A 108,063-nucleotide genomic window follows, 5' to 3' on the forward strand; every position below is an offset into this window, starting at 1 on the left:
CTCCTCCGGTACGCCGACCCGGCCCATGGGGGCGCCGAGGTAATTGCCCTCGCCGGTCTGGATGCCGACGGGGGCGGTCATCGGGGTGTACGTCATTCCGGGATGCACCGAATTGACCCGGATCTTCGCCTCCGCCAGTTCGACCGCACCGATCTTCGACAGGCCACGCACGCCCCACTTGGAAGCGCCGTAACCGGCGGTCATCGCGAGGCCGGTGAGTCCGGCCGCGGACGAGATGTTGACGATGGACCCGCCGCCACCGCCGCCGTCACCGCCCGCCCGCATCAGCGGAATCGCCGTCTTCATGCCGATGAAGACCCCGACCAGGTTGACCTCGACGACCTGGCGGAAGTGCTCGACACTCTCGTGCTCCAGGAACTGTCCGGCGGATATCCCGGCGTTGTTGACCAGGCCGTCGATCTTCCCGAACTCGGCGACCGCGAAGTGCAGCGCCGCCTGCCAGTCGCCCTCGCTGGTCACGTCATGCCGTATGAAACGCGCCGCGTCACCGAGCTTCTCGGCGGTCGCGGCCCCTTCCTCCTCCAGCATGTCGGTGATGACGGCCTTCCCGCCACCGTCGACGACGGCCTGCGCGGTGGCGGCGCCGAGGCCGCGGGCCCCGCCGGTGATGACGACGACCTTGTTGCTCAGATCAACGACAGCGGCAGACACGACGACCAACCCCTTCATGATGGAGGGGTATGCCTATTCGGCATACCGGGAGTCGTCAGTCTGTCAGCGCTCCGACGCCTCTGCCAGGGCTTCGGCCACACCAGGCTCCTGTCGTCCCAGGAACCGCGGATCGGGTTCGGTCGCGGCGTCGAGCGCCGCCTTGCCGGCCGCGAGGATCTCCCGTACGCCGCCGTAGTACCAGGTCGCGTCGCGCCGCGCGTCGACGCCGACTCCGTACGCGTCGATGCCGGCGGCCCGGCACAGCCCGATCGCCCGGCGGATGTGGAATCCCTGACTCACCAGCACGGCCCGGTCCACGCCGAAGATCTTTTTGGCGCGTACGCACGAGTCCCAGGTGTCGAAGCCCGCGAAGTCGCTGACGATGCGCTTGTCGGGCACGCCGTGCGCGACCAAGTAGGCGCGCATGGCGTCCGGTTCGTCGTACTCCGTCCGGCTGTTGTCCCCGGTCACGAGCACGACCTTCGCCTTGCCCGCCCGGTAGAGCTCGGCGGCGGTGTCGAGGCGGTTCGCGAGGTAGGGCGACGGGCCGCCCCGCCAGAGGCCCGCCCCGAAGACGACGACCACGTCGCGGGCCGGGGCGTCGGCCGTCGTCCTGACCCGGCTGTCGGCGACGGCGTGCAGCCAGGTCGCGGGGGCCAGCGCGAAGACGGTGGCGAGCATGAGGGCCTGGACGGTACGCCGTTGGGCACGGCGGGTGCGGGGTATGAGGCGCGGGCGTTTTAGGCGTCCGCCTGCCCAACGCTGTGCCTTGCCGCGCACCGTGCCCCGCACCGTGCCCCATGAAAATCGCATGACCTTGCCCGCCCCCGACTGGAATCATTTCGCTATGGCGACACAATTCTGGCCCCTGTACGGGCTGCGGATCACGACTCCGCGCCTTGAGCTGACGCTGCCGGAGGGCGCGGTGCTCGACGAACTGGCCGGCGTCGCGGCCGACGGCGTACACGACGAGGCGTCCATGCCGTTCTCGGTGCCGTGGACGGACGGGTCGCCGCAGGACCGGGCGCGGGCGACGTTCCAGCACGTACTGGGCACGATCGCGCAGTGGCGGCCGGAGAAGTGGACGCTCAGCCTCGCCGTACGGTGCGAGGGGAAGACCGTCGGCAGGCAGGACCTGATGACGGAGGACTTCCCGGTGACGAGGGAGGGCGAGACCGGCTCCTGGCTGGGGCTGGCACACCAGGGGCGCGGCATCGGCACGGAGATGCGGGCGGCCGTGCTGCAGCTGGCCTTCGAGGGCCTGGGGGCGCGGCATGTCACGTCCGCGGCGATGACGGACAACCCGCGCTCGCTACGGGTGTCCGAGAAGCTCGGCTACCGGCCGGACGGCCTGCTGGTGGAGTCGGTACGGGGGGAGGCCAGGACGGTGCTGCGGCTGCGGCTGACCAGGGAGGACTGGGCGGCACACCGGACGGTGCCGGTGGAGGTGGCGGGGTTGGACCAACCGTGCCGGGAGCTTTTCGGGGTGTAGGGCCACCGTGTCCCGGGAGGGGGCCCTACTGACCACGGACATGGGCGGCCGCCAGCTCGGCCTCCCTGATGACGGTGTCCGTGTCGACGCCCAGCAGCTCGCCGTGCGCCTTGCGCATCCGGCCGTCCACGAAGACGTAACTGACGTTGGGCGGCTGTCCGTTGAGCACGATCTGGTTGATCCAGTCGAAGCGTGGTGCGAAATTGAGTGTGCCCGGGTCGAGGACGACCACATCCGCGCGCTTGCCCGGCGTGAGCGAGCCGATGTGGTCCGCCATGCCGACGCACTCGGCGCCGCCCAGCGTCGCCATGCGCAGTACGGCCGGAATCGTCGGGTGCACCTCGGGGTCCTGGTGCAGTGCCCGCTGGAGTCCCAGGGCAGCCTTCATCAGGCTGAACATGTCGGACGTGTCGTTGGTTCCCCCGTCATGGCCCAGCCCCGCCTTCACGCCGCGTGCGTGCAGCGCGGGCAGCCGCATGATGCCCGAGGCCAGCCGCATGTTGCTCAGCGGGCAGTGGGCCACGCGGACGTCATGCTCCGCGATCAGCGTGATCTCGTCATCGGTGAGATGGATCGCGTGGTTCATCAGCAGATCCGGCCCGAAGGCACCCGCCAGCCGGAGCGCGCGGATGGGGTCGTCCCGGCGGTCGCTGTGATGCTCCAGGACATGGGAGTTGAGCATCACCCCGAGGTCACGGGCAAGCGCGTTGAACTGGCGCAGCCCGTCCACGCCTGCCATGCCCGCGTGGACGGAGACCTGGGCCGATGCCAGCGGGAGCGGGTCGAGCAGTTCCTTCTTCACCCGGGCGACGACGTCCGCGTCCGAGGTGCTCTGCATCATCGCGTACACGAAGCGCAGCCCGGATTCGTCCAGCGCGCCGATGTAGCGCTCGCTGGTCTCGTACGGGATGGGGTGCACCCAGTCCACGACGGTCGTGACGCCCGCCTGGAGCGCGTCCAGGGCGGCGAGGCGGACGAAGCGGTACATGTCCTGGGCGTCGATCTTGCTGAGGGTCGTGCTGTTACAGGAGGCGAGCCAGCCGTACAGGTCCTGACTCGCGCATCCGCCTCGGATACTGGACTGCCACAGGTGGTTGTGAATGTCCACGAACCCCGGCAGCACCAGCCGGCCGCTCACGTCCACCACCCTTGCCCCGGACGGCTCGGGCAGCCGCCGCCCCACGGCGGCGATTTTCCCGTCCCGCATCAGCACATCGGCGCGGTCGAGCGTGCCCAGCGTGCCTTTCCCGACGCCCGGGTCCATGGTGAGGACCAGTTCCGCTCCGCGGAGCAAGGTGGTGCGCGTCTGCCCCGGTCTCTCAGCCGGCTGTGCCGCGAGGCCGGAGAGCGGGGCGCCCAGCATCAGCGGGACGCTCCCCAGACCGGCAAGGACGTTTCGGCGGCTGGGCTGCGAAGACTCGGTCATGGTGCTTGTATCCCGCGCGCCCCACTCGAAGGCAAGGTGCAATTCCGGTCAATGGAAAAATAATTCCACTTGCGTCGGCATTTCATGTTCCTGTTTGCCGCCTGCGCACAGGCCCCGCCCGCCCGGTGAGGCCGTCGAAAACACCCGTCACGCCCGCGCAACGAGGCGGCAACCTGCGCCCGGCAGTATCAGTCCATGACGGAGTCGGCAGCACACCGCGAGTCACTTCCTCTCGACAGCACGGCGCAACTGCTCACCCGCATCACCACCCAGCTCGGCACGCAGCTGAAACACGTCTCCCTGAACGGAACCCGCCGTCCGATGACCCCGCTCACGCCTCCGCCCCGGCCGCCGAACCCGCCCGCCCTCGTCGCCGTCGCCCACGGCAGCCGCGACCCCAACGCCCTGCGCACGGTCACCGCGCTGCTGGAACGCGTTCGTGAGCTGCGCCCGGGGCTCGACGTACGGCTCGGGCACATCGAGCTGAACGAGCCGCTGCTCACCGGCACGCTCGCGGACCTGGACCCGGGCGAGGCCGTGCTCGTACCCCTGCTGCTCGGCCGTGGTTATCACGTCAAGTACGACCTGCCGCAGGCCGCCGCCACCGCCCCCCACCTGCGCACCCGAATAGCCGCTTCGCTCGGCCCGCACCCCCTCCTCGTCGAGGCGCTGTACGCCCGCCTCACCGAAGCCGGCTGGCGGACCTCCGACGCCGCGCACCGGGGAAGCGGCGTCGTCCTCGCCGCCGCGGGCTCCCGCGACCCGGAATCCGCCGCCGACACCCGCCGCACCGCCGCCCTGCTCAGCGAACGCCTCGGCGGAGTCCCCGTCATCCCCGCCTACGCGTCCGCCGCCTCGCCCACCGTCCCCGAAGCCCTGCGCGCCCTCGCCGCACGCGGCCGCCACCGGGCCGCCGTCGCCTCGTACTTCACCGCGCCGGGCCGCTTCGCCGCGCAGAGCGCCGCCGCCGCGCCCTGGATCGCGGCCGCGCCGCTCGGCACGCACCCGGCCCTGGCGCGGCTCCTGCTGCTCCGTTACGACCAGGCTGTCGCCACCCGTTCCCCGGCGCCCCGGCGCCAACTTGCCTCCGCCTGAGCCCCGACTGTCACTGCCTGCGTTTACTGTCGGTGCATGGAAGGCACAGCGCACGAAGCCCAGTCCCACGACGCCCAGCTCCACGACGCCCAGTCCCACCCCGCCCAGCTCGACGCCGCCCTCTACGACGGCGCCGCCACCGAGCGCTGGGCCACCGAGCCTGACAAACGGCCCGGCAGGACCGCCTTCCAGCGTGACCGCGCGCGCGTTCTGCACTCCGCCTCGCTGCGCCGCCTCGCGGGGAAAACCCAGGTCGTCACCCCCGGCTCCAGCAGCCAGGTCTGGGACGCCAGCCCCCGTACCCGCCTCACGCACTCCCTCGAATGCGCCCAGGTCGGCCGCGAGCTGGGCGCCGCCCTCGGCTGCGACCCGGACCTCGTCGAGGCCGCCTGCCTCTCCCACGACATGGGCCACCCGCCCTTCGGGCACAACGGCGAGCAGGCACTCAACGACTTCGCCAAGGACTGCGGCGGCTTCGAGGGCAACGCCCAGTCGCTCCGGCTCCTGACCCGCCTGGAGCCCAAGCGGTTCGTACGCTCGCCGGAGAGCGGCGAGATGGTCAGCGTCGGCCTCAACCTCACCCGCGCCGCCCTCGACGCCGCCACGAAGTACCCCTGGCCACGCGGCGCCCACCCCACCGACCCCAGCTCGGTGAAGTTCGGCGTCTACGAAGACGACCTGCCGGTCTTCGACTGGGTCCGCCAAGGCGCGCCCGCCCACCGCCAGTGCTTCGAGGCCCAGGTCATGGACTGGTCCGACGACGTGGCGTACTCGGTGCACGACTTCGAGGACGGCCTGCACGCCGGCCACCTCGACCCCAACTTCCTGTTCGCCGAGCCCGAGCGCCAGGAGATCTTCGCGGTCGCGATCGGCAGATACGTACCGGAGACCACCAGTCCCGAGGAGCTGGCGGCCGCCCTCGACCGCCTCCTCGACGAGGAGTGGTGGCCGCACGGCTACGACGGGTCGGCCGTCGCCCAGGCCCGGCTCAAGGACGCGACCAGCCAGCTCATCGGCCGCTTCTGCCTGTCCGCCGAGGGCGCGACCCGCCAGGCGTACGGAACGGGAAGGCTGACGAGGTACGCCGCCGAGCTGGTTGTCCCGCGCGAGGTGCGCCACGAGTGCGCCGTCCTCAAGGCTGTCGCCGACCGTTACGTCATGCAGCGCGACGAACAGGAACGGCTCCGCGCCGACCAGCGCATCGTCATCGCCGAGCTCGCCGAGGCCCTCACGGCCCGCGCCCCCGAAGGCCTCGACCCCCAGTTCCGTGCCCTCTTCGCCGACGCGCCCGACGACAGGGCCCGCAAGCGCGTGATCGTCGACCAGATCGCGTGCTTCACGGACGCCGCCGCCCGCTCCCTGCACGCCCGGCTCACGGCCCGTACGCCGCGCCGTTCATGATCGCGTCGCCGAGAGGCGTCCGCCGGTGCACGACGTGGCTGCCGCGCCGCTCCGAGGCGACCAGCCCCGCCTCCCGCAGCACCGTCGCGTGCCGGCTCGCCGTCGACAGCGTCAGCCGCAGTACGCCGCCGAGCTGCGTCGTGGTCATCGGCCGCTCCAGCACCTCCAGGACGGACGCCCGGGTGTGGCCGATGAGCTGCGCCACCGGCAGTCCGGCCCCCCTCGTACCCGGGCCGCCCGTCCCGTCCGGCCGGGAGAGGGCGAGCCACCCGGGATCCGGCGTCACCGGATGGACCAGCACCGGGGGCAGCTCCTGGTCGGCCAGTGAGACGGGATACCGGATACAGAAGAACGACGGGATCATCGTCAAAGACCGCCCGCCCAGCTTCAGTTCGCTGTCCACCGGATAGCCGGTCTCCAGCACCCCGTCGTCACGCCAGGCGAAATCCTGGTAGCTGCCCAGCAGCCCTTCGGGCCCATGGGACAGAGCCGCCTCCGCCCGCACGGGACGGTCGGCGTCGACGGCCGCCCTGATCACATCCAGGTACGGTTCCACCGCCACCGCGTAGTAGCGGCGCAACGCGTCGCCCAGCCGCTCCAGCGTCTCCACGTCCCCCTCGGCCAGCCGCCGGGCGACCGGTGGCACAGGGCCGTCCGCGAAGAGCCGCCCGAGTTCCGCGCTCATCCTGGCCACGGGCGTGGACAGCACCTGGTCCACGCCGGTCTCCAGATCCGGGATGCCGCGGCCCGGCGTCAGGAAGTCGGGGAGGTACGCCGCACACGGGCACAGCCGGTGCAGCGAAGCCACTGTCCCGGTGAGTCCCGCGCGGGCGATCGCCGCCCGTACCTCACGCCGCCAGGGGTCGAAGACCAGCGCGCCCTGCCGGTTCTGCAGCAGGTGAAGGCTGTTCACGATCTCCCACAGAGGGTCCGGCTGTGCGGCCACCCGCAGCCGGTTCAAATCCTCGGTGGTGAAGTGGATGCGTAACATGCGCCCCCCAACTGCCTTGCTACGAGCGTACTCACGGGTCACCGGAATCGTGCGGTCCCTTTGCGTTGTGCACGAAAGCCCCGCACGGCGTCCATATCGGCGTGACCCTTGTCGCGTGGTGGCTGCGGGCTGTCAACGGGGGAGACGTCCGCGGCCACCTCTCCCATGCCCCCGCCCGCCTCTCCCGTACTCTCGCCCGGCCTTCCAGCGCCCTCGCCCGTCACGTGCGAGCCACCTCCGCGACACGCCCACAGCACACCGTTCCTAGAGACTGAGCGGTAGTGAGTCCTGTTGCCAGGCCCCATGCTCGGCCGAACGCCCCGAACGGTTTTGGGCGTTCTGGTCCCCCGCGTTCACTCCGCGTCCGGGCGGCACGGATCGTGTCCGTGGTCCGGGAATGCGGGGGCGGGTTCCCTCACGCCCAAGGGTCTGCGATGGGGCCTGGACGGTCCGATGCCCCTGCACATCGCTCTGGTGTGCAGGGGGCGGTGTCGTCCGTCGCCGGATCGGGTGCCCTTGGGCGCGCCTTCCGATCGCCACGGCGGCAGCGTCGTGGCGGGTCGTCTTGCGGGTGGTGCTGGTGAGGGGCTTCTGCCAGTGCTGCGCGCCCCACCGGGAGGTGTAGGCGGGGTCGACGGCGACGATGGCGATGCCCGTTTGGTCGGCCATGGAGGTGAGGCGGGCTCGGAGTTTGCCGGTGGGCATGCCGGAGATCAGCTGCCGGAAGCGGCGCTTGCGTCCGTGCTTCTCGCGGGTCTTCTCCGCCTGGAAGTCCAGGTCCTCCACCGCGATCGCGGCCACCTGGCAGGATTTCGCCCAGTGCAGGAGCCGGGACAGGGCGTGGCGGACCTGCGCGTCACGGTGGTCGGCGGTGCCGGACAGGTCGAAGAAGAAGCGGCGGGGGGTGCCGAGCGGGTTGCCGTGCGTGTCGAGGCGCCAGGCGGCGAGGTGGTCGGCGTTCGTATCGACGCCGATCACACCATGCGCCAACGCTGCTTCGATGGGGACGCTCTGGGTGACCGGCCAAGACCAGGAGGCGGTCAGGTACCAGCGCCCGCGCCGGGTGTCGAAGTGGATGCGGTACGCGACCGCCCGGTTCGCCTCGACACGATCGACCCACTCGGTGCCCCGGTGCGCGAACCGCACCCGTGCGGCGAGGACGTACCGGCCGTGCGGGGCGTTCGCCAGCCCGGCCAGCGCCACCGGAAGCTTGATCGACACCTGGCCGCCGGGGCTGACGCGGATGGTCTCGTTGCCATACCGCTTCCCCGACTCACCATCAGCCGACAGGAACCACCGCTCCGCCTCCCAGCACTGCCGCCACTGCGCCTCGGTGAGCTGAGCGTCGGCGAGGTGGTGGCGGGTGTTCAGCAGACGCTTGCCGCCCCGCACCACCCGCACGCGGCCCGTCCGCCAGTCGGCGACAGCCGCCGTGTGCCGGGCCTCCAGAGCGGCCAGTCGCCGCGACTTCGCATGCCACTCCCGCCGCGACCGGTAACCCCCCGGCGCCTTCTTCGAACCGCGAGCACCCACCGGCAGCGACAGGCGGTGCCGGAGCGTCCTGATTCCCGCCTCAAGACCCCGGATGTGAGCGGCCTGGCAGCGCCGGGCCAGCGCCCACTGATCATGCGACGCCTTCGTCACCGCACCCGCCCACCGCGACGACGACACCGGCGTCAGTGCCCGCTTGCGCCTCGCCCACGACTCCCCCGAATGCTCGAGACCGTCCGCGCACCGCACCTTTAGGTCCCCGGAGGCCAGCGCACCCATGTGCGCGCCCACCAGCCGAAGCACCTCCGCATCCTCGGCGGCAAGGTGCTTCAACCGGTCACGGACCGCGACACCCGACGGCCCCGGAACGACGAACGGCGCGGCCGCCACTCGCAGACCCGAAACCGACCGATGCACCGCCACCACCCCCGCTCACGGCCCAGAGCCCCTCATGTCGGACTGGTCAACGAACCACACCGGGAAAGGTCACCCGTTCCCACTCCGAACATCCAACCGCCCCAGTCGCCGCAACCGAGCAGACCACGCACACACCTACATGCACGAATGCAGTAATGCGGGCAAAGCAGCCACTCGTTGAATATCCCTCTTCCCCCATGACGCTCTGTGCGGGACGCTCGAATACGGCGGCGTAGCGTGTGGGCAGGCACAGAGGAGGCACCAAGTGGTCGACGCAGATCTGACATTCGTCATCGTCGGTGGGGGACTGGCGGGGGCGAAGGCCGCCGAAACTCTCCGCAGCGAGGGGTTCACCGGCCGGGTGATCCTCATCGGGGACGAACGCGACCATCCCTACGAACGCCCTCCGCTCTCCAAGGGGTTCCTGGCCGGCAAGGAGGAACGCGACAGCGTCTTCGTCCACGAACCCGGCTGGTACGCCCAGGCCGACATCGAGCTGCACCTCGGCCAGGCGGTCGTGTATCTCGACCGCGAGACCAGGACGGTAGGGCTCGGCGACGGCACCGCCGTCCGCTACGACAAGCTCCTGCTCGCCACCGGCGCCGAGCCGCGCCGCCTCGACATCCCCGGCACCGGCCTCGCCGGCGTCCACCACCTGCGCCGCCTCGCCCACTCCGAGCGGCTACGCGGCGTACTGGCCTCCCTCGGGCGTGACAACGGGCACATCGTCATCGCCGGGGCCGGCTGGATCGGCCTGGAAGTCGCGGCTGCCGCACGCGGTTATGGCGCCGAGGTCACCGTCGTCGAACCCGAGCCGACCCCCCTCCACCAGGTCATCGGCCCCGAACTCGGCCAGCTCTTCACCGACGTCCACAGCGAGCACGGCGTCCGCTTCCACTTCGGCGCCCGCCTCACCGAGATCACCGGCCAGGACGGCATGGTGCTCGCGGCCCGCACCGACGACGGCGTGGAGCACCTCGCCCACGACGTCCTCGCGGCGATCGGAGCCGCCCCGCGCACCGCCCTCGCCGAGGCCGCAGGCCTCGCCATCGTCGACCGCGCGCACGGCGGCGGCATCGCGGTGGATGCCACGCTGCGCACCTGCGACCCGGACATCTACGCCGCCGGCGACGTCGCCGCCGCCCAGCACCCACTCCTCGGCACCCGGCTGCGCGTCGAGCACTGGGCCAACGCGCTGAACAGCGGCCCGGCCGCCGCCCGGGCGATGCTGGGCCAGGACGCGTCGTACGACCGCATCCCGTACTTCTTCTCCGACCAGTACGACCTCGGACTGGAGTACTCCGGGTGGGCGCCCCCGGGCACGTACGACCAGGTCGTCATCCGCGGTGACGTCGCGGGAAAGCGCGAGTTCGTTGCCTTCTGGATGAAGGACCAGCGGGTGCTCGCCGGCATGAACGTGAATGTGTGGGATGTCACCGAGCCCATCCAGGCACTGATCCGCTCCCGGACCCGGGTGGACACCGACGCCCTCTCCGACCCGTCCGTGGACCTGGCCTCCCTGGTCGGCTGACGGCTCGGCGACCGCTCGGGCGACGGCTCGGCCAGGGAGTGTCCGAGCACCGCCGTACACTTCACGCGTGGCAGGCAGGATCAACGATGACGACGTGAAGGCGGTCCGGGACGCGGTCCCGATCGACGCCGTTGTTTCCGAGTACCTCCAGCTCCGCAGCGCCGGCGGCGGCAATCTGAAGGGCCTGTGCCCCTTCCACGACGAGAAGTCCCCGTCCTTCCAGGTCAGCCCGAGCAAGGGTCTTTTCCACTGCTTCGGCTGCCAGGAAGGCGGCGACACGATCGCCTTCGTGATGAAGATCGACCATCTCTCCTTCTCGGAGACGGTCGAGCGCCTGGCCGCCCTGGCGGGCATCACCCTTCGCTACGAAGAAGGCGGCTACAACCCCACGCACCAGCGCGGTGAGCGCGTCCGCCTGGTCGAGGCGCACAAGGCCGCCGCGCAGTTCTACGTCGAGCAGCTCGACTCCGCCGAAGCGGAGATCGGCCGCAAGTTCCTGGCCGAGCGCGGCTTCGAGCAGAGCGCCGCGCAGCACTTCGGCGTCGGCTACAGCCCGGCCGGCTGGGACCACCTCACCCGCTACCTGCGCGGCAAGGGCTTCTCCGACAAGGAGCTCACTCTCTCCGGCCTCTCCCAGGAGGGCCGCCGCGGCCCCATCGACCGCTTCCGCGGTCGCCTGATGTGGCCGATCCGCGACATCACGGGCGAGGTCGTCGGCTTCGGCGCGCGCAAGCTGCGCGACGACGACAACGGCCCGAAGTACCTCAACACCCCCGAAACAGCGATCTACAAAAAGTCCCAGGTGCTGTACGGCATCGACCTGGCCAAGAAGGAGATCGCCAAGACCAGCAGGGCGGTGGTCGTCGAGGGGTACACCGACGTCATGGCCTGCCACCTGGCCGGCGTCACGACCGCGATCGCCACCTGCGGCACGTCGTTCGGCGGCGACCACATCAAGATCCTGCGCCGGCTGCTCATGGACAACGCCTCGGCCGAGGTCGTGTTCACCTTCGACGGCGACGCGGCGGGCCAGAAGGCGGCGCTGCGTGCGTTCGAGGACGACCAGAAGTTCGCCGCCGAGACGTCGATCGCGATCACGCCGGGCGGCATGGACCCCTGCGACCTGCGGCTCGCCAAGGGCGACGCGGCGGTGGCGTCGCTGGTCGAGACGCGCACGCCGCTCTTCGAGTTCGCGATCCGCCATGTCGTGTCGAGGCACAACCTCGAAACCCCGGCGGGGCGGGCCGCCGCGCTCGACGAGGCCGCGCCGATCGTCGCCAACATCAAGAACATCGCGATCCAGCACGAGTCCGCGGTCCAGCTCGCGGGCATCCTCGGCATCCTCGACACGCAGTTCGTGGTCAAGCGCGTCGCGCAGCTCGCCCGCTGGGCGCGCGACCGGGGCGGACGCGGCCCCGCCGCGCCGCAGGACCGCCGGGCGACTCCGTCGTACGACGCGGCACCGGCCGTCCCGAGCGGCCCCGCGCTGAATCTGCGCAGCCCCGCGCACCGCACCGAGCGCGAGCTGCTGAAGCTCGCGCTCCAGCGCCCGGAGCTGGTCTCTCCGGCGTTCGACGCGTACGGGGCCGACGAGTTCACCGCCCCGCCGTACGCCGCCGTACGCCAGGTCATCGAGGAGGCGGGCGGCGCGGAGCAGGGTGCGCAGAACGCCTCCGACTACCTGGCGCAGGTCCGGGAGACTGCTCCCAACGACACGGTGCGGGCGCTGGTCACGGAGCTCGCCGTCGAGCCGATCATGCGCAAGACGGTCGATGAGATCTACGCGGGCGAGCAGCTGATCCGGGTCCGTCTGCGCGCGGTCGACCGCCGGATCCTTGACGTCCAGGGCACGCTGGCCCGCCTCGGCGGCCCGCACGCCGACCCGGAGCAACTCGCCGCCGTACAGAACGAGCTGTGGGTCCTCCAGCAGTACGCCCAGTCCCTGCGCAGCCACGGCGCGGCCGCGCTCTGACCGAACCCCCCAGCCCCTCTGGCGTTTGAGGAGCGGGGTCCGGGGCAGCGCCCCTCACGCGGCGGAGCCGCAAAGTGTCACAGCGGGCAGGGGCGGGCCGGGGAAAGCCCCGCAGGGCCCACGCCGGTAACGGCCCGGACTCAAAAAGTCACCGCACGCCCCTCGTGGCAGCGATGTGTCGTACCCCACACTGGGTGGCGGTGCCTGAGTCCTCGGAGCGCGGCCGGCCCACGCCGAGTGGGCCTCACACACCCGCGGATCCACACATCGTGTACGGGACGGACGGCGGCCCGGTAGCCGCTCCCGTTCCGCTGCCGCACGCCCCCGAACCGGCAGCGATCACCCTGGAGGTCGCCCCCGTGCAGACCCAGACCCAGACCCAGCCGCAGACCCAGACGTTGACCGACGTCATCGCCACGGTTCCTTCGCAGAGCCGGGGCGAACTCCACCCCGAAACCGAGCCCGAAACCGAGCCCGAAGTCCTCGTCGAGGACCCGGCGGACGCGTCCGAATCAGCCGAGGCGACGCGTCGCCGCAACCTCCGCGCCGACACCGGAGGCCCCTCCTCCGACCTCTTCCGCCAGTACCTCCGAGAAATCGGCCGCATACCCCTCCTCACCGCCGCCGAAGAGGTGGACCTGGCCCGCCGAGTCGAAGCCGGTCTCTTCGCCGAGGAGAGGCTCAGCGGCTACCCGGACCTCGACTCCCAGCTCGCCGTCGACCTCGACAAGCTCGTGGTCATGGGCCGAATGGCCAAACGCCGCCTGATAGAGGCGAATCTGCGCCTCGTCGTGTCCGTCGCCAAGCGATACGTCGGCCGCGGCCTGACCATGCTCGACCTGGTCCAGGAGGGCAACCTCGGCCTCATCCGCGCCGTGGAGAAATTCGACTACGCCCGCGGCTACAAGTTCTCGACGTACGCGACCTGGTGGATCCGTCAGGCCATGTCCCGCGCGCTGGCCGACCAGGCCCGCACCATCCGCGTCCCGGTCCACGTCGTCGAGCTGATCAACCGCGTCGTACGTGTCCAGCGCAGGATGCTCCAGGAGCGCGGTTACGAACCGACCCCCCAAGAGGTGGCCACCCACCTCGAACTCACCCCGGAGCGTGTCAGCGAAGTCCTGCGCCTCGCCCAGGAACCGGTGTCGCTGCACGCGCCCGTGGGCGAGGAGGACGACGTGGCGCTCGGCGACCTGATCGAGGACGGCGACGCCGCGTCACCCGTCGAATCGGCCGCTTTCCTCCTCCTGCGCGAGCACCTGGAGGCCGTGCTTTCCACGCTCGGCGAGCGCGAACGCAAGGTTGTCCAGCTCCGGTACGGCCTGGCCGACGGCAGGCCGCGCACGCTGGAGGAGATAGGCCGCATCTTCGGCGTGACGCGCGAACGCATCCGCCAGATCGAGTCGAAGACCCTCAACAAGCTCCGCGACCACGCCTTCGCCGACCAGCTGCGCGGCTATCTGGACTGACAAACGGCGCCCGGCCACCAGGCCGGGCGCCGTTCACAGCCACTACTGAGCTCCCGTCAGGCCCCGTCCCTCTCCTTGGCCTTCCTGCGCGCGTCGACCGTGGCCCCGATCCCCACGCCGACGCACATGCCGCAGGCGATCCCGGTCGCCAGGTTGTCGAGCAGCAGCATCCCGAAAGCGACGCCGAACGTCATCCCGAGCGACAGCCCGAGAGCGATGCCCGATATGGGACCGCCGGCGGCCTCCGTCCCCGAGTCGGCGCTCTCCGCGTCCTCCGCCGTGTTCTCCGCGGTGATGTCCGCCGCGTTCCCGGTCGTGTTCGCCGTGTTCTCCGTCATGGTCAGTCAGTCCACTTCCGCTACCGCCTGCGCGAACTGCGCCGCGTAAAGACGCGCGTACGCACCCTCCGCCGCCAACAGCTCGTCATGCGTCCCCTGTTCAACAATGGACCCATTCTCCATCACCAAGATCACGTCTGCGTCTCGGATCGTGGACAGCCGGTGCGCGATCACGAAGCTCGTACGCCCGTGGGCCAGCCGCGCCATCGCCTTCTGGATCAGCACCTCGGTCCGGGTGTCGACCGAGCTCGTCGCCTCGTCGAGGACCAGGATCACCGGATCGGACAGGAACGCCCGCGCGATCGTGATCAGCTGCTTCTCGCCCGCGCTGACCCCCGCCCCCTCGTCGTCGATCACGGTGTCGTACCCGTCCGGCAGCGTCCGTACGAAACGGTCCGCGTGGGCGGCCCGCGCCGCCTCCTCGATCTCCGCGCGCGTGACGTCCCGCGTCGCCGACGCCCCGTACGCGATGTTGTCGGCGATCGTGCCGCCGAAGAGCCAGGCGTCCTGAAGGACCATCCCGATGCCCGAACGCAGCTCCTCCCGCCTCATCTTCGCGATGTCGACACCGTCCAGAGTGATCCGGCCGCCCGTCACCTCGTAGAACCGCATCAGCAGATTCACCAGCGTCGTCTTGCCCGCACCCGTCGGCCCGACGATCGCGACCGTCTGGCCCGGCTCGACCACGACCGACAGGTTCTCGATGAGCGGCTTGTCCGGCTCGTACCGGAAAGACACCTTGTCCAGCGCGACCCTGCCCTCCGGATCCGAGGGCGAAAGCTCCGCGCCGCCCACCGCGTCCGGCTCCTGCTCCTGCGCGTCCAGCAGCTCGAAGACGCGCTCGGCCGACGCGACGCCCGACTGCACCAGGTTCGCCATCGACGCCACCTGCGTCAGCGGCATCGAGAACTGCCGCGAGTACTGGATGAACGCCTGCACATCGCCGATCGACAGCGTGCCCGACGCGACCCGCAGCCCGCCCACCACAGCCACCAGCACATAGTTCAGATTGCTGATGAAGAACATCAGCGGCTGCATGATCCCGCTGTTGAACTGCGCCTTGAATCCCGCCTCGTACAGCGCGTCGTTCTGCTCGCGGAAAGCCTCCGCCGACTGCTCCTGCCGCCCGAAGACCTTCACCAGCGCATGACCGGTGTACATCTCCTCGATGTGCGCGTTCAACTTGCCCGTGGTCTTCCACTGCTGCACGAACTGCGGCTGCGACCGCTTGCCGACCTTCGCCGCCACCACCACCGACAGCGGTACGGTCACGAGCGCCACCAGCGCGAGCAGCGGCGACATCCAGAACATCATCGCCAGCACACCCACGATGGTCAGCAGAGAGTTGATCAGCTGGCCCATCGTCTGCGCCATCGTCTGACCGATGTTGTCGATGTCGTTTGTCGCCCGGCTCAGCACCTCGCCGCGCTTCTGCTGGTCGAAGTACTTCAGCGGCAGCCGCGACAGCTTGGCCTGTACGTCCTCGCGCATCCGGAACACGGTCCGGTTGATGACCCGGATCGACAGCCGCGACGACACCAGCATCAGCAGCCCCGCGCCCACGTACACCGCGAGAGCCATCAGCAGTACGTCGCCGACCGCCCCGAAGCCGATGCCCTGTCCAGGCGTGAACTCCACCCCGGAGAGCATGTCCGCGAGCCCGTCGTCACCCTTCTCCCGCAGCCCCTCGACGACCTGCGCCTTGCTCCCGCCGTCCTCCATCTGCCGGCCGACGACCCCCGCGAAGACCAGGTCGGTCGCCCGCCCAAGGATCTTCGGCCCGATCACCGAGAAAGCGACGCTCAGCACACCCGCCGCGAGCATCCACCACAATGTGACCCGCTCCGGAGCGAACTGCCGCAGCAGCCGCTTCCCCGAGCCCTTGAAGTCCATCGACCGCTCGGTCGGCCCGCCCGCGCCGGCCATCATGCGTCCACCGGGCCCGCTCATGCCGCCTCAGCCTCCGTCAGCTGGGAGAGCACGATCTCCCGGTACGTCGCATTGCTTTCCATCAGCTCGTGATGGCGGCCAGTGCCGACCACCCGGCCCTCGTCCAGGACCACGATCCGGTCCGCGTCGCGGATCGTCGACACCCGCTGGGCGACGATCACCACCGTCGCCTCGGCCGTCTCCCGCCCCAGCGCGGCCCGCAGCGCCGCGTCGGTCGAATAGTCCAGTGCGGAGAACGAATCATCAAAGAGATAAATCTCCGGCCGCTGCACCAGCGTCCGCGCGATCGCGAGCCGCTGCCGCTGGCCGCCCGACACGTTCGTACCGCCCTGCGAGATCGGCGCGTCGATCCCGCCCTCCAGCCGCTCCACGAACTCCCGCGCCTGCGCGACCTCCAGCGCGTGCCACAGCTCCTCGTCGGTCGCGTCCGGCTTCCCGTACCGCAGGTTCGTAGCGACCGTTCCGGAGAACAGATACGGCTTCTGCGGCACCAGCGAGACGGTCTTCGCCATCAGCACCGGATCGAGCGTCCGTACGTCGACCCCGTCGACCAGCACCTCCCCGCCCGTCGCGTCGAACAGCCGCGGTACGAGCCCGAGCAGCGTCGACTTCCCGCTGCCCGTCGACCCGATGATCGCCGTAGTCTCACCCGGACGTGCCACCAGATCGACATCCCTGAGCACCGGCTCCTCGGCGCCCGGATAGCGGAACTCCGCGCCCCGCAACTCCAGTTGCCCGTGCCGCGGCAGCTCCCGTACCGGATGGGCCGGCGGTACGACGCTCGACGCCGTGTCCAGCACTTCCTCGATGCGCTCGGCGCACACCTCGGCGCGCGGCACCATCATGAACATGAAGGTGGCCATCATCACGGCCATCACGATCTGCATCAGATACGCGAGGAACGCCGTCAGCGCACCGATCTCCATCCCACCACTGTCGATCCGGTGCGCGCCGAACCAGACCACCGCGACGCTGGAGATGTTCACGACCGTCATGACGATGGGGAACATCAGCGCCATCAGCCGCCCCGACGACAGCGACACATCCGTCAGCGCGGTGTTCGCCTCCCGGAAGCGGCCCTTCTCGTACTCGTCCCGTACGAACGCCCTGATCACGCGATTGCCGGTGATCTGCTCGCGCAGTACCTGATTGACCGTGTCGAGCCGCTCCTGCATCGTGCGGAACAGCGGCCGCATCCGCCGCACGATCAGGCTCACCGAAATCCCGAGCACCGGAACGACCGCCAGCAGCACGCCCGACAGCGGCACGTCCTGCCCGAGCGCCATGACGATGCCGCCCACGCACATGATCGGCGCCGACACCATCAGCGTGAACCCCATCAGCACGAGCATCTGCACCTGCTGGACGTCATTGGTCGTACGCGTGATCAGCGAAGGAGCCCCGAACTGCCCGACCTCCCGCGCCGAGAAGCTCTGCACCCGCTCGAAGACGGCGGCCCGCACATCCCTCCCCAGCGCCGAGGCGGTCCGCGCGCCGTAATAGACGGCGCCGATGTTGCAGACCACCTGGACGACGCTGACGGCGATCATGATGCCGCCGAACTCCAGGATGTAGCCGGTGTCCCCGGTGACGACACCGTTGTCAATGATGTCCGCGTTGAGGGTGGGCAGATAGAGGCTGGCGGAGGTCTGCAGCAGTTGCAGCAGCACCAGCAGGGCGATGGGTTTCTTGTACGGGCCGAGACGGGCCCGTAGGAGTCGTATGAGCACGCGGAGTCTCTCGGTGTCGGCAAGATCGGGGTTCGTCCCATCCTCCGACACCGGGCGCCGGTAATGCCAAAGAATTAACCCATCGCGGGGTCAAGCCGGGTCAAGCCTTGAAGGCAGCCGGCCGCCCCCGCTCAGGCGCCGCCGAACGCCCCCGGGTGGATCTGGTCCCGCGTGGCGCCGTACTGCTGGCGCACCGCCTGCCCCACCGCCAGCTCGTCACCCGGCTCCAGCACCTGCGCCGCCGCGCCCCGCCAGGCCGGCGGGGTGTGCGGTGCCAGCGTGCCCTGCGCGACGCCGAGCGCCCACGCGGCCTGCCGGGCCGCGCCCAGCGCCGCGTACTCGGCGGGCTGCGGCACGACCACCTGCGTACCGAAGATCGCGGGCGCCGCCGCCTGCACGGCCGGCAGCTCGGCGGCGGCCCCCAGGAGGAACACGCGCCGCACCTCCACGCCCCGGGCCCGCAGTACGTCCATGGCATCGGCCAGCGAGCACAGCATGCCCTCGAAGGCCGCCCGCGCCAGATGCTCGGGCTTCATCGACTCGCGCCGCAGCCCGCTCAAGGTCCCGGCGGTGTGCGGAAGTTGCGGCGTACGCTCACCCTCCAGGTAGGGCAGCATGACCAGCCCGTACGACCCGGGCGACGACTTCAGCGCCAGGTCGGAAAGCCCCTCAAGATCCGTCCCCAGCAGATCGGCCGTGCCGCGCAGCGCCCGTACGGCATTGAGCGTGTGCACGACCGGCAGGTGCATCCCGGTCGCGTCGGCGAACGACGTGATGAGCCCGCTCGAATCGGCCAGCCCCTCGTGGTGGACGGCCATCACGGACCCCGAGGCGCCGAGCGACACCACAGCGTCCCCGACCCCGACCCCCAGCCCGAAGGCCGCGGCCATCGTCTCGCCGGTCCCGGCGGATATGAGCAACCCCTCGGGCGTGGTCCCGGCGGCGTCGGAAGGACCGAGCACCTCCGGCAGCGCGGCCTGGTGCCCCAGCGCCAGCTCGACGAGATCCGGCCGGTAGGACCCGGTAACAGCCGACCAGTAACCGGTCCCCGAGGCCGCGCCCCGGTCGGTGGTCCTGCGGGCCGGGCGGCCGAGCAGCTGCCAAACCAGCCAGTCGTGCGGCTGCAGCACGGCGGCGGTGCGCTGTGCGGACTCCGGCTCGTCGCGCGCCAGCCAGCGCAGCTTCGCGACCGGCTGCGGAGCCGTCGGTACGGACCCGACGGCCTCGGCCCAGGCCTGGCGCCCGCCGAGCGCGTCCACCAGATCGGCGGCCGCGACCTGGGCACGCTTGTCATTGCCGAGCAGCGCCGGGCGTACCACCGAGCCGTGCGCGTCGAGCGGGATCATGCCGTGCTGCTGCGCCGATACGCCGATCGCCCGCACGCCCTCGAGCAGCCCGCCGGCCGCGGCCTCGCCCAGGGACAGAAGCCACACCTGTGGATCGGCCTCGGTGGATTTCGCCTCCACGGGGTGCGGGGCATAGCCCTGCCGCAGCACGGCACCCGTATCCGCGTCGCACACGACGATGCGCGTAGAACCAGACGAACTGTCCAAGCCGGCGACTATCCCCATGCCCAAGATTCTGCCGCATGCGGGGCCAGGGGCGCGCCGCGCCCGAGGACGGGGTCAGGTGTTGGTCGTACCCCAGTCGTCCTCGCCGCTCTGCCCGCGCTCACGCAGCGACCGCACGCGCTCGGTGACGGAGCCGGGCATCCGGTCCCCGACCTTGTCGCTGACCGTATGGAGCGCCTTGCCCGCGAAGTCGCGGCCGTTGTGGGCGGCGGACTCGGCGGCGTTGCGCACGGCGGGATTCTGGGCGACCTGGCGTGCGGACTTCTTCAACTGCTCGTAGCGCTCGCGCCCGGCTCGGGTCCCGAGCACGTACCCGAGGGCCAGTCCGGCGATGAATGTGAGCTTGTAGCGCATGGCTGTCACCCTTCTCCTACGTCGGTGGTCCCCTGGTGCCGGGGGAGTTTTCGGACCGTGGGGCTCTGCTGGCCGCCTACCCGTGGGCGCCCGTGATCACCCCGGGGGATACCGATTGGCGGAGCACCCCCCTGCTTGCGCTAATGTATGTGTCGCAGCGAGCACACGCCCCCCGGGACGCCATCCGGTGGGTACGTTCGGTGCAACGCAGCAATCCCCTGTAGCTCAATTGGCAGAGCAGCCGGCTGTTAACCGGCAGGTTACTGGTTCGAGTCCAGTCGGGGGAGCGCGATCCCCTGTAGCTCAATTGGCAGAGCATTCGGCTGTTAACCGGAGGGTTACTGGTTCGAGTCCAGTCGGGGGAGCGGCAAGAAAGAGGGCCCCTCAGGGGTCCTTTTTCATATCTCCTGCAACCGCGCAGGCGTCAGCGAAGTCCTCAAGGGCATGCGTAGCAGCCCACCCGAGGCAGGAGATCGTATGAGCAGCTATGCTGCGGCAGACGGCGCGCACAAATGTGCGCGACGCGCCGTAAGGGGCGGTAGCTCAGCCGGTTAGAGCAGCGGACTCATAATCCGTCGGCCGTGGGTTCGAGTCCCACCCGCCCCACCACGCAGTGGCCGCGCAGAATCGTTTCTACCTGCGGAAACGTGAGAACGGGCGCCGCCGCTCCAGTGCGGCGGCCCCCGTTCATCCGTTCAGACCAAGATCCAGGGGACACACAGGGGCACGGTGCGCCCGAAATGTGGCTGATGGTCGATAGATCGCATGTGCCGTAAAAAGTGGTCAGGGTGGTTATCGTCGCGTGTGGCGAGATTCGGGGCTTGGAGCCTCGGGTGAGCTCGTCGATCCGGCTGTCGTGCCGCTCCGCCTTGCGAGCTCCCGCGGAGAATGTTGGTGATGTACCTTAGGTATGTACATCGTGTGGACTCTCGGGTGGGGTGGTGAGCATGTCCGTTACCCAGATCGACCTTGATGACGAGGCGCTGGCCGAGGCGATGCGTCTGATGGGCGTGACGACGAAGAAGGAGACCGTCAACGCGGCTCTGCGGGATTATGTGGCTCGCATCCGGAGGCTTGAGGCTGCGGAGAAGTTGGCCGAGCGAGGCGAGCGCGGCGAGTTCGAGGAGGCGGCAGCTGCGTACGACGCTGCCAAGCGCGCGTGGCGGGCGGCCTTTGAGTGATCACGTATCTCGTTGACACCTCTGCGTTGTGGCACCTGTTCCGTACCCCTGGGGCGCTGCGCCCCTGGGAGGGGCACATCGCCGCCGGGGTGTTGCGTATCTGCGAGCCCACGCGCACCGAGTTTCTGTACTCGGCGACGAGCCCGTCTCATCGCGACGAGTTGGCCGGGGAGCTGGATGCTCTGTGCCAGCTCTCGGCGGTCCCGAAGAACGCGTGGCGCTGGGTTGACACCGCCCAATACAAGCTCACACAACGCGGTCAGCACCGGGCTGCGGGAGCCATCGACCTCCTGGTGTGCGCGACGGCGGTTCATCACAGCCACACGGTGCTCCACGTGGACAACGACTTTGCGACCGTGGCGGCGGTCCTCAAGGAAGTACAGCAGCGCGACATCCGCACCTGACCACGACGCGTCTCAGCCGAAGGCTGCCCGTTGGCGGCGAGGCGCTGGCCACGTTGGACGGTGGCCATCGTGTGCCTGCCACCACCGACTTAGATCAGTCACGAGCGAGCGCCTTCGAGTGGGCGATGCCGTCGTCGGCCTGCGTCAGGGCCGGGAGTCATTGATGCCGCCGCTCCGACCTGATTTCCATGCACCGGGAGGACGCCCGGCTGCTTCGAGTGAACCGTGGCCCCGCAGGGACGACGTCATGTGATTCAACCGTGCGCCATGCCTTCCTCAGCGGAGACCTCTTGAACGCAGACAGCGGAATGCTGTTCCGCGTGCTCGTGTGCGCCCCCTCACTTCTTGCGGTAGTTCGGTGCCTTGATCAGCAGATGCTCTCGTCCCGTGATCTCCGGAACGTCGACCGTCTCGTTCCAGTCGGGCTCGGCAACTGAGCCCTTTCCAACCTGAGGTCGGCACTGCGGAGTTGGGCTGCTGTACAACATGGCGAAGCTCCTGGTAGACGGGTTTTCGACCAAGATCGCCCGTGCCGCCAGGAGCTTCGTGTGCTTGTCTACCCGTCATCCATCGACCTGTCCAGCCGCACCTTGCAGCATCTGGCCGGACGACTTCGTGCCCGCCACCGGCAGATCGGGACGAGGTGGCGGCGTCTGCCCGTCGGCCGTCAGGCCCTGCTCGCCCTGGCCCACTTGAGGTGCGGTGACACCTACGCTCAGCTCGCCGCCGGATTCCGCATCGGCGTCGCCACGGCGTACCGCTACATACGCGAGGCCGTCGAGGTCCTGGCCGTCCTCGCCCCGTCACTCACCGAGGCGATGAAGTCGGCGCGGACGAAGGCATTCGTGCTGCTGGACGGCACCGTGCTGCCAATCGACCGGGTCGCTGCCGACACCCCGTACTACTCGGGCAAGCACAAACGTCACGGCATGAACGTCCAAGTTCTCACCGATCCGTTCGGCCGCCTGCTGTGGGCCTCTCCGGCGCTGCACGGCTCCACCCACGATCTCACTGCGGCCCGAAGCCACGGGATCATCCACGCGCTCGCCGTCGCGGGGCTGAAATGCTGGGCGGACAAGGCGTACCAGGGAGCTGGCCGGCACGTCCGCGTGCCGTTCCGGGGCCGCCGGCTCAAGCGGTGGAAGCGACGCCACAACAGCAGCCACGCCAAGATCCGCTGCCTCGTTGAGCAGGCCATGGCCATCCTCAAGGGCTGGCGCCTGCTGCGGAAACTCCGCTGCAGCACCAACCGGATCACCGACATCGTGAAGGCCGTCCTCGTCCTTCAACTCGCTTCAACCTGAGGTTGGAAAAGCCTCAGTGACCAGGCTGGAGCGGTATTGGCCAGATCCTCGATCAGCTTGGTGAGATGGGCCCGCGAAACACTAGTGAATGCAGCGGCGGGGTGGCGCACGACCCGATGTACAGTAACCGGTTCGGTGAACCGGTGCCGGGTTTGATGACGACTCCGGTGGTGGCCGTGGAGGTCAGCGCCGCGGCGACCTGCGCCGGCGTCGCGGTGGGGTTGTCTGCCAGGTGGAGGGCGGCGGCGCCTGCGACGTGCGGAGTCGCCATCGACGTGCCGGAGATGGTGCTGGTGGCGGTGTCGCCGGTATTCCATGTCGAGGTGATGGATGAGCCGGGTGCGAAGATGTCCAGGATGCTGCCGTAGTTGGAGAAGCTGGACCGCGCGTCGCTGCTAGTGGTGGAGCCAACGGTGATTGCCTCTTCCACCCGGGCTGGCGAGGTGTCTGAGGCGTTGACGTTGTCGTTGCCCGCAGCCACGGCGTAGGTGATGCCGGAAGCAGTGGAGTTGCGGACTGCGTCGTCCAGCGCGGAGTTGCCGTCTCCGCCGAGGCTCATGTTGGCGACGGCTGGCTTGACGGCGTTTTTCGTCACCCAGTCCACGCCGGCGATGACACTGGAGACGGTGCCGGAGCCGTTGTTGTCGAGCACGCGCACGGCGACGATCTCAGCCTTCTTGGCGACGCCGTAGGAAGCGCCCGCCAGCGTACCGGCGACATGCGTGCCGTGGCCGTTGCCGTCAGCGGCGGTGGCGTCGTCGTCTATTGCGTCGTAGCCGTAAGAGGCACGGTCGCCGAAGTCTTGGTGGCTGATCCGTACGCCGGTGTCGATTACGTACGCGGTGACGCCTTTGCCCGCCGACTTCGGGTAGGCGTAGCTCTTGTCGAGAAGAAAGGTTCGCTGGTCGACGCGATCCAGCCCCCACGAAGGTGGGTCGGTCTGGGCGTCGGTGATACGGACTACCTGATCTTGGACTACCGACTTCACGGCAGGGTCGGTGGCGAACCGCTTGGCCTGCTTTGCCGTCAGCTCGACGGCCGTAGCCATTGAGCGCGGCGTCGTAGGTTCTGGCGATCTTGGCGCCGAAATTCTGAGCCAGAGTTTTGCCCTCGCGTGAGTTGGCTTTGGGAGCGTTGTCGTTGAGCGCGACGATGTATCTGTCCTTGATTGCGCTGGCTGCGCCGACGTTCGCGATCAGTCCTTCCGGCGAGTCGGTGGCCGTCGCAGGTGGCGCCGAGCCCACGTTCAGCGCCAGAACCAGGATGGCAGCAGCGGCGAGACGACGCCGGTTGACAGGCATCACTGCCATATGGGGGTCCTCCTCGAGAGTGGAGCTGCTCCCGGGCCCCAACAAGAGATCGCGGGCGAATGCGGGCGCACCGGCGCTGCGCGTCGCAACCGCCAGCGGAAGATTGTCGTATCGATGGGTACGGCCGCAAGAGGATGTCGCCTACACGTCGTGGCAGGGTGCCGGCTCTCGTGCGGTCGCTCATCGCGTGCTAGTCGGGCTGCCGCCCTCCAACGTGCACGGAGTCCTGGCCGGTACGGTGAGCACAGCCTGGCCTCGATGAATGGCTCCACCATGCGCGTGATCCGCTGCTACGAACGATCGCGGACGAGCTTGTCCATGTGGACGTTGAGAAGCTCCGGCGGATGCCCCACGACGGGTGTTGGCGCGTCCACGGCCCCGACCGGCTTCCCACGGTCCTCCGGGTTCGTCGGCCGGTCGCCGAATCGTGGGCGAGGCAGCATACGCGTCGGCGCGACGTGCGATGTAGTCGCCCCCTAGATCTGCTGCGCGGTGCCGGACCTGGCCATCTGCCGTTGGTGGGCCATCTGCCATCGGTTAGATTGCGGCGCACATCGCGCTGGGCCGAGGCGGTGGTTCCTGGACAGTGGGAGGGGCGTCTGTGAGTGCAGGGAATGAGTTTGGGAATTCTGGTGATTTGGACGGCTTCTCGTCTGAGCGGTGGCGGCAGGTCTGGAGCCATCGTGAGGACCTGCTGAAGGTAGCGCGACGGCGATCGGCGTCCGTGCAAGACGCCGAGGACGCCGTACATGAGGCGATGGTGCGCGCCGCGGAGCGCACCCACATAGACGGCGATCGGGTAGGCGCGTGGCTGACGACGGTGACGGTGCGGCTCTGTGTCGATCGGTATCGCCAGCTCAACCGCGAGGCAGAAACGTTCCTGCACCCTGACTTCGGCCAGACAGGCATCGAGGAAGCAATGTGTGATCAGGCGGAGGCCAAGTGGCTCGTCGACCGATGCCAGGAGCTTCCCGCACGCCAAGCGGAAGCTCTGCACTTGCAGGCGCAGAACTTGGACCTGTCGCAGATCGCTCAACGGATGGGACTGAGCTACCGAGCAGTCCAATCACTGCTGGCTCGAGCGCGCAGGACGCTGCGCGCCATATCGGCAGGGGCGCTTGCTGTCACCGTGTGGTCATGGCGGGGCCGGCCGCGGGCGGCCTGGAGCGCGCAAACAGTCAGCATGGTCTCCGCCGCGGTAACGCTGGCAGGCGCGGGGCTGAGCCTGCCGGCACTCTCCGAAACACCGCAGGCACCAGCTACGCGACTCGAGACATACCAGGCACCGCTCACCATTACCCCGGATCGCATCCCGAAGAACCAGGAAACGCCGCACGGGCCGACTGCTCCCCGCAAGGCCGCAGATGCCGGCGCTGCACTCGTCCTCTCAGCACAGCAGCGTCTTGGCCATCAGCCAGCCGGCGCCGACCCTGCGTCCCCGGATCCGGGCTCCCAGGGCCCATCCGACCAGCCGGAGGCCTCCGTCCCGGTCGCCCCGCCGCTTCCCGATGCCGGGCACGTGGCCGCCCCGTCGCTCCCGGAATCGCCCCCAGCCCTCGCGCTGCCCGACGTGCCCGCGCAGGCCTTGCCCATGTCCCCGGATGCCGCACTCACCCTCATCGAGCCGACCGAGCTCGACGGCGCCCCGGCCGAGAGGCCGGGCAGCGTTCCCACAGCGGATGTTCCGATGCTCCACGACTGAGACCTGCGACCCCCGAAAAAATTTTTGCCATCCGAGCGACGCAGAAGCCGCTCGCCGCCGTAGAGCAGATGTCAGGGCTACGTCGCAGGCGACGCAGCGGCGGAATCCGGAGAGGGGTATCAGCCAGCGGCTCGTCGCGGGAGCAGGACGCGGCGTCCGCGCATCGGCTCACGCCGGAGGCCCACTACTGGCCTTGTCGCCGGCGAACGAGGGACAACGCTTACGGTGACTCCGGCAAACGCCGTCGGCTATGTAAGTGTGCATTGCTGGTGTAATTCTGGCCCAACACGCGGCATAGCGTCACGGATAATCTGATCGTTGCCCTTGCCTGACATCATCCCATTCATTACTGTCTCGCCAGCAACAGATCAGCAACCCCCCACGCATCGTCCGCAAAATCAGAGTGCGAACTGGGAGTACGTTTTGATAATTCGTTCAAGAGTGGGCCACGCCTCGGCAGTCATAGGCATGATGGTCGGCGTTTTCACGCTCGTGGCGGCGAGCCCGGCCATAGCCGACGACATAACCGACGACCTCTACGCGAATGCCTCGGTAACCTCCGATGAAACCGGCAGCCAAGTGGACGTCGTGGAACACGCCGACACCAACAGTGCAGAAATGACGGTCTCCGTAGACGGCGAGTCGATCCTGGACGTTGGGGCCGGCGAGGACAACGAAACGGGCATCGGCTTCGGAAACACTGAAAAGGATTCGGCGACAGCCGGATCGGAGACGTACTCGACTAGTGCACTGCCCGGCGGCTCATGGCCGGAGCAGCACACGTCAGCCGCAGGGTCCACCGTTTACTTCGACGGCTACTACCGAGGAGTCGTCGAAGACAGAAGCAGCGGAACCCGCCAGGAGGCCCAAGTCTGGATCCGGGAGCCTGGAGGAGACCCGAGCCAAGAGCGCGGCGTATATGGCCGCGCGGACTGGTACGCCAGCAAGGAAAACTGCTACCCGACATCCTTCAACAGTGCCAGCTGCTCCACCGCCTGGAAGTGGGTGGACTCCGGTGAGACCGGTCGAGAGAACTCCAGCTCCTACCAGTACTGGTACCTGTGGGATGAGGTCCAGCCCACTTACGTCAGTGGTCGCGGCGCCTTCAAGGGGTGCATCGACATCAAGTACAAGTTCGACAAATGCACCGCGCCGATCCTCCGAGGCAGCTCGTACTGACTGACTCTCGCGAGTGGGAGCGAATTTTCCGCTCCCACTCGCGAGTTCTGCGGAAGGCGTCATGTCGGTTCAACGATGGGGAACGGCGGCCCATGGGCACAATAGTAGAGATTAAGGATCTTCACTTCGGATACCGCAGGCGAGCCGTATTCGAGGGCATAAATATTGACCTGAGTCTTGGGGTCAACTTCATCGCCGGGATTAACGGGGCTGGCAAGACCACCCTGTGCCGACTGATGCTCGGAGACCTGCGGCCCCGGCGCGGCACCATCGGCGCCCCGGGCGGCAGCACGGGATACCTGCCGCAAGCTTTCGGGTACCCGCCACGGTTCACCGTCGCAGAATTTGTCACCCACTTCGCGTGGCTCCACGGAGTGCCACGGAAATTGCGGGCCAGCCGCGTGCAGGAGGCCCTTAATTTGGTCGGCCTCGCTCAGCGAGCGGAGGAGCGAATGGGGGCGCTGTCGGGAGGAATGCTTCGGCGGGCAGGTATCGCACAGGCATTGGTCCACCAGCCCCAACTGGTGCTGCTGGATGAACCGACCGTGGGTCTGGATCCTCGGCAGCGAGTGGATCTTCGCAGCCTGTTGACCCAGCTTGGAGCCACGACGACCTTGGTTGTCAGTACCCACCTGCTGGAGGATGTGGCCGCGATCGGCGGCCATGTGGTGGTACTCCATGAGGGAACGGTCCGCTTCAGCGGATCAGCCACCGAGATGGCCGCTCACGCTGAGGACGGCTCAGGCTCGCTCGACAAGGCGTTCTTGGCCCTCACGGCCACCGAGGAGAAGGTCGCATGAAGCTGTGGTCGACGTGGATACGCAGATCATATGCGCCGTATTTCCTCCCGGCCGCACTCGGCATCCTCTTCTTCATCCGATACAGCGAGCCGAACCAGGACTTCCGCTTCGAATGGCAGTGGGCCAGCGTGGGCGCCGGAGAGTGGCTGATCTTCGGTGGGGCCCTGATCGCTGGAACAAGTGCCTGGGAGGCGTGGCTTACTCGCCGTCGGCTGGCGGGATTCGCACCGGGGCAAAGCAAACCTTCCATGGGGTTGATCGCCGTATGGACCGGCACAGCCACCTGGTGGCTGGCCCTCCATGCGCTCATCCTGGCCGGGTATCTCGCCGCTGCGACGTTGTCCGGCGCCATAGGACGTCTTGAGCTCGTCGGCGCGGCCGTACCGTTCGTAGCGATTGCCGGCTATTGCGCCCTCGGAGCCATACTCGGCTGGTTCATCAAGTCCCCAGCCACGGCGCCCGCGGTGAGTGTCGCCCTGCTCTACCTCGTAGTGGTCGGGATACCCGGTGCCGGGGACGCGTTGGATGCGCGCGGTGTCCTCTGGTTCGGGGCAGCGAGCAGCCTGGTGGGCTGGCGCATGTCCCTGGGAAACGTCGCCTTGCAGGCTGCGGCGTTCGCAGGCCTGGTGCTCGTGATCCTCGCGGTGACTGGATCAACCGTGCTTCGCCGGGCTCTTGTCGCAGTCGGCGTCACCGGCTCGCTCGCCGCATCCTTGATGGCCATGTCTCCTGAGCGTAGCCACTGGGAGCGGGACGAGGCTGGCCTCACCTGCGCCAACCCCATCGCAGGCGTCACCGTGTGCGGAACATCAGTCATTGCGTCGCGGCTCCCAGCTGTCGCCGAGCAACTGGCACCGGTCCTGGCAGAGATCCGCGCTCTCGGGGTCGTTCCGCCGAAGAGCTACCGGATTATCGGAACTGAGGGCGGGACAAAGCCTCAGGCGGGCGAGGGACTGATCCCCTTGGACCGACTGAGGGGAACGGCACCCATCGACCGAGCAACGTTGATTAGAGCCGTAACGTTGCCGTTCAGCTGCGGCATGGCGTCCAGGGACACGGGCATGGCAGTCATGGAATTTCGTACGGCTGTGTACGGCTGGACACTCCAGGAACTCGGCGAAGACGACCCCGGACGCTACCCCCCGCAGCTCGTCGACGACATCCGCGCAACGAGCCGACAAGCACAACTGAAATGGTTCCTCGCGGCATACAACAAGTCATGGAACTGCGCAGAATCCGGCTTCCACTACCCAGCGGGCGTGGCGCCGACAGCGGGGAACTGATGGCACACCTTCGTGGCGTCGGCCCTCTACTCCGGCCGCTGATGCTGTTCGCTGGATCCCGGGCGGGCGCCCCTTGGTCGCTGGTCGGCGTACTGACGCTCACAGCGGCTGCGGCACTCGCACCCCGCAGCTACTACTCGCCGTTCTCCCAATGGCTGGAGCCGCAGGCTTTCGCACCCTTCGCTCCTGCACTTGTGGCACTCATGCTGGGATTCGCGTTCAGCAACAAGATGTCCGTTCTGGAGCGAGCGGCACCACGGCTCCGCTTGCGGATAGCCCGGGCTGACTGGGCCCTGACCGTGCTTATCCTTGCAGCGTCGGCCGCCATCCTCATGATGCCCCTCGTCGACCCGCCATGGCGGATTCCGCTTGTCCGCAACATGATTGGGTTGGCCGGACTTGCCATTTGGGGGGCTGTCCTCCTTGGAGCACGACTGGCATGGGTTGTTGTCCTCGTACCCGTGGTCGTCATGCTGCTGGTGGGACGCGATTCCGTAAATGCGCAGGTTCACTCATGGGCCATTCTGCTGCACCCTGGCGATTCAGTCGTCTCTGCGTGCCTTGCCGGAGGACTGGCCACGGGAGCTCTCCTGAGCTACGTGCTCGGGGACACTCGTCCGTCACGTGGCATCGCAGGCGAGTGAACCCCAGCCCCGCGGCTCATTCGTTCACGACGGGTGCTTGCCCCTTTGGCCGCCTCCGTCGGCTGTGTCGGACAGGATCGTTGTCGGTACTCTCAACCCTGGATGCTCTAGGTAGAGGCACCGCAGATCTGCATGAGGGCCTCCGCGGGACTCCACTCGGGCGATGATGTCGAGCAGTTCGCGCTCGGCGTCGACAAGATCCTCCTCGGCCGTCTGGGCGATGCCCCAGCTGTCCCAAGGCAACGCCTCAACCTTGTTCAGTGCAGCCAAGTCGCGCACCACACTGGCCCTTATCATCCGCATCCCCGTCGAACCGGCGGAGCCGCTTACTCCGAATGTCTCCGGGCATCTGAACCCCAGCCGGCAGGCCTGCCAGGCCTCGCCGCCGACAAGGAAGTCGTCACGGGGTACTCGCATCGGGTCGAAGGAAATCCTGTACGCCGCCATGGCCTCGGGTGACGCCAGCTGAGCATCGGCCAGCCGCCACCCGAAGTCGGAATCCCAGTACTCGGTGATCCAGTGGTCCTCATGGAAGCCAGGTGTGAGGTACGAGGCGTAGCCGCATCGGACCCGCGCTGGAGTCCCGGTATGCCGCAAGAACGCGCACAGCAACAGTGCGAAGTCTCGGCCGGTGCCAAAGAAGCGGTCCGAGGGACTGCGCTGGGCGGTGAGCGCCTTGGCGCAACGGCTATCGAGAACCCGCAGGATGTCCGCGACGTACCGCGCCTCAGCCTCATTGCGCCTGTCCTCCAGCATGTGGTAGCCGAACAGGTCGCCCTCGCGTCGATGTAGGAGCAGCCCTCGTACCGCAACGGCGAGCTCACTCGGATCGGAGGGCAGCCAGCGGAGCGAATGCAAATCTCCCGGTTCACTGAAGGCACTGTGAGTCAGATAGAAATCGCCTTCCTCTGCAGCGAGTTCCAACCGATCACCTCTTGCTGCTCCTCCTGGCATCGGGCCACCTCTCGTGACAAGCGGCCCGCCGGTGCCGGAGCCGAGTCCCCCGATTCTCCTGGTCCTCGCCGGAACTGTCGACGTAATGGGCGAGGGATGATGGCCACGCAGTACACCACCACGGAAAGCGCCGACCTGATCGCACCGACTCTCTCTGGCGAGGTAGTCGGGCTCATCCGGCTACCGCACCGGCCCACGTAGTGGTGAGTGGGACGGCGGTGGAGCTGGCCGGTGAACGACAGGCCCATCCACGTGTGGCGTGGCGCCGAACGCGGCTTCGCAATCCGAGCGCCCGTTCGGGAACCGGCTCTGGACAAGGTTCCGTGAGTGCCTAACCCTCCTCGCCAGGAGCGGCGACGCACTACGCTGAGAACGGACGGCTGACTGCGAAGAGGTCGTGCGGCTCCACCCTCGGGCGAAGAGGGCGGGGCCCTTTTCATCGGTAAGGCACTCCGCTGCGTGAGAGTCCGAAACCTCAACTGGCCGTCGCTCAACCTGCATTGATGCAGTGAGGCGTCCCCAAGCTGCTCCCACGGGAGGGCTCTCGGGGGGCCGCCAGGGGACACGCAGGGGACGGAAGGACCCGGAAGGATCAGGAAGGCCGGCGCGCAGTCAGAACGACTACAGGGCGCTGACCTGCGAATATGGGAAGATCGAGGCAAGATCGGGGAGCGATCGGAAGATCCGAAAAGGACTCATAATCCGTCGGCCGTGGGTTCGAGTCCCACCCGCCCCACCAGTAACATGCCCTGACCTGCAGAAACGTCTCTTCGGTGGCTCCGAGTCACAAACTCGGGTCCAACGGAGAGAATCCGCTGCTCACGGGTACCGCTTGAGGTGTTACGGCGGGCGCGTGGGTGCTCCTGCCGGGGCTCTGACCTGCGGCGATGCAGAACAAGCTCGCTGCTGGAAGTTACGCAGCGGAGCCGAATAGCAAGATCCAGTGGACGCTCAGGGGACACGAGGAAATGGAAGGGTCGCCGGAGGCTGGGCGGCCTGACCGAAGGCGCCGCCGGCGCACACGCCGCCGCACAACGCCGTCGGCTATCGCTTGGTCTGGGTGATCCGCCACAGTCGGCGCGGAGCCGTTCGCCCTCCTCGAAGGCGTCCACTCGATGCACGCGCGAGCCCTGAGCCAGGTTCTTCAGGAGAGCCTCGTCGAAGAAGCGCGCGGCGAAGCCGCCGTGTTCATAGATGTTGTCGCTGTGGGGGATCCCGGCGCTGATGGGGGTCCTCCCGGTTCGAGCGCAATCGAGAATCGGGGGAGTGCGCCGCCCGTGTGGCGGACGGTGTAGACGAGGAGTCCGCTGGGGCGCTCGCGGGCGATCGCGGCCATCGCCGCCTGGCTCTCCTGCGTCGACAGCGCCGTGCGCAGCAGCATGCTCGCGAACACGGCGTCCACCCGAGCCGTCGGGCCGACAGTGGATCGCGTACGTCGTGGACGGTGGTCGTCACCCGGTCGACGAGGCCGGACTTCCTTGCCGGGCGGGACGCCGTCGACGAGGGTGAGGTTCTGGCTGGGCTTCGCCCCGTTATCGGGCCCGGCAGGGCCGGCATTGTCGGGAGGTCCGGCGAGCAGCTGCCCGCCGGACAGTGCCCCCCGCCCACAGGCTGACGTCGTAGGAGGGTCGTTGAGGAGACCATGAGCCGGACACGGCGAACAGCCTCGCAAGACGGCTGCCACCTGCGTAGATCCAGCAGAGATCATCAAGCGTCTCCTCCAGGCAGGTTCTCGGGGGACTGCCTGGGACACGCAGGGGACGGAAGGACCCGGAGGGATCAGGCAGGCCGGCGCCGAGCCAGAATGACCAGGAGTCTCTAACTTCTCCCGTCGCTCCGCCGCCGGCTACCTCGTTGCGGAGCCGACCAAGAGGTAAGGGGGCGGGTGGTCAGTTGCGTGTTGTGAGGCGGCGGGTGAGGCCTTTGGTGATGCTGACGCGTTCCACTTGTATGTGAAGCCCCTCGGTGTTCTGGTTGATCTTGGCGTACCAGGGGAACCCGAACCGGGTCCAGCGCAGGACGCTCTCGAGGGGCTGGGTCATCAGCGGGATGTTCCGGCCTTGGGGGCCGTTGTCGCCCAGACGCAGCGTCACGGAGTAGGTGCCAGCGGCCAGGTGGGAGAGCGGGAGGGTGGCTTCGAAGCGGTTGCTTTGGGAGGTGGCCGCAGCGACCGAGGTGTTGTTGCCGTGTGCGTCGACGAGGCGGGCCTTGAGGTGCTGGGCCGGGGACTGGGCCAGGGCATGGACGCCGCGGATGACCAGGGCCATGGGGTCGGAGGTGGCACGTATTCGCTCGACCCGTATTTTGCCGTCGAAGCGGTGCTTGTTCTCGCCGAGGTCGAGGGTGAGGTTGTCGTACGGGTTGGTGTAGTACAGCGTCCCGGGAGTGAGAGAGCCTGTCGTGTCTTCCAGCAGGTACGTCCTGGGTTTACTGGGTATCTCCGGAAGGCGGTTGTTGCCGAACCGGATCTCTTTTGTCAGACCGCCGTGGTCGATGACGACGAAGATGTCCCACAGGCCGTCCGGCAGCCGGTCGCATGCGTCCGCTTTGGTGAGGTCGACGGAGACATAGAAGCCCGCTTGGTCGTAGGTAAGCCCGTCATCTTCGTCGGCTCCGAGCCCGGGGGTGTCAACGGTGGCCATGGGGAAGCGGTGTTCCGCCTTGCTGTCCCGCTCGCGCAACAGCAGCGTGGCGCTGGTGCGCTCGGTGGTCAGGTGGCGCAGGTAGGCATGACCTGACAGGTTGAGCAAGTTCCCGTCCAACTGCACGGCGTCGAGCCGGTGGCGGGTTTGCAGTTCCCGGGTGACGTCGTAGAAGTGGTCCGGTATGCCGCGGTCCTCGTCGCGGAAGAACGGCAGCGCGGCGAAGGCACGTCCGTCCTCGGTGACGAGGTCGGGGCGGGACTGTGCGGCGCCGACCGCTTGTTCCAGTTCGATGAGCTCGTCCAGCAAACCACGGCGGATCAGCTCACAGCGCAGCCGGTTGACCGCCCCCAGCCGCTGCACGAGCGTGTCGGTGCACACCCGCTCGACCAGCTCCCGCAGCTCGCCGAACTGCTCCCGCACAAGCGCCTGGTCCGTCTCGTGCGGGAGATGGTAGAGCGCGTTGGTCATGTCGATGGAGAGGTGCCGGTGCATCAGAGCATCCCGATCCGGCCCCGGGGCGGTGTGCTCCTCGACCAGGTCCACCATCCGGCGCAGCGCCTTGATGCGCTGTCCCGCTCCACGGGTGACGGTGGTGATGTTGCCGCCGTCGTCACGGCGCAGGATGTATAGGCACTCGTAGTCGGCCACGACGGAGATGCCGTCGGCGTGCAGGTAGGCCAGGGCCGTGAACTCCTGGTCCTCGCAGACCTGGTAGCCGGTGGGAAAGCGCAGACTGTGCCGCTTGATCAGTTCGCGGCGGATGAGTTTGAGCGGGTTGAGCGCCCAGTACACGCGGGAGGAGAAGACATCGGTACGCGGTTGGTTGCGGACGAACATCGAGGCCGGTGCTGACCTGCCGTTGACGCCGACCATCTTGCCCAGCACGACATCGGTACGGTTCTTCTCAGCTGCGGCGAGCATCCGCTCCAGCGCCTCGGGCCCGAGGTAGTCGTCCGCGTCCAGGAAGAACACGAAGCGCCCCTGGGCGTGGTCCAGGCCGACGTTCCGGGGCTTGGAAGGTCCGCCGGAGTTCTCCTGGTGGATGACGGTCAGCAGCTGCGGGTAAAGAGAAGCGAACCGCTTCAGCTCGATACCCGTGTCGTCGGTCGAGCCGTCGTCGACAGCGATGATCTCGAGGCGGTCATGCCCAATCGACTGCTCGACGACAGATGTGAGGGTCTTTGTCAGGTAGGGCATGGCGTTGTACGCCCCGATGATCACGGTTATGTCAGGTCTACCCATGGTCACTTCTCGAATTGGCCGACGCCAAGGGCGGGCCGGGTGGCAGCGATCCGTAGCCGGCCGCATCTGAGCGTCCGTACTTTACGCGCCGCCGAGGCGGAGCTGGGGCATCAACAGCGTCCTTTGGCCGGAACAAGCCTCTATGCCGGGCTGGTGGCGGGTGGCTGGGCCCCCGGAGGACGTGTTGCTGGCTGTGACCGGCTGGGCATTTGGGTGTCCGTGGTTCTGAGTCTGCGCAGCTGGGGAGTTAAGCCCGCAGGCTGACACGGGGCGGCCGCGGAGATCCTGTCCGCCCACAGCCAGAAGGCGGCCCACACCAACTGGTGGGTCACTTTCGAAGCCGTCCTCATCTTTCTCGGCGCCTGTTGGCGAGGAACGCTGGTTTCGGATCCTCCGCAGGGCCGCCCCTCGTCGGCAGCGCCTCGGCGGATCACCAGGTCGGCCCGAGCCACTCAACTGGCAACTGCCCGGCTCGAAGTCTGCCCCAGACCGTGGATCTGAGGCAGGCCGACACACCGCTCCCATCAGGGCCATCCCGCCGCTACGTTTGCTGCCCTTTGAGGAATCCAGCACTAGCGGGTCATCGCTGATCTGTCTTATCAGGCAGCGTCGACGCGTGCGTCGATCCAGGCCAGTACTTTGTTCATCATTCCCGGTTCGTCCAGCAGGGAACCGCCGTGGGCAGCTCCGGGGACGGTTTCGACGGTGACTCCGTTGGTCGGCATGCCCTGGTCTACCTCTTCAGCCTTTTCCAGGTCTGTGGAGTGGGTGACCGGTACGAAGTCGTCCTGCGAGTGGATCAGGTACATGGGGGCGTCGTTCGCGCCGGAGGCACGGTTCTTGACGACCATGTCCTTCCAGGTGTCCCAGCAGCTGGCATGCATCGAGGTGTCGGTGTCCGCCGGGTCGGGGTAGCAGCGGGCGAGGACCGTGGCGTTGTCGCGGACCTTGCGTTCCTGGAAGGTGCTGGTCTCGTGGTTCCCGTCGTTCCAGGCCCGGTAGGGGGAAGCGACGGGGGAGAGGCCGACGACTCCCTTCACCGTGTTGCCGCCAGAGCCATACGTGGCAACAGCTGTGGCGATCTGGCCGCCGGCCGAGGAGCCGAGGACAACGACACGGTCCGGGTCGAGGTTGAACTTGGCGGCGTTGTCCCTGACCCACGAAAGCGCGGCCAGTGCGTCGCTTCGTTGGGCCGGCCACTGGGCGTCGAAATTGAGCCGGTAGTCGACGGAGAAGGTGGCGTACCCGGCATCGGCGAAGGCTCGGGACTTGGTGGCCCAGCTCGCATCCTCGTACCAGTATCCGCCGTGCAGGATCACGATGCCGGGCTGGAGAGAGCTGGAGGCATTCCAGTAGGCATCCAGACGTTGGCGGGCGTGAGAGCCGTACTTGTAAGTGACTTCGCTGCGTTCGGCGGCCCGACTGCTCGAGGTGTCGACCATGAGCAGCGTTGCCACCAACGAAAAACAGAACGCGAGAGAGACCAGAACACGCCGCACAGATGCCTGCCTTATAGAGCTGCGCAGGCGCCATTGCGCGCTGGCCCGACTGAGGGAGCGCGTACAGGAGTTGGGGCTGGCTCGAACGCCTGCTTGATCGAGCGAAGGAACTATAGCCCCACGGTGAACTGGAGTGGAACGGCCGAAGTTTGATATTGGCCGATGTGGGGTCCTTTCTGGGGCGCTGGCGGGCTTGGCGGCAGCCATCGCTATTTGGTCAGATTTATGGCTGGCTTTGGGAGTTGGGCTTGACATCGAAGTTGATGCTGGCCGTAACTTAGCCGCCGCTTAACCCGGTCGCGGGTGAACGAAGCGCCGGCAAAATAGACAAATTGGGGTGGGGTGTGCGAAGACGCACAAGCGTGATCGGCTTGGCGGTGCTGTCAGCAGTGACAGTGTCCGTGGGGTTGATACCGCTCGGGACAACTTCCGCTTCGGCGGCGGCCTGCACGGCAGGTACGGAGTTCGATTTCAACGGCGACGGCATCCGCGACACCGCTGTCGCTGATCCGCTTGCCACGGTGAACGGCGCAGAGCGCGCCGGTCTGGTCCGGGTCATTCTGGGCGGGGGCAAGGGGATCGCGCAGGTGTCGCAGGCGACTGCGGGCATGAGCGCCACCCCGGAAACCGGTGACCATTTCGGCTTCTCCATGGCCACCTACGACGCCGACGCTGACGGATGCACCGACCTTGTAGTCGGGGCACCGTACGAAGACATCACTCAAGACGGAACCGATCTGGTCGATGCCGGCGCCGTGTACGTCATCCACGGCACGACGAGTGGGATCGGCGCCGGGTCCACCATCAACGGGTACTCCCAGCAGGCCTTCGACGCGAGCACGGTCACCGAGGCGTACGACTGGTTCGGTTACGCGCTGGAGGCGGGCAAGACATCCTCCAGCAAACCGTTCCTGGCGATCGGCGTTCCCGGAGAGAACGTCGGCGACGTGACTGATGCCGGAGGCATTCACTACGCACAGGGCACCACCAAAACCACAGTCACACAGAACAGCGCCGGAGTCACCGGCACCGCCGAAGCGCATGACCGGTTCGGCTACTCCCTCGCGGCAACCCCTCGCTACTTCGCCGTGGGTGTACCGGGCGAGGCGATCGGCGACAGGACATTCGCCGGGGGCGTGGGCGTCTTCAGCCACACGATCGCCGGTGATGCGCCCACCATGCTGGCCGGCCTGGATCAGGACGCCTCCGGAATCAGCGGCGCCGCAGAACACGGTGACGGTTTCGGCACAGCGATCGCGCTGCTCGCCTACCGACCCTCAGGCGCCACCTCGGAGAGCGACGCGCTGCTGGCGATCGGCACCCCGAACGAAGACATTGGCACCACCGCGGACGCGGGCATGGTGCAGACGCTGCGAATCCCTGCCTCCGGTGCGTACACCGAGATTGAAACAATTGATCACAGCACGGTCGACGTCCTGGGCGAGCCGATGGCCGGGGTCTTCTTCGGTCAGCGCGTAGCACTGGCGAACACGAGTCCCGGATCGGTCGGCACGGCCACCAACCTGAAACTCGCGGTCGCTGTGCCCGGCCACGACACCGCCGGTTCCATCGAGGCCGGCGCCGTCCACGTGCTTCCAGCCCTCGGCGCTCCAGGGACCGGCGACAAGCTGCTGACCCGCGGCGACGGCATCCTGCCCGGCATCGCAGGGGTGCGGGACTTCACCGGCATGGGCCTGTCTGCCTCAGCCACTGACCTGTACGTGGGCGTGCCTTACGGCAAGGCCTCAGGCGAAGCGAAGGGCACTGTCTTCGTCGTGCCCTGGTCGACCGTCGGCGGAGGTTCATCCGCGGTGAAGACGCTCAAACCAGGTGCGGACGGTGTGCCGGACGAGGGCCAGGCATTCGGCTCGGTGATCCAGTGAACAGAGCACGCAACTTCAAGGGTGGAGCAGTGAACGTCAGCACAGCCCGGCGCACAGGACGCCGGGCAACAGCGGTGACGGGCGTGCTGATGACCTTGCTCGCCGCCGGCCTGGCTGGGTTTCCGACCGGAGAGCCGGATATATCGCCAGTGGCAGCGGCAGACAGCACCAGCGCGAAGACCGCCGACAGTGAGCAAGCGGCCCAAGTGACGGCGGCCAAGTCCGGCGACCCCGTTGAGGTGCTGGCCCTCAGGAACGAGCGGACGGAAACGTTCGCCAACCCCGACGGCACCTTCACCGCCAAGGAATACGTCCAGCCGGTGCGTACCCGCAAGGACGGCCAATGGGTCGACCTCGATGCCACGCTGATCAAGCAGCCAAACGGCAACTACGCGCCAAAGGCAGCAACCACGGGCATGGCCTTCTCGGGGGGTGACAGCAAAGTCTTCGCCACGATTGAGAGGGCCGGCAAGACGATGTCCCTGGCCTGGCCGAAGAAGCTCCCGGCGCCCACAATCGAGGACAACACCGCTACCTACCCCGACGTCCTGCCGGACGTCGACCTCGTGGTTCGCGCGGAGTATGACGGCTTCTCGCATCTGTTGGTCGTGAAGTCGGCGAAGGCCGCAGCCAATCCTGAACTGTCGACCATCGAGTTGCCGGTCGAGACTAGCGGTGTGGAGCTCAAGACTCGAGAAGGCGGCGGTCTGGTCGCAGAAGACACGGGCGCGGGCGGCGCAGTCTTTGAGGCTCCGCAACCCATGATGTGGGACTCCAGTCATGAGGCGCCCGCACCCACCTCACCGCAGACACCGGCCGAAACAGCCGAGCCGACCGTGGAGTCGGCACAGAAGGCTTCCTTTATCGCCTCGCCCGCGACGGAGCGCACCGCAGCACGGGCCGAGGGCGCCGGGGACGGTCAGGAGGACAAGCCCGAGGCTGGCCCGGAGGACGGTGCGCAGGTTGCCGATGTCGGACTGTCAATGCGCTCCGACGCAATGGTGCTCACCCCGGACTCGTCGCTGCTCAAGGGCGCGGACACTGTTTACCCGGTCTACATCGACCCGGTGACCAAGACCTCGACGCGCACCGGCTGGACCATGATTTCCTCTTACTACCCGAGCGCGGAGTTCTGGAAGTTTTCCGACCATGAGGGTCTGGGACGGTGTCCTTCGGATGTCTCCTACCGGTGCGCGAGCACTGACGACAGGAAGCGACAGTTCTTCGCCCTTCCGACAGGATCGTACGAGGGCAAGACGATCCTCGAGGCCGAGTTCGCCGTAACGATGGTGCACACCTACGACACCTCGGGGAAGTCCGTCGAGCTGGGCCGGGTCAACAGCACCGGTGGCAGCGCGATCAGCTCCAGCACCAATTGGAACAACCAGCCCTCCCTGAAGGACACCATCGCCTCACAGTCGCCGACGAACCCCGCCGGTTCCTGTACCTCGACCAACCAGAACGTCCGGTTCAACGTCAAGAGCACAGTGCAGAAGGCGGCGGACAACGGCTGGGACACCACCACGTTCCGCCTCAAGGCCGGCTCCGAGGACTCGTACGCATACTGGAAGCGTTTTTGCGGAAACGCTCACATCGAGGTGAAGTACAACCGTGCTCCGTACCAGCCCAAGATGTCCGAGCTGTCGATGAACCACGGTGGCTCCTGCGAGTACGGGTTGGCCGACAAGCACTACGCCGATGAGGTCCCCACCCTGAGGGCCGTCATCCGCGATCCCGACCACAACGACGCCGGCGGTAACACCGAGAAGCTGCGCGCCAAGTTCAAGATCTACTGGACCTCCGGCGGGGACACAAAGACGTACTACCCGGTCACCGAGGCCAAGCAGACACACAACGTCCCGAAAAACGATGACGTGGGCTACGCAACGTTCTCGTACAAGGTCGGCAGCGACATCCCGGGCGACGGAGTGGGCGCCTTCAGCATCCCGCAGAACGCAGTCATTGCCTGGGAGGTACAAGGCATGGATGACGCCGCAGCGGGACCGTGGAGCAGCTCTGGAGATGCCGCCACCCGCTGTGAATTCATCTACGACTCGACCAAGCCCAAGCCGCCCGTGATCTTCTCGACCCAGTATCCGGACAACGACATCTGGCACGACGGAGTAGGCGACTACGGCAGCTTCACTATGAACTCGCCCTCCGCCGATGTGACCAAGTACAACTACCGGTTCACCGGTCAGACATGGAAGACCGTTCCCGCAGAGTCATTGGGCGGTCCCGCGACCATCCGCTTCATGCCAGACCGTGAAGGTCCCTTCACTCTAGAAGCCAAGGCCGTGGACGGCGCCGGTCACACACAAGAGACAGCGGTGGGGCACACCTTCCTGGTGAACGACGGACGCGCCCCCAAGGCCGCCTGGTCACTCGGCGACGTGGCCGGATCCACCGAGGCCGCGGGCGCAGCGGGCACGCCCGCGGCGCGAGCCGGATCGGGCGTGAAGTTCGGCGAGCCGGTGCCGGGCCGACCCAACGAGACAGCCGTCGCACTGGACGGAACCGCGAACGGCTACCTCGATGCCGGCAAGGCCGTCGTGGACACCTCCAAGTCCTTCTCGGTCTCGGCCTGGGTGACCCTCTCGGAGCTGCCGAACAACCCCATGGTCGTTCTCAGCCAGGACGGTGTCGCCGAACCGGGATTCACACTCGGCTACGACGGTGAATCCCGCATGTGGTCCTTCCGGGCACCCGCCAGCGGAATCGAGTCGCTGGGTTCGTGGAAAGTCGCCGGAGCCAGAGCTCAGAAGAACGTGCCCACGCACCTGATCGGCGTCTACGACGCTGAACTGGGCAAAATGATGATGTACGTCAACGGCTACCTCATCAAGGACGACATCGTCACACGCGGCACGGCCTGGAACGCCGGCGGAGCTCTCCAGATCGGACGAGCCCTCGCACTGGACGACTACCGGTACCCCTTTAAGGGCAAGGTCGCTGACGTCGAGGTCTATGACCGGGTTATCACCGAGAGCGAGGGACGTTTCGTCGGCGGCATAGCGCCGCACCAGTTGGCGTACTGGCCGCTGGAGGACGCTGTCGCACGCAACACACCAGAGGCCGCCGGCGGAGCCGCTCTTGCCATGGCTGGCAGCAGCTCCATCTACCAGCCGGATGACACCTGCGACATCAACACCGAACCGGAATGCCCGCCCGTCGCGGAGCCGCTGTGGGGAGACGGCCACCTGGCGCTCAACGGCAGCACGGACTACGCATCGCGTGGCACCGGCCTGCTGCCGACCGAAGGAAGCTTCACCCTCACGGCCCGCGCGCGGCTTGCCTCGCCCAGCGCGACGAAGGACCAGACCGTTCTGTCCCTGCCAGGTGTGAGCAGCAGCGCCGTGGTGGTCCGCTACTCGAAGGCCGACAACCGATGGCAGCTGGCGGTCACCGACAAGGACGCGACTGCAACCGTTACTAGGAAGGCTGTCGATTCGCAGGTGATTCCGGCAGTAGACGGCAGCGGGGGAGACCACCTTGCGCTGGTCTACGACGCCCAGTTCGAGGACGTCCGCCTCTACGTCAACGGCCAGTTCGCCGGAGCGAAGAGTGCCTGGCCGAGCACCTGGGACTTTTCCAAAACGAGCGTTCAGATCGGACGAAACCTCACCGGCACCACAGCCAGTGAGTACTTCTCCGGAGCACTGGACGAGGTACGCGTCTACCAAGGCGCTCTCGACTCCAGCACGGTCGCGACCGTAAGAGGGCTCGTCGCCGGCTCGAGCCTGACGGAGTAGCTCACTCCGCGAGGGGTGGGCGGGCCACCGGCCTGCCCACCCCCCTTTTTTTACTCTCTCCCCGCACGCATTCCCTTAGTACACCTACTCAACGGAGCTCCTTATGTCCACGCCAGCCTGGTTCCGGTCTGCGAGACCGTTCCAGAGCCGCTTGAATCGACGCCATGTCATCCTCTCGGTCGGCGTTGCGCTGACCATCGGTCTGTTGCCGCAGTACGTGCCAACGGCCGAGGCCAAGGGACTCGAGCGTCCCGGCCTGCAAGACATGGGCGACCCGGTTCGCGGCAAGAACGCCAAGTACAAGAAGCACAAAGCGAACCCGGCGGAAAACGCCCGAGTCACGAGACCCACCAAGGTGGTGTGGCCCAAGCCGGGCACCGATGAGATACATATCGGCAAGAAGCCGGCGAAGGTCGACGGGTTGCCGCTCCTGGTAGGCCCGCCGAAGAAGGCCACGAAGTCCAGACCGACCCCCGACTCGGTCCAAGTCGAGGTAGTGAGCCGCAAGAAGACGAAGGCTGCCGGCATCGATGGGGTGCTGCTGAGCGTCACCCGCACCGACAACGAGAACCAGCAGGGCGCGGCCCAGCTGAAACTCGACTACGCCGACTTCGCCAGCGCATACGGCGGCAACTACGGGTCCCGGTTGCGGTTCGTTCAATACCCGGAATGCCTGCTCACCACACCGGAGAAGAAGAAGTGCTCCACGCCTCGTGAACTGCACAGCCGAAATGACGCCGATGCGCAGACGCTGACAGCAGACGTTCCGATCGCGGCCTCGAACAACGGCGTCCACACTCAACTGGCACGCACGGAGACCAGCAGCGCCGGGGCTTCGACGATGGTCGCGGCCGTCGCCGACTCCTCTGGCGACAAGGGCACCTATGGCGCCACTCCTCTGTCGCCTTCAGCGGAGTGGAGCGTCTCGAACTCCTCCGGTGCCTTCAACTGGAGCTACCCTCTGCGAACCCCACCCGTCCCGGGCGGACTGGCTCCGACGGTCTCCTTCGGCTACAACTCGCAGTCCGTGGACGGCCAGACGGCGGCGACCAACAACCAGGGCTCCTGGATCGGCGAGGGCTTCGGCTACGAGCCGGGCTTCATCGAACGCCGCTACAAGAGCTGCGCCGACGATGGCCACGCCGACACCAACGGTGACCAGTGCTGGGCGTACGACAACGCCACCATTCAGCTCGCAGGTGGCCCCTCCGGCGAGTTGATCAAGGATGACACCACCGGCAAGTGGCGGATCTCGACCGACGACAACTCCAAGGTCGAGCACCTCACCGATGGCGCCAATGAGGATGACAACGGAGAGCACTGGCGGATCACCACCACCGACGGCACCCAGTACTCCTTTGGCCTCGACCGGCTGCCCGGCTGGTCCACGGGCAAGGAGGAGACCAACTCCACCTGGACTCTTCCGATCTACGGGGACGACGCAGGCGAGCCCTGCTACAACGCGACCCTCGCCAACGCCCACTGCAATCAGGCATGGCGCTGGAACCTGGACTATGTGAAGGACCCGCACGGCAACGTGCTGTCGTTCTCCTACGGACGGGAAACCAACTACTACACCCAGGGCCTGAAGACCACGGAGAACGGCAAGCCGTACACCCGCGGCGGCTACCTCAAGAGGATCGACTACGGCCAGCGGGACGGGAATGTCTACACTGCCCCGGCAGCAGGCCGTGTCGTTTTCGAGGTCAACGAGCGGTGCATCGGCGCAGCGGCGGACTGTGAACCCGCCGACTTGACCGACACTACGGCCACGCGCTGGCCGGATGTTCCGTGGGACCGCAACTGCAAGGTCGACACGAAGTGCGCGGGCCAGAACTCTCCAACGTTCTGGACCCGCAAGAAGCTGAACAAAGTCACCACTCAGATCCGCTCCGGCACTGCATACAGCGACGTGGACTCCTGGAAGTTCACGCACCTCTACACCGACAATGGTGACGGATCCAAGTCGCTGTGGCTGAACAACATCGACCACACCGGACACGTCGGTGCCGCCACAGCAACCATGCCGTCGGTCGAACTTCTCGGCCAGCAGCTCCCCAACCGGGTGGACAAGGCCGACGACAACATTCAAGCGATGAACCGCTTCCGGCTCTCTGCCGTCGACAACGACACCGGTGGCCAGCTGGACATCATCTACGCGAACGCCGAGTGCACCGCAGACGCCCTGCCCGCGGCCGACTCCTCCACCAAGCGGTGCTATCCCGTCAAGTGGAACCCACCGGGCGTGACAGAGCCGATCACTGACTGGTTCCACAAATACGTGGTCGACCGCGTGGTCCAGACCGACCTCACCGGCGGTTCGCCGGACATGGTCAACACCTACGACTACCTCGGTAGCGCAGGCTGGAACACTCCGAAGCCGGACGGGATCAGCGACCCCGAGTACCGCACGCGCAGCGACTGGCGTGGATACGGCAAGGTCCGGGTGACCAACTCCGACGGCACCGTCAGCGCGTCCAACACCCGCAGTGAGCACGTCTTCCTGCGGGGACTTGGCGGCACGGTCACGGACTCGCAAGGCGTTGCGCACCCTGACAGCGACGAACGGTCCGGCTTCGAACTGGAAACCACGACCTACAACGGCGCGTACACCGCCGACAAGATCGTCACCAGGAGCATCGCTACCCCATGGACGCGCACGACGGCGACCCGGGTGAAAAGCTGGGGCACGAGCAAGGCGTGGTTTACCCGCCCGGCGACCACCAGCACATATACGGCGCTTGAGGGCGGCGGCTGGCAGGAGGTCAAGAGCACCACGCGATACGACTCCACCAATGGCCGGGTCACCAACGTCGACGACTACGGCAAGGTCGGCAATGGCGCCGACAACCAGTGCACCCGCACCGAGTACGCCGACAACACAACCTCGCACATGCTCGAGGCCGTCTCCCGGGTGGAGAAGGTAGCGGTCTCCTGCGTCGACCCCGTCGACCGGAAGACCCAAGTAATCTCCGACGACCGGACCTTCTACGACGGCAAGGGGCTGGGTGAGGCGCCCACGAAGGGCGACACCACCAAGGTCCAGAAGCTTGCCTCTCACGACGGCACCACGGCGGTTTACCGCACCGTCACCGAGTCCCTACCGACCGACTTCGACATCTACGGCCGCTTCACCAAGGTCACAGACGCGGCGGGCAACATCACCTCCGTCGCCTACACCGAGACCAACGGCCTGACGACGAAGAAGACCGAGACCAACGCGCTGAACTGGGTCTCCACCACCGAGTACAACGCGGCATGGGGCCAACCGTCGGCGAAGATCGACATGAACGGTAAGCGCACCGACTTCGAGTACGACGCGCTCGGCCGCCTCACCTCGGTGTGGATGCCGGACCGCCCGAAGGCGGAACTCTCCCCTTCAATCAAGTACAGCTACCTGGTCCGCAAGAACGCTCCGGTCACCGTCAAAACGGAGAAGATCTCCAACGACGGGTCTTACGGAGCTGAATACACCCTCTACGACGGCCTACTGAGGCCTCGCCAGGAGCAGACAGAGGGTTCCGGCGGCGGCCGTATGGTCGCTGACACCTTCTACGACGGCCTTGGCAGAATCGCCAAGACCTACACGGACTATTACACGTCTGGCGCGCCCAGCGATCTGCTGTTCCAGGCCGTCAACGGTGATGTCGACGCCCAGTCCCGCACTGAGTACGACGGCGTGGGACGTACGACGGCCAGCATTTTCCAGGTCGCGGGCGAGGAAAAGTGGCGCACCACGTACTCCTACGGCGGTGACCGTATGCACGTTGACCCGCCGGTCGGCCAGGCTCCGACGACGACCATCACCGACGGGCGCGGACGCACGACCGACATCCGCCGCTACAAGGGAGACAAGCCACTGCCAAGTGGCACATCCGCCGACTATGAAGCCATCAGCTACACGTACACGCCTGCTGGTCAGCTCAAAACGGTGAAGGATGCTGCGGGCAACACCTGGTCCTACGGCTACGACCAGCTCGGCATGAAGACCGACGCCGACGATCCGGACAGCGGTAAGTCGCGCTACACCTACGACTCCTTGGACCGGTTGACCTCCGTCACTGACGCCAAGGGCAAGAGGTCGACGAAATACGACGCCCTCGGCCGCACGCTCTCCACATGGGAGGGCGAGCCGGACACAGGCACCCGACTCACTTTGTCGACGTACGACAAGCTCGCCAAGGGCGAGGTGCACGGTGCCTACCGGTACGCCAATGGCGCCGTACAGTCCAGCACGGTCATCGCCGAGCTTGATGAGATGTACCAGCCGACAAAGATCAACCACACGCTGGCGGGCTCGTCCACACCGGAGCTCAACGGCACCTACGCGTACTCCATGCAGTACAACCGTGACGGCACGATCCAGTCAGCGGGTCTCCCTGCCGCAGGCGATTTGCCGGCCGAGACGGTCTCCTACGTCTATGACGAGCTCCAGCGTCCGACGCAATTGAAAACTTCACTCGGCAGCACGTACGTGAACGCAGCACGGTACTCGCCCACCAGCCTGCTCCAGCAGCTGGAGCTGACCACGGGCGGATCCTCGGACAAGAAGACCTGGCTGACATACGAGTACGAGCGCGGCTCCGACCGCCTCACACGCTCACGCGTCGACCGCGAGAGCGCGTCTGCCGTCACCTACGACGCGCGGTACACCTACGACGCCACAGGCAACGTCACTGCCATCGCCGACACACCGACCGGTGGTCAGGCCGATGTTCAGTGCTTCACCCATGACTGGCAGTCGCGGCTTTCCAGTGCCTGGTCCACGGCTAACGCGTCCGACGGCGCAGTCGGTTCTGCCAAGGGCAACAGCGCGTGTGCGACTGCTCCGATGCCGAGTGCCATCGGCGGTCCGGCCCCCTACTGGCACTCCTTCGAATATGACGCATCAGGAAACCGAAGCAAGCAGGTTCTCCACGGCGTCGGCGGCTCGGGTGCTACAACCCGGACGTACTCCTACGGCGATGCGGACCAGGACGGCATGGCGGGCGAGGCTGGCGACGGCGGCCCGCACATGCTCACCAAGATGGTCCAGGACGTCCCACAGAGTGGGCAGAGTCCAGCGGTTCACTCTCAGGACACCTTCACCTATGACGGTGCGGGCAATACCGACAAGCGCATCCTCAACGGCGATACCCAGGACCTCGATTGGAACATCGAAGGCAAACTAGCCAAGTCGATGCAAGGCACGGAGGAATCAACCTTCGCCTACGACGCCGAGGGTGAGCGGGTTCTCCGAAAGGAGCCCCACGCCACGACGTTCTACCTGCCCGGCATGGATCTGCGCCTGGATGCCACTACCAAGACGGTCACCGGAATGCGCTACTACGGATTTGGTTCCGAGACGGTGGCCCTAAGGACCAAGAACGGTGTGGAGTTCCTTGCTTCCGATCACCACAGCACCGCCGAGATCGCGATCAATGCAGTCACGGGAGACACAACCCGTCGACGAATGGATCCCTTCGGCAGCGAGCGCGGCGATGATTCGAAACAATGGATAGACGACAAGGGATTCCTCGGGAAGCCCATCGACAAGTCGACAGGACTTACTCATATTGGGGCACGTGAGTACGAACCGGAGAACGGCCGGTTCATCTCAGCCGACCCGATCATCAACTTCACGAACCCGCAGCAGATCAACGGGTACGCGTACGCCAGCAACAACCCCGTCACCCAGTCCGACCCCACTGGCCTGTGCGCAGAAGTCGACTGCCCGACCAGGGACATCAACGGCGTCAACCACACCCCCCTGCCCGCTGATTCTCCGCATCACACTCCCTATCCGACGACCAAGACGCCGGTCAACAAGCAGCATGAGGCCACCCAGGCCCAGGGAGAATCAGACGCCGCCCGGCGACGTGCGGAGGCCGCCAAGCAACGTGCGATAGCGGCCGCCAAGGAGCTCGCGGACATCGCAATGCGTGAGCTGGGCATCACCGACGCGCTGGACTGCTTGACCACAGGCAGCCTCGGAGCCTGCGGCTCAACCATCGTCAATGTTGCCACTAGCTTCGTCGGTGGACTCGCTGGGAAGCTCGCCGTAAAGTACGGATTCAGCCTCAAATGGCAGAAGGGTATTGACCTTGCAAAGAGCGTGTGGGGTCTCCTGAAGAAAATTACGAACGGCTTCTATTCTTGGTACAAGAACAAGAAGAAAGCCGAAAGACTGGACGATGCGGCGGGAGAAGCCGCTGATGCGGCCGACTCGTGTAATAGCTTCCTACCAGCCACCAAGATATTGATGGCTGACGGCACAGCAAAGTCGATTAAGGATGTAGATATCGGCGACGAAGTTGTTGCCACCGATCCGGAGGCTGGCAAGACCCGGATTCAAACGGTCACCGCGGAGATCAAGGGTCAGGGCGCAAAGCACCTCACCAAGGTGACCATCGACATTGACGGGAAGACGGGCGAAGAGACCGCCTCGGTCACGGCAACCGACGGCCACCCCTTCTGGGTCCCCGAGCTGGGCGAGTGGCTCGATGCCGTCGACCTCCGGGCTGGCCAGCAGCTCCGCACCAATAGCGGCACCAATGTTGAGATTGCTGCAGTTGAGCATTGGGCGCAGCGAGCCACCGTTTACAACCTCACTGTCGCGGACTTCCATACGTACTACGTCGGGATCGGCGGTCAAGATATACTCGTCCACAATGCGCGGGTAAAAAACCTCTGCCCGGACGAGGATGCCGAAGGACCGCACACGACGTTCCGCAGGGACGGTGCGACCGGGAACATCGATCACTATCAGGAGTGGGTGCGCCCAGAAGATCCGCGAGACCCTCGGCCGTTCATTCCGGGAAAGCGAGTGGACGTGAAGGGGCAGCCTCACTACGACAAGAAGACAAAGACGTCCATTCCGACTCCGCATGTAAATCTTCCCGGCCGAGACGTAAGGCCTGCGGAGTCATGGGAAATACCGGCTAGGATCCGATGATGTCAGATTCACTTCTTGCCAGACTCGAGAAATGGTATAGCCAACAGTGCGATGGCGACTGGGAGCACTCGTACGGGGTGCACATCGATACACTCGACAACCCCGGATGGCTCGTCGTTGTCGACCTTGAGCAGACCGAGCTGGAGGGAAGATCCTTTTCCTACGAGGAAGATCGCACCGACGACGACTGGGTCAATGCGTCGAGCGACGGGCGCAAGTTTCAGGGGGCGGGAGGGCCTAGCAACCTGGAGGCAGTACTTCGCGTGTTCCTGGAGTTCGCCGAAGGCGGGCACTGAACGAGCCCCTGCACGTGAGAATCTGCAGGCGAGCATAGAAGTGCGGCGGTGCAGTTCCTGGCCGGCGATCCTTCCGTCGTAGGTCGTGGTTGCGCCGGTGGTCATCCGACCACCGGCGCAAACGCGTATATGCGCGGAAAAAAAACCAGGCCGCGTGGGCGTAGACGGTAGCCGTGACGCCGATGTGGGCGTGGCCGAGAAGCTCCTTGATGACGACGAGTTCGACGCCCTGCTCGAGGAGGAGGGTTGCTGTGATGTGGCGGAGGTAGTGGAAGCGGATGCGGCGGATGTCGGCCCGGCGGAGGAGCACCTGGAAGGTACGGGTCAGGGCACTCCGCTGCGCAGGAGTCGCTATCCACCCCGCGAACTGGCATGACTTACGGGACGCCAGCTCCAACGGCCGCCCTTGGGGCCGCTCAGGGGACAGCGAGGGGACATAAGGACCGACTCAGACCGCGAAGGATCTACAAAGGCCAAACATAGCGATGCTTTCTGACCTGAGGAAAAGGCGAAGATCAGGCAATAGTGACAAGGGTCGACACGATCATCAAAGGACTCATAATCCGTCGGCCGTGGGTTCGAGTCCCACCCGCCCCACCACGCAGTGGTCTTGCAGAAACGATTCGCCCAGCGAAAACGTAACGGCAAGGGCCGTCGCGGAAGCCGTGGCGGCCCTCGCTGTAGCCCCGGAACAAGATCCAGTGGACACGCACGGGACGCAGGGCGCCCGAAATGCCACCACCTTCGGACAGCATCGGGATGAGACCGAACTCGCCCCGTGGGCGAAGCGGCTGACCGCTCTCACCGCCTTGGAGAAGGCCGGGCTGACCGACGAGCAGCACCAGGCCATCCACGCTGCCTTGACCCGTTCTCTCTCCGTCCTCACCGGCGGACCGGGCCTTCCGTTCTGCTCGCTTGTGCTCGCTGGTTAAAGCGGAACCGGGCGCAGACCGTCGAGGGTGACGGTGACCAGGCGGGTCACCGCCACCTGAGAAGTCAGGGTGGCCGCAGCGGTCAGGGCGTGGAGGCAGTACTGGGCGAGCTCGGCGGGTGGTACGTCGGAGCGCAGGTCACCGGCCTCGGCGGCCTCGGCGACCAGGTGCTGGAGCATGCCGTGCAGGTGCCGCTCGGCGTGGGTGACGTGCTCTCCCTGGTGCAGGAGGGCGGCGAGTTCGCCGCCGTGCCGCTGGCGGGCGATGCCCGCGTACGCCTCAAGCACCGCCGTCAGACGCTCCACGGCCGTGCCGTTCTGGTCGCGGATGCCCGCGAGCTGGTGGAGGTGGCCGGCGACCTGGCGTTCATGCCAGGCCAGCAGCACGGCTTCGACATCGGAGAAGTACTTGTAGAGCGTGGCGCGGCCGATCCCGGTCTGTTCGGCGATCTGCGACATGGTCACCGACCGCAGGCCGCCGTCGGTCACCAGCTTCGCGGTGGTGTCCAGGATCGCCTCACGTACGGCGGCGCGGTGCGCGTCGATCGTCTCGTTCCACAGCTTCGGCACCCACCCAGGATACGGACGTCCACGGACGATACACTCGGTCTTTGGTAGAGACAGTGTGTCTCGAAAAACGGGTGTGGTTCTCTCGCGACCCGCACCCGGATTCGTGGAGGGCGTCATGGCAGGCTCACCGAATCGTCACGACGCTGATGGCGAGGGGGCGCCGCGCTGGGTGAAGGTGTCCGCGGCGATCGCCGTCGTCCTGGTCGCCGTGTTCGTGATCGTGCACCTGGCCGGCGGCGGCATGGCGGGGCACACGCCGTGACCCCGTTCCCGCCGCGGCTGCGGAAGCTGACCCTTACCCTCCACGTCACCGCCTCGGTCGGCTGGCTGGGCGCGGTCGCGGTCTTCCTCGCCCTCGCCATCGCCGGGCTGACCAGCAGCGCGCCCCAGACCGTGCGGGGCGCCTACCTGGCCATGGACGTGGTGGGCTGGTACGTGATCGTGCCGTTCAGCGTCGCCTCCCTGCTGACGGGAGCGGTGCAGTCGCTCGGGACGGTGTGGGGACTACTGCGCCACCACTGGGTCATCGCGAAACTGCTGATCACCGTGATCGCGACCCTTCTGCTGCTGGTCCACATGCAGCCGGTCGGCCACCTCGCCGACGCGGCCGCCCGGGCCGCGCTCGCGGGCGGCGAACTGGAGGGCATGCGCATCCAGCTGATCGCGGACGCGGCCGCCGCCCTGCTGGTGCTGCTCACGGCGGCCGCCCTGTCGGTGTTCAAGCCGCGCGGTGTGACCCGCTACGGGCGCCGCCGCCTGCGCGAGCAGATCCCACAGCCGCGCTGAATCGTTCACCCCGAGGGGCGCGACCGTCCGGGACGCGCGCGCAAGCAGGCCGGCTCAGTGCTGGTGTCCGTCGTCGTGCCCGGGCTCCTTGCTCGGCTGGGTGTCCTTCGGAGAGGGGGTGGGCTGGGAGGCCGGCTTGGTGGTGTCGCCGCCGTGGTCACCGTCCTGGCCTTCGTCGCTTCCCTTCTCGCGCACGACATCGCCGTGGCTGTGTCCACCTCCGGACCCCTCGGCCATGGTCGGAGCGATGTGGCGCAGGCCCAGGAAGGTGAGGGCCGCGACTACAAGGACGGCCAGGCCCATGAGGCCGAAGATGCGCCGCCAGGGCCTCTTGTCTTCCTTCAGGAAGAAGGCGACGAAGGACAGGACGATCCCGAGCGGTATCAGCACGGCACAACGGTCCGGGAGGTCCGCGAAGTGCTGCATGCCGCCGCTGAGCATGCCGAGGCCGAACGAGAGCATCGTCGAGGTGCCGAGCACGCGCAGCATGCGTGACAGGGGCTGCCTCTCGGACGCGAGGATGATGTCGTTGAGGACGGTTGCCAGGAGGAAGACCAGCACTCCGGACGCGGCGATCAGCGAGTAGCGGGTGGGGTCCATGGGGTGGTGGACGACTGCGCCACTGATGAGGCCGGCGCCTACGTAGTAGCCGACATAGCCGATGTAGCGCCAGGGCAGCGAGGCTTCCCGCTTCCTGTGGGCGCGGCGGCTGCTTTGGGCCGGCTGCGACGGAGCTGGGGGCTGGGGCGGGGCGAGACGGGATGAGGAGGACAAAGCGGGCCTTTCGTTGATGTGCAGGAGACGTGGGATCGCGACCTGGGGCTGTCAGCGAGATACGGGCGCGCCACGCCGAGACAGACGCCCCTGGGCGCGACGGAGCTCGAGACCGGGTGTGGCTCCACGCCGGGCTTCGCTACCAGGGGGCAGAGAGGGCTCCGCGGAGGCATGGCCGAGTCATCGCCGACGTGCAGGCGGGAGACGGTGTGAGAGGGCCAGCGGTCGCAGACCGGCTGGAGCGCGGTGATTTAAATCCGCAGGACCGCTGAGTCCGGCAAGAGCGGGGACGACCAGTCGGCCACAGCGGATCGGGCGGCGGCAGGTACGTATGCGTACGGAGGCCGAATGGCCTGGGCCTCGCACGGGGCCGACAGCGCAGCGGCCTGTACGGGCTGGCCGGACACGCACTCGTGAGCCGCGTGCTGGGGTGCCGGAGCCTCGTGGTCGTCGGTGTGGCGCTGGTGGGAGTGCGAGCCGGGGGCGTCGTGGTCGTATTCGGCGGAGACCGGGGCCTGGACGTTGAGGGCTACCGCATTGGTCGGCGCCCCGAGGTGGGCGTGGCCTGCGGCGCTCTCCGCGCTTACGCCGTGTGTGTACATCAGCGTGAGGAGCAGCGCGGCAAGCACCCACGTTCGCCACGGGCCCGCTGCACGAGAGCGGGACCGCGGCGCGCTACGGGTCGCCGGGGCCACAGTCATGCGGGGGAGCATAGCGTCACGTCCGCTGTGGACCTCCTGTGGGCGTGTGCTCGACTTCCAGCGGGCGGGGTGGATGGCGGGCGGGCGTCAGCCCAGTGAGGTGATGAGGTCGTTGCGCGCCTGCTCGCAGCTTCGGCAGGCTTCGGCGCAGATGCGGCAGTGTTCATGCATGTCCGCATGGCGGGCGCATTCGTCGCCGCAGGCTCTGCTGACGGTGGCGCAGGCGGTCAGGATCGCGCGGGTGATGTTGGCGTCGTAGCCGGTGTGCCGCGAGAGGACCGCGGCGGTGGGTGCAGATGTCGGCGCAGTCCATGTCGGTACGGACGCACTTGGCCAGTTCGCCCACCATGCCCTCGGACAGGCAGGCGTCCGCACATGCCGTACACGCCTGCGCGCAGGCAATGCACTCCTCGATGCAGCGGGTCAGCTTGGCCTGGTTGATGTCGCCGAGGCCGGCCGGGTAGGTGGCGAGCATGTCCTTGACGATGCGGACATGAAGATGCCTCCGTCTCCACGGGGCCGGCAGACCTGGGCGGCCGCCTGGAAGCCCCGAGTGCATCGCCGGCTAACGCCCCCGGATGCGAACGCGCCCGGCCGCACCTTCACGGTGCGGCCGGTCTCGGTGTCGAGCGGCTGTGGTCAGTGGTAGGCGTGGACGACGGCGTGGCCTTTGCCGCGGCCGATCATCCACTTGTTGACCGGGGTCGTGATGAAGAAGGCGACGACGAAGCCGCCCAGCAGCGCGGTCCAGAACAGCGCGTCCGACAGGTGGGCGTCCATCGCTCCGGGCGTCAGGGCGATGATCCCGTTGTCGACGAACTCCATCACCGCGATGGAGACGGTGTCCGCGGCAAGCGCCACCTTGATCGCGGACTTGAAGTCCAGGCCGGCCCGGCGGACCGCGAACAGGGTGAAGGAGTAGCCGAAGACGAACGCCAGTGCGATCGCCAGGACCATGGTGGGCACGTTGCCCCACAGCAGGGCGGTGCCGATGACCATGCCGAGGATCTCGCCGATGGCGCAGCCGGTCAGGCAGTGCAGCGTCGCCTTCGCCGCCGTCCCCCAGGACGCGCCCCCGTGCATGTGCGCATCGTGTCCGCCGGCCGCCTGGTGCGCGGTGTGGTCGTGAGCGGTGCCGGTGTGGTCGTGAGCGGTGCCGGTGTGGTGTGCGCTGTGGTCCATGACTGTCATCCCCATTCCCGCCCAGTGTGGCCCGGTCCCGTGGCCCACACTACAGCAATATACCCCCCAGGGGTATATTGCTAGGGTTAGCAGGCATGAAAACGACAGCGGGGTTCGGTGGGCCCGGGCGGCCCGCCGCACCCCGCTGCCGGGTCGGTCAGCTCTTGCCGAGCAGGTCCTTCATCTTGGTGATCTCGGCGGTCTGCGAGGCGATGATGGCGTCCGCCATCTTCTTGGCATCCGGGAAGATCCCGTCGGTCTTCGCCATTCCGGCCATCGAGACCGCTCCTTCGTGATGCTTGATCATCATCTCCATGAAGGCGGTGTCGAACGCCTTGCCCGAGGAGTTCTCCAGCTTGTCCATCTCCTCGGCCGTCATCATTCCGCCCGCGCCGTGGGTGGAGTGGTCCATGGCCCCCTCGGCGGGCACCTGCTCACCCCAGGCGGTCAGCCATCCCGACAGGGTCTTGATCTCCGGGTCCTGCGCCTTCTTGATATCGGCGGCGAGCTGCTTCACCTCGGCCGACTCGGCGCGGGAGGGGGCGAGGTCGGCCATCTCAACGGCCTGGCGGTGGTGGGGGATCATCCCCTTGGCGAACGCGACGTCGGCCGCGTTGTGCTGCCCCTGCGCCGTCGGCGCCGAAGCCGAGGCGGTCGGTGACTTGGAGGTGTGGCCGCTGTGCCCTTCAGAGCTCTCGTCGCCGGACCCGCAGGCGGCGAGGACCAGCGAGGCCGCGCCGGAGGCCACGACGACGGCACTGCGGCGGAAGAGGGAACGGTTCTTGATCATGATGGTGCGACTCCTTGATGCGCAGCCTTGAGCGGGCGCGCGCCGATGCGGAATGAGGATGTGCCGGAGCGCGGCATCCCCGTGCCGGCCAAGCCGGGCCAGGAGGTGCCGGGCGGGCGGCTCTATATCCGCAGGAGTTGCAGCTCAGCGAGGTCGGGCGGCGCCCGACCGACCTCCGGGGCCCCCGCCGCACTACCGGTCAACGCCACAGGCGCGGGTCCGGTGTCGAGGGCCGCAGGCAGCCCGGGAGGCGCGTAGGGTGCGCTGAGACCGGCCGCCGCGCAGGTGGCGTCCGCGTGATTGACGTGGCCCGAGCCGCCATCGGTGTGCGAGCAGTCCCCGACTGCCTGATGGGCGGCCTCTTCGTGGGCCATCACTGTGCCGTGGGCATGGGTCGCTGCCGACGCCTTGGGAGCCAGTCCCGGCCCAAGGCCGTGCATCGCCAGCACCCCGGCCAGCACCGCGAGCACGATGAGCACGAAGCCGCGCCCGGCCGGGCGGCGGCTCGACGGCTGCACCGTGCTGCTCATGCGGTCATCGTACGATCCGGTCCCGAGCGCCGCCGTGCCCACCTCCCAGGGACCCGGCAACCGCGTGACCGGCTGACGCGGTTCTCAGGAACAGATCTTTCCCGGAGCGAGATCAAGAGAGAACCCACGTCTGTGGGGGTCTCCTTCTGCGTCTGGGGCCGCTGGCCGGGCCGGCCGCCGGTCGTTCAGGACTGCTGCTGGTTGATGTTGATCATCCAGACGATGCCGAAGCGGTCCGTACACATGCCGAAGACGTCGCCCCACATCTGCTTCTCCAGCGGGACGGAAACCGTGCCGTCGCCGGAGAGCTTGTCCCAGTAGCCGCGGAGTTCGTCGGCGTCCTCCCCGCTCACGCTCACGGAAATGTTGTTCCCGGGCTTGTGCTCCATCCCCGGAGGGGTGTCGGAGGCCATGAGAGTGAAGCCGCTGTCGGTCTCCAGCATGGCGTGCATGATCTTGTCGGCGGCATCTCCGGCACCCTTCTCGCCGAAGTCGCCGAACGTGTTCATCCTCAGGCTGCCGCCGAAGACTTCCTTGTAGAACTCCATGGCTTGCCGGGCGTTGCCGTCGAAGCTGATGTACGGGTTGAGTCGAGAGGCCACAGGGTGTTCCTTTCGGGGCGGTATGTCAGTTCTGGCAGATTAGGGCCCCGACCCCTCCCCTCGCGCTGACCGGCGCGCGGCGGTCCGCACTGGTGAAATTCATACATGCCTCGGTGCGCCCCCGGCGCACTTCTGGCGTTCCGAATAGGCTCGCCGTCCGTGGGCGGTGTGCGTCGTAGGTTGATGACGGTTCGCCGCCGCTTGCGGCCGCCGTCCATCCCCCCACGCCTCATCCGCTCGCGCGAATCCGGTCCCCGGTAACGGCGCCGGCAACGTCTCGGCTGGGGGCAGAGGGAGGGGCACCGTACACCTCAGGTGCCGCCGAGCCGGTGATCAATTCGGGCAAGCCTATCTATGAGTGACAACACCACCCATATACCGCGCATCCTGCCTAATGCATGCGCTGTTGGATGGAATATGACCAATACAAAGCGGCTGGACACGCCCGCGCGCCGCTCTATCAGTGCCGGAAGTGATGTCAGCACCGCCGCCGTGCGGATGGGGCAGTGGGTATTCACGCCGACCCGTGTCCGCTTCGCTCGCGAAGCGAACGCAACCTTGCACGACAATGACCGGTGCGTCGTCTTGAGGTACTCGTCCTCGATCCTCGAAAGCTTCCTGAAGGAAATGGGAAGCATTGAGGCCGAGTTCGTCACTCTGTCGAGCACCGTGGAAGGCTCCGCCGGACCTGTCGGTCAGCAGACAGGGCGGCGCGTTCATGCCTGAGGCGCGCGGCCGCCACAGCCGGCCGCCCTCGCGCCCGGACGCTGCTGAGGTCGCGATGGATGCGGTTGACGCCTATCCATACGTCGACATCGGGGACCAGCTTGCATCCCCCCTCGGTGCGCTGGAAGGGCACTGGGACCCGGCGGAGGAACTCGCCCATCTGCTGAAAGAGGCCATCGAAACCGACGCGAGCGCCGCCCCCTCGTCCCCTGTCTTCGGTGAATCTCCGGTCACCGAAGATCCCGACGCCCCGCTTGCGGGCCTGGCGCAGATCACGGCAGAACTGCCGCCCCTGCGTTCCGCGCCCTCTCGCCGTCGCCGCGCCCCCTCGCGCAGACATTTGGCGAGCGGGCTGCAGACGGCCAGTTTCTTCCTGGCCGCGCTCGCCGCCGTCGTCGTCTCCATGGTCTGCGTCTTCGGCGGCATGGTCGCTTACGATCCGCTGCGCCACCTCGCCAAGTACCGCACGTCCGGGGGCGCGGTCAGGTGGTGGCCCTTGCTCGTCTACGGGCCTTGGACGGTCGCCTCCCTGTCCATCCTGCGCGCCGCCCTCCACCGGCGCCGCGCTGTGCATTCCTGGACCGTCGTGCTGCTCTTCTCCGCCGTCTCCATACTCCTGTGTGTCTCCCAGGCTCCTCGGACCCTCGTCGACGTGGCAGCGGCCTCGCTGCCCTCATTCGCCGCTCTGGCCTGCTTCCAGCAACTCGTCCGGCAGATCACGCTGACCCGGCCACCCCGCCAAGCGGCCCCCCGCCACCGGAGTGCGGCGCCGTCGGCACAGAGTTCCGGCAGCCCGAGCCGGACAGTGACGTAGGCCCCTCCAGGACCAGGGCGAGTGCTCCCCGTACCGCTTCGTTCAGGGCTCTTGGAGCTCGATACATCGGATCAATGTGCCGGTTTTCTCGGGAAAATGGTGCCCGATGGGTGTCCCGTGGGCTCAAAGGTCTGATAAATATGCCACGCGGCCCGAGGCGGACCATGCCGCACCACCCATCCGTAGCTGCCTCGGTGAGGAGCCGTCTGATGACTGGCAGGACAGTGCGGAACAGGACCAGAGCGGCGCGCGCGGGCGCGCTGGCTGTTTGCGCCTCGCTGGCGCTCGCCGCTTGCGGCAGCACCAAGGACCGAGTGGCAGGCGGCAGTGGGGGCGTAGAGGGAAGCGGGAAGGTGGGGGTGATCCTGCCCCTGCTGACCTCGCCGTTCTGGCAGTCGTACAACGACTACGTGCCGAAGATGGCCACGTCGCAGGAGGTTGACGCACTCAAGACCGTCAACTCCAACAGCGACCCCGCCCAGCAGATCACCGACATCAACAACCAGCTCAACCAGGGCGTCAAGGGTCTCGTCGTCGCGCCGCTCGACAGCGCCGCGATATCCGCCGGCCTCGACCAGGCCGAGCGCAAGGGCGTACCGGTCGTCGCCGTCGACGTCGCGCCCGAAAAGGGCAAGGCCGCGATGATCGTGCGCGCCAACAACATCGCGTACGGCGAGAAGGCATGCCAGTTCCTCGGCGAGGCCGTGAAGAGCGGCAAAGTCGTCCAGATCATGGGTGACCTCGTCTCGGTCAACGGGCGCGAGCGCTCGGAGGCCTTCCGTACGTGCGTGAAGAAGAACCACCCGAAGGTCAGAGTCCTGGAGATTCCGGCGAAGTGGGAGTCCGACACCGCCGCGTCCAAGCTCGACACCCTCCTGAATGCCAACCCGGACATCAAGGGCATCTATCTGCAGGCCGGTGGCGTGTACCTCGCCCCGACCCTCCAGACCCTCAAGAGCAAGAATCTGCTCAAGAAGGCCGGGCAGCCGGGTCATATCGCGATCGTCTCCAACGACGGCATCCCGCAGGAGTTCGACGCGATCCGCAAGGGCGAGATCGACGCGACCGTCTCCCAGTCGGCCGACACGTACGCGAAGTACGGCATGTACTACATCAAGGCGGCCATGGAGGGTAAGACCTTCAAGCCCGGCCCGACCGACCACGACTCCGTCATCGTCGAGCACCCCAACGGAATGCTTGAGGACCAGCTGCCCGCGCCGCTGGTCACCAAGGAGAACGTGGACGACCCCGAGCTGTGGGGCAACACGGTCAAGTGACTACAGACACCAGGCCACCGGTTCCGCTCGTCGAGGCCGCCGGCATCACCAAGCGGTACGGTCCGACCACCGCGCTCCAGGACGGCCGGCTGACCGTCATGCCCGGTGAGTCCCACGCCCTCGTCGGCCGCAACGGCGCCGGCAAGTCCACCCTCGTCACCATCCTCACCGGCCTCCAGGCGCCGGACGCCGGCACCGTCCACTTCGACGGCGGGGCCGCGCCCGCGCTCACCGACCGGGACGCGTGGCGCGCCAAGGTCGCCTGCGTCTACCAGAAGCCCACCGTCGTACCCGAACTGACGGTCGCCGAGAACCTTTTCATCAACCGGCAGCCCACCCGCCGCGGCGGTTTGATCAGCTGGCGGCGGCTGCGCGCCGAGGCGGCGAAGCTGCTGGAGACCTGGGACGTACGCGTCGGCCCGGACGCCCGCATCCGCGACCTCAAGGTCGAGGACCGGCAGATGGTCGAGATCGCCCGCGCCCTGTCGTTCGGCGCGCGCTTCATCATCCTCGACGAGCCGACCGCCCAGCTCGACAACAGGGAGATCGAGCGGCTCTTCGCCCGCATGCGGACGCTTCAGGAATCCGGCGTGACGTTTTTGTTCATCTCGCACCACCTTCAGGAGGTGTACGAGGTGTGCCAGGCCGTCACCGTGCTCCGCGACGCCCGCTGGATCACCACCGCCCCCGTCACCGAACTCCCGCGCGCCGCCCTGGTCGAGGCCATGGCGGGTGAGGCCGTCACGGCGCAGGAGAGCGCGGCGCGGGCGAACGTCCCCGCCGAAGCGGCGGTGCGCCTGCGGGTCACCGGGCTGAGCTCGACGGCGTACGAGAACGTCGGCCTGACCGTCCGCGAGGGCGAGGTCGTCGGCCTCGCCGGCAGCAGCGGCAGCGGCAAGGTGGAGCTGGCCGAGACCTTCGCCGGTCTGTACGCCCCGGATTCGGGCAGCGCGGAACTCGACGGGCGGCGGATGCCGTTCGGCGACGTACCGGCGGCTCTGAAGGCGGGTGTGGGGTGTGTGCCGCGCGATCGGCACGACCAGGGGCTGGTGCCCGGGATGAGCGTCGGCGACAACGCGACGATGAGCGTACTCGGGCGGCTCGGCCGGTACGGCTTCGTGTCCACCTACCGCAAGCGCGCCGAGGCGCAGCAGCTCATCACCCGCCTCGACATCCATGCCGAGGGGCCGCAGCAGCCGGTGTCCGACCTGTCGGGCGGCAACGCCCAGAAGGTCGTCATGGCGCGGGCGCTGGCGTCCGATCCGCGGCTGCTCGTCCTCATCAACCCCACGGCGGGCGTCGACGTGAAGTCCAAGGAGTCGCTGCTCGCGCGGATGGACAGTGCGCGCGAGGACGGTGCGGCGGTGCTGGTGGTGTCCGACGAGATCGACGACCTGTGCCGCTGCGACCGCGTGCTGGTCCTCTTTCACGGGCGGGTCGTCGCCGACCATCCGGTGGGCTGGCACGACCACGAGCTGATCGCATCCATAGAAGGAATCGAAGGAACAGAAGGAGTGGACCGTGGCTGACACCACAGCTCCGTCGGCGTCGGACACGACCACCACCACGCCGCGGGGCCAGGCCGGTGGCGGGCGGAAGCCCGAGCCCTCCCCGGCCAGGGGAACGCGTGCCGTGCTGATCGGCCGGGCCCGCGAACTCGCCCTCGTACCGGCTCTGCTGGTCCTCGTCGTCTTCGGCGCCCTGGTCAACGACACCTTCCTAACCCAGCGCAACCTCATCTCGATCCTCGGCGCTTCCGCCGCGCTCGCGATGGTGGTGCTCGCCGAGGCGCTGGTGCTCATCACCGGCAAGTTCGATCTGTCGCTGGAGTCGGTGGTCGGCATCGCCCCGGCGGTCGGAGCGCTGCTGGTGCTGCCCGCCGCTCAGGCGGGGTTCGGCGCAGAACTGCCGGTCTTCGTCTGCGTCATGGCGATTGTGCTGATCGGCGCGGTGATCGGCGTCTTCAACGGCCTGCTGGTGGTGAAGCTCAAGCTCAACGCCTTCATCGTCACGCTCGCCATGCTGATCGTGCTGCGCGGCCTGCTCGTCGGCGCGACCGAGGGCAAGACTCTCTTCGGGATGCCCGACGCCTTTTACACGCTCGCCACCACCACGTTTCTGACCGTTCCGATGTCGGTGTGGCTGGCGGCGGTCGCCTTCGGTGTCGCGGGGCTCGTGCTCAAGTACCACCGGGTGGGCAGGGCGCTCTTCGCGATCGGCGGCAATCCGGCCGCCGCGCGGGCCGCCGGTATCCGCGTGGAGCGGGTGATGCTCGGGGTGTTCGTCGTCGCGGGCGCGCTTGCCGCCGTCGGCGGCTCATGCAGACGGGTTACGTCGGCGCCATCAACGCCAACCAGGGCCAGAACATGATCTTCACCGTGTTCGCTGCCGCCGTCATCGGCGGGATCAGCCTGGACGGCGGCAAGGGCACCATGTTCGGCGCGCTCACCGGCGTGCTGCTGCTCGGCGTCGTACAGAACCTGCTGACTCTCGCCCAGGTTCCGTCCTTCTGGATCCAGGCCATCTACGGCGGAATCATCCTCGTCGCCCTGATGATCGCGCGCGTCACCACCGGCCGGGCCCAGGACTGAGTAGGTAGGACGGTGCCATGAAATTCCCCGTACCCGTACCCGTACCCGTTACCGGGCGGCCCACAGGTCCCCGTATCACCGCCGTCGAGACGTACGACATCCGATTCCCCACCTCGCGACAGCTCGACGGCTCCGACGCCATGAACCCCGACCCCGACTACTCCGCCGCCTATGTGGTGCTGCGCACCGACGCGGCGGACGGGCACGAGGGGCACGGTTTCACCTTCACCATCGGGCGCGGCAACGACGTCCAGGTCGCGGCGATGGAAGCCCTGCGTCCCCATGTCGTCGGCCGGCCCGCCGACGAGCTGTGCGCCGACCCGGGCACGCTCGGCCGCGACCTGACCGGAGACAGCCAACTGCGCTGGCTCGGGCCCGAGAAGGGCGTGATGCACATGGCGATCGGCGCCGTCGTCAACGCCGCCTGGGACCTGGCCTCCAAGCGGGCCGGCAAGCCGCTGTGGAAGTTCCTCGCCGACGCCGAGCCCGAGTGGCTCGTCTCGCAGATCGACTTCCGCTACATCGCGGACGTACTCAGCCCCGAGGACGCGCTGGGGCTGCTGCGGTGGGGCCGGGACGGGCGCGTCGAGCGGGAGACGCTGCTCCGCGCGCAGGGGTACCCCGGCTACACCACGTCCCCGGGCTGGCTCGGCTACTCCGACGAGAAGCTGACCCGGCTGGCGCGGGAGGCCGTCGCCGACGGCTTCACCCAGATCAAGCTGAAGGTCGGCGCGGACCTGGCGGACGACATCCGCCGGATGCGGACCGCGCGCGCCGCCGTCGGCCCGGACATCCGCATCGCGATCGACGCCAACCAGCGGTGGAACGTCGGCGAGGCCGTCGACTGGACGGGGGCGCTCGCGGAATTCGCCCCGTACTGGATCGAGGAGCCGACCAGCCCCGACGACGTCCTCGGGCACGCCGAGATCCGTAAGGCCGTCGCGCCGGTGAAGGTCGCCACCGGCGAACACGTACAGAACCGCATCATCTTCAAACAGCTCCTCCAGGCCGGGGCCATCGACGTACTCCAGATCGACGCGGCGCGGGTCGGCGGGGTGAACGAGAATCTGGCGATTCTGCTGCTCGCCGCGAAGTTCGGGGTGCCGGTGTGTCCGCACGCGGGCGGCGTCGGGCTGTGCGAGCTTGTCCAGCACCTGTCGATGTTCGACTACGTCGCGCTCACCGGGACCACCGAGAACCGTGTCATCGAGTACGTCGACCACCTCCACGAGCACTTCACCGAGCCCGTGGCGATACGGGGCGGGCACTACGCGGCGCCGGACGCGCCGGGGTTCTCGGCGACGATGCGTCCCGAGTCGATCGCTGAATTCACCTATCCGGGCGGCTCGTTCTGGGCCGCCGATCTGACATGTGAGTCGACCGCTGCCGAGGAGGCCGCCGTATGACGGAGACCGCGATGGACGACCCGAACCGCCTCGACGGCCTCAGGGCCCTGGTGACCGGCGGTGCATCCGGCATCGGCCTCGCCACCGCGCGGTTGCTCGCCGCACGCGGCGCCGATGTCGCCGTACTGGACCTGGACCCGTCCGGTGCGCCGGCGCCGCTGTTCGGGATCAAGACCGACGTCTCGGACGACGCGTCCGTACGGGAAGGAGTCGCCGCGGCGGTGGACCGGCTCGGCGGGGTCGACATCCTGGTCAACAACGCGGGCATCGGCGCCGCCGGAACGGTCGAGGACAACGACGACGCGCAGTGGCACCGCGTCCTGGACGTCAACGTCCTCGGCATGGTCCGCACCACCCGCGCCGCACTGCCGCACCTGCGGCGGTCCGCGAACGCCGCGGTCGTCAACACCTGCTCGATCGCCGCGACGGCCGGGCTGCCGCAGCGCGCGCTCTACAGCGCCAGCAAGGGCGCGGTGCTGTCCCTGACCCTTGCCATGGCCGCCGACCACGTACGGGAAGGGATACGCGTCAACTGCGTGAACCCGGGCACGGCCGACACCCCCTGGGTCGGCCGCCTCCTGGACGCCGCCGACGACCCGGAGGCCGAGCGCGCCGCCCTGAACGCCCGCCAGCCCATGGGCCGCCTGGTCAGCGCCGGTGAAGTGGCCGCCGCCATCGCCTACCTCGCGAGCCCGGCCGCGGCCTCGGTCACCGGCACCTCGCTCGCCGTCGACGGTGGCATGCAGGGCCTGCGCCTGCGGCCGGCTGAAGCCCGGTGAGTGCAGGTCCGGTGAGCGTGCCGGGGGAGGTCGGGGATGTCGCCACCCTGGGGCGCAGCGGCGTACCCGTCACCGCGCTGTCCTTCGGGGCCGCCGCGCTCGGCAATCTCTTCGCTCCAGTCACCGACGAGGCCGCGGCCGAAACGGTCGACGCCGCCTGGGACGCCGGCATCCGCTACTTCGACACCGCGCCGCACTACGGCCTTGGGCTGTCCGAGCGGCGCCTCGGGGACGCCCTGCGCGGGCGGGCCCGTGACACGTACACCCTCTCCACCAAGGTGGGGCGGCTGCTGGTCGCGGACGGGCCGCCGGGCGGGATGGACGGCGAGGGCTTCGCCGTGCCCGCCACGCACCGCCGGGTCTGGGACTTCAGCGGCGACGGCGTACGGCGCTCCGTCGAGGACAGCCTTCAGCGGCTCGGCCTCGACCGGATCGACGTGGTCTACCTCCACGACCCCGACGACCACGCCGAGCAGGCGTTCCGCGAGGGTTACCCGGCGCTGGAGCGGCTGCGCGCCGAAGGCACCGTACGGGCGATCGGCGCCGGCATGAACCAGGCCGCGATGCTCACCCGCTTCGTCCGCGACACCGATGTGGACGCGGTGCTGTGCGCCGGCCGCTACACCCTCCTCGACCAGCGCGCCGGCGAGGAACTCCTGCCCGAGGCCACCGCCCGCGGCAAAAGCGTCGTCGTCGGCGGGGTCTTCAACTCCGGCCTGCTGGCCGACCCGCGCCCCGGCGCGACGTACGACTACGCCCCCGCGCCGATGGACCTCCTGGACCGCGCCCTGCGCGCCAAGGCCGTCGCCGGGCGCCACGGCGTCCCGCTGCGCGCCGCCGCGCTGCGCTTCCCCTTCGGTCAGACCGCCGTGGCGAGCGTGCTGGCCGGTGCGCGGTCGGCGGCCGAAGTGGCCGACGCGGCCGCGATGTTCGCGACACGCGCACCCGCGCGGATGTGGGAGGAGCTGCGCGGGGAGAGTGTGCTGGGGGCGGACGTACCGGTGCCGGTGGAGGTCGAAGAGCAACCATGAGAATCGCCCTGCACACACGGGTCCGCGCCGATCGGATCGAGGAGTACGAGCAGGCCCACCGGGAGGTTCCGGCCGAACTGGCGGCGGCCATCCGTGGCGCCGGGGTCGGCTCGTGGACGATCTGGCGCAGCGGCGCCGACCTCTTCCACCTCATCGACTGCGCCGACTACGGCGACCTGCTCGCCCGGCTGGAGAAGCTGCCGGTCAACATCGCGTGGCAGGCGCGCATGGGGGAGCTGCTCGACGTCGTGCACGACTACTCGGCTGAGGGCGCGGGGGCGGGCCTTCCTGTCGTGGGGGAGCTGTGACCGCCGTGACCGCCGTGCGTCGCCTCGTGGACGCCCACCACCACGTCTGGGACCTGTCCGTACGCGATCAGGACTGGATCACCGGGCCGGAACTCGCCCCCATTCGCCGGAACTTCCTCCTCGACGACCTGCGTCCTGAGGCTGCCGCCGCCGGCGTCGAAGCGACCGTGATCGTCCAGACGATCACCGTGCCCGAGGAGACCCCGGAGCTCCTGGCCCTCGCCGCCACGAGCGACCTGATCGCGGGAGTCGTCGGCTGGACCGACCTCACCGCGCCGGGAGTCGCCGACGCGATCGCGGAACTGTGCGAACTCCCCGGCGGCGACGGCCTGGTCGGCATCCGCCACCAGGTGCAGGGCGAGCCGGCCCCGGAGTGGCTGCTGCGGCCCGACGTTCACCGCGGCCTCGCGGCGGTGGCCGACGCGGGGCTCGTGTACGACCTGGTGGTGCTGCCGGGGCAGCTGGGCGCCGCCGCGAAGGCGGCGGCGGCGCACCCGGGTCTCGTCTTCGTACTGGACCACCTGGGCAAGCCGCCGGTCGCGTCAGGGGAGTTGGAGCCGTGGGCCGGCGACGTACGCCGTCTCGCCTCGCTGCCCAACACCGCGTGCAAGCTGTCGGGGCTGGTCACCGAGGCGGACCGGGCGACGTGGACGGTGGCCGACCTGCGCCCGTACAGCGACACGGCACTCGACGCGTTCGGGCCGTCCCGACTGATGTTCGGCTCGGACTGGCCGGTGTGCGGGCTGTCGTCGTCCTACGCGGGGGTGCTCGCGGCGGCGCGGGAGTTGACGGCCGGCCTGGGCGAGGGGGAGCGGGCCGACGTCTTCGCGGGGACGGCGGACCGGACGTACGGCCTGGAGCTTGACGGTGGGACTGTCCAGGTCGAGTAGGTCTTTGGTCGGGATGGGGTGTTTTACCTCGACGTCGTCACCGATTTCGATGGTCATCCTGTCCTGGCCCAGAAGACCGCTGCGCGAGGCTTCGCCTTGAAGGATCATCCAATTCAGGCCCGCAGAGCTCCCTTCATGATCTTGCCCATGTCGTTGCGCGGCAGCGAGTCCAGCAGCCGGACGACGCGTGGGCGCTTGTGCGGGGCCAGCAGGGCCGCCACGTGGTCGGCGAGCTCCGCCTCCGACGGCGGCGACTGCGGGTCCGCCGGCACGATCCAGGCCACGATCCGCTCGCCCAGGTCCTCGTCCTGCTCGCCCGTGACCGCGGCCTCCCGCACCCCGGGATGCTCCAGCAGCGCGTTCTCGATCTCGCCCGCGCCGATCTTGTAGCCGCCGCTCTTGATGAGGTCGGTGGCCTTGCGGCCGACGATCCGTACGTAGCCGTCGGCGTCGAGCGTCGCCATGTCGCCCGTACGGAACCATGACCCGTCGAACGCGGCGGCGGTCGCGTCCGGCCGGTTCAGGTACTCCGTGAAGAGGTTCGGCCCGCGCACCTGGATCTCGCCGATGCCGTCCGCCTCGTCCACCAGCCGCAGTTCCACACCGGGCAGCGGCAGCCCGACCGTGCCGGGGCGGGCCTCGCCGCCGGCCCGCACCGACGTGTTCATCAGCGTCTCGGTCATGCCGTACCGCTCGATCACCGCGCGCCCCGTCGCCGCGGTGATCCGCCGGTGGTCGCGCACCGGCAGCGCCGCCGACCCCGACACCAGCAGCCGCGCCCCCGCCAGCGCCTTGGCCAGCTCCCGGTCGCCGTCACCCTCGCCGTCGCCGTCCAGCGCTTCGGCCAGCCGGTGGTACATCGTCGGTACGCCAAAGAGCATCGTCGCGCCCGCCGACAGCTCCCGCGTGACGCCCCGCACGTCGAACCTGCCCAGGTGCCGCACCTCGCCCCCGCGCCGCAGCGGGCCGAGGATCCCGAGGATCAGCCCGTGCACGTGGAAGAGCGGCAGCGCGTGCACCAGTACGTCGTCGGCCGTCCACTCCCACGCCTCCTCCAGCGCGTCCAGCGTCGCGGCGATCGCGCGGCGGGGGAGGACGGCGCCCTTCGGCGGTCCGGTCGTACCCGAGGTGTAGACGATCAGCGCGGGGGAGCCGGGCGACGGCTCGGCGGGCAGAGCGGACGCCGGTCCCTCGCCCGCGGCCGTGACATCGATACGTTCCAGCTCGTCCAGCGCCCACGGCAGTTCATTGCCCGCTGCCGCCAGCACCAACGTAGGCCCGCTGTCCGCCACGATGTGCCCCAGCTCCCGCTCCCCGGTCTTCGGGTTGAGCGGCACAGCCGGCACCCCCGCCAGCAGCGCCGCGACCACCCCGACCGCCGTCTCCAGGCTCGGAGTGGCCCAGACGGCCACCCGCCCGGCGCCCGCGATCCTGGCGGCCAGTCCACCGGCGGCGGAGGCGAGTCCGGCGTACGTCAACGTGCGGTCGCCGAACCGCAGTGCGGGCCGGTCCGAGCGTAGGTGGAGGGAGGGAAAGAGTGCAGAGGAGGCAGCCATGGGCCGACCCTACGACTCCTCGTTCTACGACCGCACCCCGTCGGAGCGGCGCGTCAGATCGGCGCCTGCCAGCTCACCGTCGTGCCGCCCCCGCCGTCCTCGCCGCCCCCGCCGTCCTCGGCCGTCCCGTCGTCCGTCACCGTCAGCCGTACGCCGTCCCGCCCGTCCGGCAGCTTCGCCTTCGCGTCGACCTCCACCCTGACCGCCGTGATCCCCGCCCGCCGGTGCGCCCCCGCCAGCGCGCCGCGCAGCTCGGCCAGCAGCCGCCGGCCCACCGGTTCCGGAACGAGGGCGTCCACCGCTCCCGTGAAGTGCACCGACGGCTGGAAGCCCAGCAGCGTGGCCGCGCCGGCCGTCTCGCGCAGGACCCGGCCCCGGAAGGTGGCGGGCGCGTCCGCCGGGGGCTGTTGCAGCGCGAAGATCGTCGTCCGTACCTCCTGGATGGTGGAATCCAGCTCGTCGACGGCCGCCCCGAGCAGCTTGTCGAGGTCGAGGTCGAGGTCCGCCGCGGCCGCCCGCCGCCGGGTTGACTCCAGCATCATCTCGGTGGCGAACAGCCGCTGTACGACCAGATCGTGCAGGTCACGCGCGATCCGGTCGCGGTCTTCGAACACTGCCAGCCGCTCCCGGTCCTGCCTGCCGTCCGCCAGGACGAGCGCCAGCGCCGCCTGCGACGCGAACTGCGAGGCGAGCAGCCGGTCGACCGCCGTGTACGGCGGGCCGCCGCGCCGCCTCGGCAGGGCCAGCGTGCCGATCAGGTTGCCGCCGCTCTGGAGCGGCAGCATCATGCTCGGCCCGAAGCGGGCGCGTACCCGCGTCGTCATCCGCTCGTCGGTCGCCGAGTCCTCGACGAACACCGCTTCCCCGCCGAGCAGTTGCTCCAGGACCGGGCTGCCTGCCTCGATGACCGTACCCATCAGGTCGGCGGGGTCGTCGAGGGTCGAGGCGGCGACGATCTCCATGCCGCCCTCGGCGGTGGGCTGGAGGACCACGCCCGCCGAGGCGTCGGCGAGGATACGGGCCTGCTCGGCCACGGTCATCAGCGCGTCCTCGGCACTCTCGCCGGTCAGGAGGGCGGTGGTACAAGCGGCGGCGCCCTCGATCCAGCGCTCCCGCCGGCGGGCCGTCTCGTACAGCCGCGCATTGCCGATCGCGATGCCCGCCTGCGAGGCGAGCACCCGCAGTAGCGCCAGGTCCTCCGCGGTGAAAGCGGGATCCGGCCCTTGCGCACCCCGCTTCCCGGTCAGGCAGAGAGTGCCGAAAGCCTCGGCGTGGACCCGGATCGGGACGCCGGCGAAGGACTTCATCGCCGGGTGTCCGGGCGGCAGGCCGGCCGCGCGCACGTCGGCCGACATGTCGGGGACGAGCAGCGGGCGCGGCTCCTGGAGGAGGTGGCCGATCAGGCCGGTGCGCCCGTCGGGCAGCCGGCCGATGCGCTCCCGGGTCTCCTCGTCGATGCCCGAGGTGAACAGCTCGGTGATGTTGCCGCGCTCGGGATCGACGACCCCGAGCGCGCCGTACCCGGCCCCGGCCAGCTCGGTGGCGGTGTCCACGATGTGCTGGAGGGTGGCGTGCAGTTCGCGCTCGGAGCCGACGTTCAGCACGGCCTCCAGCAGCATCGGCAGCCGGGGCGCCACGCCTGCCCCGCTCTCCGGGTTCATGCGGCCGCTCCGTGCGCGCCGTGGTGCTCAGTGGCTGATCGGTTCGAGGACCATCGGCGCGATCTTGCCCTCCAGCATGGCTCCGAGCCCGAGTACGGAGCAGACGTCGGGGCGCTCGGCGATGTGCACCGGCATGCCCGTCGCGTCGCGCAGCATCTGGTCGAGGCCGGGCAGCAGCGCGCTGCCGCCGACCATCATGATCCCGCAGTCCGCGAGGTCGGCGACCAGGTCGGGCGGGCAGTCGCGCAGCACCTTCCCGATGCCGTCGAGCACGGCGGTGAGGGGCGTGTGGATGGCTCGTCGCACGGCGGCGGTGTCGACGTGGACGGAGCGGGCGAGGCCGGTGGCCACGTCCCGGCCGTGGATTTCGGTGGAGGCCGGACCCTCCGCCGTCAGACCGTTGCCCCTGAGCGCCAGCTGGAGGGGGCGTACGGACTGGCTCGGCAGCATCAGCTCGTGGTGGTGGCGCAAGTACTGAATCACGGCGTGGTCGATGGCGTTGCCGCCGACCGGGATGCGCTGGGCGGTGACGATCGAGCCGAGCGAGAGCACCGCCACCTGGGTGGTCGCCGCCCCGCACACCATGATCATGGTGGCCGACGGCTGTTCCACCGGCAGCCCGCAGCCGACGGCCGCGGCGATGAGGGTGTCGACGAGCTCAACGCGGCGCGCGCCGAGCCCGATGAGGGTTTCGACGGCCGCGCGCTGGGCGAGCGGGTCGCTGTCGTGGGGCGTGCAGGCGGCGGCGCGCAGCCGTGGCTTGCGGCGGAGCTGGCGCCGGAGCTTCTCCCCGATGAGGTGGCGCAGCATGCGCTGGGCCATTTCGATATCGACGACGGTGCCGCCGGAGACGGGGCGTACGACACGGATGTAGTCGGGCGTACGGCCGGTCATCTGTTCGGCGAAGGCACCGACGGCGATGAGCGCGCCGGTGCGGGTGTTGACGGCGGCCACACTCGGCTCGTCGACGACGAGCCCCACACCCTTCACGAAAACCCGGGTCCTGGCGGCTCCGAGATCGACGGCGATATGGCAACGGCGCAACTGCTCAAGACTGACGGTCACGGCAGGTTCTCCCGAGAGCGCTGACGGACCGGCGGGTGCCGGTCCTGCTTCGCATCGTGCGGGGGCCGGTGGCCGGGCGCGCGCTGAGTGAGCCGGTCGGGCGTACGAGCTGACACCTTGCCAGGAGTGGGTGGGCGCCCGTCTGCGGGCTGTCTGCGCCGGTCCGGCCCGGGTTATGGGCCGTCAGGAAAGCCCACGCGCTGAAGCAAACCCCAGGTGAACTCCGCGACGCACGGTTTACCGTCGGGCAGCGTCAGCCCGAGCCGCCACCGGGTCGGCGCCGTTCCCTCCATCGGGCGAGCCGGTGGGAAGGCGCGGGCCACCTCGTCCACGGTGCACGACCACGGGCGCAGGTCGTCGGCCGTACGCAGCTCGGGCCCAGGGGCGGCTGGGGCGCGGACCAGCCACTCGTTCCATACGGCGCCACCCGGCGCGGTGAGCACCTCGAAGCGCAGGCCGGGCCAGAGCGGCACCGGCCACGCCAGGGCGTCGCACTCCAGGTCGCCGATCCGGCGGCGTACGGAGGTCTCGGGCGGCCCGAGCACCGAGCGGTAGCGCGCCACCGAGCCGCGCGCCCGCGGCGAACGCACCATGGCCTGCCAGCGGCGATTGGCCTCGCGCATGTCCGCGAGGGTCACGCCGAGCTCGCGGCGGGCGTCCTCGACCAGGTGGGGCTGGTGATCGGCCATCCGGCGCAACAGCACCAGCTGGAAGTCGAGCGGCCCGAAGGGATGTGTGCCCGGATGCGTGCCCGTATGCATACGTCCATCCTGCCCTGCCCTGCTGACACGCCATGGAATACACGCTTCCACACAAGATCCTCACAGGACCGGTTCCCGATGTTGACCGTGGGACACATAACCTGCGGGCGCCATGGACTACTGCTACTCCTGCCGCAGGCACCTCAACGGCGCTCTGGCCTGTGCCGGATGCGGAGCCCCCGTCGGTGACCTCGGCCACGCCGCCCCCGAGGCGCGCTCGGAACACGACGCCCGTCACGGTGCCGACGTACACGGGCCGCACAGTGGTGGCTACGGCCGTGACGACGGCTACGGCAACGGCGGCGGCCATGGGTACGACAACGGACATGGTTACGGCCGCGAAGCCGGTTATGGCCACGGCGACCGTTACGACAGCGGTGACGAATACGACAGCGGTGACGAATACGACGGCGGCGATGGCCATGACGCTCACGACGCTCACGACCGTCACGAAGAAGCCTCCGCCGCGCCCGCCGATCCCGTCCCGGCCGCCGCCCCCGTCGGTCCCGGCCGCGCCGCCCGGCGTACGAAGCGTGCCCGCAGTGCCCGCAGGGTGCACCGCCGCCGGGGCCGCAAGATGGTCCTCGTCTGCATGGGCCTGGTACTGGCCGGCGGCGCGCTGAGCCTGGCCGAGCTCGCCACGGAGTCCGGGGGCGAGGGGTGGGTGTCCGGCGCCATAGACGGTGAGGATGAAGCCGAAGGCGAAGGCGAAGGCGAGGGTGGCGCGAGCCGGCCGTCCGCGACCGGCGCAGGGGGGACCGCCGGCGTCGGCGGGGCGGGGAACGCGGAGGTGGATCCGTCGGCGTCGGCGCGTTCCGCCTCGGCCTCGGCCTCCGCGTCCGCCTCGGACAGCAGCTCGCCGTCCGCCAAGGCTTCGAAGTCCGCGTCGGCGAAGGCCACGGACGCCGCCACCGCCACCGCCACCGCGTCGGATCCGCAGTCGGCGCCCGGTGGCGCGCCGGCGGAGCCCGGGGGCGGCGCGTCGTCCGAGCCCGACCCCGCGCCGCCGCCCCCACCGCCGCCGGCGTCGTCCGCGGACCCGGCGCCCGCACCTGATCCGACACCGCCGCAGCCCGCGCCGACCGAGACCTGCGACCGGTTCCTGTGGTGGTGCACCTGAGCGGCAACCGGCCCGGCTGACCCCGAGGGTCAGTGCCCGAGCATCCGTTTCAGCAGGTCACGCAGCGCGGTGCGCTCGTCGTCCGACAGCTCGCCCAGCGGTTCCCGCGCGAAGTTCAGCGATTCGCGCAGCCTGGCCGCCGTCTGCCTTCCCTCCTCGGTGGCGGCGGCGAGTTTGACGCGCCGGTCGGCCGGGTCCGGCCGGCGCTCGACCAGCCCGCGCGCTTCCAGCCGGTCGACGATGCCGGTGACGTTCGACGGCTCGCACTTCAATTTCTTGGCTATACGCCGCATGGGCATCGCCTCGATGGACAGCAGACCCAGCACGCGCGCCTGGGCGCCGGTGAGCGCGTGCTCGGCCGCGGCCTCGTCGTACTCCTCGTGATAGCGGGACACGACCTCGCCGATGAGCTCGACGACTTCGAGGGTCAGAGGGTCTGTGCGAGGGGCCATGCACGCCATCCTATCCATTTACTTGACAATCTTAAATATCCAGGAGCATGGTTGTTTCGGTACCTGAAGCTTTTCCAAGGAGGTTCGCAGCTCATGACCGCACTGCCCACGACCGGCCGCTCCTGGCACCTCGTCGCTCGCCCGCACGGCTGGCCCAAGCCCGAGGACTTCGCGCTGCGTGAGGCCCCCGTGACCGAGCCGGCCGAGGGTCGCATCCTGGTCCGCAACCTCCACTTCTCGGTCGACCCCTATATGCGCGGCCGGATGTTGGCTCATTGACAACATGCACACTCTGTGACTGCCTTCATCACTCAGTGCTCACATGTCATCGCACATCGTGACTACATCGCCTTCGCCAGCACACACCCCCGCCCATGCCGGGGGTAATGGATGGAGAAACCCCCTGTGTGGACCGCCGGGGCACCTTCCTTTCATCCTGTACGGGTTTCAGAGCCGCTGTAACGGCTCCTGGGGTCTCTTCACCCCCTTGGAGGCACCGTGTGCCCAGTTGGGTATCTCAGGCCCTTAGAACGCCGTACAGACCCCTTCTTGGCCTTGGTGGGCACATCTCGCAACCGCCATGGCGATACATCTCGCCTTGGCTGGCTTCTTGTCTGTGACCCCTGTCTCACTTCCTTTGGTTGCTGTCCCCACAGGCTTCATAGGACAGGTACACACTTATTGAGGGTGTTTCTATATCTACTACTACTTACTACTAAGACTCTCTAGAAGTAGTAGTCACTAGTATCTGTAGGGCATCCCCTCAAAGGGATGCCTTCTGAGTAACCCTCTCCTTGAACAGCAAGAAGCCCCGGCCACTAGAGCCGGGGCCTGTTGGTTGCTTGGACTACAGTCAGGTTCTTTCAGAGGGCTCGACCTGGTGAACCAGGGCGATGTCTTCGAAGCCTCGGAGGAAGCGGCTATGCCCTCTGTTGAGGCCCGTGTGCGTCATGCACTGACGATCAACCTCGGCCACATCCGCACCGGGAACAGCGGCCCAGCCGCAGTCTTCGAAGAGACAGCTTGCAACCACCGTGGGAACGGACTTTGGATCTCTGAAGATCCGGTGTTCGGTGTAGCGGATGACCGAGCGTGTCATCGGCGTGATCCGTCCGCCTTGACACACCGGGGGTGCCAGTAGGCCACCTTTGGTGGCCCCTCCTCCCCAGCCAGCATTCCCCGTCTGGCAAGTTGGTGAAGAGGGATTGGCATGTTACATGACGGGCAGGTCTCGCGCTTCGCCGTGTAGGTCGCATATTCGAAGCTGTCTGTCCCGGTCGCCATTGCGCACCCCTCACCATCTTGGGAATCGACAACCGATGATCCCTTGGGATGAGCACCGATCCAAGCAATATTCGTGTTGTCGGGTAAAGGATCATGACCGGCAAGCGCGTGCCCACTGAGTCAGCAGGCTACGTGCATCGCCGTCGAACAGTGCATGCCGTTCATAGAGGAAGAACACATCCAAGTGGTCAGCAATATCGCGACTGTCTTGGAAAACGATTCTCCCTGTGAATGCCTCTACCGTTGCCAGTCGCTGGTCATACACGGTGAAGGTATTCATAGGGCCACGGCTCACCGGGGCACCCAATGGGATAACTCCGATTCGTACATTGGGTAAGTGGGATAGGGATGCAATGCGATCGATCTGAACGGCCAAGGCTGCTTGCGGAATGATCGCCCACCGGATCGCTTGCTCTGTGAGTAGGAAGGTGAACTGCTTAGCGGTGTCATAAAGAACCGCTTGGCGTTCAAGTTTGCGCGCTACTGTCTTGGATGTGTCTACGGGGGAGTGGCCGAGGCTAGCTCTAATGTATTCAGGTGTAGCTAGCAGCCCGGTCACCATGGCTGGCAAGAAGTACCGAAGGGTCTTGGCTTCCTTTTCTAGGCCAGCCAATTCCGCCTGCCTCTTCTCCAATCCTCTACGCCATGATGACCGTTTCCCCTGCCACTCCGTATTTGCCAGCCGGGCCAGGGCCTTCACTTCCGCCACGAGTTCCTGTGGCGCATTGAGTGCGCTGAGGATCAATTCAACATCGATCAGCCCAGGTGTGATCCGAGCTGTCTCAATGTTGCTTAGCTTTGTTTGGGAAATGTTGCAGCGCTGAGCGAGCCAGACTTGGGTGCGCCCGGCCCGCTTGCGCATCTCTCGGAGCGTCTCCGCTAGGTCAGCCTTGGACTGGCCTAGCTGACCAGGATCAAGCGTCAAGGCCCTTCACGTACTCCTTGAAAGGCACGGCGTATTCCAATGCAATTCGTTTCCACTCCCTGTAAGGAGTGGGGTCCCCCTCGTATTCCTCACGGTTGATTTGGGTTCCGTCCGGTCGGAAGTTGAGATGAGCAATTCTGCTCTCATCGAACATCCACCAGTCGCGGAGTGAAACCGGCAAGCCGTAATCCTCCCGCGTCACATCCAAGATGCGGATGTCTTCCCCGGCATCGATGTTGCCGGGGATTCCCCAAGCGAATTGATACCGCTGGTAGTCCGTGAGTGGTTGGCGTACGATCCTGACACGCCCGACACTCCTGCCAGACCCTACGTATCCACGGACCCGCTCATGCCAGCGGGCATTGTGTTCGGCAGGCTTGCTCTCACCCCGGAGAAAGCGAGTCACGTTCTCCTGCTCCTTGGGCATGGTGTACGTGGGCTGTGCTTCGAAGCGCCACGCTTCCCGCTCAAAGGCGTCGAAGAACCTTCGCCAGTCTTCACCATCCAAGAGCACGGACAGCCTCCCTCAGCACGCTCTCCGGGATTTCCACGAGCCCTTCCCCCGCCGGGGGCTGGAAGGCATCTGATACGTCCCCCTGGACCACGATGGAGCCAGACGCGGTCTTGTAGATGTTCGGACAGTCGTCATCGTCGCAGTTGGGTCCGCCGACGTTGCCGGTAAGTCGAGTCAGTTCCTCACGAGCCATGCTGAACCCCCTTGTTGGGCAGCCCGGTTGGGCTGGTGATCACGACCGTACGAGACGTGGTGTCGGGTGTCTATGCGGAAGCGGAAATATTTGCGTTATCGGGTAGACCTCAAGCCCGGGGGGTGAGGCTGAGAGGGGCGCTGGCTTTGGCGGTGTGGAAAGCCTTCACGCGCTCCCTTTCCTCGGGGGCCAAGGATTCCCACTTTGCCTCTCGCTCTTCCGGGGTGTCCGGCTGAGGGGTGACAGCGAAAGTCTTCTTACCCACCATGACCTTGTAGCCGGATTCAATGAGCTGTTTCCGCTTGCCCTCCAAATCGAGCTTTGGCCAGAGTTCACCAAAGGTCATTCCCTGGTCTTCCTCTGTCCATCCGGCCTTAACGACAGGCTTGGATTCCAGCTCCCTCTTACGGGCCTTGTACTGGTTCATGCGGAACCGGTAGCCCTCTTGGTCGTCGTCCCAGTCCCCTTCCTCATCCTGCTTCCGCAGGCGCTCCATTCGCTTAGTGATGTCTGTCAGTTCCTTGGAGCTGTCAGAGCCGGGAACCCATACCCGCTTTGTGACCCGGGCGTTTCCGAACTTCTGAAGGAAGTGGATCTCTACCATTTCCTCGATGGCCTCTGCCCGGCAGGAGATGCCAGTGCAGCGGTCTTCCTTTGGCCATGCTCCGCACTGGTAATAGCGGTACGTCACGCCTCTGAGGGTGGACACCTTGTGCACAGCCTTGGATCCGCATTGGCTGCAATGCACAACGCCATACATTGGGCTAGTGCCGTTTACGCGGCGCACCTTTGTGTGAGTACGGCGCTTTACAGCGGCCTGAAGAGATTCCCACTCATCGGCAGTGAATACAGGCTCTGCCAACTGGATAGGGTGGCCGTCCATGCCGTAGATAATCTCCCGCTTGTGCTTCTTCAGCCCTATGGAGGATTCATCGGTAAGGACGTTCTTTACGGAAGTCTCAGACCACCGCTCAGGCGTTCCCTCATCCCCACCACGGGCCTTTACGGGCTTTCCCTTACGCACCCGGTTAGCGTCTCTGGCGGTGAGTACGCCACGCTCATTGAGGGACTTGGCAAGCCCTACAAACGTCTGCCCGCCCATGATCTCTTTCCGCATAGAGTGCAGCTCAGAGGCCATGTCCTCATCTAGCTCAAGGTATGCGGCTGTCTTACCTTCCTCGTACCGGTGAACGACGCGGTACCCAAAGGGAGGGATGCCGCCCGTCCAACGGTTAGTGAAACGACGCCTGTCGTGACTGTCTTGTACGCGCTGCTTGATACGCTCCAGCTCCTTATGTGGGCCGATGGACTTCACATGGGCAATGGCGCGCCCCTCAGGCGTGGTCAAGTCTAGTGAGGGGTCGTCGAGAACGATGAGGGTCTTCCCCCACTTGATGACCCAGAAGACAAAGGCCATGAAGTGGGGCTCACTGCGTGAGAGTCGGTCCTGAGTGGTGACCCAAATTTCGTCCCACTGTTCACGCCCCTCAGGCTCCAGCCACTTGCCAAGCTTGGGCCGAACGAACATGTCAACGTCGCCGGACACAGACAGGTCAACAGAGGTACCGACAATGGTCACGTCTCCCTCAGTCACGGCCCTGGTTCGTAGCTTCAGGTCCTGATCCTCCACTGACTCTGAACGCTCGCCCTTGTCGTCTGAGATCCGCTCAGCCAGCAGTACCCGCCGCATCTTGGTTCCTCCCCTGGTGCAGCTCCCCGCCGCACCCTCACTGACCCGGTCTCTGTGCCGAACCCGCTGGTCACAGGGTATCTGAATATTTGTCACTCCGCCTTAATCCGAGGCCGTATGAATGACGTGAAGTCGTACGTCCCGCCCTTCAAGCTGGACCAGCCGATGGACGGCGGCGCGGTCGGCGAGGTCATCGCCTCCGCCGACGAGCGTTTCGCCGTCGGTGACCACGTCCTGCACGGTCTCGGATGGCGTGAGTACGCCGACGTCCCCGCCAAGCACGCCACAAAGGTCGACGCCGCGCTCGCCCCGCTCTCCGCCTACCTCGGCGTCCTGGGCATGCCGGGCCTGACCGCGTACGCGGGGCTCTTCGAGGTCGCGTCCTTCAAGGAGGGCGACGCCGTCTTCGTCTCCGGCGCGGCCGGCGCCGTCGGCAGCCAGGTCGGCCAGCTGGCGAAGCTGCGGGGCGCCTCGCGCGTCATCGGCTCGGCAGGCTCCGACGAGAAGGTCAAGCACCTGGTCGAGGACCTCGGCTTCGACGCCGCCTTCAACTACAAGAACGGGCCGGTCGCGGAGCAGCTGCGTGAGGCCGCGCCGGACGGCATCGACGTCTACTTCGACAACGTCGGCGGCGACCACCTCGAAGCGGCCATCGGCTCGCTGAACGTGCACGGCCGCGCCACGATCTGCGGCATGATCGCGCAGTACAACAACACGGAGTCCACGCCGGGTCCGCGCAACATGGCGCTGATCATCGGCAAGCGACTGCGGCTCCAGGGCGTTCTGGTCGGGGACCACACCGCGCTCCAGCCGCAGTTCGTCGAGGATGTCTCGGGCTGGATCCGCTCGGGTGAGCTCAAGTACAGCGAGACGGTCGTCGAGGGCATCGAGAACGGCTACGACGCGTTCGTCGGTCTGCTCCGTGGCGAGAACACCGGCAAGATGATCGTTTCGCTCACCCGATAAGCTCACCACCAGCCGTCGCGGTCGTGGGCGCGAGTCGCGGCGTACAAAGCAGGAGGAATGCCTCAGCATGACCATTCTCGACATAGACGTGAAGTACACCGCTGTCGCCACCGCCGAGAACGGCCGTGACGGCCGCGTCGCGACGGACGACGGCAAGCTGGACGTTGTCGTCAACCCGCCGAAGGAGATGGGCGGCAGTGGCGCCGGCACCAACCCGGAGCAGCTTTTCGCCGCCGGCTACAGCGCCTGCTTCCAGGGTGCGCTCGGTGTTGTCGCGCGTAAGGAGAAGGCGGACATCTCCGGCTCGACCGTGACCGCGAAGGTCGGGATCGGCTCGAACGCGAACGGTGGCTTCGGGCTTGAGGTCGCGATCAGCGTGAACATCCCGAACGTGGATGAGGCGACTGCGCGGGATCTGCTGGAGAAGGCGCACCAGGTGTGCCCGTACTCGAGCGCGACCCGTGGGAACATCAAGGTCGAGCTGGCGGTCGTCTGACCCGGACGCGCGTCGCGTTTGCCTGACCCGAAGGGTCGCACCCCGTGAATTGGGTGCGGCCCTTCGTCGTTGCCCCGCGGGGCTTTCCCCGGCCGGCCCCTTCCCGCTGTGGCACTTCGCGGCTCCGCCGTGTGAGGGGCTACGCCCCAGACCCCGCTCCTCAAACGCCGGAGGGGCCGGAGGGTGCGGGAGCATATCCAGCCCGTCCGGCGTTTGAGGACACGCCCGGAGGGCGTCTGTGTGGTCTGGCGGAGCCCCGGTTCGGGAAGGGGCGGGTAGGGGAACAGCTCCGCAGGACACCGACCGCCTAGCCCGCGCCGACCTCACCCACCGCCCGCATGACCGCCCCCACCAGCCGCACATTCTCTGGCGCCGGGCCGCCCGGGAAAGCGAACCTGCGGCGCGCGTAGCCGTACGTCACACCGCTGCGCGGGTCGGCGAGCGCCTCCGAACCCGCCGCCCCCGCGTGCCCGAACGCGCCCGCGCCCAGGGCCGGATAGAGGTCGCCGTACGACTCGAACCCGAGGCCGAAGGGGTGCCGCCGACGCGCCACCAGGTCGTAGCCGTCCGAATGGATCTGCCCGAACTCCGCGATCGTGTCCGGCTTCAGCAGTGCCGCCCGCCCGTCCACCTCGCCGATGGCCACCGCGTACATCTTCGCGAGCCCGGTCGCCGTAGCCACACCGCCGACAGAAGCCGGACTCTTCGCACGCGTCGGCCGGCTGTTGACGAACGCCACCAGGTCGGTGGGCCGTTCCCCGTTGAGGTTGAACGCGATACCGGTCACGCTCTGCGGCGACACCGCACCGGCGACCAGCTCCGCCTGCTGCTCCGGCGTCGGATCCATCGGCAGGATGTCCAGCACCCGCGACTCCAGCTCCTCGGGCAGACCGAGGTAGAAATCGAGGTCGTACGGGGCGCGTACGCGCTCCTCGAAGACCTCCTGGATCGACTGCCCGGTCGCCCGCCGCACCACCTCACCGGTCAGTGCGCCAATGCTCAGCGCGTGATAGCCGAAGGCCGTCCCCGGCCGCCAGTACGGCTTCTGCGCCGCCAGCCGCTCCGCTATGACGCGGTCGTCGGTCAGCTCCTCGTCCGTGAAACCGGTGTCCGCGCCGACGACCCCCGCCCGGTGGGCCAGCAGATCCCGCAGGGTCAGCGCGCCCTTGCCCTCGGCCGCGAACTCCGGCCAGTAGTGCGCCACTTCCCTGTCCAGGTCCAGTACGCCCTCCTGCACCAGCAGCGCCACGACGAGGTGCGCCGCGCCCTTGGTGGAGGAGAAGACGCTGGTCAGCGTGGTGCCGGTGATCTCGTCGCCGCCCCACAGGTCCACCACCTGCCGGCCGCCCGCGAAAACGGCCAGCTGGGCGTCGGCGTGGCCCGGCCGCTCCTCGGCGAGTACGGCGGCGAATTCCTCACGTACGCCCTCGAACCCCTCGGCGACCGTGCCCTGCACAGCGATCTTCTTCGACATCGAGTGCTCCCCCTCCAAATAAATGACAGAGGGTCAAGCAACCGTCGCCGAGGGGTTATTCCGGGGTTGCGGGTTCCGGGCTCCGTATCAGCCCGCCGAGTTGATCAGCGCCCGCCCGACCTGCGCGAATGCGCCCTTCGGGTGCGCCCGGAACAGCGGCTCAGTACCGAACAGCACAACACCCGCGCCGCCCTTCGCCGACGTACCGCTGACGACAGCCGCCTTGCCGGCCGCGTCCCGCGGCCCGCCGCTGCCGTCCTGCGCCGCCCGCCAGTGGCCCGACACGAGCGGGTTCCCGGCGCCGTACGACTGGTCGACGCGGACGCCCGGACCGAGGTCGGTGAACCACATCGGTGAGTAGACGAAGGTGTGTTCCGGCGCGCCGCCCGTCACCGGACCGCCCGCGTTGACGACCCGGACGACGCCGTTGGCGTCCCCGTTGCCCTCGACCGGCTTTGCCGCCAGCAGCCCGGCTTCGGCGTTGAGCGCCGCCCCCGCCGAGCCGCGCCCGACCACGCGGCCACCCCCGGCGACGAACGCGTCGAACGCGCCGCGCGCGGCCGCGTCGAGCTTGCCGTACTCCAGCCCGGACGACACGAACAGCACGTCGGCCGCCGACCAGTCGAAGGAGCCCGCGTTGAGCGCCGCCGTCGAGACCGGCAGCACCTCGAAGCCCATCTCACGCAGCGCGAACAGCTCGCCGGATGTGACCGCCGCCGCGACCCGCGTGCGGTGCAGCGCGGCGACGCCCTTGGCCTTGGTGGCATGGAAGGCGACGCCGTACCGGCCGGCGAGCGCGGCGGCCTTCTTGCGGGCCGAGGCGGGCACGAGCGCGCTGCCGTCGGCCGTACGCCGCACCTGAACCCCGTCCCGGAGGAGGGAGTTGAGCGCGGCCAGTTCCCTGGGATCGTCGAGCCGCAGCGAGAGGTCGCCGCGCGGAGCGACGTAACCGGTCGGCGACGCGGCACGGACCGCACGCCCCGGAACATCCACCCCACCCGGGGCCTTCTGCACCTTCTCCACGCTCGCGCCCCACAGCAGGCCCAGGCTCCAGCCCGAGATGTCGTACATCGTCGACACGTCCGCGCTGATGTCCCGGCCCTCGTGCAGGATCACATTGGCCAGACCGCGCTTGGGCTGGCGCATGTCGACGACGTACGAACCGGCTTCGTACGACCGCCCGCCGAGCCGGAAGTCCCGGCGCGCGCGCTCGACGCGCACGTCATTGGCGACGAGGTGGTCGACGAGCCGGGCCGCTGCCGTCGCGGAGCGCTGACCGCGGCCCGCCGGGACGACGTACGCCCGCGGGAAGTCCGTCGTATAGACGTCCTCCGGGCCGATCCCGGGCACGCCCGGAACCGTCTCCTCCGACACCGGCACCTGCGCGGCACCCGCCGCCCCGCGCCGGAACGTCTCGATCTGGCCGGCCACGACCGAAGGCCGCTTCTTAGCCGTGTAATCGAGGGTCGCGCGCATCGCCGCGCCCGCTATGTCCGTATTGATGGCGGCTCTGCGACGCAGCTCCGCCACCGGCAGCGTGTCGTACGACCGGTTGTTGACCTGCATCGGGAACTCGATCGTGTGCGCCGCGACCGCGCCCTGGAACGGCATGTACTGCGGAGTGAAGATCGGCGGCCAGTCGTCCCAGCCCTCCTCCTGGTCGCGGAAGGGGATGACGGCGGGCTCGACGCCGTCCTTCGCCGCCGTATAGCCGAGGCCGTTGACAGCAGCCTCCATCCCCAGCGCGTTGGTGTAGGAATTCTTGAGGAAGAGGTCGTACTCGTAATTCTCGCCGTGCGGCGGGGTCGTCGGCTCGATCAGCGTGCCGTTGACGTACCCGTGCAGGTCGATCATGACGGCCGGCTGCTTATCGATGGCGATCTGCCGGATCGCACGCGCCTCGGGCTGGGTGGCGGTGATGAAGTCCCGGTTGAGGTCGAAGCCGTTGGCGTTCGCGCGGGTGCCCGCGATCCGTCCGTCGGGATTGGCGGTCACATTGAGATAGATACGGGTCTTCGCCAGCAGGTCGGCGGTCTTGCGGTCCTTCGCCTTCGCCAGCTCCTCGATGAGTTCGAGGGCGGCGTCCGTGCCCTCCCACTCATTGCCGTGGATGTTGTTGTTGATGAACACCGGTGCTTTGTAAGAGGCCTTGATACGCCGGTCCTTGGCGGCAGCGGCCGGCGAGTTCTCAATGATCTCCCGCATCCGCTCCTGCTCGCGGGCCTCGCGGTCGCTCTCCGGTGCGGTGAGCGTCACCAGATACAGCTGATGCCCGCCGGCGGACCGCCCGGCGACCTCGACGCTGACCCGGTCGCTGCCCAGCTTCTGCAGCTCGTTGAGCTTGGGAGCGATGGAGTGGTACGGCGTGAGGCCCAGCTTGATGGACTTGTCGGCCGGGTTCGGCGCGGGCGGGGTCAGGTGGGTACGGCGCGGATACCCGCCGCCGTCCTGGCGCTGCCAGGCGGACGCCCGGCCGGCGTCGAGCGCCTTCGCGGCGGCGCCCGCCGGGGTGCGCGCCGCCTGCCCCTGCCCGGCGGCGGCCCGCTCCCGGTGAACGCCGTCCCCGTCGCCGCCTGGAGGACCGGGCCGGGCGGTGGCGGTGGCGGGGACGGGGAAGAGCAGGAGTGCGGACGCCATGGCGGCGGTGGCGATGAGGAGAGGTCTCGGTATGCCTGTACTTGTGCCCATGCGTATCTCCGGGTGTGTCGGAAAGCGATCAGGGATGATCGGTACGCAGGGTCTACCTGTTGAATCCCGCAACGACAAGGGGGCGTTGGGCGGGAGCGACGAGAGCAGTCACGACTTGTACGGTCCCCGTGCACGCCCCAGACTCTGCCCATGAAGAACGTGAACCTGACACGACTGCGGGACGATCACGCCGCCGCACTTCTCACCTTCGAGCTGGAGAACCGCGCCTACTTCGCGCGGTCCGTGCCCGACCGGGGCGACGACTACTTCGCCCACTTCGCGGCCCGGCACGCCGCCCTGCTCGCCGAGCAGGAGACCGGCCTGTGTCATTTCCACCTGCTCCTGGACGAACACGGCGCCGTCGTCGGCCGCGTCAACCTGGTCGACGTCATGGACGGAAGCGCCGACCTCGGATACCGCATCGCCGAACGCGCCACCGGCCGCGGCCTGGCCGTCGCCGCCGTACGGGAAATCCGAGCACGCGCCGCGACCGAATACGCCCTCACCGCCCTCACCGCCGCCACCACGACCGACAACCCCGCCTCCCACAAGGTCCTGACCCGCAACGGCTTCGTCCCGGTCGGCGGCATCGACCTGGACGGCAAGCCGGGTACGCGGTATCAGCTCCGCCTCGGCCAGTAGATAGGCTGTTCGCATGCGTGATCTCGGGGTGGGCTTCGGTTATTTGATGAAGGGCCAGCGGTGGGTCGGCCGGCACGGCAAGTCCTACGGCTTCGGGCTGCTGCCCGGCCTGGTGACCTTCGTGCTGTACGTCGGTGCCCTCATCGGGCTCGCCTACGGCGCCGACGACTTCACCGCCTGGGCCACGCCCTTCGCCGACGACTGGGGCTCGCCCTGGCTCGGCATCTTCCGGGGTGCGCTGACCGCCCTGCTCTTCGCCCTCGCGTTGTTCCTCGCGGTGATCACCTTCACCGCCGTGACGCTGCTCGTCGGACAGCCCTTCTACGAAGAGCTGTCCGAGCGCGTCGACCGCTCCGTCTCCCCCGACGGCACCGCCCCCGAGTCCGGCCTCCCACTGATCCGGGAACTGTGGATCTCCGCCCGCGACAGCGTTCGCGTCCTCGCCCGGGTGGTCCTGTACGGCCTTCTGCTCTTCGCCTGCGGTTTCATCCCCGTCGTCGGCCAGACCGTCGTCCCTGTGGTCGGCTTCTGCGTCTCCGGGTTCTTCCTCGCGGAGGAACTCACGGCGGTGGCCCTCCAGCGCCGCCGCGTCGAGCTGAAGCAGCGCCTCGCCCTGCTGCGCGGCCGCCGCCTGCTCACCCTCGGCTTCGGCGTCCCGCTCACCCTCGCGTTCCTCGTGCCGCTGGTCGCCGTCTTCCTGATGCCCGGCGCGGTGGCCGGCGCGACACTGATGACGCGCGACCTGCTGGAGGAGCCGTCGGCCGACGCGGACGACGTGGCAACGCTGCCGCCCCTTACGGCATAGGTACGTCGGCCAGCACGAGGCCCGCCTCACCCGGCGCCGCCTCGGCCAGGACCGTACCGTCGGGGCCCCACACCGCGCTCAGCCCGCAGCCGTCGTTCGGTCCGGCCGGGCCCACGTGATTGGCCAGGACGACGTACAGCCCGTGGTCCCTGGCCCGTGACGGATAGACGGCGAGGCGCTCGCGTTCGCCGTTGCCCCTCCAGTACAACGAACTCGCCAGATAGGCACGGCACTTGTCTTCGGCGGCCCGTTCCGCGACTTCGGGGAAGTGGTTGTCGAAGCACGTCGCCAGCGCGAACCGCACACCGTCCAGCTCGAACCGCCCGTCGCCCGCGCCCGGCGTGAAGACCTCGCGTTCCTGCTCGTACAGGTGCTGCTTGTCGTAACGGGTGAGCAGTCCGCCGTCCGGGCCGAAGACGAAGGACGCGATGGTGGGGCGCTCGCCGCCGTCAGCACTGCGGGCCGCGCAGTTTATGACGGCCGCCGTGGCGGTCTCGCGGCAGGCGGCCAGGACCGGTTCGAGGCGCGGGTCGCCCGGCGTGACGAGCAGCGACGAACCTGGCGTGAGGAGTTCCAGTTCGTACCCCGTCAGGGCCAGTTCCGCGAAGACGGTGACGCGGGCTCCGCGCCCGGCGGCCTCCCTCACATACGCCGCCATCCGGCGCGCGTTCGCGTCGACGGAACCGGGCTCGGACGTGAACTGTGCCGCTGCGACCAACATGCGGACCATTATCCAAATTGCTCTTGATCGCCCGACGCGGGGCGGCAAGCATCATCCCCATGACAGAAGTGATAGCGGTAGCCGTCATCACCCTCCTCGCGGTCATCAGCCCGGGCGCCGACTTCGCGATGGTCGTCCGCAACAGCTGCCTGTATGGGCGTACGACCGGCCTGTTCGCGGCAGCAGGAGTCGCCGCTGGAGTCCTCGTCCACGTTACGTACACGATGCTCGGCGTCGGACTGCTGATCGCCTCGTCGACCGAGCTCTTCACCGCCATCAAGCTGGCGGGCGCGGCGTATCTCGTCTACATCGGCGTACGGACCTTCATCGCCCGCTCCGATCTCACCGTCGACCTGGACTCGAAGCCGGAACTCGGCCCGCTCGGCGCGCTGCGTTCCGGCTTCCTCACCAACGTCCTCAACCCGAAGACCACCCTCTTCGTCGTCTCCACCTTCACCCAGGTGGTCGGCCCCCAGACCCCGGTGTGGCAGCAGGCGGGCTACGGCCTGTTCATGTCGGCCGCGCACTTCGGGTGGTTCGGCGCGATCGCGCTCTTCTTCTCCGACTCCCGGCTGCGCACGGCCATGCTGCGCCGCCAGAAGGCCCTCAACCGGGCCATCGGCTCGGTACTGGTCGGCCTCGGAGTCACCCTCGGCTTCGCCCGCTGAGGCGGCCCCGGACGGGCTCCTTTGGAGCCCGTCCGGGGATTGAGCTCTAGCGCGCGCCCGCCGCCACGCCGACGATCGCCCGCACCTGCGCGACGATGTCCAGCCGGTTGCGTACGAAGTCGGGGTCCGTCACCTCGGTCGTGTTGCCCGCACCGAACTGGAGCACCGGCGTGTGCACATGGCCGCCGGGCAGGTCGTCCAGGCCCAGGCGGTCGCGCAGCAGCGTCGCGCGGTACGCGATCTCGTTGGAGAGGTAGTCGCCGCCGCCCCCGGCGCGGGCGGTCGAGCCCGGAGTCGGGCCGTCCGGCCGGACGACGGGGGCGCTCGAGCCCGCCGGGATCTCGGTGACCGAGGTGTTGTCGTACACCGGGAAGCGGCCGGTGTCCGCGGCCGCGATCTCCTTGTACGGAAGCGTCGTCGCCGTCCACTGCGGCTGCGAGGCCGGATCGCTCACCGGAACGGTTTCCTTGCGCGAGACGTTCTCATTGTCCGGGAAGCCCCCGCGCCACGCCCCGTTGAAGCGCTCGACGTCGATCCGCCCGACCCTGCCCTGGCTCACGGTGGTGAAGAGATCGAGGCGTGGCAGGTGGGGGCGCAGGGTGCGCTCGACCGTGCCGTCGGCGAAGTCCTGCCACCGGACGGGGAAGACGGCCGTCTCGATCCGCGCGGGGCCGTCGGCCGTCCGTACGACCGTGCCGTCCAGCGCGAGCGCCGTCGCGCCCGACGGGTTGCTGATACGCACGTCCCGGTCCAGCGTGAACGGGTCGAAGCCGGTGACGAGCACCCGCTTCATGCCCTTGCCCGCCGGGAAGCGGATCGCGTCCTGGCCGCGCGACGACCGCTCCAGCCGGTCGAGCAGCTTCACCCGCGCCGCCTCGCTGAGCCCGAACGGCGCCTGCCATTGGCGCAGTTCGAGCGTCATGCCCAACCGCGCCCAGTACAGCGGCCGGTCGTCGTCCCGGCTCAGGTCGCCGCCCGCCGGACCCCGGCCCTGAGCCCGGTCCACGGACCGCTGCCACAGCCGCGATCCATGCCGTACGACGGCCCGCTCGGCAGCGGCGTACGACCGCGCCTCGGCCAGGGTCTCCGCGAAATCCGCCGCCACGGCGTCGAAACCGCTCCGCCGCAGGATCTCCTGCGGGGCGGCCCGCTCCAGCCGCCGCTCCTCGACGGTCGCCGGAGCTGTTGCCGTTGGCTCCGCTGCCGCCGCTGTGGGCAGTACCGCGAGAAGCGGCGACGCGAGAGTGATGAGAGCAAGGCCAAGTGACGCGTGGCGGGGGCGTATCGGTGACACGGTGATCCTTCCGTCGGGTGGCGGAAGTATCCCGGTACGCCCGTGACTTGCGCTACGGGGCGGGCGAGCGTTGCAGTAGGGAGAGGAAGTCACGGAAGGCGGCCGGCATGTCCACCGACGACGGGTCGAGCAGCCACTGGTACTGGAGCCCGTCCATGACCGCCACCAGCAGCGGCGCCGCCTGTTCCGGCGTGAGCCCGCCGGGCAGCACATCGCCGTATTCCGTACGCAGGGCGGCCGCCATGCCGGCGCGGACCTGGGTATAGCGGTGGGTGAAGAAGTCCCGCGCCGGATGGTCCTCGGTCACGCTCTCGCCGAGCAGCGCGGAGAAGGTCTGCACGATGCCGGGGCGCATCGCGTTGTACTCCACGAGCGAGTCGAGCAGATCCAGCCGCCACGCCCCGGCGCTGCGCCCGGAGCCGCCGGTGTCCCACTGGTCGCGCTCTTCGAGCACGGCGACGAGCAGATCGTCTTTAGTGGGGAAGTAGTGGAGAAGCCCCTGCTGGGTCAGGCCGACGCGCTCGGCGACCGCGCTCAGCGACGCCCCCCGGTAGCCGCGTTCGGCGATCACTTCGAGGGCCGCACGGAGAATCTCCGCCCGCCGCTCCTCGCTCCTGGCCCTGGCCATCGTCCTGGTCCCTTCCCCTGTTGCTTGCTGGCAGGACGGTACGCCATCCCCTTAAGTCACGAAAGCATAACAAGCCCTACCGTTCTACAGGTGAACGGGTGACGATGGAGACAGCCAGACAGCCAGACATCCCAGCAGGACTTCAATGAGGAGGTACGTCCGTGGCAGCCGAACCCACCACCCAGGACACCGACCGGATGCGTGAAGAGGCCGTCGAAGCGGCCCTCGGCAAACTCGGTCTCGACGCCAAGGCGAAGCTGCTCGGCGGCCAGGACATGTGGTCGCTGCCCGCGCTTCCCGAGATCGGCCTGCGATCCCTCGTCATGTCCGACGGCCCGGTCGGCGTGCGAGGCGTCCGCTGGAGCGCCGACGACCCGTCGATCGCGCTGCCGTCGCCGACCGCGCTCGCCGCGACCTGGGACCCGGAGCTCGCCCGCCGCGCCGGCCGCCTCCTCGCCCAGGAGGCCCGCCGCAAGCACGTGCACGTCCTCCTCGCCCCGACCGTCAACCTGCACCGCTCGCCGCTCGGCGGCCGGCACTTCGAGTGCTACTCCGAGGACCCTTACCTCACCGGCGAGATCGGCTCCGGTTGCGTGAACGGCGTCCAGGACGGCGGCGTCGGCACCACCGTCAAGCACTTCGTCGCCAACGACGCCGAGACCGACCGCTTCACCGTCGACAACATCATCACCTCGCGCCCGCTGCGCGAGCTGTACCTGGCGCCCTTCGAAGCCATCGTCAAGAACGCCCACCCCTGGGGCATCATGGCGGCGTACAACCAGGTCAACGGCGTGACGATGACCGAGCACCGCTACCTCCAGAACGAGGTGCTGCGCGGCGAGTGGGGATTCGACGGCTACATCGTCTCCGACTGGATGGCCGCCCGCTCCACCACCGGTGACATCGAAGGCGGCCTCGACGTCGCCATGCCGGGCCCCGCCACCGTCTACGGCGACGCGCTCGCCGGGGCGGTCCGTGCGGGGCAGGTCGACGAGGCGGTGGTCGACGACGCCGTACGCAACGTCCTGCGGCTCGCGGCCCGCGTCGGCATCCTGGAAGGCGCCCCGCCCGTAGTCACCGAGCTGCCGGAGGAGATCGACGGCCAGGCGCTGGCACGCGAGGTGGCCCGCCGTGCCTTCGTCCTCGTACGCAACGAGAACCGTGTCCTGCCCATCGACCCCTCGCGGACCCGCAAGCTCGCCCTCATCGGCGCGGCGGCCCGCGACGCGCGCGTCCTCGGCGGCGGGTCCGCCACCGTCTTCCCCGAGCGCGTCGTCGCGCCTCTCGACGGCCTCGCCGCCGCACTGCCGGACGCCACGCTGACGTACGCCGTCGGGGCCGACCCCAGCGACGAACTCAGCCCCGCCGACAAGGGCTTCGCCCTCCAGGCAGTCTGCCGCGACGCCGGCGGCGCCGTCATCGGCAGCCGCTCGCTCCCCGGCGGTCAGGTGCAGTGGATCGGCGACGACCTGCCCGACGGCGTCACCTACGGGACGCTCCACAGCGTCGAGGTCAAGGGCACCTTCACCCCGCGCGAAAGCGGCGAGCACGCCTTCGGTACGCGCGGCCTGGGTGCCTTCACCCTGACCGTCGCCGGTGAAGTCCTCTACGACGGCGTTCAGGCGATGTCCGACGCGTCCGACCCCTTCGAGGCGTTCTTCGGCGCCCCGGCCGAGCGCGGCCGCGTTCGCCTCACCGCGGGCGAGCCGGTCGAGGTCTCCCTCGTCCACCCCGTCGGCGCGACGGACGACGCGCCGCTTCCGGCGGTCATGTTCTCGTTCCTGCACGGCGCACCGCAGCGCGACGCCGACGAGCTGATCGCCGAGGCCGTCGTAGCGGCCCGGGACGCCGATACCGCGGTCGTCGTGGTCGCCACGACGGAACGCGTCGAGTCTGAGGGCTTCGACCGTACGGACCTGAGTCTCCCCGGCCGCCAGGACGATCTGGTCCGCGCGGTGGCCGCCGCCAATCCGAACACCGTGGTGATCGTCAACTCCGGTTCACCGGTGGAGATGCCGTGGCGGGAGGACGTGGCCGCGGTGCTGCTCAGCTGGTTCCCGGGGCAGGAGGGTGGCGCGGCGCTCGCCGACGTGCTGCTCGGCGTGGCCGAACCGGGCGGGCGGCTGCCGACGACCTGGCCGGTGGCCTTGGCTGATGTGCCGGTTTCGGAGGTCGTGCCGACGGACGGCGAATTGCACTACCGGGAAGGGCTGTTCGTCGGCTACCGCGCCTGGGACAAAGGGGGCGTCGCGCCGGCGTACGCGTTCGGTCACGGCCTCGGCTACACCACTTGGGAGTACGAGTCCCTGGAGGTGACCCCGGCGACGGCCAAGGTGCGCGTACGCAACACCGGTTCGCGCGCCGGCCGCGAGGTCGTCCAGGTCTACCTTGCACCGCCGGCGGACTCCGTGGAGCGGCCGGTGCGGTGGCTGGCGGGGTTCGGCAGCGTTGAGGCGGGGGCGGGGGAGTGGGCGGAGGCTGAGATCGCGCTGCCGGCCCGTGCGTTCGAGATCTGGGACGAGCGGTCCGACTCCTGGTCGTTCGTCCCCGGTGCGTACGAGGTCCGGACGGGCCGCTCGATCGCCGACACCCGCCTGGTCGCGACCCTGGACCTCCAGGGCTGAGCCCCTGCGGGGGCCATTTCCCGTCCGCGGCTCTGGGGGCTTGCCCCCAGTTCGGGAAGGAGCGGGTCGGGGAAGGCCCCGCGCAGCGGCCCCCGCCCCCGCGCCCTACCCCCGCACCCCGAACCCGTACACCGTCGCCGAAGCGAACACCTCGCCCGGTCGCAGTACCACCCGTGGAAACTCCGGCCGGTTCGGCGAATCGGGGAAGTGCTGGGTCTCCAGCGCCACCCCGTCGAACCCGTCCGGCGTATACACCTGCACCCCCGGCTCCGTCGTAGCGACCGTCACCACCCGCCCCGACCCCGGGTCGTACAGCTCGCCCACCGCCTCGGCCTCGCCCGTAACACCCTTGTCCAGCACGAAGTTGTGGTCGAGGCCGCCACCCAGCACCCGCGCTTCCCGGAAGTCGAACCGCGACCCCGTCACCGCCCGGATCTCCCCGGTCGGTATGCCGCCACCGTCCACCGGCGTCACGGCCCCCGCCGCGAGTCGCAGCTCGTACGGGCCGCCACCCCCGAGACTCCAGTACGTGTGATTCGTCAGATTCACCACGGTCGGCGCGTCCGTCACCGCCCGGTAGGCGATCCGCAGCGCCCCGCCCTCCTCCAGCGTGTACGTCGCCGAGACCTCGACGCGCCCGGGAAAGCCCTCCTCGCCGTCGGGGCTGACCCGTGAGAGCCGCACCCCGTGCGAGGACACCGCCTCCGCGTCCCACACCCGCTTGTCGAAGCCGCGCTCGCCGCCGTGCAGGCTGTTCGGGCCCCCGTTGCGCGCCAGGGCGTACGTCCGCCCGTCCAGCGTGAAGGACCCGCCCGCGATCCGGTTCGCGTACCGCCCGACCAGCGCCCCGAAGTACGGCCCGGGACATTCCAGGTAGCCCGCGAGGTGATCGAAGCCGACCGCCACCCCGCCCGCGCGGCCGTCCCGGTCCGGCACCTCCACCGACTGGACGATCCCGCCGTACGTCAGAACGCGCACCACCACCCCGTCCCGTTCCAGGACCCAGCGGTGGACGGGCGTGCCGTCGTCGAGTGTGCCGAAGAGTTCGCCGTCGAGTTCCGCGTTCATGATCCGAAAGCCTAAGCGACCTACGCCGGAGGCTCCTTGGCCGTGATATTGCGGTACGCGATCTCCGCCAGCCGCTGCTGCCCGTTCTTGCTCGGGTGGAACCAGTCCCAGTGGCTCAACTGGTCGCCGGAGAACCGGTACTCGAAGACCGCCCCGCCGTCGTACCGGCAGCGCGCGTCCCGCCCGCACACATCCCTCAGCACCTTGTTGTACGCGACGACCCGCTCCTGCACCGACTCGCGCCGCGCCACCGCCGCCGCGTCCATCGCGTCCGGGGAGCCCAGCATCGACTGGCAGATCCCCAGCTTCCAGATCTGCTTGCCCAGCGCGTTCACGCGCCCCTCGGACCAGAGCCGTTTCAGATCCGGCACGCTCGACACGTACAGCTGGGACTTGGGCAGCTCGCTGCGCAGCTTCTTCACCGACGTCTCGAAATACGTCCGGAAATCAGCCACCGATGTCATGTGCGACACGTTGTCACGGCAGGCGTCGTTCGCCCCCACCATGACCGTCACCAGTTCCGGCTTGTCCGCGACCGCCCGTGTCATCTGCTCCGGCAGCTCGGCGATCCGCGCCCCCGACTTGGCATGGTTCCAGGTACGCCCGACCGCGCCGGCCTCGCCGAGCAGCCGCCACGCCACGCTGCGCACCGTGGCGTCCGTACCCGTGGCCCACGACACCTCGGGGCAGTCCGCGAGTACCGTGCACGCGTCAAAGCCGCGCGTGATGGAATCCCCGACAGCCGCGATGGACGCCGGGCTGCGGTCCCAGATGAAAGTGGGCTTCGGGGAGGGCCGGCGCGCCGACGGCGAGGCGCCCCCGTCCGCGTCGTCGGCCGAGTCGCACCCGGCGAGCGCGCCGAGGAGGACAAACAGCGCCGCCGTCGCGGTGGCGACGGCGGCGCGAGATCGGCGCTCGCGGCGGCATGGTCGGCGGCGTACCCGCATCCCGTGATCCCCTCCATGGCGTCGTACTGGCGTCCTGGCGAGTGAAAGCTTCGTGTTTCCGGCCCCCCGGACCGACAGTACGTCACCCGCCGGACGCCGCCGCACGGTAGTTTTTCCCCGTCGGACCAGCAGACCTTCGCCCATCCGGGGCTCCGGTAAATTACATCACGTCACATACTGTCCCTTTTCAGGAGATTAACTCCCGATGCTGTTTACTGTTGACAACCTCGGGAGCCGACCGGGAAGAGGCGGTACGGGCGCGAGGCCGCTGGGGAAGGCGAACCTCGTCCCACACTGGAGGTCCCGGTGACGACACGTGGAGTTCTGTACGTTCACTCCGCACCGCGCGCGCTGTGCCCGCACGTCGAATGGGCAGTAGCGGGCGTACTCGGTGTGCGGGTCAATCTTGACTGGATCAGACAGCCGGCCTCGCCCGGCACCTGGAGAGCCGAGTTCTCCTGGCAGGCCCAGCCGGGCACCGCCTCCAAACTCGCCTCCGCCCTGCGCGGCTGGCATCTGCTGCGCTTCGAAGTGACGGCCGAACCGTGCCCCACGGCCGAGGGAGAGCGCTACAGCTCCACGCCCGGCCTCGGCATCTTCCACGCCGTGACCGGAATGCACGGCGACATCCTGATCCCCGAGGACCGGCTGCGCGCCGCTCTCGCGCGCTCGGTGGGCGGCGAGACCGACCTGGAGGCCGAGGTCGCCAAGCTCCTCGGCAAGCCGTGGGACGACGAACTCGAACCCTTCAGATACGCGGGCGAGGGCGCCCCCGTCCGCTGGCTCCACCAGGTCGTCTGACGCCTCCGGCCGCCCCCTCCGCGTCGCGCGGATCCGGCGCCGGATACATTCCGCCCCACAGTGCACAGAGAGTGCACCACCTGTGGGGGTTGCTTGTGAGTATGCGACGGGCGGCCGGAGTCGCCGCTGTTCTGTTGTCATCGGTCGTGCTCTGCTGGGCCGTTCTTTTCCACGGACTGGGATGGACCGCGCTGTACCGGGAGAGTGGCGGTTCCTGCAGCGGGGCCGACTGCCCGGAGGGCCTGTTCACCGTGATCCTCCTGGCGTTCGTGTTCTCCTTCGCCGGGACGCTCCTCCTGTCCCTTGCCCTCGCGAAGGCGGCGCTGGGCCGATGGGTCGCTGTCGCCGCCGTGGTGGCCGGAATGCTGGCCGGCCTGCTGCCCGGCTTGTTCGGCTATCAGTGGATACGTGGCGAACAGGTGAAAATCGACTCGCCGGTGAAGGCCGCCGAACCGCTGGAGATAGCCTGGCAGGCGCCGCTGGACCGCCCCGCCACAGTCAAGGGCCTGCGCGGCTGGTCCGTCGGCGACAGCGTCGTCCGGGTCCGTACCGACGGCCTCTCCGCCTACGCCGTGAAGGACGGCAAGGAGCGGTGGAACGTCGCGGCCCCGGTCCGCGAGTCCGTGTGCGCCCGGAGCGCCCACCCGTCCAAGGGCATAGGCCTTGTCGCCTACGGGCGCCACCTCAAGCCCTGCGCGACCCTCGCCGCGGTCCGGCTCGACGACGGCACCACGCTGTGGAAGCAGACGCTCAAGGGCGAAGGGATCGGCAAGGGCATCGCCCTCGGCGGCGCGACCGCCGTCGCCCTGGAAGACGCAGTGGTACGCGGCCGATCGGCCGAGTCCGGCGTCGAACAGTGGAAGCGGCCGCTGCCGGAGCGCTGCCAGGCGCTGGCAGTGGGCGCGACAGCGGCCCGCACGCTGGTCGTCGAAGAGTGCATGCCGGCGAAGACCGGCGGCGTCGTCACCGCGCGGCTCCTCGCCCTCGACACCGCCACCGGAAAAGAGGAGTGGGCCACGAAGCTGCCGGTGGAGAGCGCGGGCACGGCGTCCGTGTACTCCGTCGAACCGGCTGTGGTCGGCTTCCAGGAGACCGACGAACGGGGCACCCGCGCGGTGCTCACCTTCGACGAGCGGGGCACCGTGCGCACGGCCCTGCCGTTCTCCGGCCGGTTGGGTGACCTCGATGTCAGGCGGTCCGACGCCGACCTGATGACCGAAGGGCCCTTCGTGGCGGGCAACACGCTGGTCGCCGCCGTGCAGAAGCCGGGCGACACTCTGCCTCAGTACGTCGCCGGTTACTCGATCACGGACGGCAGGGAACTGTGGCGTACCGGCGAACTCGGCGTCATCGGCGCACTCACCCTCCGGCCTGACGGCCGGGTGGCGGTGCTCACCTCCGGATGGCCCCGCTCGGACATCGTCGTTCTCGACCCCGCGGCGAAGGGAGCCATGCGCAAGACGTCGCTGGGCAAGGAGGCGCCGGTCTCGATCGACGCCGAAATGCTCGCGGTGCGCGACGGCTATGTCGTCATCAACCGGTACACCGACGGCGAACCGCCCGTCTTCGCCCTGCGCTGACCCGGCGTGAGGAACGACGAAGGCCCTGCCGGGAAAGCTTGGAGCTTCCCGGCAGGGCCTTGCCGCTGTGTGCGGTCGCGGATCAGACCGAACGGAAGGCCAGGACCACGTTGTGGCCGCCGAAGCCGAACGAGTTGTTGATCGCGGCGATGGTGCCCTCGGGCAGTGCCCTCGGCTCGCCCCGCACGATGTCCGCGTCGACATCGGCGTCCAGGTCGTCGATGTTGATGGTCGGCGGAGCCGTCCGGTGGTGCAGTGCCAGCACCGTCGCGACGGTCTCGATGCCGCCGGCGCCGCCCAGCAGGTGGCCGGTCATCGACTTCGTCGCGGAGACCGCCACGTGGTCGAGGTCGTCACCGAGGACCTTGCGCAGCGCCTTGATCTCGGCGATGTCGCCCTGCGGGGTGGAGGTGGCGTGCGCGTTGAGGTGCACGATCTCGGCCAGCTTGAGACCCGTGTCGTCGAGCAGGTTCTGCATGGCGACGGCGATGCCGCGGCCGGTCGGCTCGGGCTGCGCGATGTGGTGCGCGTCGGCCGACAGACCCTGGCCCACGACCTCGCAGTACACCCGCGCACCGCGCGCGGCGGCGTGCTCGGCGGACTCCAGGATGACGACACCCGCGCCTTCGCCGAGGACGAAGCCGTCGCGGCCCGTGTCGTACGGACGCGAGGCCTTCTCGGGCTCGTCGTTGCTCTTGGACATCGCCATCATGTTGGCGAAGGCCGCGATCGGCAGCGGGTGGATCGCCGCCTCCGTGCCGCCGGCGACGACCACGTCGGCGCGGCCGGTACGGATCATCTCGACGGCGTAACCGATGGCCTCGGCGCCCGACGCGCACGCGGAGACCGGAGTGTGCACGCCCGCCTGGGCGTTGACCTCGAGGCCGACGTTGGCGGAGGGGCCGTTCGGCATGAGCATGGGCACGGTGTGCGGGGAGACGCGGCGTACGCCCTTCTCCTTCAGCACGTCGTACTGGTCGAGCAGAGTGGTGACGCCGCCGATGCCGGAGGCGATGACCGCACCGAGACGGTTGGGCTGGATCTTCTCGTCCTCGCCCGCCTTGTCGGTGTAACCCGCGTCGGCCCACGCCTCACGGGCCGCGATCAGCGCGAATTGCGCCGAGCGGTCCAGCTTGCGGGCCAGCGGACGGGGCAGTACGTCGCCCGGGTCGACGGCCGCGAGGGCCGCGATACGGACAGGGAGTTCGGCGAAGCGCTCGCCCTCAAGGGGCTTGACGCCGGAACGTCCGGCCAGCAGGCCTTCCCAGGTCGATGCGGCGTCGCCACCCAGCGGTGTTGTTGCGCCGATACCGGTGACGACCACGGTGCGATTGGTCGGGCTCACAGGAATTCTTTCTCCACGTGTAGAGGGTGCTGAATTTTCACGGCGCCACCGCTGGGCGGCGACACAGGATCGGCCGGATCAGGCCTGGTGCTTGAGGATGTAGTCGGCAGCGTCGCCGACCGTCTTGAGGTTCTTGACGTCCTCGTCGGGGATCTTGACGTCGAAGCGCTCTTCGGCGGCGACGACGACCTCGACCATGGACAGCGAGTCGACGTCCAGGTCGTCGGTGAAGGACTTGTCCAGCTGGACGTCCTCGGTGGGGATGCCGGCGATCTCGTTGACGATGTCGGCGAGACCGGTGACGATCTCTTCCTGAGTGGCGGCCATTGTGGCGCTCCTTCGGTGTTGAGCAGAGGGAATTGGGTAAAGCGGCAGGCCCGGAACTGTCCGGACGTGCCTAGGGGAGGGTAACGACCGTCGCGGCGTAGACGAGACCCGCCCCGAAGCCGATGACCAGCGCGGTGTCGCCGCTCTTCGCCTGCCCGGTCGCCAGGAGCCGCTCCATCGCGAGCGGAATCGAGGCGGCCGAGGTGTTACCGGTGGTTTCGATGTCACGGGCGACCGTGACATGTTCCGGCAGCTTGAGAGTCTTCACCATCGAGTCGATGATCCGCATGTTCGCCTGATGCGGAATGAAGACGTCCAGATCATCCGCCGTGATCCCGGCCGCGTCGAGTGCCTGCTGGGCGACCTTCGCCATCTCGAAGACGGCCCAGCGGAAGACCGCCTGGCCCTCCTGCGTGATGGCCGGGAACTTCGCGACCTCACCGGCGTTGCGGTAGTCGGACCACGGAACGGTCTGCTTGATCGTCTCGGACTTGTCGCCCTCGGAACCCCACACGGTCGGGCCGATGGCCGGTTCCTGCGCGGGGCCGACGACGACCGCGCCCGCCCCGTCGCCGAACAGGAAGGCCGTCGCGCGGTCCTCCAGGTCGGTCAGGTCCGAGAGCCGCTCGACGCCGATGACGAGGACGTACGTCGAACTGCCTTCGACGACCATGCCCTTGGCGAGGGTCAGGGCGTATCCGAAACCGGCACAGCCGGCCGAAATGTCGAAGGCGGCGGGCTTGTTCGCGCCGATCTTGTCCGCGATCTCGGTCGCGACGGCGGGGGTCTGCTTGAAGTGCGAGACGGTGGAGACGATGACGCCGTCGACCTGGTCGGCGGTGATCCCCGCATCGGCCAGCGCCTTGCCGGCGGCCTCGACCGACATCGCGGCCACGGTCTCCTCGTCGGACGCCCAGTGACGGGTCACGATGCCGGAGCGGGAGCGGATCCACTCGTCGGACGAGTCGATCGTCTCGAGGATCACCTCGTTGGGCACGACACGGGTCGGACGGTAGCCGCCGACACCCATGATGCGCGCGTACGGGGCGCCCTTGCTGGGCTTGATCTTCGACATGCTCTCTCGGGCTCCTATCGCGCCGCGTGCTCAGCGATGAGCGCGCGGGCCGCGTCGAGGTCGTCGGGGGTCTTGAGCGCGAGGGTCTGCACACCGGGCAGCGCGCGCTTGGCGATGCCGGTCAGCGTGCCGCCGGGGCAGACCTCGATGAGAGCGGTGATGCCCAGCTCCTTGAAGGTCTCCATGCACAGGTCCCAGCGGACCGGGTTGGAGACCTGGCTGACCAGGCGCGAGACGACCTCGGGACCGGTGGAGACGGTCCGTCCGTCGGCGTTCGACACGTACGTGATGGCCGGATCGGAGACGACCAGATCCTGCGCCGCCTTGCCCAGCTCGGTGACCGCCGGAGACATGTGGTGCGTGTGGAACGCGCCGGCGACCTTGAGCGCCATCACGCGGCGTACGCCCTCGGGCTTGTCCGCTTCGAGCGCGGCGAGCTGCTCCGCCGTGCCCGCGGCCACGACCTGGCCCGCGCCGTTGACGTTCGCCGGGGTCAGGCCCAGCTTCTCCAGATGCGGGACGACGACGTCGATGTCACCGCCGAGCAGCGCCGACATGCCGGTCTCGGTGACGGCGGCGGCCTTGGCCATGCCGAGCCCACGGGTACGTACGAAACCGAGCGCGGCCTCTTCGGTGAGCACACCGGCGTACGCGGCGGCCGTGATCTCACCGACGCTGTGACCGGCGACCGCGGAGACGTCCGTACGGGCGTCCAGAGCGGCGGCGGACAGCAGACCGGCCGCCACCAGCAGGGGCTGGGCGACCGCCGTGTCGCGGATCGTGTCCGCGTCGGCCTGCGTGCCGTAGTGGACAAGGTCGAGCCCGATGGCGTCGGACCAGGCGGCGAGCCGGTCGGCGGCGCCGGGGATGTCGAGCCAGGGAGTCAGGAAGCCGGGCGTCTGGGCGCCTTGGCCGGGAGCGACGAGTACGAGCACCCTCACACTCTCTCTTGTGGACGGTGCTGCGGGCCCGTGGGGACAGGGACCAAGAACCGTCGGGGGATTTGTTGGTGTTCGACAAAAGTCTAGGACTGCGGCTCCGCGTCGGCCAGACGCCCCAGGATGAGTGCGATCCGCAGAGTGAAGGCGGATCGAACATCGGAGGGTGACCAGCCGGTGACGTCCGTCACACGTCGGAGCCGGTATCGCACGGTGTTGGGGTGCACAAAGAGCATCCGCGCCGCGCCTTCGAGGCTGCTCGCCTGCTCCAGATACACACTCAGTGTCTCCAGCAGCGCCGAGCCCGCTTCTTCCAGCGGTCTGTAGATCTCCTCCACCAACTGGTCCCGCGCGGCAGGATCCGAGGCGATCGCCCGCTCCGGCAGCAGATCGTCCGCGAGGACCGGCCGGGGGGCGTCCTGCCAGGCCTGGCACGCCTTGAGCCCGGCGGCGGCGGCCTGTGCGGACCGGGTGGCGGCGAGGAGATCGGGGACGATGGGTCCCGCGACGACGGGCCCGGCGGCGTACGGGCCGATCAGCGCCTTCGCGACCTGCAACGGGTTGTCGCTGCCGCCCGCGATGACGACCAGCCGGTTGCCGAGCACCCCGGTCAGGACCTGGAGCTTGGCGTGCCGGGCGGCGCGCCGGATCGCCTCGACGGTCAGCTCGGAGTCCCCGTCGGGGGCGGTGCCGAGGACGACACACACATGCTCGGGGGAGCTCCAGCCGAGCGCGGCGGCGCGGGACACCGCACCCTCGTCCGCCTCGCCCGAGAGCACCGCGTTGACGACGAGCGATTCGAGCCGGGCGTCCCAGGCGCCGCGGGCCTCGGCGGCCTGGGCGTACACCTGCGCGGTCGCGAAGGCGATCTCGCGGGCGTACACGAGCAGGGCCTCGCGCAGGATCGACTCGTCGCCGGGCGCCGCGACCTCCTCGATCGCCGTCTCCATGACCTCGATCGTCGTACGCACCATCTCGACGGTCTGGCGCAGGGTGATCGCCCGGGTCAGCTCGCGGGGCGCGGTGCCGAAGACGTCGGTGGAGATGGCCTGCGGGGTCTCGGGATGCCGGAACCATTCGGTGAACGCGGCGATGCCGGCCTGGGCGACCAGGCCGATCCACGACCGGTTCTCCGGTGGCATGGCCCGGTACCACGGCAGCGTCTCGTCCATGCGGGCGATCGCGTTCGCGGCGAGGCGGCCGGAAGACTTCTCCAGCCGGCGCAGGGTCGCGGAGTGCGGGTGGGCTGCTTTCGCGGCGGGCGGCTGCTGGTCAGGATCGGGTTGGGGCACGGGACAAGACTGCCTTATCGGAACGGGTGCGCGGGGGCCCGGGGGGGCGCCCGGCCGCTGACCAAGCCTTTTCCCTCCACGGAGCGGGCACCTTTCAGCCCGTCCGGCGTTCGAGGACCGGGGTCTTGGGGCGGAGCCACAGGTGGGGCCCGGGCTACCGTGGGGTGCGTGATTTCTGTACGGCGCTCCGCGGACCGCTTTCGCGGGGGCGACGCCTCCGCCGGTATCGAGTCCCTGCACGCCTTCTCCTTCGGGCACTTCTACGACCCGGACCACCTCCGCTTCGGCGCCGTGATCGCCTGCAACGAGGAGCGCCTCGCCCCCGGCGCCGGTTTCGACGAGCACCCGCACAGTCACACCGAGATCGTGACGTGGGTCGTGGAGGGCGAGCTCACCCACCACGACTCCGCGGGCCACACCACGGTCGTACGCCCAGGAGACGTGCAGCGGCTCAGCTCCGGCGCCGGCGTCCGTCATGTCGAGCGCAACGACGGCGACGTACCGCTGGTCTTCGTGCAGATGTGGCTGGCGCCGCAGGACCCCGGAGGGGAACCGTCGTACGAGGTCGTGCGCGGTATCGCCGACGCCACCCCCTACGCCCTGCCGGCGGCCGGCGCGCTGCTGCACGTCCGGCGTCCCGCGGCCGGCGAGCGGACGGCGGTCCCGGACGCGCCGCTGGTGTACGTCCATGTGGTGCGGGGCAGCCTCGGCCTCGGCGAGCACGCGCTGGGGCCCGGCGACGCTGCCCGGATCACCGGGGCGGACGGCCTTGAGCTGGTGGCGGCCGCCGCCCCCGCCGAGGTGCTGCTGTGGGAAATGAGCGGCTGACGCCTCAGCCGGCCGACGCGCTCCTGGCCCGCCACTCGTCCCAGGACAGATTCCACGCCCCGTAGCCATTACCCGCCGCGACGGTCCCCTTGGTGTCCGCGCCCTTGATCTCGAACGGGTCGCCCACGCGTACCTGCCCGTAGAAGTACGCCGCGTCGGAGTCGCTCATCCCGATGCAGCCCGAGCTCTTGTTGGCCCGGCCGAAGTGGGCGGAGTTCCAGGGGGCGGCGTGTGCGTACATCCCTGACCAGGTGAGCCGCATCGAGTGGTCGACCATCTTGTCGTAGGCGTCGCGCAGTCCCACGGTCTCCGAGTTCATGTTGATGGTGCCCTCCTTCGCCATCAGCACGGCGGTGCCCCGCCAGGACCGCTTGTCGCCGCCGGGGGTGCCGCCGGAGACCGGGATGTCCCGTATCTTCTTCCCGTCCCGCTCCAGCGTGAGGTGCTTGCGGTCGAGGTCGACGCGTACGACCTGGCGGGCGCCGACGCTGAACCCGGTGAGGTAGTCGCGGACGAACCAGCCGCCGGCCTGTCCCGAGTCAGTGCCGTTGAGCTGCGCGTCGAGGGTGACCTTCGTACCTGGCTTCCAGTACTCCTTGGGGCGCCAGTCGGCCCTGTCCTTGCCGGAGTAGTCCTGGACCCAGCCCCACGAACCCTCGGTGTCGTTCGAGGTGCTCACCTTGAGCTGCTTCTCGACGTCGGCCTTGTTGGCGACCGGGTTGTCGAAGACGACAGACAGCGGCTGGCCGACGCCGACGGTGGTGTTCTTGCCGGGCGCCAGCGTCAGCTTGTTGACCTTGCCCGCGGCGGCGGTGGTGAACGACGTCCTGCTCGTGGCCTTCCCGCCGCTCCTGGTACGGGCCTTGGCCTCCACCTTGTACGTCGTGCCGGGCACCGCTTTGCGGTCCGAAGTCCAGGACGCCTTGTCGGCCGCCGCCGCGCCGGTGAGCCGTTTGCCCTCGGAGTCGACGACCGTCACGGAGGCCAGCGTGCCGCCCTTCGCGGTGACCACGACCGGTTTCCCGGCGGCCACGCCCTTGCCTTCCGGGGTCACGGTGACGGTGACCGGGCGGTCCGGCGCGCCGCCGGGCTTCCCGTCGGACGGGGGCGCGACGCTTCCCGTACCGGCCGAACAGGCGCAGAGCGCGGCGCTCAGTACGCCGGCCACGGCAGCGGAACGCGACGCACGTACATGACTCACGGAAGCCTCCAGAAAAGGGTGGGATGCCCGGACTCTAGGCCGCGAAAAGCGCCGGAAACCGGCTCGGCGGCCATGTGACGGCGGCTGCAGAGAAACGGTCGTCGTCCGGTCACATTCGCCGCGCGGCGCGGTCATGGACGGCTGTGAATCTCCTGTCCGCCCCACCAACGAGGGGGCGGAAAACGGAGGCTCACGCTGTGTCAGCAGCTCTGCTCGTGACGGCGGCCGGCGGCGACCTGGAAACGCGGCTGGGGACCGTCACCGCCGAGACCTACCGCGCGTTTCTCGCGGCCCGCGCGGCCCGCGCGGACCGGCTCCCGGGCCCCAGCTTTCTCCAGTGCCCGTCCTGGGGCGACGTGAAGGAGGGATGGCAGTCCCGGCTGATCGGCTGGGGGCCCGCCGGGGAGGGCTCCGGTGTCCCCGGCGCGCAGGGGCTGACCGGGGTCGCCCTGGTCCTGCTCCGCCCCTTCCCCGGCACCCGCAAGTACTTCGCCTACCTGCCCGAAGGACCGTACGCGGACTGGTCCGACCCGGACCTGGACGGCTGGCTCACGCCACTGCTGAGCCACCTGCGGGCGGCCGGTGTCTTCGCCGTACGCATCGGTCCCTCGCCCGCCTTCCGTCGCTGGAACGCCGGCCGGCTCAAGTCGCTCACCAGTAGCGGCCGACGTGTCCCGGACGTCCTCGCCTGCGAGGTGGACCCCCTCGGCACCGCGGTGTCCGAGCGGCTGCGGGCACGCGGCTGGCGCCGCTGCGGAGGCGACAGCACCGGCAGCGACGGCGACGGGGACGCGCAACCGCGCCTGGTCTTCCAGGTCCCGCTCGCCGGGCGCACAACCGACGACCTCTGGAACGGGCTCAACCAGGAGTGGCGCCGCAATGTGCGCCGGGCGCAGAAAGCCGGTGTCGAGGTGTCCGTCGGCGCCGCCGCCGACCTCCCCGAGTTCTACCGGCTGCTGCGGGTCACCGAGGAGCGTGACGGATTCAGGCTCGGCCGCTCACTGGCGTACTACCAGCGGCAGTACGAGGCCCTCAACGCCGAGGAACCGGGCCGGATGAAGCTCTACCTCGCCCGCCACGAGGGCGAGATCCTCGCCGCCCACACCATGATCACGGTGGGCCGCCGCGTCTGGTACCAGACCGGCGCCTCCGCCGACCACCGGCGCGAGGTCCGCCCCTCCAACGCCCTGCAGTGGCACATGATGCGGGACGCCCACGCACTCGGAGCCGACGTCTACGACATGCGCGGGGTACCCTCCACCCTCGATCCCGACGACCGCGGATTCGGGCTCCTGCGCTGGAAGCTCGGCACCGGGGGACAGGTCGTCGAAACGCTGGGGGAGTGGGAAATACCAATGGCCGGGACCACCAATCACACGCTGTACCGCGCGTTCCAGGCATACCTGGCCCGCCGATGACCGCGCCCGCGAACACCGTCTCCGCGAGCACCGTAGGGGCCCCGAAGGGCTCCGTCCTGCGCAGTGGTGCACTCATGGCCGCGGGCTCGGTGGTGTCCCGCGCCACCGGGTTCGTACGCTCCGCCGTCGTCGCCGCGGCGATCGGCACCGGACTCACCGCCGACGGTTACGCGGTCGCCAACGCCGTCCCCACCATCGTCTACATGCTGCTCCTCGGTGGCGCCCTCAACGCCGTCTTCGTGCCCGAGCTGGTCAAGGCGGCCAAGGAGCACGAGGACGGCGGGGCGGCGTACACCGACCGGCTGCTCACCGTCTGCGTCGCGGCGCTGCTGCTGATCACCGGGGGCGCGGTGCTCGCCGCGCCCACCCTCGTCGGCGCGTACACCGGCTATACGGACAGCCAGGCCACCATGACGGTCGCCTTCGCCCGCTACTGCCTGCCGCAGATCTTCTTCCTCGGCCTGTTCACGCTGCTCGGCCAGATCCTCAACGCCCGCGGCCGGTTCGGCGCGATGATGTGGACGCCCGTTCTCAACAACGTCGTCGTCATAGCGGTGTTCGCCCTCTACCTCGTGACCAGCACCTCCCACGGCGGCCTCACCCCGACCGAGACCGCCCTGCTCGGCTGGGGCACCACGGCCGGCATAGCCGCCCAGGCGCTCGCGCTCCTCCCTTCCCTGAGCGCGGCCCGATTCCGCTGGCGCCCCAGGTTCGACTGGCGGGGCAGTGGGCTGACCCGGCCGATGCGGGCGGCCGGCTGGCTGGTCCTGCTGGTCCTCACCAACCAGGGCGCGTACTGGGTCGTGACCCGGCTCGCCACGACAGCGGGGCAGCGGGCGGCCGGCCTCGGCATCGACGGCGGCGTCGGCTTCAGCGCGTACAACAACGCCTACCTCCTGTGGGCCGTGCCGCACGGCATCGTGACGGTGTCGCTGGTCACCGCGCTGATGCCGCGCATGAGCGGGTCGGCCGCCGACGGTGACGAGTCCGCAGTACGCCGCGACGTTTCGTACGCACTGCGCACCAGCGCCGCCGCCGTCGTCCCGGCGGCTTGCGTGCTCCTCGCCCTGGCGCAGCCGCTGATGGCGATGGTCTTCCAGTACGGCAGGACCGGCGCCGACGACATCGTGGCGATGTCGGGCATCCTGATGGCCTTCGCGCCGGGCCTGATCGCCTTCTCGGGCCAGTACGTCCTCTCCCGCGCTTTCTACGCCATGCGCGACACCCGCACCCCGTTCCTCCTCAACCTCTTGATCGCCGGGCTCAACGCGGGCCTGTCCACGGCCGCGTATCTGCTGCTGCCCGCCCGCTGGGCGGTGACGGGCATGGCCGGCGCGTACTCGCTGGCGCTCTGCGCGGGCTGGGCGCTCACGGCGTACACCCTGCACAGGGCGGCTGCCCGCGGACCGTACGACGGGACGCTCCCCGTCCCTCGCCGCCCACGCCCGGCTCCTCGCCGCCGCCGTGCCCGCCGCCACGCTCGGCCACCTCGCCGCCGGGTGGGCGGCAGGGGCGGGGGCCCTGGCGGCGACGGCGGCGGGCGCGGCCGCGATCCTCGCGGTGTTCGCCGTACTGGCAAGGCCCCTGCGCCTGACGGAAGTCGACGCCCTGCTGACGGGCGCGGTACAGCGGGTGCGGCCATGAGGACAGCGACCAACACCCGGCCCTCACCCCTTGGGATACTCCACAGATGCCACGCGTGCTCCTGATAGAAGACGACCCGTCCGTACGGGAAGGGGTCGAGCTGGGGCTGCGCCGCCGCGGCCACGACGTGCGCACCGCCGCCACGGGGGAGGCCGGGCTCGCCGCCCTCGCCGAGTTCCGCCCCGACCTGCTGCTCCTGGACCTGATGCTGCCGGGCATGAACGGCGTCCAGGTCTGCCGCCGGGTGCGCGAGAGCAGCCAGCTGCCGATCATCATGCTCACCGCCCGCGGCGACGACTTCGACGTCGTCATCGGCCTGGAGGCGGGCGCCGACGACTACATCGTCAAGCCGGCCCGTACGGAGGTGATCGAGGCCCGCATCCGCGCCGTGCTGCGCCGCATCGAGGCACCCGGCGGCGGCAGGCCCGCCGTCGAGTTCCACGGCGAACTCGCCGTCGACCGGGCCGGGCTCACCGTCGCCAAGTCCGGCGAACGCGTCGCCCTCGCACCCTCGGAGCTGAAGCTGCTGCTGCACCTGTGCGCGGCCCCGGAACAGGTCTTCAGCAGGCAGCAGTTGCTGGAACACGTCTGGGAGCACAGCTACCACGGCGACGCCCGGCTCGTCGACGCGTGCGTACGGCGGCTGCGCAACAAGATCGAGGACGTCCCGGGCAGCCCCCGCTACATCCAGACCCTGCGCGGTTTCGGCTACCGCTTCGGGCCGCTGTGCTGATCTTCGGACTGCGGACGCGGCTCGTCCTCGCCTTCCTGCTCGTCGCCGCGGTCGGCTGCGGCACCACGGCCGCCCTCACCTACCGCGAGGCGCGCAACGCCCTGCTCAAACAGGCGCAGGACTCGGCCGTGTCGTCCTTCCGCGAGCAGATCCAGGAGTTCCACCTCAACCTGCCGCCCAACACGGAACAGATGCAGGGCATGGTCCGCACGCTCGCCCGGCAGGGCAAGGGCCGCGACTGGTGGGTATACGCCGAGTATGGATCGATGCGGCTCTCCTCCGGCACCAGACCCACCTCCACTGTCATCACACCGGAGCTGCGCCGCGAGGCCCGGGGCACACCGCACGGCAGCTTCCAGCGGGTCCTCAAAAACGGCGAGCCCTACCTGACCATCGGCGTGCCCGTCGTCTTCCGTACCAGCCCGCCCGGGACGGGAGGCCGGACCCTGCGCCCCACGGGTCTCATCTTCTACGCCGTCATGCCGCTGACCGACGAACAGACCAACGTCGACGCCATGGTCGTCGCCGCACGGGACGGCGCCCTGCCGGCGCTCGCGATCGCCCTGGTGCCCGCCCTCCTCGCCGCACGCGGGGTGCTGAGGCCCGTACGCGACCTGCGGCAGGCGGCCCGCAGCCTCGGCCGTGGCCGGCTGGACACCCGCATCCCGGTCAAGGGCGGCGGCGAACTCTCCGAGCTCGCCCGTACGTTCAACGAGTCCACCGCCGCGCTGGAGCGCTCCGTGGACGAACTCCAGCGCGCCGAGGCCCGCGCCCGCCGCTTCGCCTCCGACGTCTCCCACGAACTGCGCACCCCGCTCGCCGGGATGCTCGCCGTCACCGAACTGCTCGACGAGGACGCGGCCGGCCTCGACCCGGACACGGCCGCGGCCGTCCGCCTGATCAGCAGCGAGACGGACAAGCTGGCCGTACTGGTCGAGGACCTGATGGAGATCTCCCGCTTCGACGCCCGCGCGCTCGCCGGGATGCTCGCCGTCACCGAACTGCTCGACGAGGACGCGGCCGGCCTCGACCCGGACACGGCCGCGGCCGTCCGCCTGATCAGCAGCGAGACGGACAAGCTGGCCGTACTGGTCGAGGACCTGATGGAGATCTCCCGCTTCGACGCCCGCGCGGCCGAGCTGAACACCGACGAGGTCGACGCCGCCGAGACCATCCGCAGGACCCTGCAGAGCCGCCACTGGACGGACACCGCCGAGATCGCCCTCGATCTGCCCGACGGCATCCGCGCCCGGCTCGACCCCCGGCGCTTCGACGTCGTGATCGCCAACCTCGTCGGCAACGCCCTGCGGCACGGCATGCCGCCCGTCACGGTCCGGCTGCGCACCGAGACGCGCTCGCAGGACCCCGCAGCCGGGGCGGCCGAAGGGGCGCACTGGCTCGTCACCGAGGTGGCCGACCGGGGCCCCGGCATCCCCCTGAACGTGCTGCCGCACGTCTTCGACCGCTTCTACAAGGCCGATCAGGCCCGTACGCGCTCGGCGGGCAGCGGCCTCGGACTCGCCATCACCCTGGAGAACGTACGGCTGCACGGCGGTACGGTCCGTGCCGCGAACGGCCCCGACGGCGGCGCCGTCTTCGTCGTGGAGATACCACTCACCACCAGCGAGGTGACCGCGTGAAGTACATGCGCTCCGTCGCTCTGGCGTCGGCGTCGCTGCTGCTCGCCGGGTGCGGTATCCGGGCCAGCGAAGTGATCGAGGCGGGCGGCCCGGCCGTCGTCGACGTGGCTGTCGACCAGCAGGAGGGAATGTTGCTCTTCTTCGTCGGACCGGACGGCTCGTCGATCCCCGTGGCCAGGTTCGTCGACGCGGCGGCCACCCCCGTAGCTACCGCCAAGAAGCTCGCCGCGCTGCTGCACGGCCCCACGCCCGAGGAGCAAGCGGCCGGCATCACCACCCGGCTGCCCACCGACAGCACGCCGGTCCAGGTGGAACCGGCGACGGACGAGAAGGCGAGCAGCCGGGCCGGCGCCCGGAAGAAGGTGCACGTCACGGTCGCGTTCCCCGTGCGCTCACTCGACGCGGCCGCCGTCAGGCAGCTGGTCTGTACGACGGCACACGCCGAGGACCCGGAGGGCCTGGTGAAAGTGGCCCTCACGGGAAGCGACGGCGCACTGTCGGCCGCCGGCTGCGACTAGCGGGCGCCCGGGCCGAACTCCGCGAGCACCGCGTCCGTGAACGGCGGCCACACCTCGACGGCCCACGGCCCGAAAGCCCGGTCCGTCAGGGCGACGCAGGCCAGGCCCGCGTCGGGGTCCACCCACAGGAACGTACCGGACTGCCCGAAGTGTCCGAACGTACGCGGAGACGACGAACTGCCCGTCCAGTGCGGAGACTTGGAGTCGCGGATCTCGAAGCCGAGGCCCCAGTCGTTGGGGTTCTGGTGGCCGTAGCCGGGCAGTACGCCCTTCAGCCCCGGATGGACGACGGCGGTGGCCTCGGCGACGGTGCGCGGGTCCAGCAGGCGCGGCGCCTGGAGCTCGGCGGCGAAACGCACCAGGTCGTCGACGGTCGAGACGCCGTCCTTGGCGGGCGAGCCGTCCAGCGACGTAGCCGCCATACCCAGCGGTTCGAGCACCGCCTGGCGCAGATAGTCGGCGAAGGGAATGTCCGTCGCCTTCGCGATGTGGTCGCCGAGGACCTCGAAGCCCGCGTTGGAGTAGAGCCTGCGCTCGCCGGGCGGCGCCATCACGCGGTGCTCGTCGAAGGCGAGACCGCTGGTGTGGGCGAGGAGGTGGCGGACAGTCGACCCCTCCGGCCCGGCCGGCTCGTCGAGCTCGACGGCCCCTTCCTCGTACGCGACGAGCGCGGCGTACGCGGCGAGCGGCTTGGTGACCGACGCCAGCGGGAAGCGGTGCCCGGTCGGTCCGTGCGCGTCCGCGACGGTGCCGTCCGCCCGTACGACGGCGGCGGCCGCGGTGGGTACCGGCCAGTTTCCGATCAGCGACGCGGTGACTTGGCTGCTCTGCCTGCTCTGCATGCGTACGAGCGTAAATGCTCTAGAAGACTCATGAAGATC

General features: G+C 68.5%; 87 protein-coding genes, 3 tRNA genes and 7 pseudogenes. 49 read left to right on the top strand and 48 right to left on the bottom strand.

Features of this window, described 5'->3' with window-relative positions; translation table 11 throughout:
• Both J7E89_RS22830 and J7E89_RS22835 read right to left on the bottom strand, forming a co-directional pair.
• On the bottom strand, positions 1–690 hold a 690-nt coding region (locus tag J7E89_RS22830), incomplete at its 3' end, for an SDR family NAD(P)-dependent oxidoreductase (RefSeq protein ID WP_214976248.1).
• A gap of 45 nt (positions 691–735) precedes the next feature.
• Positions 736–1,485 carry an ElyC/SanA/YdcF family protein gene (locus J7E89_RS22835; protein ID WP_214976249.1) on the bottom strand — a complete coding sequence of 250 codons (750 nt, stop codon included), beginning with the start codon at positions 1,483–1,485 and terminating at the stop codon, positions 736–738.
• A 34-nt stretch (positions 1,486–1,519) separates the two neighbouring features.
• On the opposite strand from J7E89_RS22835, the gene J7E89_RS22840 reads away from it, so the two are divergent.
• Complete coding sequence (locus tag J7E89_RS22840; protein WP_214976250.1) at positions 1,520–2,164, top strand: GNAT family N-acetyltransferase; 645 nt, start codon at positions 1,520–1,522, stop codon at positions 2,162–2,164.
• Between the two features lie 25 nt (positions 2,165–2,189).
• On the opposite strand, the gene J7E89_RS22845 is transcribed toward J7E89_RS22840, so the two are convergent.
• Positions 2,190–3,590 (bottom strand): amidohydrolase family protein, encoded by a 1,401-nt coding sequence (locus J7E89_RS22845; protein ID WP_214976251.1) that lies wholly within the window; start codon positions 3,588–3,590, stop codon positions 2,190–2,192.
• 195 nt (positions 3,591–3,785) lie between these two features.
• Between J7E89_RS22845 and J7E89_RS22850 the strand changes: the two genes are divergently transcribed.
• Both J7E89_RS22850 and J7E89_RS22855 read left to right on the top strand, forming a co-directional pair.
• The gene (locus J7E89_RS22850; protein WP_214976252.1) at positions 3,786–4,685 is read left to right on the top strand and encodes a sirohydrochlorin chelatase; all 900 of its coding nucleotides are present in this window, start codon (positions 3,786–3,788) and stop codon (positions 4,683–4,685) included.
• A 36-nt stretch (positions 4,686–4,721) separates the two neighbouring features.
• On the top strand, positions 4,722–6,086 hold the full coding sequence (locus tag J7E89_RS22855) for a deoxyguanosinetriphosphate triphosphohydrolase (RefSeq protein ID WP_214976253.1): 1,365 nt from the start codon (positions 4,722–4,724) through the stop codon (positions 6,084–6,086).
• On the opposite strand, the gene J7E89_RS22860 is transcribed toward J7E89_RS22855, so the two are convergent.
• Together J7E89_RS22860 and J7E89_RS22865 are read right to left on the bottom strand one after the other, a co-directional pair.
• Positions 6,058–7,077, bottom strand: a complete 1,020-nt coding sequence (locus tag J7E89_RS22860; RefSeq protein ID WP_214976254.1) for a helix-turn-helix transcriptional regulator — start codon at positions 7,075–7,077, stop codon at positions 6,058–6,060. The two genes, J7E89_RS22855 and J7E89_RS22860, sit on opposite strands and share 29 nt — an antisense overlap.
• 264 nt (positions 7,078–7,341) lie before the next feature.
• Complete coding sequence (locus J7E89_RS22865) at positions 7,342–8,985, bottom strand: transposase (RefSeq protein ID WP_214976255.1); 1,644 nt, start codon at positions 8,983–8,985, stop codon at positions 7,342–7,344.
• 265 nt (positions 8,986–9,250) lie between these two features.
• On the opposite strand from J7E89_RS22865, the gene J7E89_RS22870 reads away from it, so the two are divergent.
• The 3 genes from J7E89_RS22870 to J7E89_RS22880 all read left to right on the top strand — a co-directional run bounded on the left by J7E89_RS22870 (position 9,251) and on the right by J7E89_RS22880 (position 13,957).
• Positions 9,251–10,516: an FAD-dependent oxidoreductase gene (locus J7E89_RS22870; RefSeq protein ID WP_214976256.1), complete on the top strand. Its 1,266-nt coding sequence runs from the start codon at positions 9,251–9,253 to the stop codon at positions 10,514–10,516.
• Between the two features lie 67 nt (positions 10,517–10,583).
• Complete coding sequence (gene dnaG / locus J7E89_RS22875) at positions 10,584–12,488, top strand: DNA primase (protein WP_214976257.1); 1,905 nt, start codon at positions 10,584–10,586, stop codon at positions 12,486–12,488.
• 200 nt (positions 12,489–12,688) lie between these two features.
• On the top strand, positions 12,689–13,957 hold the full coding sequence (locus J7E89_RS22880; protein WP_214976258.1) for an RNA polymerase sigma factor: 1,269 nt from the start codon (positions 12,689–12,691) through the stop codon (positions 13,955–13,957).
• A 56-nt stretch (positions 13,958–14,013) separates the two neighbouring features.
• Here J7E89_RS22880 and J7E89_RS22885 read toward each other — a convergent pair whose 3' ends face one another.
• The 5 genes from J7E89_RS22885 to J7E89_RS22905 form a co-directional block, all read right to left on the bottom strand.
• Positions 14,014–14,295, bottom strand: a complete 282-nt coding sequence (locus J7E89_RS22885) for a hypothetical protein (RefSeq protein WP_214976333.1) — start codon at positions 14,293–14,295, stop codon at positions 14,014–14,016.
• Between the two features lie 6 nt (positions 14,296–14,301).
• A complete protein-coding gene (locus tag J7E89_RS22890; RefSeq protein WP_214976259.1) occupies positions 14,302–16,245 on the bottom strand; it encodes an ABC transporter ATP-binding protein in 1,944 nt (647 codons plus the stop codon).
• Complete coding sequence (locus J7E89_RS22895; protein WP_214976260.1) at positions 16,242–17,975, bottom strand: ABC transporter ATP-binding protein; 1,734 nt, start codon at positions 17,973–17,975, stop codon at positions 16,242–16,244. Before J7E89_RS22895 ends, J7E89_RS22890 begins: the two co-directional genes overlap by 4 nt.
• A 131-nt stretch (positions 17,976–18,106) precedes the next feature.
• Entirely contained in the window at positions 18,107–19,546 is a 1,440-nt protein-coding gene (locus J7E89_RS22900; RefSeq protein ID WP_214976261.1) for an FGGY family carbohydrate kinase, read from the bottom strand.
• A gap of 54 nt (positions 19,547–19,600) precedes the next feature.
• Positions 19,601–19,900: a YtxH domain-containing protein gene (locus J7E89_RS22905; protein WP_214976262.1), complete on the bottom strand. Its 300-nt coding sequence runs from the start codon at positions 19,898–19,900 to the stop codon at positions 19,601–19,603.
• Between the two features lie 214 nt (positions 19,901–20,114).
• Between J7E89_RS22905 and J7E89_RS22910 the strand changes: the two genes are divergently transcribed.
• The 5 genes from J7E89_RS22910 (at position 20,115) to J7E89_RS22930 (ending at position 21,485) form a co-directional block, all read left to right on the top strand.
• Positions 20,115–20,187, top strand: a tRNA-Asn gene (locus J7E89_RS22910).
• A 5-nt stretch (positions 20,188–20,192) separates the two neighbouring features.
• Positions 20,193–20,265 (top strand) — tRNA-Asn (locus J7E89_RS22915).
• A 167-nt stretch (positions 20,266–20,432) separates the two neighbouring features.
• Positions 20,433–20,509 (top strand) — tRNA-Ile (locus J7E89_RS22920).
• A gap of 338 nt (positions 20,510–20,847) precedes the next feature.
• Positions 20,848–21,081 (top strand): type II toxin-antitoxin system VapB family antitoxin, encoded by a 234-nt coding sequence (locus J7E89_RS22925; protein ID WP_214976263.1) that lies wholly within the window; start codon positions 20,848–20,850, stop codon positions 21,079–21,081.
• Positions 21,078–21,485 carry a PIN domain nuclease gene (locus tag J7E89_RS22930; protein ID WP_214976264.1) on the top strand — a complete coding sequence of 136 codons (408 nt, stop codon included), beginning with the start codon at positions 21,078–21,080 and terminating at the stop codon, positions 21,483–21,485. The genes J7E89_RS22925 and J7E89_RS22930 overlap by 4 nt, the downstream gene beginning before the upstream one ends.
• Positions 21,486–21,823: 338 nt before the next feature.
• Here J7E89_RS22930 and J7E89_RS22935 read toward each other — a convergent pair whose 3' ends face one another.
• Positions 21,824–21,973: a hypothetical protein gene (locus tag J7E89_RS22935; RefSeq protein WP_214976265.1), complete on the bottom strand. Its 150-nt coding sequence runs from the start codon at positions 21,971–21,973 to the stop codon at positions 21,824–21,826.
• 60 nt (positions 21,974–22,033) lie between these two features.
• On the opposite strand from J7E89_RS22935, the gene J7E89_RS22940 reads away from it, so the two are divergent.
• The gene (locus J7E89_RS22940; RefSeq protein ID WP_214976266.1) at positions 22,034–22,789 is read left to right on the top strand and encodes a transposase family protein; all 756 of its coding nucleotides are present in this window, start codon (positions 22,034–22,036) and stop codon (positions 22,787–22,789) included.
• Between the two features lie 94 nt (positions 22,790–22,883).
• Here the strand turns inward: J7E89_RS22940 and J7E89_RS22945 are convergent.
• Positions 22,884–24,099, bottom strand: a pseudogene (locus J7E89_RS22945) (S8 family peptidase); the annotation flags it as partial.
• A gap of 601 nt (positions 24,100–24,700) precedes the next feature.
• Between J7E89_RS22945 and J7E89_RS22950 the strand changes: the two are divergent.
• From J7E89_RS22950 to J7E89_RS22965, 4 genes are all read left to right on the top strand, one after another.
• Positions 24,701–25,801 (top strand): sigma-70 family RNA polymerase sigma factor, encoded by a 1,101-nt coding sequence (locus J7E89_RS22950; RefSeq protein ID WP_214976267.1) that lies wholly within the window; start codon positions 24,701–24,703, stop codon positions 25,799–25,801.
• Between the two features lie 324 nt (positions 25,802–26,125).
• Positions 26,126–26,980 (top strand): hypothetical protein, encoded by an 855-nt coding sequence (locus tag J7E89_RS22955; protein ID WP_214976268.1) that lies wholly within the window; start codon positions 26,126–26,128, stop codon positions 26,978–26,980.
• A gap of 92 nt (positions 26,981–27,072) precedes the next feature.
• Entirely contained in the window at positions 27,073–27,780 is a 708-nt protein-coding gene (locus J7E89_RS22960; protein ID WP_214976269.1) for an ATP-binding cassette domain-containing protein, read from the top strand.
• Positions 27,777–29,063 (top strand): hypothetical protein, encoded by a 1,287-nt coding sequence (locus J7E89_RS22965; protein ID WP_214976270.1) that lies wholly within the window; start codon positions 27,777–27,779, stop codon positions 29,061–29,063. The genes J7E89_RS22960 and J7E89_RS22965 overlap by 4 nt, the downstream gene beginning before the upstream one ends.
• 668 nt (positions 29,064–29,731) lie before the next feature.
• Here the strand turns inward: J7E89_RS22965 and J7E89_RS22970 are convergent.
• The 4 genes from J7E89_RS22970 to J7E89_RS22985 all read right to left on the bottom strand — a co-directional run bounded on the left by J7E89_RS22970 (position 29,732) and on the right by J7E89_RS22985 (position 36,005).
• Complete coding sequence (locus J7E89_RS22970) at positions 29,732–30,631, bottom strand: transglutaminase-like domain-containing protein (RefSeq protein WP_214976271.1); 900 nt, start codon at positions 30,629–30,631, stop codon at positions 29,732–29,734.
• A 1,174-nt stretch (positions 30,632–31,805) separates the two neighbouring features.
• Positions 31,806–32,054: a hypothetical protein gene (locus tag J7E89_RS22975; protein WP_214976272.1), complete on the bottom strand. Its 249-nt coding sequence runs from the start codon at positions 32,052–32,054 to the stop codon at positions 31,806–31,808.
• Between the two features lie 496 nt (positions 32,055–32,550).
• On the bottom strand, positions 32,551–34,548 hold the full coding sequence (locus tag J7E89_RS22980; RefSeq protein WP_214976273.1) for a glycosyltransferase: 1,998 nt from the start codon (positions 34,546–34,548) through the stop codon (positions 32,551–32,553).
• Between the two features lie 599 nt (positions 34,549–35,147).
• Entirely contained in the window at positions 35,148–36,005 is an 858-nt protein-coding gene (locus J7E89_RS22985; protein WP_308315571.1) for an alpha/beta hydrolase, read from the bottom strand.
• Positions 36,006–36,448: 443 nt separating this feature from the next.
• Here J7E89_RS22985 and J7E89_RS22990 point away from each other — a divergent pair, with 443 nt between their 5' ends.
• The 4 genes from J7E89_RS22990 to J7E89_RS23005 all read left to right on the top strand — a co-directional run bounded on the left by J7E89_RS22990 (position 36,449) and on the right by J7E89_RS23005 (position 48,912).
• The gene (locus tag J7E89_RS22990) at positions 36,449–37,930 is read left to right on the top strand and encodes an integrin alpha (protein WP_308315572.1); all 1,482 of its coding nucleotides are present in this window, start codon (positions 36,449–36,451) and stop codon (positions 37,928–37,930) included.
• 29 nt (positions 37,931–37,959) lie between these two features.
• Positions 37,960–41,682: a LamG-like jellyroll fold domain-containing protein gene (locus tag J7E89_RS22995; protein WP_308315573.1), complete on the top strand. Its 3,723-nt coding sequence runs from the start codon at positions 37,960–37,962 to the stop codon at positions 41,680–41,682.
• Positions 41,683–41,785: 103 nt separating this feature from the next.
• Positions 41,786–48,616 (top strand): polymorphic toxin-type HINT domain-containing protein, encoded by a 6,831-nt coding sequence (locus tag J7E89_RS23000; RefSeq protein ID WP_214976275.1) that lies wholly within the window; start codon positions 41,786–41,788, stop codon positions 48,614–48,616.
• Positions 48,616–48,912 (top strand): immunity 53 family protein, encoded by a 297-nt coding sequence (locus J7E89_RS23005; RefSeq protein WP_214976276.1) that lies wholly within the window; start codon positions 48,616–48,618, stop codon positions 48,910–48,912. Before J7E89_RS23000 ends, J7E89_RS23005 begins: the two co-directional genes overlap by 1 nt.
• Here J7E89_RS23005 and J7E89_RS41020 read toward each other — a convergent pair.
• A pseudogene (locus tag J7E89_RS41020) lies at positions 48,854–49,243 on the bottom strand (tyrosine-type recombinase/integrase); the annotation flags it as partial. The gene J7E89_RS23005 and the pseudogene J7E89_RS41020 overlap by 59 nt on opposite strands.
• Before the next feature lie 370 nt (positions 49,244–49,613).
• Here J7E89_RS41020 and J7E89_RS23015 point away from each other — a divergent pair.
• Positions 49,614–49,844, top strand: coding sequence for a hypothetical protein (locus J7E89_RS23015; protein WP_214976277.1), 231 nt, complete (start codon positions 49,614–49,616; stop codon positions 49,842–49,844).
• Here J7E89_RS23015 and J7E89_RS23020 read toward each other — a convergent pair.
• Positions 49,841–50,413 (bottom strand): TetR/AcrR family transcriptional regulator, encoded by a 573-nt coding sequence (locus J7E89_RS23020; RefSeq protein ID WP_214976278.1) that lies wholly within the window; start codon positions 50,411–50,413, stop codon positions 49,841–49,843. The genes J7E89_RS23015 and J7E89_RS23020 overlap by 4 nt on opposite strands.
• Positions 50,414–50,528: 115 nt before the next feature.
• Here J7E89_RS23020 and J7E89_RS23025 point away from each other — a divergent pair, with 115 nt between their 5' ends.
• Positions 50,529–50,675, top strand: a complete 147-nt coding sequence (locus J7E89_RS23025) for a hypothetical protein (protein ID WP_214976279.1) — start codon at positions 50,529–50,531, stop codon at positions 50,673–50,675.
• The gene (locus J7E89_RS23030; RefSeq protein WP_214976280.1) at positions 50,672–51,199 is read left to right on the top strand and encodes a hypothetical protein; all 528 of its coding nucleotides are present in this window, start codon (positions 50,672–50,674) and stop codon (positions 51,197–51,199) included. The genes J7E89_RS23025 and J7E89_RS23030 overlap by 4 nt, the downstream gene beginning before the upstream one ends.
• 54 nt (positions 51,200–51,253) lie before the next feature.
• Here J7E89_RS23030 and J7E89_RS23035 read toward each other — a convergent pair whose 3' ends face one another.
• From J7E89_RS23035 to J7E89_RS23065, 7 genes and pseudogenes are all read right to left on the bottom strand, one after another.
• Positions 51,254–51,973: a hypothetical protein gene (locus J7E89_RS23035; protein ID WP_214976281.1), complete on the bottom strand. Its 720-nt coding sequence runs from the start codon at positions 51,971–51,973 to the stop codon at positions 51,254–51,256.
• Between the two features lie 251 nt (positions 51,974–52,224).
• On the bottom strand, positions 52,225–52,674 hold the full coding sequence (locus J7E89_RS23040; RefSeq protein ID WP_214976282.1) for a hypothetical protein: 450 nt from the start codon (positions 52,672–52,674) through the stop codon (positions 52,225–52,227).
• Between the two features lie 87 nt (positions 52,675–52,761).
• A pseudogene (locus tag J7E89_RS23045) lies at positions 52,762–53,149 on the bottom strand (four-helix bundle copper-binding protein).
• A 164-nt stretch (positions 53,150–53,313) separates the two neighbouring features.
• The gene (locus J7E89_RS23050) at positions 53,314–53,856 is read right to left on the bottom strand and encodes a DUF4396 domain-containing protein (RefSeq protein ID WP_214976283.1); all 543 of its coding nucleotides are present in this window, start codon (positions 53,854–53,856) and stop codon (positions 53,314–53,316) included.
• Positions 53,857–54,013: 157 nt separating this feature from the next.
• Positions 54,014–54,646 carry a DUF305 domain-containing protein gene (locus tag J7E89_RS23055; RefSeq protein ID WP_214976284.1) on the bottom strand — a complete coding sequence of 211 codons (633 nt, stop codon included), beginning with the start codon at positions 54,644–54,646 and terminating at the stop codon, positions 54,014–54,016.
• Between the two features lie 122 nt (positions 54,647–54,768).
• The gene (locus tag J7E89_RS23060; RefSeq protein ID WP_214976285.1) at positions 54,769–55,176 is read right to left on the bottom strand and encodes a DUF6153 family protein; all 408 of its coding nucleotides are present in this window, start codon (positions 55,174–55,176) and stop codon (positions 54,769–54,771) included.
• Between the two features lie 185 nt (positions 55,177–55,361).
• Positions 55,362–55,778, bottom strand: a complete 417-nt coding sequence (locus tag J7E89_RS23065; protein WP_214976286.1) for a VOC family protein — start codon at positions 55,776–55,778, stop codon at positions 55,362–55,364.
• 354 nt (positions 55,779–56,132) lie between these two features.
• Here J7E89_RS23065 and J7E89_RS23070 point away from each other — a divergent pair, with 354 nt between their 5' ends.
• The 10 genes and pseudogenes from J7E89_RS23070 (at position 56,133) to J7E89_RS23115 (ending at position 65,600) form a co-directional block, all read left to right on the top strand.
• Positions 56,133–56,504 (top strand): hypothetical protein, encoded by a 372-nt coding sequence (locus J7E89_RS23070; RefSeq protein WP_214976287.1) that lies wholly within the window; start codon positions 56,133–56,135, stop codon positions 56,502–56,504.
• Positions 56,497–57,318, top strand: a complete 822-nt coding sequence (locus J7E89_RS23075; protein WP_251060950.1) for a DUF2637 domain-containing protein — start codon at positions 56,497–56,499, stop codon at positions 57,316–57,318. The genes J7E89_RS23070 and J7E89_RS23075 overlap by 8 nt, the downstream gene beginning before the upstream one ends.
• A 209-nt stretch (positions 57,319–57,527) precedes the next feature.
• On the top strand, positions 57,528–58,595 hold the full coding sequence (locus J7E89_RS23080; protein WP_214976288.1) for a sugar ABC transporter substrate-binding protein: 1,068 nt from the start codon (positions 57,528–57,530) through the stop codon (positions 58,593–58,595).
• A complete protein-coding gene (locus J7E89_RS23085; RefSeq protein WP_214976289.1) occupies positions 58,592–60,124 on the top strand; it encodes a sugar ABC transporter ATP-binding protein in 1,533 nt (510 codons plus the stop codon). Before J7E89_RS23080 ends, J7E89_RS23085 begins: the two co-directional genes overlap by 4 nt.
• 103 nt (positions 60,125–60,227) lie before the next feature.
• Positions 60,228–61,186: pseudogene (locus J7E89_RS23090) on the top strand (ABC transporter permease).
• A 17-nt stretch (positions 61,187–61,203) separates the two neighbouring features.
• Positions 61,204–62,592, top strand: coding sequence for an L-fuconate dehydratase (locus J7E89_RS23095; RefSeq protein WP_214976290.1), 1,389 nt, complete (start codon positions 61,204–61,206; stop codon positions 62,590–62,592).
• Positions 62,589–63,371 carry an SDR family NAD(P)-dependent oxidoreductase gene (locus J7E89_RS23100; RefSeq protein WP_214976291.1) on the top strand — a complete coding sequence of 261 codons (783 nt, stop codon included), beginning with the start codon at positions 62,589–62,591 and terminating at the stop codon, positions 63,369–63,371. Before J7E89_RS23095 ends, J7E89_RS23100 begins: the two co-directional genes overlap by 4 nt.
• An 11-nt stretch (positions 63,372–63,382) precedes the next feature.
• Positions 63,383–64,402: an aldo/keto reductase gene (locus J7E89_RS23105; RefSeq protein WP_374196858.1), complete on the top strand. Its 1,020-nt coding sequence runs from the start codon at positions 63,383–63,385 to the stop codon at positions 64,400–64,402.
• Positions 64,399–64,710 carry an L-rhamnose mutarotase gene (locus J7E89_RS23110; RefSeq protein WP_214976292.1) on the top strand — a complete coding sequence of 104 codons (312 nt, stop codon included), beginning with the start codon at positions 64,399–64,401 and terminating at the stop codon, positions 64,708–64,710. The genes J7E89_RS23105 and J7E89_RS23110 overlap by 4 nt, the downstream gene beginning before the upstream one ends.
• Positions 64,711–64,715: 5 nt before the next feature.
• The gene (locus tag J7E89_RS23115) at positions 64,716–65,600 is read left to right on the top strand and encodes an amidohydrolase (protein ID WP_214976293.1); all 885 of its coding nucleotides are present in this window, start codon (positions 64,716–64,718) and stop codon (positions 65,598–65,600) included.
• A gap of 113 nt (positions 65,601–65,713) precedes the next feature.
• Here the strand turns inward: J7E89_RS23115 and J7E89_RS23120 are convergent, their stop codons facing one another.
• From J7E89_RS23120 to J7E89_RS23135, 4 genes are all read right to left on the bottom strand, one after another.
• Positions 65,714–67,156 carry an acyl-CoA synthetase gene (locus tag J7E89_RS23120; protein WP_214976294.1) on the bottom strand — a complete coding sequence of 481 codons (1,443 nt, stop codon included), beginning with the start codon at positions 67,154–67,156 and terminating at the stop codon, positions 65,714–65,716.
• 53 nt (positions 67,157–67,209) lie between these two features.
• Entirely contained in the window at positions 67,210–68,817 is a 1,608-nt protein-coding gene (locus tag J7E89_RS23125; RefSeq protein WP_214976295.1) for a GAF domain-containing sensor histidine kinase, read from the bottom strand.
• Between the two features lie 27 nt (positions 68,818–68,844).
• Positions 68,845–69,882, bottom strand: a complete 1,038-nt coding sequence (locus tag J7E89_RS23130) for a rod shape-determining protein (RefSeq protein ID WP_214976296.1) — start codon at positions 69,880–69,882, stop codon at positions 68,845–68,847.
• A 173-nt stretch (positions 69,883–70,055) separates the two neighbouring features.
• Positions 70,056–70,643, bottom strand: coding sequence for a hypothetical protein (locus J7E89_RS23135; protein WP_214976297.1), 588 nt, complete (start codon positions 70,641–70,643; stop codon positions 70,056–70,058).
• A gap of 112 nt (positions 70,644–70,755) precedes the next feature.
• Here J7E89_RS23135 and J7E89_RS23140 point away from each other — a divergent pair, with 112 nt between their 5' ends.
• Positions 70,756–71,763 carry a hypothetical protein gene (locus J7E89_RS23140; RefSeq protein ID WP_214976298.1) on the top strand — a complete coding sequence of 336 codons (1,008 nt, stop codon included), beginning with the start codon at positions 70,756–70,758 and terminating at the stop codon, positions 71,761–71,763.
• A gap of 29 nt (positions 71,764–71,792) precedes the next feature.
• Here J7E89_RS23140 and J7E89_RS23145 read toward each other — a convergent pair whose 3' ends face one another.
• Complete coding sequence (locus J7E89_RS23145) at positions 71,793–72,215, bottom strand: MarR family winged helix-turn-helix transcriptional regulator (protein WP_214976299.1); 423 nt, start codon at positions 72,213–72,215, stop codon at positions 71,793–71,795.
• Positions 72,216–72,308: 93 nt separating this feature from the next.
• Between J7E89_RS23145 and J7E89_RS23150 the strand changes: the two are divergent.
• A pseudogene (locus J7E89_RS23150) lies at positions 72,309–72,482 on the top strand (NADP-dependent oxidoreductase); the annotation flags it as partial.
• Positions 72,483–73,590: 1,108 nt separating this feature from the next.
• Here J7E89_RS23150 and J7E89_RS23155 read toward each other — a convergent pair.
• From J7E89_RS23155 to J7E89_RS23170, 4 genes are all read right to left on the bottom strand, one after another.
• Complete coding sequence (locus J7E89_RS23155; protein WP_214976300.1) at positions 73,591–74,424, bottom strand: helix-turn-helix transcriptional regulator; 834 nt, start codon at positions 74,422–74,424, stop codon at positions 73,591–73,593.
• Positions 74,414–74,938 (bottom strand): DUF6879 family protein, encoded by a 525-nt coding sequence (locus tag J7E89_RS23160; protein WP_214976301.1) that lies wholly within the window; start codon positions 74,936–74,938, stop codon positions 74,414–74,416. Before J7E89_RS23160 ends, J7E89_RS23155 begins: the two co-directional genes overlap by 11 nt.
• The gene (locus tag J7E89_RS23165; protein ID WP_214976302.1) at positions 74,922–75,131 is read right to left on the bottom strand and encodes a hypothetical protein; all 210 of its coding nucleotides are present in this window, start codon (positions 75,129–75,131) and stop codon (positions 74,922–74,924) included. Before J7E89_RS23165 ends, J7E89_RS23160 begins: the two co-directional genes overlap by 17 nt.
• A 109-nt stretch (positions 75,132–75,240) precedes the next feature.
• On the bottom strand, positions 75,241–76,821 hold the full coding sequence (locus J7E89_RS23170; protein WP_214976303.1) for a recombinase family protein: 1,581 nt from the start codon (positions 76,819–76,821) through the stop codon (positions 75,241–75,243).
• A 105-nt stretch (positions 76,822–76,926) separates the two neighbouring features.
• Here J7E89_RS23170 and J7E89_RS23175 point away from each other — a divergent pair.
• Both J7E89_RS23175 and J7E89_RS23180 read left to right on the top strand, forming a co-directional pair.
• A pseudogene (locus J7E89_RS23175) lies at positions 76,927–77,787 on the top strand (NADP-dependent oxidoreductase); the annotation flags it as partial.
• 67 nt (positions 77,788–77,854) lie between these two features.
• Entirely contained in the window at positions 77,855–78,283 is a 429-nt protein-coding gene (locus J7E89_RS23180; RefSeq protein WP_214976305.1) for an organic hydroperoxide resistance protein, read from the top strand.
• A gap of 307 nt (positions 78,284–78,590) precedes the next feature.
• Here the strand turns inward: J7E89_RS23180 and J7E89_RS23185 are convergent, their stop codons facing one another.
• Positions 78,591–79,757 (bottom strand): serine hydrolase, encoded by a 1,167-nt coding sequence (locus J7E89_RS23185; RefSeq protein ID WP_214976306.1) that lies wholly within the window; start codon positions 79,755–79,757, stop codon positions 78,591–78,593.
• Between the two features lie 87 nt (positions 79,758–79,844).
• Positions 79,845–82,445, bottom strand: coding sequence for a M14 family zinc carboxypeptidase (locus tag J7E89_RS23190; RefSeq protein WP_214976307.1), 2,601 nt, complete (start codon positions 82,443–82,445; stop codon positions 79,845–79,847).
• A 150-nt stretch (positions 82,446–82,595) separates the two neighbouring features.
• Here J7E89_RS23190 and J7E89_RS23195 point away from each other — a divergent pair, with 150 nt between their 5' ends.
• Both J7E89_RS23195 and J7E89_RS23200 read left to right on the top strand, forming a co-directional pair.
• The gene (locus J7E89_RS23195) at positions 82,596–83,087 is read left to right on the top strand and encodes a GNAT family N-acetyltransferase (RefSeq protein WP_214976308.1); all 492 of its coding nucleotides are present in this window, start codon (positions 82,596–82,598) and stop codon (positions 83,085–83,087) included.
• Between the two features lie 13 nt (positions 83,088–83,100).
• A complete protein-coding gene (locus tag J7E89_RS23200; RefSeq protein WP_214976309.1) occupies positions 83,101–83,892 on the top strand; it encodes an EI24 domain-containing protein in 792 nt (263 codons plus the stop codon).
• Here J7E89_RS23200 and J7E89_RS23205 read toward each other — a convergent pair.
• The gene (locus tag J7E89_RS23205; protein WP_214976310.1) at positions 83,882–84,613 is read right to left on the bottom strand and encodes a carbon-nitrogen hydrolase family protein; all 732 of its coding nucleotides are present in this window, start codon (positions 84,611–84,613) and stop codon (positions 83,882–83,884) included. The genes J7E89_RS23200 and J7E89_RS23205 overlap by 11 nt on opposite strands.
• Before the next feature lie 59 nt (positions 84,614–84,672).
• Here J7E89_RS23205 and J7E89_RS23210 point away from each other — a divergent pair, with 59 nt between their 5' ends.
• A complete protein-coding gene (locus J7E89_RS23210; protein WP_214976311.1) occupies positions 84,673–85,281 on the top strand; it encodes a LysE family translocator in 609 nt (202 codons plus the stop codon).
• A gap of 46 nt (positions 85,282–85,327) precedes the next feature.
• On the opposite strand, the gene J7E89_RS23215 is transcribed toward J7E89_RS23210, so the two are convergent.
• Positions 85,328–86,575, bottom strand: coding sequence for a pyroglutamyl peptidase (locus J7E89_RS23215; RefSeq protein WP_214976312.1), 1,248 nt, complete (start codon positions 86,573–86,575; stop codon positions 85,328–85,330).
• A gap of 52 nt (positions 86,576–86,627) precedes the next feature.
• On the bottom strand, positions 86,628–87,203 hold the full coding sequence (locus tag J7E89_RS23220) for a TetR/AcrR family transcriptional regulator (protein WP_214976313.1): 576 nt from the start codon (positions 87,201–87,203) through the stop codon (positions 86,628–86,630).
• A 197-nt stretch (positions 87,204–87,400) separates the two neighbouring features.
• On the opposite strand from J7E89_RS23220, the gene J7E89_RS23225 reads away from it, so the two are divergent.
• Positions 87,401–89,827 carry a beta-glucosidase gene (locus tag J7E89_RS23225; RefSeq protein ID WP_214976331.1) on the top strand — a complete coding sequence of 809 codons (2,427 nt, stop codon included), beginning with the start codon at positions 87,401–87,403 and terminating at the stop codon, positions 89,825–89,827.
• Positions 89,828–89,932: 105 nt separating this feature from the next.
• Here J7E89_RS23225 and J7E89_RS23230 read toward each other — a convergent pair whose 3' ends face one another.
• The gene (locus J7E89_RS23230) at positions 89,933–90,895 is read right to left on the bottom strand and encodes an aldose epimerase family protein (protein ID WP_214976314.1); all 963 of its coding nucleotides are present in this window, start codon (positions 90,893–90,895) and stop codon (positions 89,933–89,935) included.
• Between the two features lie 20 nt (positions 90,896–90,915).
• Positions 90,916–91,842, bottom strand: a complete 927-nt coding sequence (locus J7E89_RS23235; RefSeq protein WP_214976315.1) for an SGNH/GDSL hydrolase family protein — start codon at positions 91,840–91,842, stop codon at positions 90,916–90,918.
• A gap of 306 nt (positions 91,843–92,148) precedes the next feature.
• Between J7E89_RS23235 and J7E89_RS23240 the strand changes: the two genes are divergently transcribed.
• Complete coding sequence (locus tag J7E89_RS23240; RefSeq protein ID WP_028811169.1) at positions 92,149–92,643, top strand: DUF3145 domain-containing protein; 495 nt, start codon at positions 92,149–92,151, stop codon at positions 92,641–92,643.
• A gap of 101 nt (positions 92,644–92,744) precedes the next feature.
• A complete protein-coding gene (locus tag J7E89_RS23245; RefSeq protein ID WP_251060966.1) occupies positions 92,745–94,223 on the top strand; it encodes a PQQ-binding-like beta-propeller repeat protein in 1,479 nt (492 codons plus the stop codon).
• An 82-nt stretch (positions 94,224–94,305) separates the two neighbouring features.
• On the opposite strand, the gene fabF is transcribed toward J7E89_RS23245, so the two are convergent.
• The 5 genes from fabF to J7E89_RS23270 form a co-directional block, all read right to left on the bottom strand.
• Positions 94,306–95,568, bottom strand: coding sequence for a beta-ketoacyl-ACP synthase II (gene fabF, locus J7E89_RS23250; protein WP_214976317.1), 1,263 nt, complete (start codon positions 95,566–95,568; stop codon positions 94,306–94,308).
• A gap of 78 nt (positions 95,569–95,646) precedes the next feature.
• Positions 95,647–95,895 (bottom strand): acyl carrier protein, encoded by a 249-nt coding sequence (locus tag J7E89_RS23255; RefSeq protein WP_138894777.1) that lies wholly within the window; start codon positions 95,893–95,895, stop codon positions 95,647–95,649.
• Positions 95,896–95,965: 70 nt separating this feature from the next.
• A complete protein-coding gene (locus J7E89_RS23260) occupies positions 95,966–96,970 on the bottom strand; it encodes a ketoacyl-ACP synthase III (protein WP_214976318.1) in 1,005 nt (334 codons plus the stop codon).
• A 14-nt stretch (positions 96,971–96,984) separates the two neighbouring features.
• A complete protein-coding gene (locus J7E89_RS23265) occupies positions 96,985–97,905 on the bottom strand; it encodes an ACP S-malonyltransferase (protein ID WP_214976319.1) in 921 nt (306 codons plus the stop codon).
• Between the two features lie 89 nt (positions 97,906–97,994).
• Positions 97,995–99,200, bottom strand: coding sequence for a CdaR family transcriptional regulator (locus J7E89_RS23270; protein WP_214976320.1), 1,206 nt, complete (start codon positions 99,198–99,200; stop codon positions 97,995–97,997).
• A 168-nt stretch (positions 99,201–99,368) separates the two neighbouring features.
• Here J7E89_RS23270 and J7E89_RS23275 point away from each other — a divergent pair, with 168 nt between their 5' ends.
• Entirely contained in the window at positions 99,369–100,028 is a 660-nt protein-coding gene (locus tag J7E89_RS23275) for a pirin family protein (protein ID WP_214976321.1), read from the top strand.
• A gap of 4 nt (positions 100,029–100,032) precedes the next feature.
• Here the strand turns inward: J7E89_RS23275 and J7E89_RS23280 are convergent, their stop codons facing one another.
• Positions 100,033–101,229, bottom strand: a complete 1,197-nt coding sequence (locus J7E89_RS23280) for an Ig-like domain-containing protein (protein WP_308315574.1) — start codon at positions 101,227–101,229, stop codon at positions 100,033–100,035.
• A 197-nt stretch (positions 101,230–101,426) separates the two neighbouring features.
• On the opposite strand from J7E89_RS23280, the gene J7E89_RS23285 reads away from it, so the two are divergent.
• The 5 genes and pseudogenes from J7E89_RS23285 (at position 101,427) to J7E89_RS23305 (ending at position 107,182) form a co-directional block, all read left to right on the top strand.
• A complete protein-coding gene (locus J7E89_RS23285; RefSeq protein ID WP_308315575.1) occupies positions 101,427–102,647 on the top strand; it encodes a peptidoglycan bridge formation glycyltransferase FemA/FemB family protein in 1,221 nt (406 codons plus the stop codon).
• Positions 102,644–104,291 (top strand): annotated as a pseudogene (gene murJ / locus J7E89_RS23290) (murein biosynthesis integral membrane protein MurJ). The gene J7E89_RS23285 and the pseudogene murJ overlap by 4 nt, the downstream one beginning before the upstream one ends.
• Positions 104,292–104,337: 46 nt before the next feature.
• On the top strand, positions 104,338–105,024 hold the full coding sequence (locus J7E89_RS23295) for a response regulator transcription factor (RefSeq protein WP_214976323.1): 687 nt from the start codon (positions 104,338–104,340) through the stop codon (positions 105,022–105,024).
• Positions 105,018–106,664, top strand: coding sequence for a HAMP domain-containing sensor histidine kinase (locus J7E89_RS23300; RefSeq protein WP_308315576.1), 1,647 nt, complete (start codon positions 105,018–105,020; stop codon positions 106,662–106,664). Before J7E89_RS23295 ends, J7E89_RS23300 begins: the two co-directional genes overlap by 7 nt.
• Positions 106,661–107,182 (top strand): hypothetical protein, encoded by a 522-nt coding sequence (locus J7E89_RS23305; RefSeq protein WP_214976325.1) that lies wholly within the window; start codon positions 106,661–106,663, stop codon positions 107,180–107,182. Before J7E89_RS23300 ends, J7E89_RS23305 begins: the two co-directional genes overlap by 4 nt.
• On the opposite strand, the gene J7E89_RS23310 is transcribed toward J7E89_RS23305, so the two are convergent.
• Positions 107,179–108,024, bottom strand: a complete 846-nt coding sequence (locus J7E89_RS23310; protein WP_214976326.1) for a serine hydrolase — start codon at positions 108,022–108,024, stop codon at positions 107,179–107,181. The two genes, J7E89_RS23305 and J7E89_RS23310, sit on opposite strands and share 4 nt — an antisense overlap.
• Positions 108,025–108,063 lie beyond the last annotated feature (39 nt).

Origin of the sequence: Streptomyces sp. ISL-100, from assembly GCF_018614615.1 — a bacterium.
Taxonomy (GTDB): Bacteria; Actinomycetota; Actinomycetes; order Streptomycetales; family Streptomycetaceae; genus Streptomyces.

Coding starts and splice junctions, on each gene's coding strand:
- J7E89_RS23185 (WP_214976306.1), bottom strand. CDS start 79,757: ATGTCGAAGAAGATCGCTGTGCAGGGCACGGTCGCCGAGGGGTTCGAG.
- J7E89_RS23070 (WP_214976287.1), top strand. CDS start 56,133: ATGAGTGACAACACCACCCATATACCGCGCATCCTGCCTAATGCATGC.
- J7E89_RS23000 (WP_214976275.1), top strand. CDS start 41,786: ATGTCCACGCCAGCCTGGTTCCGGTCTGCGAGACCGTTCCAGAGCCGC.
- J7E89_RS23235 (WP_214976315.1), bottom strand. CDS start 91,842: ATGCGGGTACGCCGCCGACCATGCCGCCGCGAGCGCCGATCTCGCGCC.
- J7E89_RS23040 (WP_214976282.1), bottom strand. CDS start 52,674: ATGACTGTGGCCCCGGCGACCCGTAGCGCGCCGCGGTCCCGCTCTCGT.
- J7E89_RS23195 (WP_214976308.1), top strand. CDS start 82,596: ATGAAGAACGTGAACCTGACACGACTGCGGGACGATCACGCCGCCGCA.
- J7E89_RS23110 (WP_214976292.1), top strand. CDS start 64,399: ATGAGAATCGCCCTGCACACACGGGTCCGCGCCGATCGGATCGAGGAG.
- J7E89_RS23210 (WP_214976311.1), top strand. CDS start 84,673: ATGACAGAAGTGATAGCGGTAGCCGTCATCACCCTCCTCGCGGTCATC.
- J7E89_RS22965 (WP_214976270.1), top strand. CDS start 27,777: ATGAAGCTGTGGTCGACGTGGATACGCAGATCATATGCGCCGTATTTC.
- J7E89_RS22845 (WP_214976251.1), bottom strand. CDS start 3,590: ATGACCGAGTCTTCGCAGCCCAGCCGCCGAAACGTCCTTGCCGGTCTG.
- J7E89_RS23255 (WP_138894777.1), bottom strand. CDS start 95,895: ATGGCCGCCACTCAGGAAGAGATCGTCACCGGTCTCGCCGACATCGTC.
- J7E89_RS22960 (WP_214976269.1), top strand. CDS start 27,073: ATGGGCACAATAGTAGAGATTAAGGATCTTCACTTCGGATACCGCAGG.
- J7E89_RS23260 (WP_214976318.1), bottom strand. CDS start 96,970: ATGTCGAAGATCAAGCCCAGCAAGGGCGCCCCGTACGCGCGCATCATG.
- J7E89_RS23170 (WP_214976303.1), bottom strand. CDS start 76,821: ATGCGGCGGGTACTGCTGGCTGAGCGGATCTCAGACGACAAGGGCGAG.
- J7E89_RS22935 (WP_214976265.1), bottom strand. CDS start 21,973: ATGTTGTACAGCAGCCCAACTCCGCAGTGCCGACCTCAGGTTGGAAAG.
- J7E89_RS23310 (WP_214976326.1), bottom strand. CDS start 108,024: ATGCAGAGCAGGCAGAGCAGCCAAGTCACCGCGTCGCTGATCGGAAAC.
- J7E89_RS23180 (WP_214976305.1), top strand. CDS start 77,855: ATGACCATTCTCGACATAGACGTGAAGTACACCGCTGTCGCCACCGCC.
- J7E89_RS23225 (WP_214976331.1), top strand. CDS start 87,401: ATGCGTGAAGAGGCCGTCGAAGCGGCCCTCGGCAAACTCGGTCTCGAC.
- J7E89_RS23145 (WP_214976299.1), bottom strand. CDS start 72,215: ATGGCCCCTCGCACAGACCCTCTGACCCTCGAAGTCGTCGAGCTCATC.
- J7E89_RS23135 (WP_214976297.1), bottom strand. CDS start 70,643: ATGCATACGGGCACGCATCCGGGCACACATCCCTTCGGGCCGCTCGAC.
- J7E89_RS23075 (WP_251060950.1), top strand. CDS start 56,497: ATGCCTGAGGCGCGCGGCCGCCACAGCCGGCCGCCCTCGCGCCCGGAC.
- J7E89_RS23050 (WP_214976283.1), bottom strand. CDS start 53,856: ATGGACCACAGCGCACACCACACCGGCACCGCTCACGACCACACCGGC.
- J7E89_RS22980 (WP_214976273.1), bottom strand. CDS start 34,548: ATGGGTAGACCTGACATAACCGTGATCATCGGGGCGTACAACGCCATG.
- J7E89_RS23140 (WP_214976298.1), top strand. CDS start 70,756: ATGGACTACTGCTACTCCTGCCGCAGGCACCTCAACGGCGCTCTGGCC.
- J7E89_RS23095 (WP_214976290.1), top strand. CDS start 61,204: ATGAAATTCCCCGTACCCGTACCCGTACCCGTTACCGGGCGGCCCACA.
- J7E89_RS22855 (WP_214976253.1), top strand. CDS start 4,722: ATGGAAGGCACAGCGCACGAAGCCCAGTCCCACGACGCCCAGCTCCAC.
- J7E89_RS23220 (WP_214976313.1), bottom strand. CDS start 87,203: ATGGCCAGGGCCAGGAGCGAGGAGCGGCGGGCGGAGATTCTCCGTGCG.
- J7E89_RS23100 (WP_214976291.1), top strand. CDS start 62,589: ATGACGGAGACCGCGATGGACGACCCGAACCGCCTCGACGGCCTCAGG.
- J7E89_RS23295 (WP_214976323.1), top strand. CDS start 104,338: ATGCCACGCGTGCTCCTGATAGAAGACGACCCGTCCGTACGGGAAGGG.
- J7E89_RS22840 (WP_214976250.1), top strand. CDS start 1,520: ATGGCGACACAATTCTGGCCCCTGTACGGGCTGCGGATCACGACTCCG.
- J7E89_RS23125 (WP_214976295.1), bottom strand. CDS start 68,817: ATGAACCCGGAGAGCGGGGCAGGCGTGGCGCCCCGGCTGCCGATGCTG.
- J7E89_RS22835 (WP_214976249.1), bottom strand. CDS start 1,485: ATGCGATTTTCATGGGGCACGGTGCGGGGCACGGTGCGCGGCAAGGCA.
- J7E89_RS23190 (WP_214976307.1), bottom strand. CDS start 82,445: ATGGGCACAAGTACAGGCATACCGAGACCTCTCCTCATCGCCACCGCC.
- J7E89_RS22860 (WP_214976254.1), bottom strand. CDS start 7,077: ATGTTACGCATCCACTTCACCACCGAGGATTTGAACCGGCTGCGGGTG.
- J7E89_RS23200 (WP_214976309.1), top strand. CDS start 83,101: ATGCGTGATCTCGGGGTGGGCTTCGGTTATTTGATGAAGGGCCAGCGG.
- J7E89_RS22850 (WP_214976252.1), top strand. CDS start 3,786: ATGACGGAGTCGGCAGCACACCGCGAGTCACTTCCTCTCGACAGCACG.
- J7E89_RS23120 (WP_214976294.1), bottom strand. CDS start 67,156: ATGGCTGCCTCCTCTGCACTCTTTCCCTCCCTCCACCTACGCTCGGAC.
- J7E89_RS23230 (WP_214976314.1), bottom strand. CDS start 90,895: ATGAACGCGGAACTCGACGGCGAACTCTTCGGCACACTCGACGACGGC.
- J7E89_RS22890 (WP_214976259.1), bottom strand. CDS start 16,245: ATGAGCGGGCCCGGTGGACGCATGATGGCCGGCGCGGGCGGGCCGACC.
- J7E89_RS22900 (WP_214976261.1), bottom strand. CDS start 19,546: ATGGGGATAGTCGCCGGCTTGGACAGTTCGTCTGGTTCTACGCGCATC.
- J7E89_RS23165 (WP_214976302.1), bottom strand. CDS start 75,131: ATGGCTCGTGAGGAACTGACTCGACTTACCGGCAACGTCGGCGGACCC.
- J7E89_RS23080 (WP_214976288.1), top strand. CDS start 57,528: ATGACTGGCAGGACAGTGCGGAACAGGACCAGAGCGGCGCGCGCGGGC.
- J7E89_RS22905 (WP_214976262.1), bottom strand. CDS start 19,900: ATGCGCTACAAGCTCACATTCATCGCCGGACTGGCCCTCGGGTACGTG.
- J7E89_RS23205 (WP_214976310.1), bottom strand. CDS start 84,613: ATGTTGGTCGCAGCGGCACAGTTCACGTCCGAGCCCGGTTCCGTCGAC.
- J7E89_RS23005 (WP_214976276.1), top strand. CDS start 48,616: ATGTCAGATTCACTTCTTGCCAGACTCGAGAAATGGTATAGCCAACAG.
- J7E89_RS23060 (WP_214976285.1), bottom strand. CDS start 55,176: ATGAGCAGCACGGTGCAGCCGTCGAGCCGCCGCCCGGCCGGGCGCGGC.
- J7E89_RS23025 (WP_214976279.1), top strand. CDS start 50,529: ATGGCAGGCTCACCGAATCGTCACGACGCTGATGGCGAGGGGGCGCCG.
- J7E89_RS23055 (WP_214976284.1), bottom strand. CDS start 54,646: ATGATCAAGAACCGTTCCCTCTTCCGCCGCAGTGCCGTCGTCGTGGCC.
- J7E89_RS22885 (WP_214976333.1), bottom strand. CDS start 14,295: ATGACGGAGAACACGGCGAACACGACCGGGAACGCGGCGGACATCACC.
- J7E89_RS22925 (WP_214976263.1), top strand. CDS start 20,848: ATGTCCGTTACCCAGATCGACCTTGATGACGAGGCGCTGGCCGAGGCG.
- J7E89_RS23245 (WP_251060966.1), top strand. CDS start 92,745: ATGCGACGGGCGGCCGGAGTCGCCGCTGTTCTGTTGTCATCGGTCGTG.